Origin of the sequence: Cryobacterium breve (assembly GCF_027594785.1) — a bacterium.
GTDB lineage: Bacteria > Actinomycetota > Actinomycetes > Actinomycetales > Microbacteriaceae > Cryobacterium > Cryobacterium breve_A.
In genome coordinates this window covers 3,266,882-3,382,224 of record NZ_CP075584.1, presented here as the reverse complement: position 1 = coordinate 3,382,224, position 115,343 = coordinate 3,266,882, and the positions used below count along the sequence as shown (strand labels likewise).

The following is a 115,343-nucleotide window of genomic DNA, read 5'->3' as shown; positions in this document are numbered from 1 at the left end:
CCGGGCTCCCGGCCAGTCGGGGCGGCACGTCGACGCCGCCCGGTGAGGAGTGCGCTCCAGCCCGGCCTACCCGCGGATTCCGTCATCGGACCAGTCTAGGCAATCGCAGACAGTGACTGTCCCCTGTCCTCGCTAGGGTCGAGGAATGGCTCAGTCCCTCTCCCCCGCACTCGCCAGACGAGTGGCCCTCGCCGCGCAGGGATTCGGGCGTCCTTCCCCGGCCGCCCCGGGCATCCGCCAGCTGGACGCCCTGATCACCCGGCTCGGGCTCTTGCAGATCGACTCGGTCAACGTCTTCGAGCGCAGCCACTACCTCCCGGCGTTCAGCCGGCTCGGCGCCTACGACAAGACACAGCTCGACCGGCTGACCTTCGCTGTCGGAAAGCAGGCGCGCTACACCGAGTACTGGGCGCACGAGGCCTCCTTCGTGCCGCTCGAGAGCCGGCCGCTGTTCGCGTGGCGGATGGAGGACTTCCGCGAGCGTTCGGCTCGGACGCCGGGCGCCTGGTCGCAGTCCAACCGGCCGATGCTCGAGTGGCTGCTCGCTGAACTGGCCTCCACGGGCCCGTTGCCTGCGAGTGCGATCGAGCACGACGCGAACAAGCGCAGCGGCCCCTGGTGGGGCTGGTCGGACGTTAAGAGCGGCCTCGAGACGCTGTTCCGCTGGGGCGACGTCGTCACCGCGGGCCGCAGCCGGTTCGAACGGGTCTACGCCCTGCCGGAGCAGGTGCTGCCCACTGACCTGCTCGACCGCACGGTGAGCAGGGACGACGCGCACCGCGAACTCGTCCGCCGCTCGGCGCGGGCGCACGGCATCGGCACGGCGAAGGACTTCGCCGACTATTTCCGGCTGAAGACCCCGGCGACCCTCGTCGCGATCCGTGACCTCGAGGAGGCCGGCAGAGCTGATCCCCGTCACGGTGCCGGGCTGGGGCCCGGGAGGCGGCCCCGGCGCTGCCTGGCTGCACCGGGACGCCCGGTTGCCTCGGGCCCTGGACGCCGCTGCGGTCCTCTCGCCGTTCGATCCCGTGGTCTGGGACCGGGCCAGGGCCCTCCGCCTGTTCGGCTTCCACTACCGGATCGAGATCTACACCCCGGAACCGAAACGGGTCTTCGGGTACTACTCGCTGCCGATCCTGCTCGGCGACACCCTGGTCGGCCGGGTCGACCTCAAGAACGACCGGCAGGCGGGTGTGCTGCGGGTGCAGGCGGCGTGGGCAGAAGCGGATGCCCCGGCCGACACCGCCGAGCGCCTCGCGCCCGTGTTGCGCGCGACGGCCCTCTGGCAGGGGCTCGGGGCGATCGCGGTCGCGCCGCGGGGCACCCTCGCGCCGGCACTCGCCGCCCTCCTCGCCTGACGGACGGGTGAGCGCACTGCCGCGCCAACTGCGCCGGTGCGCGCCAGGCATGCCTGGCGCGGAGCGGCGCAGTTGGCGCGCGACGGGTGGTCGGTCGTCAGAACTTGTTGCCCATGGCGTGCAGCCGGTCGATCCGGTCCTCGATCGGCGGGTGCGTGCTGAACAGCTTCGCCATCATGCCGGGCTTGAGCGGGTTCGCGATCCACAGGTGCGCCATCGACGTGTTCTGCTTCTGCATCGGGCGCCCGTAGGTCTCGAGCTTGGCGAGGGCGCTCGCGAGGGCATCCGGGTGCCTCGTGGTCAGTGCGCTCGTGGCGTCGGCGAGGTACTCGCGCTGCCGGGAGACGGCGAGCTGGACCATGCTGGCGACGAGCGGCGCGACGATCATCGCGACCAGCCCGAAGACCATGACGACCGGGTTGCCGTTGTTGTTGTTGTTGCGGCCGAAGAACGCCATCCGCAGGAACATGTCCGAGATGAAGCCGACGGCGACGACGAGGCCGAAGACGACCATCGACACCCGGATGTCATAGTTGCGCACGTGCCCGAGCTCATGCGCCATGACACCCTCGAGTTCCGCGTCGTCCATGATCGCGAGGAGGCCCGTCGTCGCGGCGACGATCGCGTGCTCCGGGTCGCGCCCGGTCGCGAACGCGTTCGGGGCGGGGTCATTGATGATGTAGATCTCCGGCATCGGCGAGCCGGTCGTGATCGACAGGTTCTCGACGGTGTTCCAGAGCCGCGGATGCTCCGCCTTGTTGTTCACCCGGATCCCGCCGCTCATCGCGATCGCCTGGCGCCCGGCCGCGAAGTACTGCACGAGGGCGTAGCCGGCGGCGACGACGATCGTGAGGATCAGGATGCCGTAGCCGCCACGTCCGTAGGCCGCGTTGGCGATCCAGCCGAGCCCGGCGATGATCGCCAGGAACAGGATGATGATGAAGACCGTGTTGCGCTTGTTCCGCGCAATCGCGCTGTACATCTGTGCCCGCCGCTAGAACTGCACGCGAGGCGGCTCCGCGATGGCTGCGGAGTCGGTGACCTCGAAGAAGTCGCGCTGGGTGAAGCCGAGGTTCTTCGCGATCAGGTTGTTCGGGAAGACCTGGATCTTGGTGTTGAGCTCACGGACGCCGCCGTTGTAGAAGCGGCGCGAGGCCTGGATCTTGTCCTCGGTGTCGACGAGCTCGGCCTGCAGTTGCAGGTAGTTCTGGCTGGCCTGGAGCCTGCGGGTACGCTTCCGCGACCGCGAAGATGCTGCGCAGGGCCGACTGCATGTGGTTCTCGGCGGCTGCGGCGTCCGCGGGGGTCGATGCGCTGATCGATTCGGCGCGGGCCTTGGCGACGTTCTCGAAGACCGCCTTCTCGTGGGCTGCGTAGCCCTTGACCGTCTCGATCAGGTTCGGGATGAGGTCGGCACGCCGCTTGAGCCTGCACGGTGATGTCGCTCCACGCCTCGTCAACCCGCACCTTGAGGGTCACGAGGGAGTTGTAGGTCGCCCAGAAGTAGATTCCGACGATGACGACAAGCACAACAACGATGAGTAGCGGGATGAGCCATTCCATGGCAGCGTCTCCTTGTGTTTCAGCGGTGCGAGCGAGCGGGCCGCGGCGGCATACGAACAATGTTGCCATCATAACGACGCGGCCTGACACTCTCATCCGCTTCCCACCAGACTCCAAGAAACACCCCCGATCCATGGTCCTTTCGGGCCGGACGGGCGAATAATCGAGGACATGAGCCATCTCTCTGCGCCAGCGGTCCACGTGACGGATCTGTTCGCCCGCCGGGGCAGGCATCCGGTGCTGCACGGGTTGAGCCTCACGGTGCCCCGCGGCCTCGTCGTCGGCCTGATCGGGCCGAGCGGATGCGGGAAGACGACGCTGATGCGCGCGATCGTCGGCGTCCAGCTCGTCCAGTCCGGGGAGGTCATCGTGCTCGGCCGCCCGGCCGGCTCGGTCTCGCTGCGGAACCGGGTCGGCTACGTGACCCAGGATGCGAGCGTCTACGACGACCTGACCGTGCGGCAGAACCTGAAGTACTTCCGCGCGGTGATCGGCGCACCCGCCGACGACGTCGACCGGGTGATCGACGCGACCGACCTCGGACGATACGCCGGCCAGCTCGTCGGTTCGCTCTCGGGCGGCCAGCGCAGCCGGGTGTCGCTCGCCGGCGCGCTGCTCGGGTCCCCTGAATTGCTCGTGCTCGACGAACCCACCGTCGGCCTCGACCCTGTGCTTCGGGTGGAGCCTGTGGGAGCTGTTCCACCGGCTCGCCGCCGCGGGCACGAGCCTGCTCGTGTCGAGCCACGTCATGGACGAGGCCGGCCGCTGCGACCGGCTCCTTCTGATGCGGGACGGAGAGATCCTCGCGGACGACACCCCGGCCGGGCTGCTCGCCTCGACCGCGACCGAGGACGTCGAGGCCGCGTTCCTGAGCCTGATCCGGCGGCATCCGTCGTCGGAAGACCCGTCGCCCCAGGACACGGTGGACCCGGACCCGTCGAAACGGGACCCGTCGACCGGTGCCGGGCCGACCGGGATCGACGGTGCGCTGTGAACCCGCGTCGCACGCTCGCGACGGCCGGTCGGGTGCTCACCCAGATCCGGCACGACCCGCGCACGATCGTGCTGCTCCTCGTGGTCCCGAGCCTCCTGATCGGCCTGGTCGCCTGGATATTCTCCGACACCCCGGTGTTCGACACCATCGGGCCGGCGATGATCGCGCTGTTCCCGTTCATCGTGATGTTCCTCGTGACGAGCATCACGACCCTGCGGGAGCGCCGCACGGGCACCCTCGAGCGGCTACTCTCGATGCCGCTCGGCAAGGGCGACTTCATCCTCGGCTACACCCTCGCCTTCGGGCTGCTCGCCGTGCTGCAGTCCGCGGTCGCTGTCGGGTACGCGGTCTGGGTGTGCGGCCTCACGATCGCCGGTTCGGTCTGGCTGCTGCTCGCGGTCGCCGTCGCCGACGCCGTGCTCGGCACGACGTTCGGGCTGCTCGCGAGCGCATTCGCCCGCACCGAGTTCCAGGTCGTGCAGTTCATGCCCGCGCTCGTCTTCCCGCAGATCCTGCTCGGCGGCATCTTCCTCCCCCGCGAGCAGCTTCCGGACGCCCTGCGCATCATCAGCGACTGGCTCCCGCTCTCGCACGCGATCGACGCCCTCCAGGCCGTCGCCTCGAATTCGCAGGACACCGCTTACATCGGCGGCGAACTGCTCATCATCGGGGCGTGGATCGTGGGAGCCGTCGTCCTCGGCTCGATCACGCTCCGCCGCCGCACCCCCTGACCACCCCTCCGCCCCTCACCAATTCGACGGAGTTTTTGGGTTTTCGGCACGTTAGCGGCCTGCTGAACCGGTTCAGAATCGAAAATCTCCGTCGAATCGGTTCGGCGAACGGATGCCGGGGGCGGGTCAGCGGGCGGAGAGTACCCTCTGGAGCCACCGGTATGAGGACTTCGGCGTGCGCTTCCGTTCGGGGTCTGCGAAGTCGACGCGCACCAGGCCGTAACGCTGGGTATAGCCAGCGGTCCACTCGAAACCGTCGAGCAGGGACCAGACGAAGGCTCCGCGGAGGCTGACCCCGGCCGCCGGCTTGCCCGGAGCGACGGCGTCGAGCGCGGCGACGAGATGTTCGGCGAGGTAGTCGATCCTGGCTGGGTCGTCGACGGCGCCGCGGCTGTCGACCTGGTCGGGAAAGCTCGCTCCGAGGCTCGTGAGGTACACCGGCGGGAGGGCGTCGCCATACCGGGTCGCGAGCTCGGAGAGGGCGACGCCAAGGTATTCGGGGGCGATCGCGCGTCCGGCCCCGGTGACGGTGAACTCGCGGAACGGGAGCACGTGGAACGGGAACGAGACCACGGGCGCGTTCTCGTCGACACGGCCGGCGTTCGCGGCGGTGCGCGGTCCGGTGCCCGAGCCGGCGGCGCCCGGCCCACCGGGGCCGCCGGCCCGGCTCGCCGGCCCGCGGGAGCCGGGGCCGCGGGATCCCGGCCCGCGGGGGCCTGAGCCCGCGCCGGCTTCGCCCCGCGCGCCCGCCCGCGCCGTTGCCGGAGGGACCGCCGCCGGCGACCGCACTGCTCGCGACGGGGACGGGCCCCGCGGCGACCCGCGACGGCTGCACGTAGTTGAGACCGTAGAAGTCGAGCGGCTGGTGGATGGTGCGCAGGTCCTCCGGCTCCGTCTCGAGCAGGAGCCGCAGGCTCGGTCTCGTAGGGCTCCGGCGGCGCCGGGTAGCTCCCGAGGAGGACGGCGTCGGCGAAAACGCGGTTGTGCAGCAGGTCGAAGAGGGCGGCGGCGACCTCGTCGGCCTCCCTGTCGCTTGCCGGCTGAACCGGCGAGTACGCGTTGGCGATTCCGATGCCCCCGCGCACGTCGGCGGCGCGGAGACCCTGCACGGCGAGGCCGTGGCCGAGGAGCTGGTGGTGCGCCGCGGGCAGCGCGGCGAACAGGCGGGCCTCGCCGGGAGCATCCGTGCCGAGGGCGTAGCCGGCGAGGGTCACGGTCGCGGGCTCGTCGAGGGTGACCCAGGCGTCGACCCGGTCGCCGAACACGGCCCCGAGCTCGTAGGCATAGTCGGCGAAGCGCGAGGACGTGTCGCGGTTCAGCCAGCCGCCGCGCAGGGCGAGGGGCAGGTCGCGGTGCTGCAGCGTCGCCATCGGGCGGATGCCGGCGGCGAGCAGTCCGTCGACGAGCCGGTCGTAGAACGCGAGCCCGGCGCGCGAGAGCGCCCCGCGTCCGTCGGGCTGCACCCGCGACCAGGCGAAGGAGAAGCGATACGCGTCGACACCGAGCTCGCCCAGCAGGGTGAGGTCTTCGGGCAGCTTGTTGTAGTGGTCGGCGGCGACGGATGCGTTCGAGCCGTCCACGATGCGGCCGGCGGTGGCCGTGAACGGGTCCCAGGCCGATTCGGCGCGACCGCCGTCGCGGGCCGCGCCCTCGATCTGGAACGCGGAGCTCGCGACCCCGATCGTGAAGCCGTCAGGCAGCCGGTCACCGAGTTCGTTGGCGCGGTGCGGCCAGGCTCGGCCGGCGACCGTGTTGGTGTTGATCGGCTTGCTGCTCATCGTCCGAGGACTCTCTCCCGCTGGTGTTCGTGGTGCGGCCGAGGTCCGCAGGTCACCAGCCTGTCACGCGCCGCGGCGAACCCGCACCGATTCGTGGGTCCAGGGTCACGGGGTCAGGTCGCCGGTATCCGCGCAGGGCACGCCGGCCGGCATCCACTCGGTCAGCCCGGCACGCGCGGACCGGCCCGGGTTCAGCGCCCGAGCACTCGCTCGAGGTACCGGTTGGCGAACCGACGTTCCGGGTCCAGCCGGTCGCGGACAGCGAGGAAGTCGTCGAAGTGCGGATACGTCTCGCGGAGGGACTCTGCGTCCCTCGTGTGCATCTTGCCCCAGTGCGGGCGCCCGTCGTGCGCGCGCATGATGGCCTCGACGGCGGTGAAGTACTCCCCGGGGTTCTCCCGGTAGAAGCGATGCACGGCGATGTACCCGGTCTCCCGGCCGTGGGCCGTGGACAGCCACACGTCGTCCGCGGCGGCGGACCGCACTTCGATCGGGAAGGAGATCCGCCAGCCGGAGCGCTGGATGAGGGCGCGGACCTCGCGCACGGCCGCCGGGATCGCGGCGACCGGGAGCGCGTATTCCATCTCGTGAAAGCGCACGGCGCGCCGACTCACGAAGATGCGCGTCGAGGCATCCGTATATTCCCGCCGTGCCATGAAACGTTCGGCGACCCGGTTGATGGTCGGCACGGAGGGCGGGAGCACCGCCCCGATCGTGCAGAGCGCCCCGAAGACGCCGTTGGCGAGCAGTTCGTCGTCGATCCAGCGGGAGACCGGTGCGAGAGGCGCGCGCCCGGCAGACGGGTCCAGCCGGGTGTTCGTCTTGGTGAGGGCCTTCTCGGTGTGCGGGAACCAGTAGAACTCGAAGTGGTCTGCGGCGCGGCTGCGCTCGTCGAAGGTGTCGAGCACCTCGCCGAGCGGCTCGGCCTGTTCGACGGCGTGCAGGAGGAACGCCGGGACGCACTGGATCGTCACGTCGACGAGGATGCCCAGCGCACCGAGGCCCAGCCGGGCGGCCGGGAAGATCTCCGCGTTCTCGGTCTCGCTCACGTGCAGGAGGCTGCCGTCTCCGGTGACGAGGGTGAGGCCGACGATCTGGGTGGCGAGTCCGCCGAAGGCGGCCCCGGTGCCGTGGGTTCCCGTCGACGTGGCGCCGGAGATCGTCTGCCGGTCGACGTCGCCCATGTTGGCGAGGTGGAGCCCGTAAGGTGCGAGCAGGCCGCGGATCCGGTGCAGGCGGGTGCCCGCGGCGAGGGTGACCCGGCCGGTGGCCGTGTCGACGCCGACAATGCCGGAGAGGTCGGCCAGGTCGAGGAGCACACCGGGGGCGACGGCGATGCCGGAGAAGCTGTGCCCCGATCCGACGGCCTTGATCGGAATCCCGGATTTCGCCGCGGCGACGACCGCACGCTGCACGGCCGCGACGCTCGTGGGCCGCTCGACCCTGGCCGGCCGGACGGACTCGCTGCGCGCCCAGTTCCGCCAGAGCGCACCGGTGTTCGTCACAGGAACGCCTTCCCCTCGCCGCGGTAGGTGGGCAGCAGGTCGACGACCCGGCCGTCATCCACCACTGCGAATTCTGTCACGTGTTCGCTGAGCTCCCCCGATTTGGTGTGCCGCAACCAGACCCGGTCGCCGACGTCGAGTGCCGCAGCCCCGGGCCCGGAGAGCGGGGTCTGCACCTCGCCGGCGGCTTCGCGGGGCACGACGGCGAGTCCGGGCGGCCAGGCGACGGCCGGCAACCGGTCGGTACCCGGCGGTCCGGATGCGACCCAGCCGCCGCCGAGAAGTGTCGCGGTATCCGGGCTCGGCTTCCGCACCACGGAGAGGGCGAAGGCCGCGGCGGGCGCCGGCGTGAACGCCGAATAGTTGTCGAAGAGGTGCCCGCCGAAGAAGCCGCTGCCCGCGGCGATATCGGTGACCGAGGCATCCGCGTGGGTGCTCTCGAGGGAACCGGTCCCTCCGCCGTTGACGAACTCGATCGGCGCGACCTCGCGCACGGCCGCGACGGCGGCGGCGCGGCGCACGCCGAGCTCCGCGATCGAGTGGCGGCGCACCCACCGGTTGACGATCCCGGTGGTGAGCGCGCGGGGGCCGCGACCGGCGGGCCGGTCGCCGAGACCGGCGACCTGCGATTCGTACGCCATCAGGCCGACGAGCGCGAAGCCGGGACGCGCGACGATGGCCGCCGCGACCTCCCTGGCCTCCTGGGCGGTGTGCACCGGCGAGCGCAGCACGCCGAGGTGGCCGAGCACCGGGTTCCGCCAGCCGGCGTCGAGCTCGATGCACAGGCGGATCACCTCACGCCGGTGCGGCGGGATCACCGCGTCGATCAGGTCGAGCCTGGGCGAGCGAGTCGACCATGAGGGTCACCCGGGAGGCGAGGAGCGCCGAACGGCAGAGGGCCGCGATCGCCGCTCGGTCCACGCTCGGATAGCCGACGACGACGTCCTCGATGGATTCCGCGAGCCAGAGCGCCTCGGCCAGGGTGTAGGCGAGCACGCCCCGGTAGCCGGGAACGGCGAGGATGGCCTCGAGCACGCCGCGGACGCGGATCGACTTCGAGGCGACGCGGATCGGGGTTCCGCCGGCGCGCCGCAACATGTCGTGGGTGTTGTGGCGGAGCGCCCCAAGGTGTAGCGCCGCGATGGGCGTGTCGAGCTGGCGGGTGGCCTCGGTCAGCGCCGGCCAGTAGCTTTCCGGTCGAAGCCAGGGCGTTCCGGTGGCGGGAGCGCTCAGGTCGGGAAGCGTCATGGCGAGATCGGCCCTGTCTGACGGCGGGGCGGCGAATCCGCCTCGTGTCCGTCAGTATGCCCTACGCCCGCGTCCCGTGGCAGATAACAATCCCGCGCACGATCGTCGCTCTTGCGCGTTGCACGTTGACAATCGGGAGGATGACCCCTGAAATGGAGGCAGGGGGGACCTATGCATCGCTCACGCTTCGCTTGCGCCGGCCCGCCGCAGTCCCGTCATGGTCGACGAACGCGGCGGATGCTTATCGCGCTTCGTGGCGCCCGGTCACCGATCCGGGTGGCCGTGCCGTCGCTGCTCATCACCGCAGGGCTTCTGCTACTGAGCCTCGGCGGTCTTCCGATGGGCGCCGACGCCGCCCACGCCGCGACCCCACCGCCGAGCGGGCCGGCCGCAACCCCGCTGTCGGCATCACCCACAATCGACAGCCCACCCCCCGGCACCTTCGTCGGCCGTTCGACCACCACGGTCTCGGGCACCCGCTCGGCCAGCCAGGAGATCCAGCTCCTCAACCCGGGTGCGGGCGACCCGCTCTGCATCATCGCTGCATCGCCTGCGACGGACTGGTCCTGCACCGCGAACCTCCCGAGCGGGCAGCACGTCCGCCTGAAGGTCGTCGTGACGGGTGATTCGACGCTCACCGCAGAAGAAACGATCGACGTACTCGGGGAACCCGTCGTGGCGGGCGGACCGTTCGGCGCCCCGGCGTCGAACGGAACCGTCCGGGGGTCCGCGTACCCGGGGGCATCCGTCGTCGCCTCGGTCTCGACCGGAGAGACCTGCCCGGCGACGGCCGACACGGGCGGGGCGTGGTCGTGCACGTTCCCGAACCTCCCGAGCAGCGGCACCCACACCGTGACGGCCGCGCAGCAGACCGGGTTCAGCGCACCCAGCTGGTCGAACGACAGCGCCCCGAAAAGCATCCTTTTCGACTTCGACCGACCCGCCGCTCCCGTCGTCTCGTCACCGACCGCCGGCGCGCGGGTGCCCCAGGCGGGGTCGAGCTATGCGGGGACGGGAGAGGACGGCGCCGCCGTCACCGTGTTCGCCGGACCATACTCCCTGTGCACCGTCGCGGTCACCGCAGGCACCTGGGCCTGCACCGCGACGGGCACGGTCACCGCGGGCAGCTATCGGGTGATCGCCGTCCAACAGGATGCCGCAGGCAACCAGAGTCAGGGAAGCCCCGGCCTCGGCGTCGACTTCGGTCCCGCTCCGGACGCGTCACCGTCGGCCAACCCCTCGACGTCGCCCGCTCCTCCTGCCGGGAGCGCCTCCCCGTCAGCCTCTGCTCCGGCTCCGGCTCCGGGCACCCCCTCCGAGAGCGCCACCGCGACCCCGACGCCCTCGTCGACCGCAACGTCCGTTGCGCCGGCCCCCATTCCGCCTGCGAGCGGCGGCGATTCGGCATCCGGGCACGGATCCTCCCTCCCCGGCGGCTGGAACGACCCGACCCAGTTCACGAGCGCGGTGCTGCCCCCGGGCTCGAACGCCGACTTCTCCTGGTTCGAGGCCGTGCTCTTCGCCGTCGGCGCCCTCGTGCTGCTCGTCATTCCCGCCCGCCTGCTGAGCGGCACCATCGTGCGGGCACGGGACGGTCGTCCGCTCTGGAACACGAGCGCCCTCTCGGGCCGCAACCAGGCGAGCGAGGAATTCGACAGGGCCCCGACCCTGGTCGTGAACCGCTGGCTGCTCGCGGCCGCCGCGATCGCGGCTGCGGCGACGCTCATCATGCTCTCCGGCACCGTGTCGAGCCAGCCCGCCTACCTGAGGCTGTTGCTCGCCGTCGTGCTCGCACTCATCGTCGTCAATACGGCCGGAGCCCTCGTGCCGCAGTGGTGGAGCTCGCGGGTGTGGGGCGTGCCGGCATCCGTCACCTTCCTGCCGCGCTACCTCCTGCTCGTCGCGGTGACTGCGCTCGGCTCGCGCGCGTTCGAGATCCACCCGGCCCTGCTCTTCGGACTGCTGGGGAGCGTCGCCGTGTCGAGCGGCCACAGCGCGATCCATCGCGGCCAGCTTGCGGCGCTGCGTGCCGGAAGCCTGCTCGCGCTCGCGGTCCTCGGCTGGCTCGTGCTCGGGGTGCTGCCCACCGGCGGCGGTTTCGGAGACCTGCTCGCCGCCGAAGTCGCCAACAGCGTCGTGCTGACCGCGGTCGGATCGGCGCTGCTCGTGCTCGTCCCGATCGGCAGCACAAGCGGGCGCAGCATCGTCGCGTGGTCGCCGCTCACCTGGGTCGGGCTGACCCTCGCCGCCTTCACAGTCATGTTCGCTGTCCTCAGCCCCGTCGTCGGGCTGTGGCACGGCGAGGGCAGCGTGACCCTGATGTGGGTCGCCTCCGGGCTCTTCGCGGCACTCAGCGTGAGCGCCTGGGCGTGGCAGCGCTTCGTCGTCCCTGAGCTCACCCCATAGGCGGCGACGGCTCCTCCGGCACGGTATCGTCGGACTGTGCGCCTGGGAGTCATTGACGTCGGTTCGAATACCGTCCACCTGCTTGTCGTCGATGCCCATTCCGGCGCCCAACCGGTGCCGATGGCCTCCGACAAGGCCGTCCTCCGGTTGATGCGGTATCTCACCCCGGAGGGGGCGATCACCGAGGAGGGCTGCGCGGCCGTGTTGTCCGCGGTGCAGCATGCGGCCGATGTCGCGAGTCACCACCAGGTCGACGACCTGCTCCCGTTCGCGACCTCCGCCCTGCGCGATGCCACGAACGGTCCTGAGCCTGCTCGCGACGATCGAGCGGGAGACCGGCGTCGCCCTCCAGGTCCTCTCCGGCGAGGACGAGGCCCGCCTCACCTTCCTGGCGGTGCGACGCTGGTACGGCTGGTCGGCCAGGGACATCCTGTTGTTCGACATCGGCGGCGGATCGCTCGAGATCGCCGCCGGCGCGAACGAGACACCGACGGTGGCCCTCTCGGTCCCGCTCGGCGCCGGGCGCACGACCGTCGGGTTCCTGCACCACGATCCGCCGCTGCCCGAGGAGGTTGCGGCCCTGCGCGCGCACGCGGCCGACGTGCTCGCCGAGGCCGTCGCGTCCTTCGCGGGACAGCCGGCCCCGCACCACGTCGTCGGCTCCTCCAAGACGATCAGGTCTCTCGCGAAGCTCGCCGGGTACACCTCGGACGGTTTCGGTTCGGGAGAGCGGATGCTGCTCAGCCGCGCCCAGCTCGCCGACTGGGTGCCCCGTCTGGCTCGCATTCCCGCGGACGCCCGCCCGGCCCTGCCCGGCATCACTGCCAACCGCACGTTCCAGATCGTTGCCGGCGGCATCGTGCTCCAGGCCGCGATGGCCGCCCTCAAGGTCGACGAACTCGAGGTTTCGCCCTGGGCCCTGCGTGAGGGCATCATCCTGCGCTACCTCGACCGCCTGGGCTGACCTGCCGCACGGGTGTGATTGACTCGCCCCATGACTGAAACGGGGCGTGAACGGGTGACAGCGGATGCCCGCGCCCGCGGACTCGAGATCGACATCGTCCCGCGGCCGGCGGCCGACAGCCTCGAGAGCGCCGCACGGCTCCTCGGAATCGACCCGTCCGGCATCGTCAAATCGCTCGTAGTCAAGCGGCACGACGGCGACTATCTCTTTGCGCTCGTGCCCGGCGACCGGCAGATCAGCTGGGCGAAGCTGCGTGCGCTGGTCGGCGTGAACAAGCTCTCGCTGCCGCACGAGGACGTGGCCCTGGCCGCGACCGGCTACTCGCGCGGCACGATCACCCCGCTCGGCAGCACGACCGCCTGGCCCGTCTTTCGCCGACGAACGCCTCCGGGGCAGCCGGGTCGCGATGGGCGCCGGCGAGCACGGCTACTCCGCATTCGTGGACGCCGATGCCCTGATCGACGCATATGGCGCGACCGTCGCCGACATCACCGACCCGCTCAAACCGCGCGCGTAACCGCCGGCGCACGTGACGGCCAGGGCCTTCTACAGCTCGGTGCGCTCGATGAGGTCGATCACGGAAATGTTCAGGTAGCGGCAGATCCGCTCGAGTTCCTCGACATAGAACGACTTCTCCCCCGTGAGCCGTCGGCGCAGGATGGCCATCGAGATTCCGGTCGCCGCCGACAGCTCCTTCAGGGTCCGGTTCTGGTACCCCATCTCGCCGCGGATCTCCTCGGCGATCCTGGCGCTTCGGCGCGGCGCATGCTCGAGCATCGGTTCCTCCCGCGTCGAATGGTGACTGGGTGACTGGGTGACACAGCGGCTGTCGCGGACATTCAACCGCTATCCGTCGCGCTCCGAAAGAGCCTCCGACGGGAGGTGGAAGAATCGGGTCATGCACATAGCCGACCGGACTCCGGCGGACCTCAGAAGCGCATCCGCGCTCTGGGACCAGGCCGGGCTCACCCGACCCTGGAACCCGCCCGAGCTCGACCTGCTGCGCGCGCTGGCCGGGGAGACATCGACCGTGCTCGGGTTGTTCGACGGGAAGATCCTCATCGGAACCGTGATGGTCGGCCACGACGGCCACCGCGGCTGGGTGTACTACCTCGCCGTCGACGACACCCACCGCGGTAACGGACTCGGACGGCGACTGATGGTCGCCGCGGAGGATTGGCTCCGGGAACGGGACGTCGTGAAGCTGCAGCTGATGGTCCGCTCGGCCAACGCGGCAGTGCTGTCCTTCTATGATCGTCTCGGCTACGAGGATGCCGATGTCCAGGTTCGCGCGAAGTGGCTCCGCTGAAGCGATAGCCTGACACCGATACCCCTGCGGGTATACCTGAATCAGTAATCAACGGAAGGCACCTGTGTCCAACGAATCGTCAGCCGCCGAGACCTCGCTGGCCGGGCGACCCGCCCACGGACCACTGCAGCGCAAGGTCGTCGGCGTGCTCGTCGCGGGACAGATCCTCGGGGGAATAGGCATGGGGGCGACCCTCTCCCTCGGTGCCCTTCTGTCGGCTCAGCTGTCCGGGTCGAGCTCCTGGTCGGGCATGGCCGCCACGATGAGCACTCTCGGCGCGGCCCTCGTCGCCGTCCCCCTCGCACGGCTCGCCCAGGCCAGGGGGCGACGACTTTCCCTTGCGACCGGTTCGCTCGTTGCCGGTGCCGGCGCCGTGCTTGCGATCACCGCGGTCTCCATCAACGTCTTCGCCCTCCTGCTCCTGGCCTTGATGATGCTCGGCGCCGGATCGGCCGCCAACCTGCAGGCCCGATTCGCCGCCACCGACCTGGCGAGCCAGGCCTTCCGAGCCCGCGATCTGTCGATCGTGGTCTGGTCCACGACGATCGGTGCCGTGCTCGGACCGAACCTGTTCGGCCCCGGCGAGGTCGTCGGCGCCGCCCTGGGCCTGCCGCCGATGACGGGTGCCTTCGCGTTCTCCCTGCTCGCCACGGTGGGCGCGGCGATCGTGTACACGATCGGGCTGCGACCCGACCCACTCCTGACCGCCCTCGCTGCCCGGGGAACGGACGCAGCAGCGCCCCGCCCCCGCGGCGGCCTGGTCATCCTGCGCACCACCGCTTCCGCCCGTTATGCCGTCGCTGTGATCGCACTGAGCCATGCCACGATGGTCGCCCTGATGTCGATGGCTCCCGTGCACCTGCGCGAGCACGGCGCCACCCTCACGGTCGTGGGCCTCACGATCAGCCTCCACGTCGCCGGAATGTACGCCCTCTCCCCCGTTTTCGGCTGGCTGGCCGACCGGGCAGGGCGGATGCCCGTCATCCTTGCCGGCCAGGCCCTGCTGCTCTCGTCACTCACGCTCTTCTGGCTCGCCGGAGACTCGAGCACCGTCATGACGATCGGCCTGATCCTGCTCGGACTCGGCTGGTCGGCATCCGTCGTCGCCGGCTCAGCCCTCATCGGTGAGGCGGTCGGCCTGAACGACCGTGCAGCCCTCCAGGGCTTCTCCGACCTGTCGATGAATGCGGCCGGCGCCCTCGGCGGCGCCCCTGGCCGGCCTGATGCTCGGCGCCGTCGGCTATTCCGGGCTCGGCCTGGCCACCATGGCTTTGGCCGGCGTTGTCGTGGTCTGGTCGATCGCCCGGGCCGCCGGCAGCCGCGGCTCCTCCGTCGCCTGAGCCGTCGGAACTCGACACCGGCCCGGTTGCAGGCGCGATACGACACTGCACTCGTGGCGTGACAGAAGTCTTATTACTGGTCAAGAGGGAAATCCGATAGCATGCAAGCTCGCCGTTCGTCACGGCGATGCCCACAGCGCGTCGATCCTCCGGTCATCCGGGGTACTCCAGGAGAATCACTTGGCCACTGCACGGTTCATGACCTTGATCGCGGCCGCTGCCGCTCTGACCATCGCGTTGTCGGCTGCTGCCGCCTGGGGCGCCGCGAGCGCCACCCTCTCGGCCCAGTCGACCAGTGTGGTCGCATCTGCGGCGAATCCGCCCGCGCCCGCATCCACGGGGGACGGTCCAGCGACCGGTGCCACGGGAACGACCGGTGCCAGCGGCACGGCCGGCACGAACGGCACGAACGGTACGAACGGTACGAACGGCACGGCGGGTGCTACCGGGCGTGCTGGCGCCAACGGATCGATGGGGGCCGCCGGGCCAGCGGGCGTTCAGGGCATCATCGGATTGACGGGTCCGACGGGAGCCAACGGAACAGCGGGCAAGACCGGCATCCAGGGTGCCGCCGGATCGCTGGGGGCGACAGGAGCCATAGGGGCCACAGGCATGACCGGGCCGACGGGAGCAACCGGAACCACCGGCGCCAACGGCGCCAACGGCATCGACGGAATCGCTGGGACGACGGGTTCACCGGGTGCCACGGGCCCTGGCGGCGATGTCGGAGCAACAGGGCCGACCGGCGCCCAGGGCCCCGTCGGGCTTACGGGCGCGACCGGGCTCACCGGGCAGCCCGGTCTCACCGGAGCCACCGGAGCCAGCGGAGCCACGGGGGCCACCGGAGCCACGGGAGCCACCGGGCAGACCGGCGCTCAAGGCGCTCTCGGACTCACCGGGGCGACCGGGGCGCCGGGCCTTGACGGCAAGGACGGCCAGAAAGGCGATACCGGGGCCCAGGGTGTGATGGGCGCGACGGGGATCCAGGGACTGACGGGGGTCGCCGGAACGGCCGGGGTCCAGGGGATCATCGGCCTCACCGGCCCGACCGGGCAGCAGGGCATGATGGGAATTGCGGGAGCGACCGGCAGTCAGGGCGCCGCAGGCCAGACCGGTGCCACCGGTCCCATCGGACTCACAGGTCTTACCGGCGCCACCGGACCCGTCGGTCTCACCGGCGCCACCGGACCTACCGGAAGCCCAGGCCTCGACGGCGCTACCGGCGCACAGGGGCCGAAAGGCGATACCGGAGCGACCGGAGCAACCGGGGCTGCGGGTCCCGTCGGCCCGGCGGGCGGCTCGGTCGCGGCCGCTGTGGCACTGGGGTTCCCGGCGGAATGCGCGGCTTCTGGGAGCCCGGCGCTCGTGACCGTCGGCTTCGGCACAGTCGCCAACCCAAGCAGCAGGATGTTCGAGGCACCGACGGTGTGCATCGTCAGGTCCATGTCTGCCACGGTCACCTCCGGCTCTGGGAGTACCCAGACGGGCAGGGTCGAGTGGTCGCCGGTCTACCTCGATCTCGGCGCTTCGACGTCGACGGCCCTCCTGGAGAGTTCGATGCTGAGCGGAAGGCCGTTCACATCGCTGAAGATCCAGCTCGGCACCGACCCCGGGCTCACGGGAGGCGCCTCCTGCACGGCCCTCACGACCGTGCCCTGTGATCGTTCCGCGGGATCCCTCGTGTACACCTTCGACAGCTCAGAGCTCACCGCATTTTCAGCCGGCCTGGCGACGGATTCCAATGCACCGATCGCGGTCGGCTGGGTGGGAATCCATATCAGCAGGGTGGGCGTGGGCGCGCAATACGATTCGGCCCTCGACGCCTCCACTGATGCCGCTTCCCCAGAGGGAACCGTCCTGGGGGAATGTGCCTCGACCATGCCGCTTGACCGGTTCGCCACGATCAGCGGGGTGGTCGGCCCGCTTCCCCAACAGCGTTTCGCGGTGGCCTCGGGCGACGGATGCCTCCGGTTCAGCGCCCCGGGATCGGTGACCACGCGCGGGCATGCCTACGTCGACTCGATGAAGCTCACTCTCGCCGATACCGGCGACGTGGCGATCGGCAGCATCGTCGACGGCACGGTTCGAACTCTCACGCTCACGGACCAGAATCCCAGCGACCATCGCCCCGTGAGCGTGACCACCCTGACCGGGGTGTTCTCGAATGCGGCCGTGGGCCAGGGCAACGCAAACAACGGTGCAGCCCTGGAATTCGTGATTCAGAAATTCACCCAGACCTACTACTCGATCGACACCCGGCAGGTGATCGGGACCAGCTCCTGGAACTTCCAGACCGGCACGGCCTCGTGAATCGGTCGGCTAGGGTCGAATCATCGTTCGGTGCACCGCTGGCGAGTGAAAGTCAGGTTGTCCCATGAGTGTCATGTCTGTGCCCGAATCCCTGCCCGTCCCCGCGAAGCCGGCAGATCCGGGAGCGCTCGGGCTGGGCGCATTCGCACTCACCACCTTCGTGCTGAGCCTGGCGAACACCGGCTGGGTGCCCGCGGCCGGCGCATCCGTGCTGGCTGTCGCGCTCTTCTACGGCGGACTTGCACAATTCGCGGCCGGAATGTGGGAGTTCGCGAGGGGCAATACCTTCGCGGCAACGGCGTTCACCTCGTACGGAGCCTTCTGGCTCTCGTTCTGGTGGCTGGAGACCAACCCGGCCGTTGCCCAGCAGGCGGGACCGAGCGGAGTGGGTGCCTACCTGCTGGCCTGGGCCATCTTCACCGGATATATGACGATTGCGGCGGTGAAGACGAATCGGGTCACGCTCGTCGTGTTCGCTTTGCTCACGGTGACGTTCCTCGCCCTCGCGATCGGTGCTTTCACGGGACTCGGCGGCATCAGCCAGGCGGGCGGCTGGCTCGGCCTGGCGACGGCGCTCGCCGCCTGGTACGGCTCGGCGGCCACGGTCGTGAACGCGACCTGGGGACGCATCCTGGTTCCGGTGGGTGCTCCCCGCTCTTAGGAACCTGCGGGTTCCCGCACCGTGATCGGGTCCAGCTCGGTGGTCTTCCGGGCGTCGGATCGCAGTGAGGAATGCCCGTCCGCCCAGCTACTGAGCAGATGCGCCGACTGACGGTCATCGAGGGACAGGAACACGCTCGCTCCGAACATGATGTCGCCGACCGAACCAGGGTCGTCCTCGGCGAGTGAACCGGCCAGGTCCCGGCAGGCCGACCGTTCGCGCGCAAAGCCGGCTTCGACGTGCACATCGAAATACCGGGCCACGCTGTCGTCAAAACCGAGCCGCTGGAATCCATCGGAGTACAAGCGGCTGGGAATCGTCGACGTCATCTCGAACGCGGCCAGGTGCCCGACGAGCGCGCCGCGCAGGCGCCGGTTGAGCCCGAACATCGAGATCGCATTGAAGGAAGCGAGCGTGATAGCCGGCACCGCGTCGACGGATGCGTCGTAGCCCCCGTCGAGCCCCGCCGCCAGCAGGGCGGCCGCGAACAGGACCGAGTGCATCCGCTCGACCCGCTCGTCGCCGTATTCATCGGTGAGGATTTCAATGAGGGCGGACTTGGACCGACCGGCCAGGCGCGGGATCCCCCAGGCGTACGGATCCGCTTCCCTGAGCGCGTAGACCGAGCGGTGGACGAGGAGCTCGAGGGCCTGCTGCCGGGAGGCCGCGCGCGCCACGAAAAGTGCCAGGCCTGGGTTGTGCTCGTGCCCGGTCAGGGTGAAGAGTGCACGGGCGACGTCGTCGCGGGTCGCCGTAGGCAGTGGTGGCTGCGGCGCCGAGGCCCGCAGTGCGGCCTCGAAACCGTGCTCGAGGATGACACGTGCGGCCAGGATATCGGGATGCCATTCCCACTCCTCGTCGCCCGGAACAATTCCGTCGTAGTGCAGGCGGTATAGCAGGAAGAGAGTCAGCTGCAGGTCTTCATCGACCAGGATGTCTGGGACGCGACCGAGGGCACCGACCGCCAGCGCCTCGAACCCGCCGAGGCCGGTCCCTCCGCGTTCGGTGGGCCCGGAGAGTGCGGCGAGGAGCCGTTCGCTGACCGGGCCGCGAGCCTGACAGGGTGGCGCAAGAGACGGTGGAGTGGAGCATGGAGCCTCGTTCCAGTATTGCGATCGAGTCGCGACGGTATGCCGACGTGACGATTCAAACGCCCTCCACCGAAAACAAGGGGCAGGCGTGGACTGTTCGCCGGTTCTGGATTGGAAACAGTCACTAGTAAGACGTGACTCGACCTCGAATCGTCACGATCGCCGGGAATGTTGGTGGTGAACGGCCATCCTCCGGCGACGGCTGGAGTCGATCGAAAGCCGTAACCATGTCTTAGGTTGGGATCATGAAGCCGTTTGACCGCGATCCCAGCTCTGATCGGGACAAAATGTACGACCTGCTAGGTCAGGCGACCGACGTCCCCGTCGAGACACGCCACACACGGTGGACTCGTCGCGTGGGCGCCGCCGCTGCAGGCATGGTTGTCCTGGCTGTGGTCGCTGTCGTCTGCGTGGGCCTCCCGATCGCCTTCACCACGGGCGGAACGGCCGTCACGCGAGCACTCGTCCCCGACTCCACGTCGTCCCTGGCCAGGCTCAGCGATGAACTCAGCACGATCCCCGGTGTCGCCTCCGTGGGCGACGCACACTCGAGCGCGGGAGATCTGAGCTTTCGAAACAACGGCTTCCTGACCGTCACCGCTGCACCCGGACTCACGGACACGGCAGTGGGCCACCTCGCCGGGCACGTTTCCCAGGCCCTCGCCACCGTCCAGCTCGGTTCCGACTCGCGGCTGATGGTCCGGCTCGACGTCGATCGGCTGAACGTCGCCATCTCTCAGGAGGCTGCACTGAATGAGCCCCGACTGAGGCTCGCCCGACTGGTTCTGGCCCTCGACGGCGTATCCCGTGTCACGGTCTCGTGGCGGGAACAGGGTGATGACCTCATCTTCGACACGAGCAACGTCAACCTTGATGTCACTGTCATCTCGTCCGGTCTGCCCGCAGTGGAGCTCGCCGCACGTTCGGTGCGAGTCGCGCGCACCGTCCTGGCGGATGCGTCGGTGACGACCACCCTCCCCGGCCCCACACTTCGGGCCGACGCATATACCCCCGACCGGATCCCAGACGACGGATCGAACGGGTCCCGGACCGTCCTGCTCGAGTCCGTGGGCAGTTCTCTCACCGGGGCACTCGCCCTGGCCACTGCTCTCGACAGCCGCAACGACATCGTCGGATATTCCGTGTCCGGCACATACGCGCAGATCGTCTTCCGTGCCGGCACCGATCCCGCTCTGGCCGTCGCTCAGCTTGACCTCTCACACTGGGCAGGCGTCCGCGCGTTCGTCGAGGGCGACCCCGTCGAGTGGTCGTTTCACGACCATTCGTGAGACCACGATCTCGGCCCGGACCTTCCGGCAACTCGCTTCACCGGCGCGAGGTGGAGGTGCCCGGACACTCCGGCTCCGCTCAGATCAGGCCGTGACGGCGGAAGGCGTTCCAGACCCCGTCATCGAGCACCGACGTGGTGACCTCGTCGGCGTGGGACTTGACCTCGTCGATGGCATTGCCCATCGCGATGCCGACACCGCAGACCTGCAGCATTTCGATGTCGTTGCTGCTGTCGCCGATGCCGATGGCGGATGCCGCGTCGAGGCCAAGCAGGTCGAGCAGCTGCAGGATCGTGGTGCCCTTGTTCACCCCGCCGAGGGTCACCTCGCCGCTGCCGCGACCCATGTGGGGAATGGTGCCGGTGATGACGTGGAAATCGTCGCCAAGCGCGGTCGAGACGCGATCGAACGCCCGGAGGTCGCCGGCCAGGAAGACCGACTTGGCGATGCCGGTGAACGACAGCGGCCGCACGTCGGCGAAGGCCTTCAGGACCGGGTGTTCGTCGGGTCCGGTGACGGAGGCGAGGTCTGGCCGGGGATCGCCCTTTCGTTCCCTGTCATCCTCGAGATAGGTCGCGTAGCGCGCGCGCACTCCGGCGCTCGGGTAGAGCTTGTCGTAGGACTGCAGGTAGAAGTCGTAGCCCGCGGCCTCGTAGAACCCGACCATCCGGGCGACCGCTGCTTCGGGCATCGTGCGGGAGATCACGACGTCGTCGCCGACTTCGGCGAATCCGCCGCCGGCGCTGATCGCCCCGTCGAAGCCGATCTCCCGGATCGCCGGGTAGATCTCCACCGACGCCCGCCCCGTGCTCAGGTACACCAGGTGACCGTTCTGTCGGGCGAGGCGCACCGCCTCGATCGAGGAGGGTGCGATCGCCTCCCCGGAGTCGATGAGGGTGCCGTCGACGTCGACGAAGGCGATGCGGGGGGAAATCATGATCTGCTCCAGACGAGGCCGCCTCCGGGACAGTGCGTCCAGGAGGCAGCCGACGGGACGAACCCGTTTGCTTCTACGCTATCGGGTGAGGCTTGCACCGTTGGATCGGATGACCTCGGCGTACCAGTCGAACGACTTCTTCTTGAGGCGGTCGAGGGTGCCCGTGCCGTCGTCGTTGCGGTCGACGTAGATGAACCCGTACCGCTTGCTCATCTGTGCCGTGCTGGCGCTGACGAGGTCGATGCAGCCCCAGGAGGTGTACCCCATCACGTCGACGCCGTCGGCGACGGCCTCGCCGACCTGAACGAGGTGATCGTTGGAAGTACTCGATACGGTAGTCGTCGATGACGGTCTTCCGGCCATCCACCGTGACGAGCTCGTCCTTGGCCCCGAGTCCGTTCTCGACGATGAACAGCGGCTTCTGCCACCGGTCCCAGAACTGGTTCAGCACGATGCGCAGGCCGACCGGGTCGATCTGCCAGCCCCACTCGGATGCCTTCAGGGTCGGGTTCGCGACGCCGGGGAAGATGTTCCCTTCGCCCGTGACCCGCTTTGAGTTGTCGGCGGTCTCCGCCACGCTCACGTAGTAGCTGAACGAGACGAAGTCGACGGTGTTCTCCTTGAGCAGCGCCCGGTCGTCGTCGGTGATCACGAGTTCGACGCCCTGGTCGCGCAGGCTGCGCAGGTAGTACCCCGGGTATTCTCCGCGCACATGGATGTCGCCGAAGGCGAGGTTCGTGCGTTCGGTGGTGAGCGAGGCCATCACGTCGTCGGGATCGGGCGACAGGGGGTAGACCGGCATCGCGAGGATCATGCAGCCGACCCGGGCGGACGGAGCGAGCTCGCGGGCGGCCTTGGTGGCGAGCGCGCTCGCCACCAGCTCGTTGTGCACGGCCTGGTACAGGTCGGTCCGGGTGAGCTGGTCCTTCGGGGTGTTGATCCCGCCGGACAACAGCGGGGCGTGCAGCACGGAGTTGATCTCGTTGAAGGTGAGCCAGTACTTCACCCGGGCGCCGTAGCGGGCGAAGAGCACCCGGGCGTAGCGTTCGTAGAATCCGATCAGGTCACGGTTGACCCAGCCGTCGTAGGTCTCCGTCAGGTGCAACGGGGTCTCGTAATGCGAGATGGTCACCAATGGTTCGATGCCGTGCTTCTCGCACTCGTCGATCACACGGTCGTAGAACGCGAGCCCTTCCTCATTGGGTTCCGTCTCGTCGCCGAGGGGGAAGATCCTGCTCCAGGCGATTGAGAAGCGGAACGTGCGGAATCCCATTTCGGCGAACAGGGCGATGTCTTCGGCGTAGCGGTGGTAGAAGTCGATACCCACCTGCTTGAGGTTGTCGTCCGTGGGGCCCGCTGTGCGCGGTATCGTGATTCCCTGTGGCATGACGTCCTGTATGGACAGGCCTTTGCCGCCCTCGTTGTATGCGCCCTCGATCTGGTTCGCGGCGGGTCGCGCCGCCCCAGAGAAAGTCCTGCGGGAATGTGACGGGTGTGGAATCGGTCATTCGTGTACTCCTTTTCACTACTGACTACGTATTACGCAGATGACCGGTGGAGGAGCGGCCGAGCCGCTCCTCCACCGTGACGTACAAACCGCGCCCGATTACTTCGCGGTGGCCAGTTCTTCCTCGGCGATCGCGAGGAAGAGGGGGTCTCCGTGCGCCACCGGGCCCGCGGCGGGTGAGCCGATGGTCGGATACTTCTTCGGGTTGGTGATGATGACGGGCGTCGTGATGTCGTATCCCGCCGTCGTGATTGCTTTGATGTCGAACTCGAGCAAGAGATCGCCGGCCTTGACCTGCTGGCCCTTCTCCACCTTCAGGGAGAAGTACTTGCCGCCGAGCTTGACCGTGTCGATGCCGACGTGGATCAACACGTCCGCTCCATCCGCGTGCTGCAGCCCGATGGCGTGTCCGGTCGGGAACGCGGCGACCACGAGAGCGTCGAACGGGGCGTAGAGGGCGCCGACGCGGGGAATGATCGCAACACCCTTGCCGAGGTCGCCACCGGCGAAGACGGCGTCGGGGACCTCGCTCAGCGCAACGGCGGTGCCGTCGAGCGGGCTCAGCACCTCGAGGTCGGTGCCGTCCACCACGGCGGCGACCTCGTTGACCGGATCCTTGAATCCGAGGATCACGGTCAGGCCGAACGGCACGATGATGGCGACGAGAAGGCCCAGAATCAGCATCACCGTGTTTCCGGTGCCGAACAGGGCGGGCAGCGCCAGCAGCGAGGGCAACACGAAGGCGTTCGCGGCGACGCCGCCGGCCGAGATGAGGGCACCGCCGAGGACGCCGCCCACGATACCGAAGACGAACGGACGCTTCAGCGGCAGGTTCACGCCGTAGATGGCCGGCTCCGTGATACCGGCGAGGAAGCCCGACAGGGTGGCCGGGGCAGCGAGCGACTTCAGGTTGGAGTTGCGGGTGCGCACCCAGACCCCGGCGACGGCGGCAGCCTGCGCCAGCACGGCGGCGAAGAGCGGCGCAGTGATGTAGATCAACCCGGTGCTCTGCAGTTCGGCGGTCATCAGCGGGACGAAGCCCCAGTGCAGGCCGAAGATGACGAAGACCTGCCACAGGCCGCCCATGATTGCGCCGCCGAGCCACGGCACGACGGTGAAGACCCAGCCGATGCCGCCGGCAAGTCCCGTGCTGATCAGGTTGGAGAGCGGACCGATCACCAGGAAGGTGAGCGGTACCAGGATGATCACGATGATCATGGGTGTCACGAATCGGCGGATCGCGGCCGGCAGTGCGGCATAGAGGAAGCGCTCTCCGTGACTCTGCAACCACACGATGACGATGATCGGGATGACGCTCGAGACGTAGCTGACCATCGTGACCGGGATACCGAAGAAGGTGATGCCCGGCACGCCGTTGAGCGCAACGATCGACGGATACACGAAAGAACCGGCGATGGCGAGCGAGGTGAACTGGCTCGCGTTGAAGTACTTCGCCGCGGTGATCGCGAGTGCTAGCGGGAGGAAGTTGATGAAGGCATCGGAGAGGGCGTTCAGGATCGTGTACGTCGTCGTCGTGTTGTCGATCCAGGCGAACGTGACCGCTGCGGCCAGGAAGGCCTTCAAGAGTCCGGTGCCCGCGAGAGCCCAGACCAGCGGGGTGAAGATCGCCGAGATCATCGCGATGAAGCGGTTGACGAGGTTGCCCTTCGGGCCGTCCTGGGCGGCCCGGCCGTCGGAGGCAGACGTGCCGCCGAGCTTCGAGATCTTCGTGATCTCGGCGAAGACCTCGGGCACCTCATTGCCGATGACGACCTGGTACTGACCGCCGGCCTCTGCCGTCGCGATGACGCCGGGAGTGGCCTTGACCGCCACCTTGTCGACCTTCGCGTCGTCCTTGATGACGAATCTCAGTCGCGTCGCGCAATGCACGAGCGACTGGACGTTTTCTTCGCCGCCCACACCCTTGAGGACCGCGCATTTGCAGTCTTGGAGTAGTCCATCGTTCTCATTCACCTTCCGCCGCGACATCGCGGCTTCCCTGCTCAGGAAGCGACTATTCGGTGTTTTGGGCAAAAAAAGACCTGAACTCATTCACCGCCATACTGGCGATGCGAGTTCAGGTTTTGCCCGCTGAGCGGTAACAATCCGAAAATGCTTCCACGGGGCGTCTTCGCCCTGCAGCCTCAACGTAGCACACGCTCAGGTCGCTGCGCCATCCGCCATCTGGTTCGCGAGCCGTTCGACGTGCACGATCACGTACAGGAGTTCTTCATCCGTGAGGTCGGAGCCCGTGGCGGCGCTCACGTACGACTTGACGTCAGCGGCGATGGCGTAGGAGCGCGGATAGCTGTGTTTGGCGAATTCGAAGAAGGACGTGTCCGAGCCCCGCAGCATCGACTTCGCCACGAGCCGCTGCAGGAGGAACTGGATGTGCAGGATGAACCGCGCGTAGTCGGGGCTCGCCACGTCGAGCTGCACGCCGAGGCCGCCCTCGACCGTCGTCACCACGTGCTGCACCCGCCGGAAGAGCAGCGCCGCGGTTCCATTGGGTTCGTCCCTCGTCGCGTTGAGGAGGTGCATGGTGAGGAACACCGCTTCCTCGTCGGGGAGGGCGGTGTCCAGGCTCGCGCTGACCGAGCGGGCCATCGCCGTGGCGGCGTCGAACTCCTGCGGGTGAAGGACGCGCAATTCGGGCATGGACGTCGTCGGGATCCGGATGCCTTTCTGCATCCGTTCGAGCACGAATTGGATGTGGTCGATGACGGCGAGCGGCAACCGGCGCCCGAGGCTTCGGCCCAGGGTCCGTTCGGCCTCGTCGACGGCCGTCGTGACGGCTTCGATCACCGGGTACGGTACCGAGGCAAGAAGCTGGCGGGCGTGCTCGGAGTCGCTGCCCTGATCGAGGACGAAGGTCTTTTCGACCTTGGCGGGGTCGATCGTGTCGGTCGGAAGCAGCTGGAAGCCCAGTCCGCGGCCCATCAGCACGCGTTCCTGGCCCGACTCGTCGATCGAGATGACGACGTTGTTGTTGAGCACCTTGTGCACCACCTTGTCCGGTGTGCGTGCCGCCCCGTCTTGCCTCGCCATATCGCTAGTTTAGGGCGCTCGCCTTTTCACGTCCGCCGTGCTCGACGGACACGAGCGCTAACCGACAGGGCGGGCCGAGAGCACGCAGAATTCATTGCCCTCCGGGTCCGCCAGGACCACCCAGGGTACGTCTCGCTGGCCCACATCGGCACGGGTTGCCCCCAGGCCGAGCAGACGCCCGACCTCGGCGGCCTGGTCGTCGGGGACGAAATCGAGGTGGAGACGGTTCTTCACCGTCTTTCCCTCGGGTACCGCGCCGAACAGCAGCGTCGGGTGAGCGCCCTCGGCTGCGGCGAGTTCGAGCTCGTCGTCGCTTTCGCCGACCACGATCCAGCCGAGTGCCTCCTGCCACCATCGCCCGAGCACTTTCGGGTCGCGACAATCGACGACGACTTCTTCCCAGAACAGCGACATGCCGGACACACTACGCGGCAGGTCCGCCCCGGGTCCAGGCCCGGAGCGATCTGGATGCCGCCGTAACGGTTCGGCGCTCGGGTCAGGCGGCCAGGTGAAAGGTGCTCGCGAAGCGGCCGAGGAGGGCTCGGCGACCCCGCAGCACCTCGACGACCCCGGTCTCGATCGCGCGCTCCGGAGCAAGCTCACCGGAAATGAGCAGGCGGATGCCCGGACCGGCGGCGAAGGCGAGGTCGACGGGCCCGTCCCCGCGCGTCACATCGAGGGTGGAGCCGTCCACTCGGATCAGAAGCTCGGCACGACCGAACCGCGCTGCGTACGCGGTAGCCGGGAGCTGCTCCGCGACCTGCGGCTGAAAGGCGGTCCGGAGGTCCATCGTCATCGCGTCGGGGGTGATGACCTGCTCCTCCCGCGGATCGCCCAGGGATTTGAAGCCCCAGGCCCCGAGTGCGAGCACCACGGGCTCGAGCTCGCGGCCGTACGGCGTCAGCTCATAGACGATGACGCGCGAGTGCGGCACCCGTCGAATGATGCCCGCCGCCTGCAGGCTCCTTCAGCCGTGCGGCCAGGATATTGCTCGGGATCCGGGCAAGTCCCCCGGCGAGTTCGCCGTAGCGGCGCGGCCCGACGAGCAGGTCGCGGACGATGAGCAGGGCCCAGCGCTCTCCCACAAGCTCCAGGCCTCGCGTGACGCCACCGTATTGACCATAGTCGCGTGCGGCCATCGACCTCAGTCCTGCTGATTCGCGAAGGCTTCGGGGCCCTGGGCGGCTGCTACCGGGTCCATCCAGCCGAACTCGAGGAAGTTGCCGTCGGGGTCGTTCAGCTGGCGCTGGTACATGAAGCCGTAGTCCGAGGCTGGTTTGGGCTCAGAGCCTCCAGCAGCGACGCCGTCGGTGACGGCCTTGTCTACCGCCTCGCGACTGTCCAGGAAGATCGCGGTCGATACCGAGGGGTTCACGGCAGGATCTCCGATCGGAAGGTCGGTGAAGGTCTGGAAGTACTCGCGGACCAGAATCATGAAGTAGCTGTGGTCTTCCTCGACCACGACGCAGGCTGCGTTGTGGTCAGAGAAGGCAGGGTTGATGGTGAATCCGAGCGCCGTGTAAAACGCCTTCGAGCGCTCCAGGTCGGTCACCGGCAGGTTGACGAACATCGCGGTCATCGTGTCTCCTTGTAGAGGTTTCCAGGTGGATTGACGTCATACTTGCAAAAAACAAGTAGCCTGTCAAGCCCTCTGTCGAGCCCTATCGGCGCCGTGTCCGAGGTCTGCGTTGCACGGCCCGTGAGGAGTGTCGTAGCGTAGGCGATATGACGATCTCGCTCGGATATCAGATTCCTAATTTCAGCTATCCGGGCGGCGTCGAGTCGTTGTTCGATACCGTTGCGGCTCAGGCGCGCGAAGCGGAAGCCAGCGGATTCGACACGGTCCTGGTAATGGACCACTTCTATCAGCTGCCCGGCATCGGCACGCCCGATCAGCCGATGATGGAGGCGTACTCGACGCTGGCCGCCCTGGCGGTGTCGACCAGCACCATCCAGCTCTCCGCGCTCGTGACCGGCAACACGTACCGCAACCCGACCCTGCTCGCCAAAACCGTCACCACCCTCGATGTGATCAGCCACGGTCGCGCAATCCTCGGCATCGGGGCCGGCTGGTTCGAACTTGAGCACGAACAGCTCGGTTTCGATTTCGACACTTTCACGGAGCGCTTCGAGAAACTCGACGAAGCGCTGCAGATCATCCACCCCATGCTGCGCGACGAACGGCCCGAGGTCACCGGTAAGTGGTACCGGGCGCACGGGGCGATGAACGTGCCCCGGTTCCGCGAGAGCATCCCGATCATGCTGGGTGGCCAGGGCGAACGCAAGACGTTTCGCCTGGCGGCGCGATACGCCGACCATATGAACATCATCTGCGCCATCGAAGACCTGCCGCACAAGCTGCGGGTTCTGAAACAGCGCGCCGAAGAGATCGACCGGGACCCGGCGACGCTGAAGACGAGCTACCTCGCCAGCGCGGTGATCGTCGAGACCCAGGCTGAGGCAGACGCTATTCTGCAGTCACTGCCCGAGGAACGACGTAGCCGAGCCTTCGTGGGTACGGCCGAAACGGTGGCGGAACGTGTGCAGACCGAGATCCTCGACGCGGGTGTTGACGGTGTCATCGTGAACGCCCCGCTCAACGGCCACGTGCCCGGTGTCGTGACGGCACTCGGCGAGGCACTCGCCCCGCTGGTGCGAGCGCGACGCTGACCAGCCTGCTGATGAGGCTCCAGCGAATCATCAACAACGGCGTCACCTCGGGAGCCACCACATAATGACTGACACCACGATCCAGGCCGCCGCGCCCGCGAGCCACCCGATTCGACGCCAGCTCGCCGACTGGACCGTCACCGCACTCGACGGCCCCGTGCCCAGGGCCGTGCGCCAGCACACAATTCCGGCCACCGTTCCCGGGTCGGTGCACACCGACCTGCTCGCCGCCGGCCTCATTCCCGACCCGTACCTCGACGGCAATGAGCAGTTGCTCGGTTGGATCGGACTCACCGACTGGCGATACTCGACGACCTTCGTCTGGCAGCCGGACAGCAGCACCCAGAGCGAGATCGTCTTCGACGGTCTCGACACGATCGCGACGGTTGAGGCTCAACGGCCATCGGATCGGCGTGACCAGGAATATGCACCGTCGTTACCGATTCGACCTGCGCACCCATCTGCGCGCCGGCCTCAACGCGCTTGCCGTCACGTTCTCCTCTCCGATCCGGTCGGCGGATGCCGCCAGCCTCGACCTCGGCTACCGCCCGCACGTCAACCATCACCCGTACAACGCAATCCGAAAGATGGCCTGCAGCTTCGGCTGGGACTGGGGCATCGACACGAGCACATCGGGCATCTGGCGCCCGGTCGCCCTTGAATGCTGGGCCACGGCACGGCTTGAGTCCGTGCGCCCGATCGCCATCGTGGACCCCCTTGTTCGGGCAGACGGGACGGCCCGGCACTCGGGCACCGTCGCCGTGCACGTCGAGGTCGCCCGGGCGAGCGACGCAGATCTCATCGTGACGGCATCCGTCGGAGGCGTGGCCGGGTCGGCCACTCTGAGCGCGGGCCAGACGAGCGCGGTGGTGACGCTTCACGTTGCCGAGGTGTCCCTGTGGTGGCCGCGCGGCTACGGCGAGCAGCGGCTCTATGACGTCGACGTGACGCTGCACGGTCCGGGCGCGGACGACGCCGAAGCACTCGAACTCGATTCAGCACAGCGGCGAGTGGGCTTCCGCACGGTGTCGTTCGACACCGAGCCGGATGCCACGGGGACACCGTTCACGATCGCCGTCAACGGGCAGCCGGTCTTCGTTCGCGGAGCGAACTGGATCCCGGACGACTCCTTTCCGCACCGGGTCGACCGGGACCGGTACCGGGACCGCATCGAGCAGGCCGAGTTCGCCAACATCAACCTGCTCCGGGTCTGGGGCGGCGGCATCTTTGAGGCCGATGATTTCTTCGAGCTCTGCGACGAACGCGGCATGCTCACGTGGCAGGACTTCCTGCTGGCCTGCGCCGCCTACGCCGAAGAGGCGCCCCTGTTCGACGAGATCGAAGCCGAGGCCCGCGACAACGTGGCCAGGCTCGCGTCGCACCCGTCGCTGATCGTGCTCAACGGCAACAACGAGAACCTCTGGGGCCACGAGGAGTGGAACTGGAAGACGAGGCTGGACGGCAAGACCTGGGGCGCGGGCTATTACTACGAGCTCTTCCCGCGCATCGTGGCCGAACTGGCGCCGCACATCGGTTACACGCCGGGAAGCCCATTCACCCCGGGCGGCACCGACGGTCTCGGCCGTGACGGAACACTCACGCCGAACGATCGGGACAACGGCACGATGCACATCTGGGACCTGTGGAACCAGCGCGACTACCCCGCATACCGTGAATACACGCCCCGATTCGTCGCGGAATTCGGCTGGCAGGGTCCGCCGACCTGGTCGACGATGCGCGCGTCGATCAGCGACTCCCCGCTCACTCCCGAGTCCCCCGGCATGCTGGTGCACCAGAAGGCGATGGAGGGCAACGTGAAGCTCACCGACGGTCTGCTTGCGCACTACCCGTTGCCCGACGATATCGACGACTGGCACTGGGCGATGTCGCTCAACCAGGCCAACGCCATCGGCACCGCCATCGAACACTTCCCGGTCGCTGCAGCCGCACTGCATGGGCAGCATTGTCTGGCAGGCTCAACGACTGCTGGCCGGTCACTTCCTGGGCTGCCGTCGACGGCTATGGGCGACCCAAACCGCTGCTCTACGCGATCCGCCATGCGTACGCCGACAGACTGGTGACCATTCAACCCCGCGCAGAGGGAACGCTGGCCGCGGTCGTCGTCAACGACGAGGCTTCACCGTGGTCGGGCGAGCTCATCGTCCGGCGCCTCACAGACGCGGGAATCGTGCTGGCCGAGCACGCGGAACAGGTCGCCCTGCCCGCGCGGTCCACGGTGACCGTGCCGCTGCCCGCATCCGTGTCCGAGACAACGAATGCGGCAGCGGAACTCCTCCGGGCCGAGCTCACCGGGGTGCGTGGCCACTGGTTCTTCGCCGAGCCCCGCGACACCCGACTCGGTGCCCCGTCCCTGTCCTCGTCACTCGAACGGGTCCCGAACGGCTACCTGCTCACGGTGACGGCCGCAACACTCACCCGCGATCTTGCCGTCCTGGTGGACAAGGTGGACCCGTCAGCGCGGGTCGACGACATGCTCATCACGCTCCTCCCCGGGGAGAGTGCGACATTCACCGTCTGCTCCGAGGTCGAGCTCGACTGTGCGACCCTGACGGCACCGACGGTGCTGCGCAGCGCAAACCAGCTCATGCGGCCATGAACGGCTCAGCCGGCGTTTGGGGTGACTCGTGCCAGCCATCCGGCGATCGGGCGCTGCTGCTCGCCCTGCTGGGCAGCGAGCACGATCAAGATCACGGTGAGGGCCGGCGTCACCCACTGCAGAACGCGCTGCCGTCGCTGCAGGGATTCGAGTTCTGCGGACGCACCGGGACCACCTTCGGTGGTTCCGTCGGTCGCTTCCCCCGCGTGCTTGCTCATCTGCTTGCCCAGGATGCCTGAATACAGGGTTGTTCCCGCGGCCGCGCCGGTGAGCGCCAGCTTCACGATGGTGTTCGCGCGTCCCTCCGGCTGACCGGCCAGGCGCGCCTTGTTGCCCAGGATCAGGCCGGCCCCGCCGACGCCGTGCGCGATGAGTGCGGCTACCTGGACGGGCGCCCACCTCTTCCACCCCTCACTGGCCAACGCCACTCGTTCCCTGGGGTTATTCGAGGTCGCGGCGCTCCCGTTGAGCCCGACAGCTCCCATCAATGCCCCGCCCGCCCAGACGGCCAACCCCACGTCATGCAGGCTTCTTACCCAAGTGTTGCGTCCAGCCATGGTGTACTCCCTTTCGGTACGGTTCGTCTTCCCCGACGGAATATGCAGGGACAGACACTAGCTACGACGCATGCCGCGACCGATTCCTCACGCGCAGCACTCCACACCGCCACGTCTCACAGTTTCTTCCCAGTCTGAGCGTCTGCGCTCCAACCGGCCGCTTTCGAAAACGCGCATGGCTACAGGTTCCTAAGTCGACTCCGTGTGCCGCGTGTCGCGTGCATATACTGGCGCCATGAATTGCGACGACACGAATGCACAGCAGAATCCCAACGGTTCCACGGACGTCACTCCAGACACGGTTGAGAAGACGGAAGCACTCGCCGACGGGTCGCAGAGTGACGCTTCCGCGCCGACCGATGACGACACCGCTTCTGGCGGTCCCGCCGACTGACTGCGAGCATCCGCCCGCCTGACGAACTGGGGCAGTCGCGGTCGCCCGAATCGCCGGTGCTCCGGGTGCTGCACTGTCCGAAGCCGGGGCCGCAACATTCACCGAGAGGAAAGCCGACATGTTTGCAGCCAGTTTCTATTCCGTCACGCCAGGCAGATTCCATGAAGTGGCAGCCGTCTATCCGCGCCATCGGGCTTACCTGAATGAATTTGCACTGGACGGTGACGTCATCATGATCGGAACCTTCGGCAATCCTGAACAAGAAGGTTCGATGGCGATCTTTCGCTCACGACAAGCGGCGGAGAGATTCATCCGTGGCGATCCCTTTGTCGTCGAAGGACTTGTTGCCGAACCCACGATCCTGGATTGGGATCCACTCATCTTCAGCAACTAGCCACCGGGATCTGTTGCCGAACCGCCAGCACCGGAACTTCATTCGCCGGTCACTGCCGAATGATGGTGCCCCCGCTGGGGGTCGAACCCAGACTGTGACGATTTTAAGTCGTCTGCCTCTGCCATTGGGCTACGGGGGCGCGTCCGAGTACATCCGGACTGAGCGAACTCAGTCCGGACAGACTCCGACGTTTCAAGCGTAGGTGCTGCCGGAGCAGCGGTTTACTTGACGGGCGTGGCCGTCTCGGTCGCGGCATCCGCTGCCGTCGTCGCCGGTGCGGCGGCGGGAGCCTTGACCGGCGTCTTGCGGGGCGCGCGCGGCGCCGTGACCTTGGCCGCAGGGGCGGCGGCGGCGGCCGATACGGTGACCGGTGCCGGAGGCGTGACCGCGGCGGGTGCGGCCTTCGCCGGTGCTGCGGCACCCGCGGCAGGCTTCGGGCGGGACGCGAACTCGACGAACACGGCGCGCGGGGACTCGACGGCGGCGAGCGACACGATGTCCCGACCGAGGAAGAAGTTGTTCACCCAGCCCCAGACGACGCGCAGCTTGCGCTCCCAGCTCGGCATGGCGAGGCCGTGGTAGCCGCGGTGCGCGATCCAGGCCAGCGGGCCCTTGATGGCCAGCTTGCCGGACTGGAAGACGCCCTGTCCGACACCGAGACCGGCGACGGCGCCGAGGTTCTTGTGGATGTAGTCCTTGGGACCCTCGCCGCGGAGGACGGCGACGATGTTCTTGGCCATGAGCTTGCCCTGGCGCACCGCGTGCTGGGCGTTGGGCACGCAGAAGCCGCCCACTCCCCCGCCGCTGAGGTCGGGGATCGCGGTGATGTCGCCGGCGCCCCAGGCGTCTTCGATGATCTCGTCGGCGGTGCCGACGCGGAGGTCGGGGCGCACCTGGAGGCGGCCACGTTCCTCGATGGGGAGGTCGGTGTGGCGCACGATGCCGGGGTTCGCCATCACGCCGGCGGTCCAGACGATCAGGTCGGTCTCGAACTTCTCACCGGTGGAGAGCTCGACGACGCCGTCGACGGCGCTCGTCAGCTGGGTGTTGAGGTGGATCTTCGCACCGCGCTTGTCGAGGTTGTCGATGACCCAGAGGCTCGTCGGCACGGACACCTCGGGCATGATCCGGCCCATGGCCTCGACGAGGTGGAACTGGATGTCGTCGAATCCGATCTGCGGGTAGGACTTGAGCAGCGAGGTCGCGAAGGAGCGCAGCTCGGCGAAGACCTCGATGCCGGCGAAGCCGCCGCCGATGACGACGAAGGTGAGCAGGCGGTCGCGCTCGGGTCCGGCGGGAAGCAGCGAGGCCTTGTCGAAGTTGGTGAGCACGGTGTCGCGGATGGCGACGGCTTCCTCGATGGTCTTGAGTCCGAGTGCCTGGTCGGCGACCCCGGGGATCGGGAAGGTGCGCGAGACGGCACCGGCGGTGACGACGACGATGTCGTAGCTGAACTCATACGGCTCGCCGACCGGCGGGGTGATCGTCGCGGTCTTCGACGCGTGGTCGATGTGGGTGACCTTCGCGGTGACGACGTTCGTCTTCGAGAGGTGACGACGGTGCGCCACCACCGCGTGGCGGGCTTCGATCGAGCCGGCCGCAACCTCGGGGAGGAACGGCTGGTAGGTCATGTACGGGAGGGGGTCGACCATGGTGACCTCGGCCTCGCCTTTTCGCAGCCACTTCTCAAGCTTCCAAGCGGTGTAGAAGCCCGCGTAGCCGCCACCGACAATGAGAATTTTTGGCACGATAAGGGTCCTCCTACAAGATGGAATATGCGAAAACTTACCGATTCGATCGATTTCGCTTGAGCCGCCGAAGAGCACCGATGCCGAACAGCGTTACTAGGATAGCAAACCCCAACAGAACCAGAAGCGGAACGCTGATATAGGTGAGCGTGAGCTCGGTCGGCAGCCAGGGGCTTGCGGCGGTGTCGGTCGGCAGCGGCGGGTCGCTGCTCGGCACGGCTCGGGCGACGGGTGTGGCCGTCGGCGCAGTCGTCGGAACCGTGTCGATGCGCCGGTGCAGGTGGATCCAGTCCTGCAGCAGGGCCGCCGGCGTCGGAGAGGTCGACGGCGGCACGGATGCGGTGACCGCGGCGGCCGCGTCGATCAGGCCATTGCCGTAGACGGGGCTCGGGACGACGTGGCCATTGGGGTTCGCGGTCGCGATGACCCGGTTCATCACCTCGGCGGCGTTCAGCTTCGGGTAGGCGGCCCGCACGAGGGCGACGAGGCCGGAGACGATCGGGGCGGAGGCGCTGGTGCCGCTCCACTGCACGTACCCGCCGTTCGGCACCACGCCGACGAGCTGTTCGCTCGGGGCGGCGACGGCGATCGTGATGCCCTGGGACGAGGCGTCGAAGCTCGCGGTCTTGTTTCGGTCGACACCCCCGACGGTGAGCACGCCGGGGATCGTGGCCGGGGCGCCGACCTCCGTCGTGCCACTCCCCCGGTTGCCTGCCGCGGCGACGACGACGACGTCGTGGTTGAACGCATACAGGAACGCGTCGTCCCAGCTCGGCGGCCAGTCAAGGGTGTTCCGGGTCAGCGACATGTTGATCACGTCTGCGCCATGGTCGACGGCCCAGCGGATGCCTGCCGCGATCTGGTCGTCATTGCTGAGCTTTGCGCCGCTGCTCCCGAACGCGACCGACACGGCGAGAATGGACGCCTCCGGCGCGACGCCGATGACTCCGGTCCCCTCGGCGGACCCGCGGCCGGCCATCAGGGACGCGACGAGGGTGCCGTGTTCGCTGCCGTCGCCCACGGGGGTCTGGCCGTTGCTCGAGCCCAGGCCCGAGACATCCGTGCCGCCGACGACGGCTCCGGCGAGTTCGGGGACGCTCGTGCTCACCCCGGTGTCGATCACGGCGACCGTCACGCCGGCGCCCTTCGTCGTCGCCCAGGCCTGCGTGAAACCGTAGTCGGTGAGCCAGTATTCGAGGTCGCGCACCTGGTCGGCGTGCGCGGGGGCGGCATCGCCGACGACGGAGGCGCCTCCCAATACAACGGTCAGCGCCACCGCGAGCGCGGCGCCGAGCGCGCCGCTGCAGCAGGGAACGGGTCACGCGTCCGCCGCGGAATAGTCCAGGCACTCGCAGACGGCTGGAGTCCAGGCGGCCCGCGCGAGCGCGAGGTCACCGATCGGGTTGATGCCGGGGCCCGCGGCGAGCGAGTGCGCCGCGAGGGCGTGCAGGCACTTGACCCGGTCGGGCATGCCGCCGGAGGAGATGCCGGCGATTTCGGGCACGTCGCCGAGGGTGGCGCGATCGGCGAGGAATCCGGCGTGGGCACGACGGTACTGGTCGTGGACGGTCTCATCGTCGGCGAGCAGCTGGTTGAACTCGTTCATCACCTGGGTCGCCTCGAGGAAGGAGAGCGCCGCGGTCGCGGCCGGGTGGGTCAGGTAGTAGAGCGTGGGGAACGGCGTGCCGTCGCTCAGCCGGGGAGCCGTGGCAACGACGGTGGGCGCTCCACACACGCAGCGCGCCGCGATGCCCACGGCGTCGCGGGCCGGGCGGCCGAGCTGGGCGCTGACGATCTTCAGGTCGTCGGCGGTGACGGGGGCGAACGGCGGCCGGGTCACTGGGTGGCCTGGGGGGCGAGGCCGGCGGTCATGACGGAAGCGAACATGGACGATACCCAATCGATGTCGGTGTTCTGAATGGCCGTGGTCGCGGCGGGCGCGGCGGCAGCGGCGGCCGGCAGGGGCAGGTCGTTGATCACGAGGAAGCTGACGTCGCCCGGCAGCACGTAGGACAGCCGGGCGCGGGCCTGGGTCGTGACATAGGTGCGGTCGTTCCAGCGTTCCCGCTCGGTCTTGAGCTGGTCGACGGTGGTCTGCTCAGCGTTGACGTCTGCGGTGAGCTTGCTGATCTCCTGTTGCTGCTCACCGTAGGTGCGGAGGCCGGGGGCAAGCACGACGACCGCGAGGATGAGGATGCCCATCATCATGAGCGAGAACCCGGACAGGCGCAGGCCGCGAAGCCAGCCGTTCATCGGGGTCTCGTCGAGGCCGAGCGCGACGGGCTGCCGTTCGGTGCGTTTGACGGCCATGGCAACTCCTCTCGCGGGATCCTCGCCGGTTCTCACCGGATAAAAAACAGAGCTCTCAGAAGCGCGGGATTCACCCCGCGCTTCGAGAGCTCCAGTCGAAACTAGGCCTTGAAACGGGGGAAGGCAGAGCGGCCCGCGTACACGGCGGCCTCGCCCAGCTCTTCTTCGATCCTCAGCAGCTGATTGTACTTGGCAACGCGCTCGGAGCGGGCAGGCGCTCCGGTCTTGATCTGGCCGGCATCGACGGCGACCGCGAGGTCGGCGATGAAGGTGTCTTCGGTCTCACCGGAGCGGTGCGAGATGACGGTCGTGTAGCCGGCGCGCTGCGCGAGGGCAACGGCGTCGAGCGTCTCGGTGAGGGTACCGATCTGGTTGACCTTGACGAGGATGGAGTTGGCCGTGCCGAGGGCCAGGCCCTTGGCGAGACGCTCCGGGTTGGTCACGAACAGGTCGTCTCCGACGATCTGCACGAGGCCGCCGATTTCGGCGGTGAGGTGCACGTAGCCATCCCAGTCGTCTTCCTCGAGCGGGTCTTCGATCGACACGAGCGGGTAGGACTTGACGAGGTCGACGTAGTACGCGGACAGCTCCTGGGCGGAGAGTTCCTTGCCCTCGAAGTGGTAGACGCCATCCTTGTAGAACTCGGATGCTGCGCAGTCGAGTGCCAGGCCGATGTCCTTGCCGGGCGTGTAGCCGGCGTTGGTGATGGCTTCGACGATGAGGTCGAGCGCGGCACGGTTGCTCGGGAGGTTCGGAGCGAATCCACCCTCGTCGCCGAGGCCGGTGGAGAGGCCCTTCGACTTGAGCAGGGCCTTCAGGGCGTGGTACGTCTCGGTGCCCCAGCGGAGGCCTTCGGCGAAGGACTCGGCGCCGAGCGGGACAACCATGAATTCCTGGATGTCCACGTCGTTGTCGGCGTGCGAGCCACCGTTGATGATGTTCATCATCGGGACCGGGAGGGTGTGTGCGTTCGGGCCACCGAGGTAGCGGAACAGGGGCAGGCCGGCCGAGGTGGCTGCGGCCTTGGCGACGGCCAGGCTCACGCCGAGGATGGCGTTGGCGCCGACGCGGTGCTTGTTCTCGGTGCCATCGGTTTCGATCAGGACGGCGTCGACGATGCGCTGGTCGGTGGCGTCGAGGTCCTCGACTGCCGGGCCGAGCTCGTCGATAACGGCGTCGACGGCCTTGAGGACGCCCTTGCCGAGGTAACGCGACTTGTCGCCGTCGTGAAGTTCATAAGCTTCGAACGCACCGGTGGATGCGCCCGACGGAACGGCGGCACGGCTGACGGAGCCGTCATCAAGCAATACCTCGACCTCGACGGTCGGGTTGCCTCTGGAGTCAAGAATCTCGCGCGCTACTACTGCCTCAATGAGAGCCACAGCTATCTCCTGTTTCCTGTTATTTCCTAATGGGTGGGGTGTTGGTCTGGGGGGAACATGCAGGAAGACGACACTGTGTTCCAATCAGGTAACAGTCTAGCGACGGAGGCTCCGAGGGAGGGAATCAGCCCGCGAACGGACGGAAGTCGAGCGTGGCGGCATCCGCTGTTTCATCGGTGACAAAGGCGTAGCGCCCATAGCCCGCCTCGGCGGCACGACCGAGCAGGGCCTTGAGGTTTTTGGTGCGGTGTTCGAGCCGCACGCGCAAACCCTCCGCGACGAGCGCGGTCTTCAGGGCGACGAGGCGGCCGGGCGCTGCGTCCTTCTCGTGGATGAGCACGACGGCGTTCTCGGCGGATGCGCCGGTGCCGCCGAGCAGGTCGACGATGCGTTCGAAGCCGATCGAGAAGCCGCACGCGGGTACGTCGACGCCGAGGAACCGGCCGATCATGCCGTCGTAGCGCCCGCCGCCGCCGAGTGAGTAGCCGAGATCGGGGTGCGCGATCTCGAAGATCGTTCCGGTGTAGTAGCCCATGCCGCGCACGAGGGTCGGATCGAAGACCAGGTCGGCCCCGGGGAGCGCGTCGCGGAGGGCTAGCAGGTCGGCGTAGGCGACCGGTTCGAGCCAGGCTGGAGCCTGCGGACGCATCGGGCTCGCTGGCCGAGCCGAGCAGGTCCCAGCCGGCGGAGGCGATCGAGCGGAGGGTCTCCGCGATGCCGTCTGTCGGGATGCCCAGGCCGTCGAGTTCGGTGACGACGCCGTCGACGCCGATCTTGTCGAGCTTGTCGATCGTGATCAGGGCCCGCTCGAACAGATCCGATGGGACCTGCCAGTATGCGAGCAGGGCGGTGAGGATGCGGCGGTCGTTGATGCGCACCGAGCAGCCGGCGAGGCCCAGGGCATCGAGCGCGGCCATCGTCGCGGTGATGAGCTCGATCTCGGCGAGCGGGCCCGCCTCGCCGATGATGTCGATGTCGCACTGCACGAACTGGCGGTACCTGCCCTTCTGCGGGCGTTCGGCCCGCCAGACCGGGGCGATCTGGATCGCCCGGAACACCGTCGGCAGGGCGGCGCGGTGCGTTGCGTAGAACCGGGCGAGCGGCACGGTGAGGTCGAAGCGGAGGCCGAGGTCGGCAAGGCCGAGCAGGTCGCCGGACTCCGCGGCGGCGAGGGCATCGGCAGGGGCCAGGCCGCGCTTGAGCACCGCGAAGCCGAGCTTCTCGTTGTCGCCGCCGAGGCCGGAGTGCAGCCGGGCGGAGTCCTCCATGACCGGGGTCTCGATCTCGTCGAAGCCGTGGGCGGCGAAACTGCGCCGGATCACGCCGAGCGCGTGCTCGCGGCCGGCCTTCTCAGCGGGGAGGAAGTCGCGCATGCCGCGCGGCGGGGTCACCTGTGTTGCCATGGAACCCATTGTCTCAGGTCGGGCCGGGCGGCCCGGCCTGTCGCTGGTTCAGTCGTTCTCGGAGGGGAGGCCGATGATGCCGGCATCCGAGAAGTCGGTGACGGCATCCGCAGCACCCGCGAAGTCTGCGTTGTCGAACTCTGCGGCACGGATCTCGTCCTGGAGCCCGCGCACGGCCGTGCGCAAGGCGCGTTCGGAGTCGAGGCCGCGGGCCTTCGCCGCCGAGACGATCGCGAGCAGCAGCGGGCCGAGCTCGTCCTCACTCTCGAGCGGAAGCGGGAAGTCGGCGCCGTCCGCGTCGAGCAGCCCGATCTTCTGGGCACGCCCGAGCACCTTGTCGGCGAGGGCGAGCGCCGGCATGCCCTGTGGGATGCCGTCGAGCACGCTCGTGCGGCCGGGCTTCTCGGCGGCCTTGAAGCCGTCCCAGGCCGCGGCGACGTCGTCGGCCGTCGCGAGGTCGAGGTCTCCGAAGACGTGCGGATGCCGGCCCTCGAGTTTCCGGGTCAGGCGCGCGGCGACGTCCTGCAGGTCGAAGTCCTCGCCTGCGGTGTGCGCGGCGAGGTCGGCGTGGAAGAGGACCTGGTAGAGCACGTCGCCGAGTTCCTCGAGGAGTTCCTCCCTGCCGCCGGCCTCGATCGCCTCGATCAGCTCGTGGCTTTCCTCGAGCAGGTAGGGCACGAGCGAGGCGTGGGTCTGCTCCGCATCCCACGGGCAGCCGTCGGGGGCGCGCAGCCGGGCGACCGTGCGGATCAGGACGTCGATCGGGGTGTCGATCCGCGGGTCGATCGGGGTGTCGATCGGGCTGGCGTCGGTCACGACTTCCTCCTGGGGTTGGGGTTCTGCGTGGTCGTCGGAGCGCCCTGGGCTGCGGCGCCCGGCGCGGCGGGCTCTTCGACCGGGCGGGGGAAGATCGCCCCGAGCAGGGAGCCGGCCCAGGCGATCAGGGCCGCGTCGCCGAGCGGTTCGTCGTTGATCCGCGGCATCGGCACCATGATCGCCCCGGTTGCGATGGTGTACCGCGAGCCGGGGTACATCCGCTTCAGGCGCACCTGCATGGAGTCGGCGAGGTCGGCCGAGGCGACCCGCAGGTTGGAGCCCATCGCGACGACCTCGCTCAGGCCGGCCTGCTGGGAGAGCCAGCGCAGCCGGGAGACCAGGATCAGGTTCTGCACCGGCTGCGGGGGTTCACCGTAGCGGTCGGTGAGTTCGTCGAGCACGAGGTCGGTCTGGTCCCTGGCCGCGGTCGGGGAGCTCGCCGCGGAGAGCTTCTGGTAGGCCTCGAGGCGGAGGCGCTCGCTGTCGACGTAGTCCTCGGGGATGTGCGCGTCGACGGGCAGCTCAAGTCGAAGCTCGGTCTGGCCTTCCGCAACGTCGCCGCGGAAGGCGCTCACGGCCTCGCCGATCATCCGCAGGTAGAGGTCGAAGCCGACACCGGCGATGTGCCCGGCCTGTTCGCCGCCGAGCAGGTTGCCCGCTCCGCGGATCTCGAGGTCTTTCAGGGCGACCTGCATGCCCGCGCCGAGCTCGTTGTTCGCCGCGATCGTGGAGAGCCGGTCATGGGCGATCTCGGTGAGCGGCTTGTTCTCGTCGTAGAGGAAGTACGCGTAGGCACGTTCGCGCCCACGACCGACGCGGCCGCGCAGCTGATGCAGCTGGCTCAGCCCGAACTTGTCGGCCCTGTCGATGATGATGGTGTTCGCGTTGGCGATGTCGAGGCCGGTCTCGATGATCGTCGTGGAGACGAGCACGTCGAATTTGCGCTCCCAGAAGTCGACGACGACCTGTTCGAGCCTGCGCCTCGGGCAGCTGCCCGTGCGCGACGGCGATGCGTGCCTCCGGCACGAGTTCGGCGATATGCGCGGCGATCCGGTTGATGCTCGACACCCGGTTGTGCACGACGAAGATCTGGCCCTCGCGAAGCAGCTCGCGCCGGATCGCAGCGGCGACCTGACGGTCGGAGTAGGGCCCCACGAACGTGAGGATCGGGTGCCGGTCCTCGGGCGGAGTGGCGAGGGTCGACATCTCGCGGATGCCCGTGACCGCCATTTCGAGCGTGCGCGGGATCGGCGTCGCGCTCATCGCGAGGATGTCGACGTTGGTCTTGAGCTTCTTGAGGGCGTCCTTGTGCTCGACGCCGAACCGCTGCTCCTCGTCGATGATGACGAGCCCGAGGTCCTTGAAGATGATCGACCCGGTCAGGAGCCGGTGGGTGCCGATCACGAGGTCGACGGTGCCGTCGAGGATGCCGGCGACGGTCTCCCGCGATTCCTTTTCGGTCTGGAAGCGGCTCAGGGCACGGATGTGCACGGGGAAACCGGCGAAACGCTCCTGGAAGGTCTCCATGTGCTGGCGAACGAGGAGGGTCGTCGGCACCAGGATCGCGACCTGCTTGCCGTCCTGGATCGCTTTGAAGGCGGCACGCACGGCGACCTCGGTCTTGCCGAAGCCGACGTCGCCGGAAAGCAGCCGGTCCATCGGGATGGGCCGTTCCATGTCGGCCTTGACCTCGTCGATGGTGGTGAGCTGGTCGGGGGTCTCCGCGAATGGGAATGCCTCCTCGAGCTCGCGCTGCCAGGGGGTGTCCGGCCCGAAGGCGTGGCCCTTGCTCGCCATCCGTGCCGAGTAGAGCTTGACGAGCTCGACGGCGATGTCCCGCACCGCGTGCCGGGCCTTCGACTTCGCGCTCGACCAGTCGCTGCCGCCCATCTTGCTGAGCGCGGGAGCCTCGCCGCCGATGTACCTGCTGACGAGGTCGAGCTGGTCGGTGGGCACGAAGAGCTTGTCGCCGGGGTGCCCGCGCTTGGACGGCGCGTACTCGAGCACGAGGTACTCGCGCTTGGTCTTGACCGGGTTGCGGCCTCCGCTCGACACCTCGCGCTGGGTCAGTTCGACGAACCGGCCGATGCCGTGGGTCTGGTGCACGACGTGGTCGCCGGCCTTGAGCCTGCAGCGGGTCGACGACGTTCTTGCGCCGGCTCGCGAGCTTCTTCACCTGGCGAGCGTCGTAGCCGACCGTGCGGCCGTAGAACTCGGACTCGCTGACGAGGCTCAGTTTCGTCTCGGCGAGTTCGAAACCGTGGTCGACGGATGCTTTCAGCAGGTAGGCGATGCCGGGTTCCGGTTCCGACGGCCATTCGGTCACGATCCGGGCGGGGAGTTCGTGCTCGGCGAGCACGGCGGCGGCGCGTTCGACGAGCCCCGCGCCCTGAGCGAGCACGCCGACCGTCCAGCCGTCCTTGAGCCGGCCGCTGAGGTGGCCGATGGCGCCCTCGACGCTGCCCTGGAAGCTCGGGACCGCCTCGCCCTCGACCCGGATGGTGAGGAGCTCGTCGATTTCTCGGTGCTCGGGCAGCACTGGGGCATCCGTCGGGGCGGCCTGGAAGGAGCCTGAAGGTCCACCAGACGTGGGCGGAGGCCGGAGCGCCGGGGGCGGTGTGCGTGACCGATTCGCGTAGCCGGCCGAGGGTGAGGAAGTCGCCGGATTCGAGGTCGATCGGCGCGTCTGCACCCGCGGTCGCGGCGCTCCAGGCGGCGCCGAGGAACTCCCGGTTGGTCTCGGCGAGGCTGATCGCGCGGCTGGCGACGCGTTCGGGCGAGACCACGGCGACGGCGGCCTCAGCGGGGAGGTAGTGCGTGATCGGCACGAGCCGGTCGACGAGGGCGGGCGCGAGGCTTTCCATGCCCTCGACCGGGATGCCCTCGGCGATCTTGGCGAGGAGGCCGGCGAGGCTCGGGAACTCATGCTGCATCTCGCGGGCGCGCTGTCGCACGGCGGGGCTCAGCAGCAGTTCGCGGCTCGGCGGCAGGCTCACCGAGGCGACCGGTTCGGGCAGAGAGCGCTGGTCGGCGACGGAGAAGGCGCGGATCTGCTCGACCTCGTCGCCGAAGAACTCGACCCGGGACGGGTGCGGGGCAACGGACGGGAACACGTCGAGGATGCCGCCGCGCACGGCGAACTCGCCGCGGCGGGTGACCATATCGACGCGGGTGTACGCAAGTTCGACGAGCTGCACGGCGATCGCGCTCAGGTCGTGGCCGCGGGCGCCGGCGGTGAGCACGATCGGCGCGAAGTCGGTGAGGTTGTCCGCTACGGGCTGCAGGGCCGCGCGCACGGATGCGATCACGATCAGCGGTCGGCGAACGGACGGGTCGGCCTCTTCCCACTCCCGCATCCGCCGCAGCGCGAAGAGCCGCTTGCCGACGATCTCGGCGCTCGGGCTCAGGCGTTCGTGCGGGAGGGTCTCCCAGGCAGGGAAGCCGATGATCTCGGCGTCTTCCGTGAAGCAGTCGAGGTTGTCGTGCAGGTACTCGGACTCGCGCCCGGTGGCGGTGATGACCAGCAGGGCCGGGGCCTTGCCGAGACGGGCACGTTGCTCGAGGAGCGCTGCGAGCACGGGCGCCCTGAGGCCTTCCGTGAGCGAGAAGTCGGCGTCGCGGCCCGCGCACGCGAGGGCTCGGTCGAACGTGGAGGCGCGCGAAAGTGTGGCAATTACGCCGTGGAGGGTCACCCGGTAATTCTACGCAGCACCGCCGACCATCGCCTTTCCGGGATGATCAGGGCGCGTGGAACTTCTGCTGGGCGGCGGTGACGCCCTCAGCGGCGATCAGCTGGATCGCATCCGCTGCGTCTTCGAGCAGGTTCGGCAGGGTCTCGCGCTCGACCTTCGAAAAATCGTGCAGCACGAAGTCGGCCGGCGCCTGGCGGCCGGGCGGGCGACCCAGACCGAGGCGGATGCGGACGAATTCCTTGGTGCCGACGGCCGCGATGATGTCGCGGAGCCCGTTATGACCGCCGTGGCCGCCGCCGACCTTGATTTTGAGCGTGTCGAACGGCAGGTCGAGCTCGTCGTGCACGACGATCAGGCGCTCCGGTTCGAGTTTGTAGAACCGCAGCAGGGCGGAGACGGGACCGCCGGACACGTTCATGTACGTGTTCGGGGTCGCGAGCACGAGCCCGGGACCGCCGGGGAAACTGCGCCCGGAGGCGACCGTCGCGTTGGTCTTGTGGGTCTTGAAATTCGCCGACAGTCGGTCGGCGAGCACGGCGGTCACCATGTGGCCGACGTTGTGGCGGTTTCCGGCGTAGTCGGGCCCGGGGTTGCCGAGCCCGACTACGAGCCAGAGATTCTCGTCCAGGGAAATCCTCCTTGTTCGACGAGATCAGGCAGAAAGCGTGACGCGGATACTACTCGGCGGGGGCTTCCTCGACAACGGCCTCGGCGTCGGCGTCGGCGACGGCCTCTTCCTCTTCCTCGGCCTCGGGCAGGTGCACGCTGATGACGACGGCGTCGGCGTCGGAGATGAGCACGGCACCGTCGGGAAGGACGATCTCGCCGGCCTTGATCTGGGCGCCCTCGTCGAGGCCATCGACGTTGACGACGATGTTCTGCGGGATGTTGGTCGCTTCGACCTCGAGCAGCAGGCTCTTGATGTCGAGGTCGATGACGTTTCCGGCGACGATCTCACCGGTCAGGTGCACGGCGACGTCAACCTGGACCTTTTCACCCTTGCGGATGACGATGAGGTCGAGGTGTTCGATGATCTGGCGGACCGGGTCCTTCTGGACGTCCTTGACGAGGGTCAGGTGGGTCTCGCCGTTGACCTCGAGCTCGAGCACCGCGTTCGCGCGACGCAGGATCAGGCCGATCTGGTGGGACGGAAGTGCAACGTGCACCGGGTCGGTGCCGTGGCCGTAGATGACGGCCGGGATCTTGCCGAGCACGCGCAGCTTGCGGGCCGCACCCTTGCCGAACTTGGTGCGCAGGTCTGCATCGATCTTGTTGTCGATGACCTTTTTGTCCTTGGCCTCAGCCATGATGTGTCTCCTTGTCAGGCCTCTACGGCCCAGATCAGTTGCGCAGCCGATGGCCGCGCGTATGGGTACTGGTTCAACTCGAACGCGTGTCGCGTGAGGAAAGGCCGTGAAGCATTTCGCCGCGTCGATAACGGATGCCGAGCGCGAGTGACACGCCTGGCAGCCCTCGCCGAAGTTCAACTGCTAAGCCTAGCGGAGTGTGCGGGAACCGCGCACCAGCATCCGCCCGCCCCCGTCGGGCAGGCGTCCAGCCCGACCGACTAACCTTGAACGTGGTTCTAGACCAACCATTTTGAAGGAGCGAACGTGACCGTAACCGGTGCAGCACAGGCAAATATTGGCGTCGTCGGACTGGCGGTGATGGGCTCGAACCTCGCCCGCAACCTCGCCAGCCGGGAGGGGAACACCGTCGCGGTCTACAACCGCTCGTACGTGCGCACCGAGACCCTGATGACGGAACACCCCGAGGCCGGCTTCGTCGCCTCGGAGACCATCGAAGACTTCGTCGCGTCGCTGAGCCGCCCGCGCACCGCCATCATCATGGTTCAGGCCGGCAAGGGCACGGACGCGGTCATCAGCCAGCTCGCCGAGCTGTTCGAGCCGGGCGACATCATCGTCGACGGCGGCAACGCGGACTTCCACGACACCATCCGCCGCGAAAAGGCGATCAGCGCGACCGGCATCAACTTCGTCGGCGCCGGCATCTCCGGCGGCGAAGAGGGCGCTCTCAAGGGCCCGAGCATCATGCCCGGCGGCTCCGCGCTCGCCTACGAGACCCTCGGCCCGATCCTCGAGTCGATCGCCGCTGTCGTCGACGGCGTGCCGTGCGTCACCCACATCGGCACGGACGGCGCGGGCCACTTCGTCAAGATGGTGCACAACGGCATCGAATACGCCGACATGCAGCTCATCGCCGAGGCCTACGACCTGCTCCGCCACGTGACCGGCCACTCCCCCGCGGCCATCGCCGACGTGTTCACCGAGTGGAACAAGGGCGACCTCGAGAGCTACCTCATCGAGATCACCGCGGAGGTGCTCCGCCAGGTCGACGCCGAGACCGGACTGCCGTTCATCGACATCGTCCTCGACGAGGCCGGCTCCAAGGGAACCGGCGTCTGGACCGTGCAGAACGCGCTCGACCTCGGCGTGCCCGTCGCCGGGATCGCGGAGGCCGTGTTCGCCCGCGCGGTGTCGAGCCACCCCGAGCAGCGTGGACCGGTGCGCGCCTCGATCAGCGCCCGCCCCGAGATCGCCGTGGTCGGCCACACCTTCGTCGACGACGTGCGCCAGGCGCTCTACGCGTCGAAGGTTGTCGCATACGCGCAGGGCTTCGACGAGATCATCGCCGGTGCCGCCAAGTACAACTGGAGCATCGACAAGGGCGCCGTCGCCACGATCTGGCGCGGCGGCTGCATCATCCGCGCCCAGTTCCTGAACCGCATCGTGGATGCCTACGCGAACGACCCGTCGATCCCGACCCTGCTCGTCGACCCGTTCTTCGCCGCGGCCGTCGCCGCCGGCGAGTCGGCCTGGCGCCGCGTCGTCTCGACGGCTGCGCTCTCCGGAATCCCGGTTCCCGGATTCGCCTCGGCGCTCAGCTACTTCGACTCGCTCGCCGCGGAACGCCTGCCCGCCGCCCTCGTGCAGGGCCAGCGCGACTTCTTCGGAGCGCACACCTACAAGCGCGTCGACAAGCCCGGCGTGTTCCACACCCTGTGGTCGGGCGACCGCACCGAAATCGCGACAGAGGCCTCGACGCACTAGTCACAGCATCCGCCTCTCTGCCGCGAGAGCGTAAAAGTGCCCCTTCCCGCTGCGGGAAGGGGCACTTTTACGCTCTCGCGGAGAATGGGCGCGCAATTTGCGATACTGGAGCCCACGATGAACGACGACGACGGCAGCGAGCAGCACGAGCACCCGGAGCTCGCCGGGTATGAGCCGCACGATGCTGCACGTCCGCTGCGCAGCAGGCGGATGCTGCTCGTCATGCGCCTCGCGGTGCTGCTCGGGCTCGTGGCACTGATCGTGCCGGGGATCCTCACGTCGCTCCAGATCGCATCCGTCACCGCCGCGAGCGCGTGCTCCGTCGCGGTCGCCCACTACTATCCGCTTGCGGAGGGCTCCACGGCGCGCTTCGACCTGGCCGGCCCCGGCGGGTTCGGGTGGCAGTGTTACGCGATCGACGTGCACGAGCGGGAGACCTGGGTGATCGCGCTCGGCCTGATCCCCGCGCGCCGGGGTTCGGCCCTCCGGTCGTGCCGGCGTAGGCATCCGTGGCCACCCGAACCTCGGGGCCAACGGGCCCGCGCTTCACCTTCACGGCAGCGCTGTGGGAGTACGAGGGCAAGGGCGCCTGGATCTTCGTGTCCGTGCCGGTCGACGAGTCCGAGGTCATCCGCAAGCTCACAGCCGGGCAGCGCAACGCCTTCGGCTCGGTCAGGGTACTGGCGCGGATCGACGACTCGCGCTGGCCGACATCCTTGTTCTATTCGAGCGCGAGCGGCCAGTTCCTGCTTCCGGTGAAGAAGAGCATCCGCGTGGCCGAGGGCCTCGAGATCGGGAGCACGGCGCGGGTCGAGATCGCCCTGGTGCTGTAGCGCTCACCGCTCCCTTAACGACGGATGCCCCGCTCGGGTGAGCGGGGCATCCGTCGGTGGGGGCAGCGTGGGTTACGCGGCGCCCTCGAACATCGAGGTGACGGATCCCTCGTCAAAGACCTCGTGGATCGCGCGGGCCAGGAGCGGGGCGATCGGCAGCACGGTCAGGGTCGGGAAGCGCTTTTCCGGCGGGATCGGCAGGGTGTCGGTGACGACGACCTCGGTGATCGCCGGGTTCTGCAGCAGGCTCGAGCGCGGGGTGGCTGAACACCGCGTGGGTCGCGGCGACGACCACGCCGATCGCTCCGGCGGCACGCAGTGCCTCGGCGGCGAGGACGATGGTGCGGCCGGTGTCGATCATGTCGTCGACGAGCAGGCAGACGCGGCCGGAGACCTGGCCGACGATCTCGTGCACGGAGACGCGGTTCGGGACCAGCGGGTCGCGACGCTTGTGGATGATCGCCAGCGGGGCGCCGAGCTTGTCGCTCCAGATGTCCGCGACGCGGACGCGGCCCATGTCGGGCGACACCACGGTGAGCGTTGCGGGGTCGAGCTTCTCCTGGAAGTGCTCGAGCAGCACCGGCATGGCGAAGAGGTGGTCGACGGGCCCGTCGAAGAAGCCCTGGATCTGGGCGGCGTGCAGGTCGATCGACATAATGCGGTCGGCGCCGGCGACCTTGAACAGGTCGGCGACGAGACGGGCCGATACCGGCTCGCGGCCGCGGCCCTTCTTGTCCTGGCGGGCATAAGGGTAGAACGGCGCAACAACCGTGATGCGCTTGGCGGAGGCCCGCTTGAGCGCGTCGACCATGATGAGCTGTTCCATCAGCCATTCATTGATCGGGTTGGTGTGCGACTGGATCACGAAGGTGTCGCTGCCGCGCACGCTCTCGTCGAAACGGGCGTAGATCTCGCCGTTCGCGAAGGTGCGGGCATCGGTGTGCACGAGTTCGGTACCGAGCTCCTTGGCGATGTCCAGTGCCAGTTGCGGGTGTGCTCGCCCCGAAACCAATACAAGTCGTTTCTCGCCGCTGGCATTGATTCCAGGCACCTAGTCTCCGCTCTTAGCCGCGGCTTCCGCCGCGTCGGTTCCCGGGCGGTTGGTCTGAACCCAGCCGTCCATATTGCGTTGTGGGGCCACGGTGAGAGCCAAAGCTCCGGCCGGCACGTCCTTGCGAACGATGGTTCCGGCACCGGTGTAAGCCCCGTCCCCAATCCTAACGGGCGCGACGAAGACGTTGTGCGACCCGGTGCGCACATGCGACCCCACGACGCTCGGCGATTTCGTCACGCCGTTGTAGTTCGCGAAGATCGTCCCCGCCCCGATGTTGGAGTGCACGCCGACCGTCGCGTCGCCGACGTAGCTCAGGTGCGGCACCTTGCTGCCCTCGCCGATGACGGCGTTCTTGGTCTCGACGAAGGTGCCGATCTTGCCGTCTGCGCCGAGAATGGTTCCGGGTCGCAGGTACGAGAACGGGCCGACGGATGCGCCGGCACCGATCACCGCGAGGGTCGCGTCCGTGCGCTTCACCTCGGCGTTCGCGCCGATTTCGCAGTCCACCAGGGTCGTGTCCGGTCCGACGACGGCGCCGGTCTCGATGACCGTCGCCCCGAGGATCTGGGTGCCCGGCTTGATCGTGACGTCGGGCGCGATCGTCACGGCGAGGTCGATCCAGGTCGTCGCCGGGTCCTGCACCGTCACGCCGGCGAGCTGCCAGCCGCGCACGATGAGCGCGTTGAGCCTGCCGTGCGGACTCGGCGAGCTGGGCCCGGTCGTTGATGCCGGCGACGAGCCAGGCATCCGCTACCGGAACGGCACGCACGTCGGAGCCGGACTGGCGCAGCAGGCCGATCACGTCGGTGAGGTACTTCTCGCCCTGGGCGTTCTCGGTGGTGATGCGGGCGAGCTGCTCACGCAGTTCGACGATACCGAAGACGTACACGCCGGCGTTCGTCTCCCCGATCAGGCGTTCTTCCGGGCTGGCGTCCTTCTGCTCCACGATTCGGTCGAAGGCTCCGGCTTCGTCGCGCACGATGCGGCCGTAGCCGGTGGAGTCGTCGGGGAAGGCGGACAGCACGGTTGCCGCGACGTCGCGTTCGCGGTGCGCGGTGATGAAGCTCGCGAGGGTCGCCGCGTTCAGGAGGGGCACGTCGCCGCTGACGACGAGCACGTCGCCCTCGAAGTCGATGGGCAGGGCCAGGATGGCCTGCTCGACGGCGCGGCCGGTTCCAGGCACCTCGTCCTGGTCGACGACGATGCTCTCGGGCAGGTCGGCCTCGACGATCTCGACGAGCCGGTCGCGCTCGTGGCGCACGACGGTCACGACGTGCGCCGCATTGAGCGCGGCAGCCGTCGCGAGCACGTGGCTGAGGATCGGCAGCCCGGCGAGGGGGTGCAGCAATTTGGGAGTCGCGGATTTCATCCGGGTGCCCTGGCCTGCGGCCAGGACGACGATGGCGAGACGGGAATCGGTCACGGTGTCCTCGTGCTTCTGTGTTGCCGGCCGGGGGGACCGGATGCGGGCGCCACTGGAATGCAGCACTGGAAATGATCTACTGCTCCGCCGCCAGGACTCGAACCTGGACCTAACAGCTCCAAAGGCTGTCGTGCTGCCATTACACCACGGCGGAATTCGCCGACCGTAGCCGACCAACGCTGATAAGTCTGCCAGAAGTATCGGGCGCGGCGCACAGCCGGGCGTGCCGACGGGCCAAGCCGTGTGAACGGATGCCCCGGCTGCCCGGATAATAGGACGATGCCCGGCAATGACGAAGTAGACCGCATCGTGGATGCCTGGCTGCGCGAGCGGCCGGACCTCGATTTCGCCCCGTTGCAGGTGCTCAGCCGGGTCGGTCGCCTCGCCAAGCACCTCGACCGGGCCAGGCGCACCGCGTTCTCCCGCTCCGAACTGGAATCGTGGGAGTTCGACGTTCTGTCGGCGCTCCGCCGCGAGGGCGCACCATACGAGCTCAGCCCCAAGGCGCTGCTGCAGCAGACCCTCGTCTCGAGCGGGACGATGACCAACCGGATCGACCGGCTCGTCGAACGCGGCCTCGTCACCCGGCGCACCGACCCCAACGACGGCCGCGGCATCTTCGTCGTGATGAACCCCGACGGGCTGATCCGGGTCGATGCCGCCATCACGCGCCTCGTCGACGCGGAGGCGGAACTGCTCTCGACGCTCACGGCCGCCGAGCGCGAGCGCCTCGCCTCACTGCTCCGCAAGCTCAGCCTCGACTTCGACTGAGCCCCCGCGCACGCGCCGGACGTTGCACGCGACGGAGGTTGCACTCGCCGTGAAGTGTCGCATATCGAGGTTCACGAGCCCCGCGAACCTCGATATGCGACACCTCAGCGGACCAGGCGGGAACCTGCGGACGGGAGTCGTGCCCTGTCAACGCTAGAGCGCGGACTTGGGGAAGCTCTTCCACGCAGACCGGAACCGGCTTTCGAGGTGTGCGCCGCGGAACTGTTCGGTCGCGTGCAACCGGCCGTAGGTGAAGGAGTTCTCGTTGTCGATGAAGGCGCGCATGCCGAGGGTGAGCAACACTCCGCGCGCGACGACGCTGTCGTGGTGCTCGCCGAGGATGTCCTGCACCAGGCGCGCAGCGGCGACGACCCTGGCGGCGCGCTTGGGACGCAGGACGAGCGCTGATTCCGTCGTGTACCGCAGGCGCTTGGCGATCTTGCGAACCTCGTGCAGCGCGGCGTCGTGGTCGGGGCCTTGCGGCACGACGCGAGCAGCGCGAACGGCCTTGCGCAGGCGGGCGCCGTCACGCTTGACGAGTCCAGGGACCACGGTCCGCGCCGGTTTCTTCGCGAGCGCGGTGAACGGCGGTTCGGCAATGACGGCGTCGAGCGCGTCGAGCAGCCGGAAGTAGCGCGGACTGTCGAGGACGGTTTCCGCGGCGGTCTGCGCCGCGGCGAGGTCGGCCGCGAAGTGTGTGTCCAGGCGTTGCTTGATGTGCCCGACCACGAGCTTCGCCGGTTCGGAGGACAACGACCGGGCGAGGTTGTGGTGCAGCACCTCGTTGTCGCGGGCGGCGCCGAGCACCCGGGCGATCCACTGGAGTTCGTCCCCGAGGGTGTTGGCCAGCCCGTTCGGGAGCAGGTCGCGATAGGTGGCCAGCACCGAGCGCATCCGCCGGGTCGCGACCCGCATCTGGTGCACGGCCTCGGCGTCGTCGCGCCGCACGAGCGGGTCCTGGCGGACGAGCACCCGCATCTGGGCGTCGAGGTAGGCGAGCAGCAGTGCCCCCGTCGTGCTCGACTTGCTCGGCGGGGCCGGTGGGGCAGGCGGGTCTGCGGGGATGCGGTCGCCGAGGGCGCGGCCGAGCTTCGAGGGGTAGCCTGCCCGACGGACTCCCCCGGCGGCGAAGACGTCGGCGACGGCGTCGAGCAACTCGGGGGTTCCCTCGACGAGTTCGATCTCCCATTCCCGCCACTCCTGGCGCAGCGGGTCGGGGGCGAGGCGGTCGGCCTGCACGCTGTCATCGCAGACCTCGGCGAGCACGGCACCGGTCTCGCCGCGCAGCACGTGCACGATCCGGTGATTGCGCAGCCGCACGACGGGCACGAGCACCCCGTCGCGCACGAGCACGCGTACCCGATCCTGGAGTCCGGCGGGCACGAGCTCGGGGTCGCTGCCGAGCGGCTCGTGCACCTCGCGGCGCTCGTCGGGGCCGCGGCCGTCGACCCCGGACGGGAGCTTCAGGTGCCAGCCGGCGTCGTCACCGCCGGTGCGGCGCCGCAGCGTGATCCGGTGCGCCGCGAGGGTGAGGTCGGCCGTGTCGAAATAGACGGCGTCGAGGGAGTGCTCGACGGGGGCATCCACCCAGGTCACACCGGGCAGGTCCTGGAGCGGGGGCAGAACGGATGCCGCGTCGACGTCGTATTTGCGTTCAACCTCGGAAAAATCCACGGCATTCATGCCCGACAGTGTACGCCCGGGCCACTCCCGACCCGCGTCACACGCGGTCAAGCCACGGGCTTGACCGCCTTGACGATGGCACCGTGCATTTCGGACGCAACCTCGTGGGTGTACTCGACGCTGATGTCGGTGAATCCGGCGGACGTCAGGGCGTCGAAGTACTCCTGCCGGGAGAGTGCCCCCGCGATGCAGCCGGCGAAGCTGCCGCGCTCGATGCGGTCCTGCTCACTCAGGTGGTCCTCGGCGACCACGTCGGAGATGCCGAGACGGCCGCCTGGCTTCAGGACGCGATTCATTTCGGAGATGACGGCGGCCTTGTCGGCGGAGAGGTTGATCACGCAGTTGGAGATGATGACGTCGATCGAGGCGTCGGGCAGCGGGATGTCCTCGATCCGGCCCTTGACGAATTCGACGTTCGTGGCGCCGGCCTTGCTCGCGTTGGCCCTCGCGAGGGCGAGCATCTCGTCGGTCATGTCGAGGCCGTATGCGAAGCCGGTGGGGCCGACCCGGCGCGCGGAGAGGAGCACGTCGATGCCGCCTCCCGAGCCGAGGTCGAGCACGGTTTCGCCGGGGCGCAGGTCGGCGACGGCCGTCGGGTTGCCGCAGCCGAGGCTCGCCAGCAGCGCCTCTTCGGGGATCTCGGTGCTTTCGCCTCCGGTGTAGAGGATCGACCCGAACACGTCGCCGTTGCCGAGATCGGTGGGCACGCAGCAGGAGCCCGACGCAGCGGACACGTCCGTGAGCTGGAGTGCCGCCGCGGCGTAGCGCTCCCGGACGAGCTCGGTGATGTCGGCCTTCTGCGTCATGTCGACCCTGTCATCCATGGTCATGCCTCCCGTTCTGATACCCGCCCGGTGGCGGATGCTGCGACGACGTCCGAGCGGACGGCCGCCGTGGTTCCCTGGTGCGGATAGAGCACGCGTACGAGCGCCAGCCCGAGGATGCCGCCGAGGAGTTGGGCGCCCACGTAGCCGGGCACGGATCCGGGGGCGATGCCCGCGAAGGTGTCCGTGAACATCCGCCCGATGGCGATGGCGGGGTTGGCGAAGCTCGTGGAACTCGTGAAGAAGTAGGCGGAGCCGATGTAGGCGGCCACGGCGGCGGGGGCGAACTGGCCACGGCCGGAGCGGGCGAGGGCGAAGATCACGAGCACCAGACCGGCCGTCGCGACGACCTCGGCGAGCAGGTGCGGTCCCGTCAGGCGATCCGTGCCGCTGAGTGCGACGGCCGGCAGCCCGAACATGGAGTTTGCGAGCACAGCGCCGGCGACACAGCCGGCGACCTGGGCGGGCAGGTAGCTCGCGAGGTCGCGCCAGGGGCGAAATCCGAGTGCGACGTCGACGAGGGAGACGACCGGATTGAAGTGCGCGCCGCTGAGGGGTGCGAGCACCACGATCAGCACATACAGGCCCAGGGCGGTCGCCGTCGCGTTCTCGAGCAGCTGCAGGCCCACGTCGCCCGGCGACAGGGCGGATGCCGCGATGCCGGACCCGATGACGATCGCGCTGAGCAGGGCGCTGCCGAGGAACTCCGCGAACGCACGGCGCTGCCAGGTGGTCGGCGGGACGGCGGGCGATGCGGCACTCATGCGGTCGTCAACAGTCGGGCGACGGAGTCCAGGGCGCCGGGCACGAGGGCGAAATGTGCCCAGGTGCCCACCTGCCGACGGCTGAGGAAGCCGGCATCCGTGAGCACCTTCAGGTGGTGCGAGACCGTGGACTGGCTCAGCCCGACCGGCTCGGTCAGGTCGCAGGCGCAGGCCTCCTGGCCTTCCGACGCGGCCACGATCGAGATCAACCGCAGCCGGGTCGGGTCGGCAATGGCCTTGAGCGACCGCGCGAGTCCGGCCGCTTGCGTGGCGGTGATCGGTTCCCGGGTCAGCGGCGCGCAGCACGCGCTGACGTCGGTGAGGGGAAGCAGGGTGGTTGTCGACATGGCACCAGCATAGCGACGTATTGACATAGATCGATATAGAGATTCATACTGGAGTATCGATACAAATCGATATAGCGAGACAAGGAACCCCATGACTGCCATTCGAATCTACGAGCCGGCCCTGTGTTGCGAGTCCGGCGTGTGCGGACCCGACTCCGACGCCTCCCTCGTCACCGTCACGGCCGATGTGCGCCGCCTGAAGGACCTCGGTGCGGACATCGAGCGCCACAACCTCGCGACCGACCCGACCGCCTTCACCACCGACGAGACGGTCCTCGGCTTCATGCGCACCGTCGGCTCGAAAGGCCTCCCCCTGACCGTCGTCGACGGCGTCACCGTCGCCACGGGGGCCTATCCGAGCCGCGACGACCTGCTCGCCTTCGCCGGCCTCGGCGACCCGGCACCGGTCGCACCCGTCCGCACCGAGCTGGGGCTGACCGAGCGCGGTCAGACCGAGAAATCGGGCGGATGCTGCGGCGGCGTCTCGGGCTGCTGCTAAGCCGTCCCGATGAGATTCCTCGAAGACCCGCCCCGCTTCCTGTTCTTCACCGGCAAGGGCGGGGTCGGCAAGACCTCGGTCGCCTGCGCGACTGCCCTCGACCTCGTCGGTCGCGGCAAGCGCGTGCTCCTGGTCAGCACCGACCCGGCCTCGAACGTGGGCCAGGTCTTCGGGGTGCGGATCGGTAACACGGTCACCCCCTCGTGAACGTCCCCGGCCTCTCCGCGCTGGAGATCGATCCGGAAGAGGCCGCAGCCGCCTACCGCGAGCGCATCGTCGCGCCCGTGCGCGGCCTGCTGCCCGAGGAAGAACTTGCCGGCATCATCGAGGGCCTATCCGGCTCCTGCACGACCGAGATCGCCTCGTTCGACGAGTTCACCAGCCTGCTTGCTGACGAGTCCGTCTCCGGACAGTACGACCACGTCGTCTTCGACACGGCCCCGACCGGGCACACCATCCGCCTGCTGCAGCTGCCGGGATCCTGGACCGAATTCCTCGAGGCCGGCAAGGGCGACCCGTCCTGCCTCGGCCCGCTCTCCGGGCTCGACAAGCATCGGTCGATGTACGCCGCCGCCGTCGGGGTCCTCACCGACCCAGCGCGCACGCGCCTGGTCCTCGTGGCCCGCGCCCAGACCTCCTCACTCGCCGAAATCGAACGCACCTACCGGGAACTGAACCAGATCGGGATCGACGGAGGATTCGTCGTGGTCAACGGCGTACTGCCGGAGGCCGCAGGCGAGGAGGACCTCACCCGGGCCGTCCGGGCCCGCGAGCGCGCCGCCCTCGCCGACCTCCCCGCCGCGATCTCCGGCCTCCCGCTCGACGTGCTCGAACTCAGGGCCGCCAACATGGTCGGGATCCCGGCATTGAAGTCGCTCTTCGCGGCGAGCGCCGAGACGGGCGAACCCGGCGCGATCGGCGCGATCGGCGAGACGACGGAACCCGGGGACGTCGTCGTCGACGCGCCACTCGCTGCCCTCGTCGACGCGATCGAACGCGATGACCACGGCCTGGTGCTCTGCATGGGCAAGGGCGGGGTCGGCAAGACCACGATCGCCGCGGCCATCGCGGTCGCTCTCGCCGAGCGCGGCCACGCCGTGCACCTCACCACCACCGACCCGGCCGCGCACCTCACCGAGACCCTGCACGGCAGCGTGCCCGGTCTCGAGGTATCCCGCATCGATCCGGTCGAAGCCGTACAGACGTATCGCGACCACGTGATGGCGACCAAGGGCAAGGCCCTGGACGCGGAGGGCCGTGCGGCACTCGCCGAGGACCTCCTCTCCCCCTGCACGGAGGAGGTCGCCGTCTTCCAGCAGTTCTCCCGGGTCGTGCACGAGTCCCGCCGGAAGTTCGTCGTCGTCGACACCGCGCCGACCGGGCACACGCTGCTCCTGCTGGATGCGACCGGGTCCTATCACCGCGAAATGGCGCGGCAGATCGGCGACTCGCTTCCGTTCACGACACCGCTGATGCGCCTGCAGGACCCGGCGCTGACCAAGGTCGTGCTTGTGACCCTCGCCGAGACGACCCCGGTCCTCGAGGCCGAAGGCTTGCGGGAGGACCTCGAGCGGGCCGGGATCCGGCCGTGGGCGTGGGTGGTCAACGCTTCCCTGGCCGCGGCCCACCCCACGTCACCGTTCCTGCGCGCCCGCGCGCGGCGCACGAGGTCGAACAGATCGACCGGGTGCGCCGGATCGCGGACCGGATCGCGATCGTTCCCCTCCTGCCCGAGGAGCCCATCGGGCAGGACAGGCTGGCCGCGCTGACCGAACTCGAAGCGCCCAGCCTCCAGCCGGCCGTCTGACCGTCCCTGGCCCGAAGGTCAGGCCCAGGGGCGGCATCCGCCCTGTGGTCGAACTAGAGCGCGGCGGGGAGGAGCTCGGCGAGGAGGGCCTGGATACGGGCCTTGATGTCGTCGCGGATCGGGCGCACCTCGTCGATGCTCTTGCCCTTGGGGTCGACGAGCTCCCCAGTCCTCGTAGCGCTTGCCGGGGAAGATCGGGCAGACGTCGCCGCAGCCCATGGTGATGACGACGTCCGACTCGCGCACCTGCTCGGTGGTCATCAGCTGGGGCACGGCCTGGGAGATGTCGATGCCCTCCTCCTTCATTGCGGCAATGGCCATCGGGTTGATCTGGTCTCCGGGCTCGGACCCCCCGAGCGCACCTCGACGGCGCCGCCGGAGAGGGCGCGCATGTAGCCGGCGGCCATCTGCGAGCGACCGGCATTGTGGATACAGACGAACAGGACGGTGGGCTTCTCAGACACGGGGATTCCTAACTCTCGATGTCCTCAAAGTATAGACGTTTATCTATGCTTCGGGAATCCCTCGAAGCCGACTCTCTCCCGACGCCCGAACCAATTCGACGGAGTTTTTGTCTTCTGAACCGATTTATCGGCCCGCTAACGCGCCAGAAACCCAAAAAGTCCGTCGAATTCGTTAGAGACAGGGGTTAGCCGAAACGACCGTTGACGTAGTCGGCGGTGCGGCTGTCGATCGGGTTGCCGAACATGGCGTCGGTCGGCCCGTGCTCCACGATGCCGCCGGGCGTGCCCTGCGCGGCGAGGAAGAACGCGCAGTTCTGTGAGACCCGCTGGGCCTGCTGCATGTTGTGCGTCACGATCACGATCGTGACCTCGTGCGCGAGTTCGAGCATGGTCTCCTCGATCACCCGCGTCGAGGTCGGGTCGAGGGCCGAGCACGGTTCGTCCATCAAGAGGATGCGCGGGGTCACCGCGAGCGACCTGGCGATGCACAGTCGCTGCTGCTGTCCGCCGGAGAGGCCGGACCCGGGCGCGCGCAGCCGGTCACGCACCTCTTTCCAGAGCCCGGCCTTGGTCAGGCAGCTCTCGACGAGGAAGTCCTTCTCGTCGTTGGAGGCGCGCTTGCCGGTGAGGGTGAGCCCGGCGATGACGTTGTCGTAGATCGACATGGCCGGGAACGGGTTGGGTTTCTGGAACACCATGCCGATGCTCTTGCGGGCGTCGACGAGCTTGCGTTCGGGGTCGTAGATGTCCTCCCCGTCGAGGAGCACCTCGCCGGCGAGGCTCGCGGACGGCACGAGTTCGTGCATCCGGTTCAGGATGCGCAGGAACGTGGACTTGCCGCAGCCGGACGGGCCGATCAGCGAGGTGATGATCCCCGCGGGCATGGTCAGGTTGACCCGGTCGAGCACCTGGCGTTCGCCGAACCACGCGGAGACGTTGCGGCCCTCGAGGGTTGCGAGTGGTGCGATCTCGCGCGCGGGCGGGGCGAAGCTCGCTGCGACGACCTGGTCGAGGCTCGAGGGACGCTTTTTCCACGGCGCGGTGAAGGCGCCGACCCGGAGCGGCTTCGGTTGCACGTCGGCGCGGTCGGGCTGGCGGGCCTTCCGGCCGCGCTGGCCGGACGCCAACACCTTCGGCAGCACCTGCGTGAGCTCGTCGTTCTGCACTGGATCGGTCATGACCACTCGTTTCGTTGTTCTACAGCAGTTTCGGGACTACGGCAGGTTCGGGACTACAGCAGGTTCGGGAGGAGGCGCACCAGCTGGTCGGCCACGAAGAGCCCCCCGACGGTGACGACCGGAAGGAAGACGATCCAGGTCTTGCGGAGGCCGACCCGACGGAACGCCCAGACGGCGGCGAGTTCGATGACCAGCAGGAACTGCAGGGCGAAGACGAGGGCCCAGACCGTGGTGGTGTCGGTGGCCAGTTCCTTGTCCTGCAGGGGCAGGGTCGCGAAGGTCGTCTGCCGCTTGCCGGCCGGCTTCGTCTCGGAGACGAGCTCGGCATCCACTCGCACGACACCGCTCGGCACGTAGGCCGGGCCGCGTGCGCTCTCGAGGATCAGCCGGCTCTTGCCCGCACCGAGGGTGGCGGGAGCCGGGTCACCGGCGTAGCGCAGGCCGAGCACGGAGAACGTCTGTTCGCCCTGGCCGGTGATCACGGTGAACTGCTGGCCGGGCCGCAGGCTCCTGCAGCCGGGCGAACGGTCCGCCATACGCCGCCGCCCGGCCCATGAGCACGCTGATGCCGGACTGGCCGGGGAGCGGGGTGTCGCGGCGGTGGCCGGGTCCGGTGCGCAGGGTTCCGGAATCGGTGCCCTCGACCACGATCTCGTGCACGTCGATCGAGGGGATGTCGAGGACCGCGACGGGGGTACCGGCCGTGAGCAGCACCTTGTCGACGGTGCCCTCGCTCACCGGCGCGGTGCCCTGGGACAGCTCGTACCGGAACGTATTCGTCAGTTGTTGCTGGGACACGATGTGCTGCAGCTGCCCGAGCACCGTCAGGTTGGCGAGGAACCCGAAGATGAGGATGGCGACGATCGCGAGCGCCGAGCGGATGACCTGGTCACGCTGGGTGAGGATGACCGGAGGGCGCGGCGGAACCGGGCTGCGCCGGGGCGGCGTCGGGATCTTCGGCGGCCTGGGCGGCTTGCCCTGGCGCCCGCGCTTCGGCGGCGTGCCGGGCAGTCCGCCTCCACCGGCGATGGCGGAGCCTTCGTCGGTCGGTGACCAGTCCCGGGGGCCGGGCACCTTCTCCGCACCGGGTTGCAGCGTGGGTGCCGCGGCGGCGTTCGCTACGGGCGGGGCCCAGCCCCGTGGCATCTTCGGCGGCTTGGGTGCGGTCGGAAGTTTCGGGCGACGGGGCAGCCGGGCTGTCGTCATGACGCCACCTCTTCCACGGGTTCGGGAGCGGTTCGCGACAGGAGGAGCACGTAGCGCAGGATCAGGGACAGGATGCCGGCGATCGCAAGGACGATCAGGGCGAAGTATGGCGGGATGAGGGTGAACGAGTCCCGGGTGACGGGTGAGAGCGCCGTGCCGCCGATGTCCGCGGGCGGCGTCATGGTGACGTGACCCTTGAACCAGGCCCACTGGCCGACGTCCGGGATGGTGGCCGAGACGGTGCGGGTCTCGTTGGGGGCGAGGCCGTCGATGCTGACCTTGTCGACGATGGCGACGGGGAGGTCGACCGCGTTGTCGAGCCAGAAGCGCAGGCTCGAGGTGATCGGGGCATCCGTGATGTTGCGCATCGTGAAGTCGAGGACCAGGGTGCCGCCGCCCGGCCCGGCCTCGGAATCGGTGTGTGTCGTGAGGCCGCTCACGTAGAAGACACCGGCGATCTTCGTGGGATTCGCACCGAGCGCCGTCGCGGCGGCGGCGGTGTCCTTGATCGTCGTCTGGGTCACTGCGGGCACGGCCGGGGACTTCACGGGGGCCGTGACGGCCGGGGTCGTCGTCGCCCGGCTCGACGGTCCGACGACGCCGACGCTGATACCCACGCCCTTCGGGTCGTCCGTCGCCGCCTGCGCGCTCGTGGCGAGACCGGCCAGGCCCGCCACCGGCGCGAACGCGATGAGGACCACGACCAGAATCAGGCGCGCGTGAGCGGATGTGAGCACAGTCAAGTTAGTCCATTCGAGGTTTCGGCGAGCTGACGGGCGGGCAAACGAGAGGGAAACGAAGCGGGAAACCGAGCCTCGCTCATTCCGAGCCGCGCGAGCTTGACGGACCGAGCCGGCGCCCGGCCGGTTACTGGGAGACGAGCGTGAGGGACAGGGTGGACCGGTAGGTGCCGACCGATTTCTCGGGCGGCGCGACGAAGGTGAGATCGGCATTGAGCACGGTCGTGCCCACCGGGTTCGCCGGGGCAGCCGCGGCGAGGTTCATCGGGTAGCTCGCGGTGCCTGCCGACTGGGCGGCGAACAGGCTGACGCCCGTCGCCTCGGTGCTGACGAGCCGCGGCGCGAGGCCGAGCCTGCGTCTTGCCGATAGCGCTGCCGTCCGCGGCGTTGACGAAGTCGGCGACGTCGGCCGAGACGGTCCAGCCCTCCCGAGTGAGCACCCGGGCGTCGCTGACCGCGAAGCTGCCCAGCACACCGCTGGTCGTCGACCGGTTCGAGACCAGCACCGGGGCGTTGAAGGTCGCAACGGCCGCCGACGGCACAACCAGGCTCAGCACGCCGTTGGCGTCGCCGGTCGTGGCCGACCCGATCGTGCCTGCGTTGGTGATGGCGAAGGATGCCGCCACCTGACTGAACGGGTCGCCGGCGCCCGTCACACCCACCACCTCGATGGTGTGCCCACCCGCCTCGAGGTTGCCCGGAAGAGTGCCGCTGCCGGAGAAGTCGCCGGCGGCATCCGCCGTGCCGCTCACCAGCAGCACGGGCGTGGAGTGCACCCAGACCTCCACGTGCGAGAACGGCTTCAGGCCGTGGATGGTGATGAACACCGGCGAGGAATCCGCCCGGGCGCCGACCGGGAGCGTGCAGTGGATCTCGACGGGGCCGGTGGGCAGCTGGTCCGCGACGCTGACCGTCAGGGCGACGACCCCGTTGTCATCGGCCTGCGCGCCGGCGGCCATCACGGCCGTTCCCCCAGCGCGAGGAGGGCGACCAGGGCGCCCCTGACGATCATCGAACGGACAGGTGGTGTGGGCATGTTCTTCCCCGATGGATCCTGGTGCGGTGGAGCCTGCGGTGCCTGGGTGAAGCTGCAGGGCAGTGGAGCGAGTCGTGCTTCGGTGCGGTGGTTACGGTGTGGGGTTGTGACCGGCGGGTGCGTCTGCGCCCGCGCTCACGAGGGCCTCTTCGCGCGCCTTGCGGCGCGCTTCCGCCTCGGTGTATTCGATCCAGGCCGCGGCCCGGGTCGAGTCGCGCATGCGGCTGAGCCGCACGATGAGCCAGGTCACAGCGGCGAGGACCAGGAGGATCAGGAAGGCCCACGGGACCACGACGAGGCTCGTGTCGCGTTCGGCGGTGGGCAGGGCGCCGGCGTTGAGTGCGTCGGCGTCGACGGTGGCGGCGAGGGAGACGTGCGGGTTGAGGTAGACCCAGGCGCCGACACCGCTGACGGTGAGCGTCACGGTGCGGGAACTCCCGGGCAGCATCTCCGAGATCTCTTGGTCGGTCGGCCCGGAGAGCGGGATGCCGAAGATGCCCTTGACCTGCGAGACCGTGTTGGCCCCGAGGGACACGTTTCCGGTGTTGGTCAGGCTGACGCGGATCTTGGTGTCGCCGGCGAAGGGGTTGATGCTGCCCTCGTAGCTGGATTCGATGCTGCTGATCGTCAGCGCCGGCTGCAGCAGGCCTTTGACGCGCACGTACAGGCGGATGGCGACGCGCCGGTCGACCGAGACCTGTCCGGCCGGAGAGAGGGCCGAGACGACGATCCCGCCGGCGTGGTCACCGGGCTTCGCATCGGCCGGGGTCTTCACGGTGAACGGGAGCACCTGCTGGGCGCCCGGTTCGAGGGTGACGGAGACGCGTCCGGTGCCGTTCTCGAAGGTGACCCAGCTGCCGGCGTCCTTGGGGGCTTCGCTGCCCTCGAGGAGGGCGAACGTGCCGTCGTCGGCGTTGTACGCATCCGTGGCGTAGACCGTGACGGCCTGCGTGGTCGTTCCAGTGTTTTCGACGAGGTATTCGTCATCGATGACCTGGCCCGGATCGACCTGGTAGGTGAAACGCGATCGGTCCTGGTCGACGCCGCCGTTGGACGACGGGGCGCCGGCGATGCCGTCGGAGCCGTCCGCGGCCCAGGCGCCCGCGACCCCGAGGGTGAGGGTCAGTCCGAGGGTGACCAGCACTCCGGCGGCACCGAGTGCGATGCTGCGGGAGAGGGAGTGGCGGGGAGTCACGATCGACGTTCTCTTTTCTGCGGGCGGATCCGAAATCTGGGGGGTGGAGAGGAATGCGGGGTGGTGCCGTGGAAAGGGAGGGACGGCGCGGGCGCCGCCCCTCCCCTCTACTCGGGTTGTGTTACTACTTCGAGACGACCGTGAGGGTCAGCGTCGACGTGTAGGTGCCGGCCGCCTTCTCCTGCGGTGCGACGAAGGTCAGGCCGGCGTTGAGAACGCTGTCGCCGACCGTGTTGGCTGCCGCGCCGGAGGCGAAGGCGGCCGGGTAGGACGCCGAACCGGCGACCTGGGCTGCGGCGGCGGTGACGCCGGTCGCGGAGGTGCCGGCAACGGTGACCGACGGGGCGAGGCCGAGCTGCACCTTGCTGATGGTGCTGGTCGCGTCAGTGGAGTTGACGAAGTTCGCAACGTTCGCGGACAGGTCCCAGCCGTTGCGGGAGACGACGCGGCCGTCGTTGACCGTGACGGCACCGAGGGTACCGACCGTGGTCGACTTGTTGTTCACGAGCGACGGAGCCGAGAACGTCGCCGCAGCGCCGGCCGGAACCGTGAGGGCGAGTGCACCGTTGGTGGCGTTCGCGGTGGTCGGCGCGAGAGCGACGGTACCGGTCGTGCCGGCCGGAGCCGTCGCAGTGGGGGTCGGGGTCGGGGTCGGCGTGACGACGACATCCGCCTGAGCGGCAACCGTGAAGGCACCGGTCACCGGCGTGACGACGATCGAGCGGTAGAACCCGGCGGTTACCGCCACACCGTTGAGGTTGGTGCACGCGAGGCCGAGGCTGTAGTTACCGCCGGCAGCCTTGACTGCACCCTGCGCTCCGTTGATCATCGAGGACGGCGTCAGGAACGGGTTCAGCACGTTCAGGCTCGTGCCGTTGAAGCCGAGGGGAGCAAATGCCTTCCAGGTGTTCGGAACGTTCTCCGTGCCCGGTGCTGCGAGGAACGAGAAGATGCCGGTCGTGCCGACCGGGCAAGCAAATTCGCCGTTGATATCGCCCTGAGCGGATGAGCCGATGAGGTCATCGGTCCAGCCGAGCGTCACACCATCGGCAAAGCTGCGCCGCGTTGGTGTCATAGAGATAGACCGGGGCGGCGGATCCGTTGGTCTGGACGGAAGCCGAGGCGACCATGGAGGCACCGGCGACGAGGGCGAGGGAAACGACGCCGACGGCGGCGAAGCGGATCTTGTTGTTGAGCTTCATGAGTGTCTTATACCTTTTCTGAAAGTAGGTCGGGCTACTTGGAGATGCGGACAGCGGTGGTGGTGGACGGGGCGAGGATGCCGAACTTCTTCTTCAGCGAGCCCGCCTTGGCAGCGAAAGTGGTCTGCGAGTTGGTGAGGCTTGTGCCCTTGGTCGGGTCCAGCAGTGCGGCCAGCTGGGCGTCGTAGGCGGCGTTGGTCGGGTCGACGCGCGCGTACTGCACGACGAGGTAGGTGTCGCGGCCCCAGAGGGAGTCAGCGTAGTAAGGGGCGTTCGGGACCATCGAGGTGCCGGTGCCGGTGACGGGGGTGGTGCCGGCAACGAGCGAGCCGAGAACCGTGGTGTCCTTCTTCTTGGGGTAGCTGGCACCGGTGTTCATGGCGACCCAACGGGAGACCGACATCGGCATGATCTGGTTGACGCCGAGGTTGGACGCGTCGTGCTCCTGGCCGGTCTGGACACAGGAACCGAGAGTGGCGTCGGTGACGCCGATCTTGGACATGAAGTCCTTGCGCGTGCCGGAACCGGCCTGCGGGATGATCGGGGTGACCGTGACGCCGCCGAGGGTGGTGACGCTGCAGGTGTAGAGGCTCGTCATGGTCGCGGTGTCGATCGTGTCGATGCCGGTCGCTGTAGAGCCACTGTCGTAGGCGTAGGCGATGGCGTCACGGCCGAAGGGAACCTGAATCAGGCTTCCGGCGGCGTCGACGGTGCCGGAGCCCGAGGAACGCGCGATGTCAACCTGACCGCTGATCACGACAGCGGCAGGCGCGCCGACCGTACCAGACGTGTATGCCGCGCCATCGATGGAGCGGAGGAGCGCCGTGCGACCGTCGCCCGAACCGTTCGGGCGTCCAAAACGCACGCCTGAGGATTTCGTGGTGATGTAGATGGTTCCGGTCGCATCGAAGGAACCGATGGACGAGCCAGCCGCCGTCGTCGCACGCACTGCCGCGCCGGAAAGCGAGGAACCGTTGGCGAGCGAGCTGACGACGTCCTCCAGGGTGTCCGATCCGACGGCGACGTAGCTGTTGGAGACGGGCTCGGCGTTGGCCGGCGTCGCAATGGCGAAACCGGTGAGGGCGACACCGACGGTTGCGCAGAGCGCAATTGCCTTCTTCGAAATCACTGTGATGATGCCTTTCGGGTGTACTGCATGAGACGAACCCGGGCGGGAACGTCTTTCCTGATGCCCTGTCCCTGGCCGAAGCCGGAGATTGTGACGTCAAGCTGTGCGCGCATCAGGATCGTCTCCGGATGCGCGAGATCAGGGGACCCCTCCGGCTGCAAGCAGCCCGGAGAGGAAGCCGGCAGGGATGGCTGCCGGAATAGGGCCGATGGTGGGATCGGCGGGGGTGGGCTTGCCGACGAGAGGGCCGGCTGCCGCACCGGTCGCCGCCGGGTCGGTGGCCGCGGTGCCTGCGACGGCAGCGGCGACGGCAGCGACGGCCGCCGTTCCACTCCCGGCACTCGGGTTGACGTAGGCCGCTGCCGGGGCTGCCACACTGGCTGCGACGGTCGGGGTAGGGGTGGGGGTCGGGTTTGCCGTGACGATGGGGCTGATGCCCTTTTCGATCGCCGTCGCGGCGGCAAGGGCCTGGGCGACCCAGCTGGCCGGAATCGACGCGTAGCCCTCGGGAAGCTGGCCGATTGCGGCGCCGGGAACCTGACCGGCAGCGACAGCGTAGCGGATCATGTTGGCGTAAATGCCACGGGCAGTGGAATCAGTTTGCAGCGGGTTCAGCGCCGCGTAAACCGGCATGGTCATCGGGTAGGCCGATGCCGCGGCCTTGGCGCTCGAGCTCGTCGGGTCGTACTCGAGCACGGCCTTGTTCGCGGTGGTCGGGGTCATTGCCGCTGCCGCAGCGAGCAAGGAAGCGGAGTTAGCGGCGACAAAGGCACCGGCCGAATTTCGCAGCGAGGCGGTGACGGTCTGGTAGCGGGCTGCTGACGCTGTCGTCGTCAGGCCCAGGACGCGTTGGGTGCCGACAAGGTTACGCACACTCTTGCCCCATTTCGGGGGCACTGTGTTCGGGCTCCAGTCACCGAGCTCCTGGCCGTCACCGCGCAGGGTCAGGTAGGCGCCAGTCTCGAAGTCGCTGGTATAGGGACGCCAGGTGACGAGGTTGACTTCGGTCTGACCGTCGGCCTTGGCCACCCGTGCGATCGGGTCAGCCTTGGGGAAGTTGGTGCGGGGCACGGTCATTCTTGTTCCGGAGGAGTTGACGGCGTCCTTGGTGGCGTACCAGGGGTTGACCTTCATGCCCCACTTGTCGGCTTCTCCGTTGAGGAAAGCCACGGCATCCGGATCTGAGAGCACGTAGCGCCACAGCTGGAGGGCCTCGTCGGAGCGCCCTGAGGGCAGGAGCATGTCGCCGAGGGACGGGCCGGTCAGGTCCTGGTACTGCCATTCCGCGTCGTTCACGGCGAGGAAGTCAGGGTCAACGGTCAGGTTCCTCGCGTTGTGGTTTACCTTCTCGGGGTTATCGACGAAGAACGCGAGAGATTTGGACGTAGCGGGGGCCCCCGTCGGCAGGGAGTCCAGATACGAGTTCGTCAGTAGCTTCGCGATCAGGCGCGGGGTGAGGTTCATCGAGGTGAAGGACTCGGTGTTCTTGTCCTTGTATTCCTGAGGCACGGTGCCGACGGGTTTCACCCGCCGGTCGATCGAGAAGGACACGGCGAGTCCGGAGAGTGCGATCGGCGCGTACTGCACCGGATCCGCCTTCGTCGTCTGCAGGGCACGCGATGTCAGGGCGAGAGGACTCGGGGTCTTCTGGCTTGCGGAGAGGAGAGAGTCTTCCTCGTTACCTGTGCTGAGCACGAAGGAGGATCCGGTCGAGCCGGTGCAGAGGTTGGGTTGCCAGGACGCGACGGCCGCCGAGGCGAGTTCGCTTCCGGAGAGTTGTTTCTCGGCCGAGCCGATGGAGCAGCGCAGGCCGATTGGCTTGAAGTCGAGCTTGACGGCCACGCTGTGCTGCCAGGCGTCCCAGAACAGGCCGGACTTGGTGATGTAGGACTCGCCGACGTCGTTCGTGCCGCGCGGGATGACCACGAGCCAGCAGGACTTGCCCGTGACCGTGCCGTCCGTGGCCGTGACCGGCATGCCGCACCCGAGGCCGGGAGACTGCATCGCGGTCTGCACCTCGAATTTGACGGAGCCGGCGCCAGTATCGCTCGACCCCACCCACGGCACCTCGTTTGTCGTGTACTGCGTGTAGAACTCGTTCGTCGCGAGGTCGACGCCCACAATCGGAGAGGGCAGGGTCACGCCTGTCGCCGAGGGAGTGCCGGTCGCTGTCTGCACGAGACCTGTCAGCGGATCGAGGACGTAGTGGGTGAGGACGCCGGCGCCGTTCTTGAAGACCGAGGAGATGGTGCCGCCGGTCGAGGCGCGGTACGGGATCGCCGTGACGGCCGGGATCGTGAAACCGTTGGAGGGCGACGTGTATTCGACGTCTTTCGCGTTGATGAACTCGTCCGAAACCGAGGTGTCCCTGGTAGACGCGGCCTTGCCGGGGAAACCGCCATACTGGCAGGTGGTGCGGTCGGGGTGCCCGGGGTTCAGCGGGTCCTCGCCCCAGCACTGCGCGATCTGCAGGAAGTTCTGGCCGCCCGAGCTCGTGTCAGGCCGGACCGACTTCGCGCCCGAGCCGGTCCAGTTGACAACGATTCCCTGCGAAACCAGGTCCTTCGTTTGGGAAACGGTGACCTTCAGGTCCGGGAACGGCGCGGTGTGGATGTCGAGGTCGTACCCCTTGGCAGCCACTGTGACGGCGCTTGAGGTGTCCGCGGATGCGGCGGGCGGGGTGATGGAGGCGAGCATCGAGACTCCGACACCCACGACGATGCCGACCACGATGCCGCTCGCACCGGCGCGGGTCCAGACGGAGTCCGTCGCGAAGATCAGGCGCTTCACTTGTTGCCCGCCTTCGGAGCGCGTGGCTTGAGTCGGCGCCAGAGCACCGGCGGCAGCACGGCCGAGCCGATGAGCAGCACTCCGGCGAACAGCATGATCGACTGCTGCGCTCCCCAGCCGTTGTCGGCGAGCGTGAACGGCGACGCCACCGCGGACCCGGCCACTCCGGTCGAGACCGTGCCACCGGTGCCGCCGGAGACGAGTGCACCGTTCTCGTCGTACACCGCAGCCGCGGCACCACCCGTGCCCGCCGCCGCGGCGTTTGCCGTCGTCGCCGCTGCTCCGGCCCCCGCTCCTGCGGCGGCCGCGGTGGCAGCGGCTGTGTCGGCGGTGGCGGCCGACCCGCCCGTACCGGTGCCGGTCGTCGCCGTATCGTCGGTCGCACCGGCGGTGCCGGTGACACACTGGCTCGTGCCGACCTTGTCACACGCGGCGGGCTGCAGCGCGGACGTCGCGAGCTGGTTGCTCGACGGTGAGTCCCCGGCCTTGAACGTTGGGTTGTTGCAGTTGTTGATGTCGACGCCCGAGACATCCGCTCCCGGAACCCGCTTGATCTGGTCGAACCCGGCGAGTACAAGGTTCATCGGGAGCGGCGAGTAGCCCAGGGCCGCGGCCTGCTGCTGCCCCTCGCAGAGCATGTAGTTCGCGAAGGCGCCGAGAGTGAGGCCCTTCTTCGCCGTGAACACGCCGCCGACCTCGGTCGGCACGATCATGTACGAGTAGCTCGAGAGCGGGTAGGTGCGCGGATCGGTGTTGTTGTAGACGCCGTCCAGGATCTGGGTGAGGTAGTCGGGGCTCGTGACCGGGACATCCGTCTTGATCTTTGCCTGCAGTAGGGCGACGGCGACAGAGTTCGCGGTCGGCTCGACGTAGTAGCCGGCGTTGTTCAGGACCTTCGCGACCGGGAACCCGGCCTTGAGCGCATAGGAGTACTCGACGTAGGTGATGGCGCCTTCGCCGTAGTCCTGGCTCACGTACCCGGCCACGCCTGCCGAGCCGCTCTGGGCCTTCGCGTTGCCGTAGGTCGGGTACTGCGAGGTGAGCCCGCAGGAGGCCGGCTTTCCGACCTTGACGCAGAACTGGCCCCACAGGGAGTTGTACTGCTTGGACATCCAGAGGCTGAACTGCGCGGTCGAGCCTGACCCGTCGGAGCGCACGACGGGCACGATGCCCTTGTCCGGCATCTTGAGGCCGGGGTTGTCCGTCTGGATCGCCGGGTCGTTCCACTTCGTGATGACGCCCGTGAAGATCTTGGTGATGACCTCGCCGCTCAGCCGGAGGTTCGACACGCGCGAGCCGTTGATCTTGAGGTTGTACATGAACGAGGTGCCACCGGCAACGATCGGCATGTAGGCATAGCCGCGGCTGGGCACCTCGGGCGCCGAACCGTCCTCGGGCGCCGTCTGGAACGGGATCTCGCTGACGGCGAAGTCGACGTTGCCGGCGACGAAGTCACGGCGGCCGGCGGAGGAGCCCACACCGGAGTAGTTGACGGTCATTCCGTAGTTGGAGGCGACGTTCTTGCGCCACTGGTCGAGGGCGTTCTGGGACCAGGTCGATCCGGTTCCCGTGATCGGGTCGTACGAGACGGCCTGGGCAGAGAGGGTGCCGGAAAGGCCGAGGATCGCCACGACGGCGAGGGCGAAGAGGGCGCGGATCGAACGGATCCATCGGGGCTGCGGCGTCACGAGGACGGCTCCTTTGTGCTGAGGTCGATCGTCGGTGCTGGGCTGCTCGGGTCGGTCGGAGGCGCAGAGGGCGGGGGCCAGGCATCCGCGGTGGTGGCAGCGAGGCGTTCGCGCCGGTCGGCGGCCACGGTGATCCGCTTGAGGTCACGGGCGGATGCCGCGACGACCCGCTGCTGCTGGGCCCGGGACAGGTCGCCTGGGCCCTTTCCGCCGATGAGACGGGCGATGGCGAAGAGAGTGAGCACGAGCAGGATCAGCACGGCCGCCGCCCCGAAACCACGGGCGATCATGTTCGGCTCCGGCGACTTGACGAAGTCGAACACCTGGAGCGGGAGCGAGATCATCGGACCCTCGAAGGGGTTGAGGTTGACGACGGCGGTGACGCCGGAGGTGAGCAGCACCGGGCTCGTCTCGCCGATGCCGCGGGCGGTGCCGAGGATGACGGCGGTCGCGAGCCCGGGACGGGCGGTCGGGAGCACGACGTGCCAGACCGTGCGCCACCGCGTCGAGCCGAGGGCGTACGCGGCTTCGCGCAGGTTTCCCGCGACGAGGCGGAGCACGATGTCGGAGGCGCGGATCACGATCGGGAGCATCATCACGGTGATGGCCATCGACGCGGCGAACCCGCTTCTCTGGTGGGTGATCAGCACGATGATCGCCGAGTAGACGAAGAGGCCGGCGACGATCGAGGGCAGCGCGGTCATCGCGTCCGAGATGGTGCGCACGAAGCGGGCGAACCTGCCGCCGACCTCGTTGAGGAACAGGGCCGTGAGGATGCCGAGCGGGACCGTGACGATGAGCGCCATCGTGATCTGCATCAGGGTGCCGAGGATGGCGTGGAAGATGCCGCCGAGCTCGAGGCCGTCGAGCGGGCCGGCGAGTTCCATGCTGTCGGTGAAGAAGTTGAGGTGAGGCAGGGCCTCCTGGCCGCGCACGAGGGTGTACGCGACGACGAAGACGAGAGCGCCGAAGAGCAGCACGCCGGCGCTCGAGAGCACCACGGACATGACCCGGTCCTTGACCTCCTGCCAGTCGCTCTTCAGGCTGACGAGCAGGGCGTAGAAGCCGATGAAGGCTATGAACGCCACGATCACGAAGCCGACGTAGCCGGAGAGGGGTCCGAACCAGCCGAACAGCAGCACGGCGACGGCCACGCCGGCGGCCAGCGCGCCGAACACGTTGAACTGGTCGTCGACCCTCGCGGCGCGCATGCGCCGGCGCGGGCCGATCTCGATGCCCTCCGAGGACGGGATGTTCGTGGTGTGCCGGACGAAAGCGGCCTGGAGTTCGAGGTCGGCTTCGAGTTCGACGGCGGTCTCGGTCATCACGAGGGTCGAGGGGCCCGCGGATGCCGCGGGATCCGTCGCCTGGGTGCGGTGAGTGGTGGTCATCAGTCGCTTTCCGCCCCGGAGCGGGACCGCGCCACGATCGACGAGGCCGTGAAGTTGATCACGAGGGTGATCAGGAACAGCACGAGGCCTGCGGCCATCAGCGCAGAGAGGCCGAATGAGCTGGACTCTCCGTAGCGGAGCGCGATGAGCGCGGACACCGAGTTCGTGCCGGTCTTGAGCACCTCCCAGTTGATCGTGAAGATCGGGGAGATGATCATGTAGACGGCGATGGTTTCGCCGAGGGCGCGGCCGAGGCCGAGCATGGTGCCGCCGATGATGCCGCCGCGGCCGAACGGCAGCACCACGGACGTGATCATTCCCCACCGGGTCGACCCGAGGGCGAAGGCCGCCTCGCGTTCACCGATCGGCGCCTGGGAGAAGGCCTCGCGCATGACCGATGTCTGGGTGGGCACGACCATGAGGCCGACCACGATTCCGGCGATGAAGGCCGAGGAGGTGAAGGCGCTCGCCTCGGTGAGGGCCTGGCCGGTCGCATCCGTCACGCTGAAGAACGGGATCCAGCCGAAGTAGGTGGAGATCCAGGTGGCGACCGGGATGACGTTCGCCTGGAGGAAGAACACGCCCCAGAGGCCGAACACCACGCTGGGAACGGCGGCCATCAGGTCGACGAGGGTGACGAGGGTGGCCTTCAGCCGGCCCTGGGCGACCTCGGAGATGAGGAGCGCCGTGCCGAGGGCGAGGGGCACCGCGACGCACATCGCGATGACGGCGATCGTGATCGTGCCGAAGAGAACGGACGCGATGCCGAACTTCTTCGTCTCCGGCGACCAGTCCTGCTCGAAGAGGAAGTTGACGCCCGCGACCCCGAGGGCGTCGCCGGCCCGCAGCGAGAGGAAGACGCCGACCGCGAGCATGATCAGCACGGTGATCGTGCCCGCGCTGAACGCGACAGAGCGGAACACCGAATCGGAGATCGACGGGCGGGAGACCAGGGAGCGCCGCGGCCGGGAGTCGGGGCTCGACGGGTCGAAGACGGCCGGGTCTGCCCCGAAGGCGTCGCCCAGGGGCGAGTCGCCCAGGGGCGGCGAGACGAGGCTCGAAATCGGCATAGCTGTCCTTGGGAAGACTCGGGAGGGGGTGAACGCACGGGTGGGGGTAACGCGTCCGAAACATATGTTCGGGGCGGTCGGTGAACGATTGGCGTCGATTTCTCAACCGAGATATGGACGCCGCGTGGAGAGTTGTGGCGGTCGATTCGGGCGCCGTCAGCCCGCGGGCGTCTGCGTCGGTGAGGGGGGCGGTGTCGGGGTCGGCTGCGGCGTCGACGTGGCCGTGGGGGGTGGGCGACGGCTCGGGCGCGGTGGACAGGGTGAGGGTGATCGAGGTGCCGAGGCGCAGGACGTTCTGGCCGGAGGGGGCGACCGCGATCACGGTTCCCGGCGGTGCGGCGGAGTCGGGCTTCGAGTCGGTGAGCACGACGAATCCCGCGTTTTCGAGGGCGGCGATCGCCTCCGCCTTGCTCAGTCCGACGGTGTTCGGCACCGTGTTCGAGCCGGACGCCACAGTGAGGTCGACCGTGTCTCCGGGGTCCAGGAAGCTGCCGGCCGCGGGGCTGACGCCGAGCACCGTGTCGAGGGGGCGCACCGAGTCCTGGAGGGTGAGGGCGCCGAGGCGGAGTCCGAGGGCCGCGAGCGCCGCCCGCGCCCCGTCGAGGGTCATCACCGAGATCTCCGGCACCCGGATGGTCTTCGGCGCCGCCGTGGCGTGGGCGGTGATCATCGGCTCGGGGGTGGCGCTCGCGGGCGCGGGCGTGCTGCTCGTGACGGCAACGGAGGTCGGGGCCGCGCCGCCGGCAGCGAGGATCCAGGCGAAGGCTCCCCCGATCACGAGGATCATCGAGACGGCCCAGAGCCCGCCGCCGCGCCGGCGGCTGCGGCCGTTGCGCACCCAGGCCGGGTTGTCCGGAACTGCGATGACGGCGGCGGATGCCGTGCCCGCGCGAGCGTTTCCCGTCGCGTGAACGATCGTGGCCGGAGCCGGGGCCGGGCCGGGTACCGGCACGGGGACCGCACCGAGCACCATGGTGCGCTCCGCGAGCTCGGCGAGGTCGCCGGGCCGGAAGAGGCCGGTGGTGTCGTCGGAGGGCGCGGCGAGAACCCTGCCGGCCGGGGCCCCCTCGAGCGGAGCCGCGCTGCGACCCGGCGCTCCCCCGGCTCCGATGCGGTCCAGGGCAGAGTCGACGGCCAGGCCCATCGCCGCGGCGGAGGGGAACCGGGCATCCGGGTCCTTGAGCAGCGCCTTGACGACGAGCCGGTCGACACTCCGCGGAATGCCGGACTGTTGCACGGACGGAACCGGCGGCGGCGACTGCACGTGGGCGCGCAGCACCGCGGCGACAGAATCCCGGAGGAACGGCGCCCGTGCGGTGAGCGCAAAGTACAGCACCCCGCCGAGCTGGTACACGTCGCCGCGTTCGTCGACGGCGTCGCCCCGCGCCTGCTCCGGCGACATGTAGTTCACGCTCCCGAGCACGCTCTGCACGGCCGGGATCTCCTGCGTGGTCGCATCGGGGGTGCTGCGGAGGACGTCGGTGCCGAGGGCGGGGCGACCGGCGGCATCCGCGAGGCCGAAGTCGAGCAGGCGTACGCCGTCGCTGCCGACGTGGCCGGCCATGTCCGGGTCGACCATGATGTTGGCCGGGGAGACGTCGCGGTGGACCAGGCCGATGGCGTGCGCGGCCGCGAGGGCGCGCAGCACCGCGGAGGCGACGGTGAGCGCCTGCGCGACGGGGAGCGCCCCGCGGTGCTCGACGTACTCTGCGAGGCTGATCCCGGGCGCACGGTCGAGGGCGATCCAGGCCTGGGGTTCCTCGGCGTTCGCGCCGGGGCCGGAGCGGGAATCTGTCCCGGCGGTTGTCCCGGAGCCGTGGCCGGTGTTGTGCACGCCGACGCCGAGCACCGCGACGATGTTCGGGTGCCGGAGCGCGGCCGCTGCCCTGGCCTCCGCGAAGAATGCCTCCCTGGCCCGGTCGGAGCGGGACAGGTGCGGGTGCAGGATCTTGAGGGCGATCTCCGTGGCGGCGCCGTCGTCCGCCTGCGTGTCCACGGCGGCGAAGACGGATGCCGACCCGCCCGTCCCGAGCAGTTCGCCGAGCCGGTAGCGGCCCGAGATCAGGCCATCGCCGGCACGAGCCGTGCGCCGGCCCGCCTGCGCACCGGAGGCATCCGTCGGCTCGGCGCGATCGATCGCGTCTGTCACGCCAGGGCTACTTCGCCCGGGCGGCGTAGGTGTTCGCGTACCCGGCGACGGCGGTGACATAGGAGTCGACGTGGTTGTAGGCGAAGACGGCCGCGCGCCAGCGGTCGGGCAGCGCCAGGTCGCCGTAGTTGCACAGGTAGCGCCCCGCTGCGAGGGCGGCGTCGTCGATCTGCTGCGGGTCGTTGACGCCGTCCCGGTTGCCGTCGGCGCCCCAGCGCTGCCAGGTCGCCGGGATGAACTGCAGCGGGCCGACCGCGCGGTCCCACGCCGCGCTGCCGTCCCAGGCGCCGCCGTCGGTGTCGGTGATGGCGGCGAAGTCGGAGCCGTCGAGGGCCGGGCCGAAGATGCCGGGGCGTGCCGTGCCGTCGGTGCCGAGCGCGGAGCCCGCGTGGGTGCCGTGCCCTGACTCGATGTTGCCGAGGCCGGCAAGGGTGCTCCAGCCCAGACGGCAGCCGGGCTGTTCTGCGGCGAGGGCGAGCGAGGCGCCGGCGTAGCCGAGCATGGCCCGCACCGGGATGCCGGTGGCCGCGGCCACGCGTCCCGCCCAGTCCGCGTCCACGAGCGCCGCGTTGCCGGTGAGCAGCGCGGTTTGCCCGGTTGAGGCGAGGGACGAGCCGGCAACAGCGGCGGACTCGGCGGCGGCCGGAGCCGGGGTCGGGGGTGTCACGGTGACGGTCGCGGCGGCATCCGCTGCAGCGGGAACGGCGGCGACGGCCTCGGCGACAACGACGCTCGCCCGGATGCCCTCCGGGGCCGTGAAGCCGGGCACGAGCCAGCCGAAGACGACCCAACCGAGCAGCCCTGCGGTCGCCGCGGCGCCGAACCAGCCGCGCAGCCTCGTGCCACTCACCATGCCTGCGCTCGTTCTTCCTCGCTGAGCACCCGGCTGCCCCTGCGGCCGGCCTCGGTCGCGTGGCGGGCGTCTTCGGCCACGACCGCGACCCGGAAGGCCTCGATGGTGCCGGCGGCGGCTTCGCGGCTCGCGGAGGCGGCGCCGTACCAGCGCCCTGCGGTCATCACGATGCGTTCGCCGATGGTGACCACCCAGCCGTGGGTGCCGGCCGACGGGCCGGTGACGACGGTCGCGACCATCGCGTCGCACTGGTCCTTGAGTTCGAGCACGTGGGCTCGCGCGCCGGTGAACGAGCCGTAGACCGAGGAACTGCGGCCGAGTTCGCGGCTGTTGGAGGCGAGCAGCCGCCAGATGCCGGAGTGGCCGGAGTGGCCGGAGTGGCCGGAGTGGCCGGAGTGGCCGGAGTCGGCCATAGCGACGGTCGCGAGGCCGCGGGAGCGATCCCGGACATCGACAACACGGTCGGTCGCACCGATCCGCGCAACCTCTGCGGGATGTGCGAGTTCGCCGGTCCGCGGGATTTCTCCGCTGCGCAGTATTCCGCCGGTGCGGGCGAGTTCTCCCGTGCGGGCGGCGGCGGTGCGGCCACCCGCCTGAACGCTCTCCCGGAAGGCGACCCAGCCCTGCAGGCGCGGGTCGGCATTGGAACGGAAGGCCGAGAAGACCACACTTGGGCGGGGCGACACAGCGACTCCAACGGCCTGGAACAAACAGCGATGGGTGCAGTCAAGACTGTGTACCGGCTCGGGTGGGCCAGCCCCGGCATTACTGTGCTGGCCCCAGGTGTCCGGCCCGGGCTCGTCACCTTACCGGGGGATGAACGGAAGCTGTCCGGATCGGCAACAGTTGTGAAAGGAACTAACGGCGGAGGGCCTTTCGCGCCAACGTGTTCCCGAGGTACTGCACCAGCTGCACGAGCACGATGATCAGCAGCACGGCGGCCCACGTCACGATCGGGTTGAACTGACGGTACCCGTAGAGAAGGGCGAAGTTTCCGAGGCCGCCGCCGCCGACGTAGCCGGCGACCGCTGACATATCGACGAGGGCGACGAAGATGAACGTGTAGCCGAGGATCAGCGGGCCGAGCGCCTCGGGCAGCAGCACCGTGAAGATGATCCTGGCCGTACCGGCGCCCACGCTGCGCGCGGCCTCGATCACGCCGGGCGTGACCGTGAGCAGGTTCTGCTCGACGATGCGGCCCATCGCGAAGGATGCCGCGAGCGAGATCGTGAAGATGATCGCGTTGTTGCCGATGCCGGTTCCCACCACGAGGCGGGCGAGAGGCTGGGCTGCGGCGAGGAAGATGATGAACGGGATGGGGCGCACGAAGTTGACCAGCAGGTTCAGCACCACGAAAACCGGCTTGTTGGCGAGCAGGCTGCCGCCGCGGGTCAGGTACAGGCCGAGGCCGACGATCAGGCCGCCGAGGCCGCCGAAGAACAGGGTGAGGCCGACGATGTAGAGGGTCTCGCCCGCGGCCTTCCAGAGCTGGGGCAGCAGTTCGATGAGGGATTCCATCAGCGCACCTCCGTGACGGTCGTGAGTGTTCTGACCCGGTCGAGGACCGCGTCGATGCGGTCGGTGCCGCCGGCGCCTGGGGTCGTGGGGGCATCCGTCGCCGCCGCGTCGCTCAGCGCGAGGGTGAGGTGCCCGAAGGAGCGGCCCTGCACCTCGTTGATGCCGCCGAAGACGACCTCGAAGCCGATGCCCGCGCGGGCGAATTCACCGAAGACGCGGGCCTGGTCGACCGCGTTGTCGCGGAAGGCGAGGGTGACGATGCGGCCGGGGTGCCTGCCGCGCAGCACGGCGAGCTCGTCGGGGTTCGGGATGCCCTTCACGACGGTCGACACGAACCGGGCGGATGCGGGTTGTTGCGGGTTCGAGAACACGTCGAACACGTCACCGCGTTCGATCACGCGGCCCTGGTCCATCACCGCGACCTTGCTCGCGATGGTCTGGATCACGTCCATCTCGTGGGTGATCACGATGATCGTCACGCCGAATTCGCGGTTGACCCGGGTGAGCAGGTCGAGCACCTCGTGGGTGGTCTCGGGGTCGAGAGCGCTCGTGGCCTCGTCGGCGAGGAGGATGGCGGGCTGGCTCGCGAGAGCACGGGCGATGCCGACGCGCTGCTTCTGGCCCCCGGAGAGCTGGTCGGGGTAGGCGCGGGCCTTGTCGGCGAGGCCGACGAAGTCGAGCATCTCGGCGACCCGCTTGACGCGTTCGGCCTTGGGCCGGTGCGCGACCTCGAGCGGATAGGACACGTTGGCCGCGACGCTGCGCGACCCGAGGAGGTTGAACTGCTGGAAGATCATGCCGATGCCGAGGCGGACCGTGCGGAGTTCGCGCTCGGGAAGGCCGGCGATGTCCTGCCCGTTGATCAGAATCTCGCCGGAGGTGGACCGTTCGAGCGCGTTCACGAGCCGGACGAGGGTGCTCTTGCCGGCCCCCGAGTAGCCGATGATCCCGTAGACGTCGCCGGCCTCGACGGCCAGGCTGACGTCGTCGATCGCCACGACGTCACTGCCGCCCTTTTCGTGGGGCGGGTAGACCTTGCTGACACCGCGCAACTCGACGATGGCCATAAACGAACTTCCTCACTGTGATGCTGACGCTCACGCTCAGGCTCACGCTTTTCGAAAACCGGGGGATGTCACACACCCCCGTAACGCACCGTTCCGGTCGAGAGTGCCCGGTGTGCGGGTCGCTCTCGACCGGAAAGGTGACTGTCGGTGCTACTTCTTGTGGGCCTTGGTGTCCGCGACGACCGTGGCGAGCGAGGAGACCAGGTCGGCGACCGGAGTCTTCACGAGAACACCGGAGCCGCCGGACACGGCCAGCACGCCGTCCTGAACGGCCTTGGTGTCCTGGTAGATCTGGACGAGCTTCTGGTAGGTCGCGTTGTCCTTGTCCGCGGCGCGGGCGACGAACACGTTGACGTAGGGAATGGCGGTCGGGTCGGCCGGGTCGTCCTTGGCGAGGGCGTCGGTGAACTTCAGACCGGCCTTCTCGACGAAGTCGTTGTTGATGATCGCGCCGGCGACATCCGGCAGCGAGGTCGCGGTGAGCGAGGCCTCGAGCGCGGTGACGGTGACCTTCGAAGCCGACGTATCGATGTCGTCGAGGGTCGAGAAGATCGAGCCACCGTCCTTCAGCGTGATGAGCTTGGCCGACTGGAGCACGAGAAGCGCGCGGGCCAGGTTGCTCGCGTCGTTCGGCACCGCGATGGTGTCGCCCTTCTGGATCTCGCTGACCTTCTTGTACTTCGTCGAGTACAGGCCGAGCGGGTAGATCGCCGTCGAGCCGATCGGGGTGAGGTCCGCGCTGCTCGCCGTGTTGTACTGCGCGAGGTAGACGAGGTGCTGGAACTGGTTGAGGTCGATCTCACCGGCGGTCAGCGCGGGGTTCGGCTGGTCGTATGCGGAGAAGTCGACGATCTCGACCTTGATTCCCGCATCGGCGGCGGCCTTCGTGTAGACGGCCCAGTACGGGTCGCTCGCGCCGACGACACCGATCTTGACGGTCTTGTCGCCGCCGGCATCCGCCGTGCCGCCTGCGCACCCGGCGAGCAGGGCGAGGAGCGGGACGGTCGCGAGAGCCGCGAGCAAGCGCTTGGACAGAGTTGACTTTTTCACGTGGTGAATCCCCTTGGGTGTGCTGCGAGTGAGAGCCACGAGTGCTGTCTCGTGGACGGGCCTCGGCAATCAAGGGCACAGCAAAGCCACGGCATAACGAGGTGGGAGTCTGTGCCGCTGCGTCGCGAGGCACACATTCAGGTTAACAAAGGATGCTGCGCCGCGCACGCCGCTTTGTAACACGCGGTCACAGCATCCGCGGTTTTAACCCTCGATCAGCGTCGAAAGTTCGAGCCAGCGAGTTTCGAAGCTCGAGATGGAGGATTCGAGGCCCTGCAGTTCGGTGCCGAGCTCGCCGAGGCCGGCGTAGTCGTTCTGGTCGTGGCTGACCATGCTCTGGTTCAGCACGACGATCCGCGACTTCTGCTTGGCGACCTTGCGTTCGATGGAGGCGAGCTCCTTCTGCGCGTTGCGGAGCTCGGCGCCGCCGATGGCGAGGTTCCTGGCCGGCTTGCCTCCGGAGGTGTTCGAGGCGTTCGCCTCGGCTGGCTTGTCGGAGTCGTTGATCTGCTGCTTGCGCATCTCGAGGTACTGGTCGACGCCGCCGGGCAGGTGGCGGAAGCCGCCCTCGGTGACCGCGTACTGGTTGTCGGTGACGCGTTCGATCAGGTACCGGTCGTGCGAGACGACGAGCAGGGTGCCGGGGAACGAGTCGAGCAGGTCCTCCATCGCGGCGAGCATGTCGGTGTCCAGGTCGTTGGTGGGCTCGTCAAGGATGAGCACGTTGGGCTCGTCGAGCACGATCAGCAGCAGCTGGAGGCGCCGCTTCTGGCCACCGGAGAGGTCCTTGACCTGGGTGACGAGCTGGGCGCTCATGAAGCCCATCCGCTCGAGCATCTGGCCGGGGGTGATCTCCTTGCCTCCGGCGATGTAGCTCGTCTTCTGGCGGCCGATGACCTCGCTGACCCGGTCGTTCTGGATGCCCTCGAGCTCGAAGAGCTGCTGGGTGAGCACGGCGACCTTGATGGTCTTGCCGCGCTTGACGTGGCCGCTCGTCGGCTGGAGGGTGCCGGCGACGAGGTTCAGCAGCGTGGACTTGCCCGCGCCGTTGACGCCCATGATGCCGGTGCGCTCACCGGGGGCGATCCGCCAGGTGATGTCCTTCAGCACGTGCTTGTCCTCGAAGTCCACCGAGACGTCGATGAGGTCGACGACGTCCTTGCCGAGGCGCTGCATCGCCATCGACTGCATCGTGACGGTGTCACGGGGCGGCGGCTCGTTCTCGATCAGTTCATTGGCCGCGTCGATGCGGAACTTGGGCTTGGCGGTGCGGGCGGGGGCGCCGCGGCGGAGCCAGGCGAGCTCCTTCTTCATCAGGTTCTGGCGCTTCGACTCGGTCGCGGCGCTCATCCGGTCGCGTTCGACGCGCTGCAGGATGTACGCGGCGTAGCCGCCCTCGAAGGGCTCGATCAGGCGGTCGTGCACCTCCCAGGTCTGGTTGCAGACCTCGTCGAGGAACCACCGGTCGTGGGTCACGACCACGAGGCCGCCGGAGTTGGTCGCCCAGCGGTTGCGGAGGTGCCCGGCGAGCCAGGTGATGCCCTCGACGTCGAGGTGGTTGGTGGGCTCGTCGAGGAAGATCACGTCGTGGTCGCCGATCAGCACGGCGGCGAGGGCGACCCGGCGGCGCTGGCCACCGGAGAGGTCGTCGACGAGGGCGTCCCAGGGGATGTCGCGCACGAGTCCGCCGATGACGTCGCGGACCTTGGCGTCCCCGGCCCAGAGGTGCTCGTCCATGGTGCCGACGACGGTGTGGCCGACGGTCTGCCCGGAGGCGAGGGCGTCGGACTGGTCGAGCACGCCGATCGTGACGCCGCGGCGGCGGGTGACGCGGCCGTCGTCGGGTTCGATGCGTCCGGCGAGGAGGCTCAGCAGGGTGGACTTGCCGTCACCGTTGCGCCCCACGACTCCGATGCGGTCGCCCTCGTTGAGTCCGACGGTGACGGAGTCGAAGATGACGCGGGTGGGGTATTCAAGGTGCAGGGACTCGGCCCCGAGCAAATGTGCCATAGCTTACAACTTTACCGTGCGCGGCTGGGAGCCCGGCGCGCCTCCCGCCCCTGACGAATTCGACGGAGTTTTTGCGTTTCTGACGCGTGAGAGCGCGATCCAAGCGCTTTCCGGGCAAAATCTCCGTCGAATTGGTGAGGGCAAACGGATGCCTGGGCCGGGCGACGAGGGACGTGCGGGTGACGGGACCGTCAGTCGTGGACGAGACGGGCGCCGTGCACCGGGCCCGTCGCCCGCACCACGTGCAGGCGGGAGGCGCTCAACGCGACCTGGAGGCTCGAGCGCGCTGTCGGCATCCGCCACGAGGAATGCGACCGTAGGGCCGGACCCGGACACGATGCCGGCGAGGGCGCCGTTCTCTTCTCCGAGTTCGATGACCTTGCCGAGGCCGGGGGCGAGGTGCAGCGCCGGGGCCTGCAGGTCGTTGTGCAGCGACTCGGCGAGCATCCGTGCGTCGCCGGCGCGCAGGGCCTGGAGCACGTTGGCGTCGACAGTCGGCTGCGCCTGGGCCGGGAAGATGTCCTGGGCATGGCGCTCGCGGTGGCGGTCGAGTTCCTGGTACACACCGGGGGTGGACATGCCGAAGTCGGCCAGGGCGAGCACCCAGTGGAACTGGCCCTTGGCGAGCGCGGGGCTCAGCTGGTCGCCGCGGCCGGTGCCGATGGCGGTGCCGCCGGTGAACGCGAACGGAACGTCGGCGCCGAGTGTCGCCGCGATGGCGAGCAGTTCCTCGCGGGTCGCCTCGGTGCCCCAGAGTGCGTCGCACGCGAGCAGGGTCGCGGCGGCATCGGCCGATCCGCCGCCCATTCCCCCGGCGATCGGCACGTTCTTCTCGAGCTTGAGGTGCACGCCGCCGCGGTAGCCGGACCTGCGTGCGAGGGCGCGCGCGGCCCGGATTGCAAGGTTGCTGCCGTCTGTCGCGAGCGCAGAGGTGTCGATCGAACCGGTGAATTCGCAGGAGAAGTCGTCGGCGGGATAGGCGCGCACGTCTTCGCTGAGCGAAACGGCCTGGTAGGCGGTCGCGACTTCGTGGTAGCCGTCTTCGAGCACGGCACCGACCTTCAGGAAGACGTTGATCTTGCCCGGCGCCCGCGCGTGCACAACTTGAGATGTGGCCGCGTTGGTCATGGTTCTAACCTAGCTCAGCCGCACAGCCCCCTCGTGCGCGGTGCGCTTGCGCCTGGGCCTCTCGCGACCGAGTTGAGTTGCGGACAAAACACCCTCGTTGCCGACGGGAGGGTGTTTTTTCCGCAACTCAACTCGAGCAGGGGGTCAGGCGGGGTCGGCGGCGGTCCAGGACCTGGCGATGGCGAGGAACGCGTCGACGGTGAGCCTGCTCGCCGCGTTCGGTCGGGTCGATGCCGGCAGCTTCGAGGATTGCAGTCGCCGAGGCCGAGTCGCCGAGCACCGTCGAAAGCGACTGGCGGAGCATCTTGCGGCGCTGCTGGAAGGCGCCGTCGACGAGGGCGAACGTCGCGAGGCGCAGTTCTTCGCTCTCGAGCGGGCTCTCGCGGCGCTGGAACGCGATCAGGATCGAGTCGACGTTCGGCACCGGCCAGAACACCTGGCGGCTGACCTTGCCCGCGGTGCGGAAGGCCCCGTACCAGGCGGCCTTGACGCTCGGGCTGCCGTAGACCTTCGAGCCGGGGGGCGCGGCGAGCCGCTCGCCGACCTCGGCCTGCACCATCACGACGCCGGCGCGGATCGACGGGAAGTGCTCGAGCATATGCAGCAGCACCGGCACGGAGACGTTGTACGGCAGGTTGGCGACGAGCCGGGTCGGTTCGCCCGGCAGGTCCGTGATCTTGAGCGCGTCGGCGCGGAGCACGACGAGCGGCGCGTCGGGGTGCATCAGCTCGACCGTGAGCGGGAGCCTGCTCGGCAAGCCGGTCGTCGATCTCGACGGCGACGACCCGGGCGCCGGTCTCGAGCAGGCCCAGGGTGAGCGAGCCGAGTCCGGGGCCGACCTCGACGACGGTGTCGGCGGGGGTGATCGCGGCGACCTTGACGATGCGCCGCACGGTGTTGCCGTCGATCACGAAGTTCTGGCCGAGCTTCTTGGTCGGGTTGACCCCGAGCATCTCGGCGAGGTCGCGGATCTCGGCCGGGCCGAGCAGCGAGCGCGGGGTGGGCGCGGCGGATGCCCCGGGTCCGGCGGAACCGTTGGGCTCGCCAGGTGCATCGCTGGTCGGCGTCGCGGCATCCGTGGCCGGGGTCACGGGGAGGTTCTCGGCGTCGCTCACTGGAATCCCCCGAGGCTGACGCTTGGCGCGGCCGGCGCCGGTACGACGGGTTCGGCGTCCCAGCGCCCGTAGACGCGTTCGGTGGTGGTGGAGATCTGGGTGGCCAGCATGGCGACATCCGTTTCGAGGTGGTTGGCCATCGCGCGCAGGGTGTGCGGCAGCAGGTACGGCGCGTTGGGGCGTCCGCGGAAGGGCGCGGGGGTGAGGAAGGGGGCATCCGTCTCGACGAGCAGCAGCTCACGGGGAGCCGCAGCGAGCGCGGACCGGAGCATGCCGGCGTTCTTGAAGGTGACGTTGCCGGCGAAGGAGAGGTACCAGCCGTGTTCGGCGCAGATGGCGGCCATCTCGGCGTCGCCGGAGAAGCAGTGGAACACCGTCCGCTCGGGCGCGCCGACCCGCAGGAGGGTCGCGATGACCTCGGCGTGAGCGTTGCGGTCGTGGATCTGCAGGGCGAGGCCGTTCTGCTTGGCGATCTCGATGTGCGCCTCGAAGCTGCGGTACTGCGCGGCGAGGCCCTCGGGCCCGGTGCGGAAGAAGTCGAGCCCGGTTTCGCCGATCGCGACGACCCGGGGGCGCCCGGCGAGCTCGCTGATCTCCGCGAGGGCGTCGTCGAGCGTGCCGGCCTGCTCGTAGTCGGGGGCTTCGTTCGGGTGGATCGCGACGGCCGCGAGCATCCGCGGTTCGCTCGCGGCGGCCTCGGCCGACCAGCGGGAGGTCTCCCTGTCGCCGCCGACCTGGATCACGCCCTGCACGCCCACGCTCACGGCCCGGTCGAGCTGTTCGGAGAGGCTCAGCGGATGCTCGCCGTCGCTGATCTCGAGGTGGGTGTGGTTGTCGTACACCGGCACGGGGAGCGGCTCCGGCGGTGCCGGGTAGCTCAGGTCGCGTCCGGCGGTCTGTTCACGCTGGCGGACGGGTTCGTTAGCCAACCGTCGCCTCGATGCGCGGGAACAGCGCCTCGAGCGGGGAGACGTGGGTGCCGCCGGTCCACTCCCAGGCGCGGTCGATGCGCTGGTCGGTGACGAGGCCTTCGCCGCCGAGGGCGGACCAGAGCTTCGCGCACGCCTCGGGAACGACCGGGGACAGCAACACGGCGAGCGTGCCGAGGCCGCGCACGGCAGTGAACAGCACGGCGTCGAGCCGGTCGCGGTCTGCGGGGTCCTTGGCAAGTCCCCACGGCTCCTGGGTCGTGATGTAACCGTTGAGCTCGTCGACGAGTTCCCACACGGATGCGATCGCCTCGTGGATCGCGAGGCGGGAGATGGCCTCGCCCGCGGCATCCGTCACCCGGATCTCGGTGGCCCGGATGGCCGCGTCCGCGTCGGTGAAGGCGGTCGTGACCGGGATTTCGCCGTCGCAGTAGCGCACGACCATGGCGATGACGCGGGACGCGAGGTTGCCGAAGCCGTTCGCGAGCTCGGACTGGTACCGGGCCGAGAGGTCCTCCCAGGAGAACGAGCCGTCCTGGCCGAAGCTGATGGCGCGCATGAAGTAGTACCGGAACGCGTCGGAGCCGAAGGTGTCGGTGATCTGGCTCGGGGCGATGCCGGTGAGCTTGGACTTGCTCATCTTCTCGCCGCCGACGAGCAGCCAGCCGTGGCCGAAGACCCGGCGCGGCACCGGGAGCCCGGCGGCCATCAGCATGGCAGGCCAGATCACGGCGTGGAACCGGAGGATGTCCTTGCCGACGATGTGCGTGGCCGGCCAGAGCCTCGAGAAGCGCTCGTCGTCCTGGCCGTAGCCGGCGGCGGTGATGTAGTTGAGCAGCGCATCGAACCAGACGTAGACGACGTGGCTGTCGTCCCACGGCACCTTGATGCCCCAGTCGAAGCTCGAGCGCGAGATCGACAGGTCGGAGAGCCCCTGCTTCACGAAGGAGATGACCTCGTTACGGGCGGCTGCGGGCTGCACGAAGTCGGGGTCGTCCTCGTAGAGCGCAAGCAGGCGGTCGGCGAAGGTGCTCATCCGAAAGAAGTAGTTCTTCTCGTGCAGCAGCTCGACCGGGAGGGAGTGGATGGCGCAGACCTGCTGGCCGATGAACTCGCCGGTGCCCTCGATCAGGTCGCTCGGCTGCTTGTACTCCTCGCAGCCGACGCAGTAGAAGCCCTCGTACTCGCCCGTGTAGATGTGGCCGGCGTCGTAGAGGTGCTGCAGGAATTTCTGCGCGTTGACCTCGTGGCGTTCGTCGGTCGTGCGGATGAAGTCGTCGTTCTTGATGTCGACGGTCTTGAGCAGCGGCTTCCACGCGGTCTCGACGAGGCGGTCTGCCCACTCCTTCGGGGTGACGCCGTTCGCGGTCGCGGTGCGCAGGATCTTCTGGCCGTGCTCGTCGGTTCCGGTGAGCAGCCAGGCGTCTTCGCCGGCCTGCCGGTGCCAGCGCGCGAGGAGGTCCGCGGCCACTTCCGTGTACGCGTGACCGATGTGGGGCACATCATTCACATAGAAAATGGGCGTGGTGATGTAAAAGGATGCTCCGGCGGACATGCCCCCAGTCTATTGGGAGCAGCGGAGACCCCGGGCCGGGTTACGTCCCGCCTCCCGGGCGGCAAACCGGCCTAACGAATTCGACGGAGTTTTTCGGTTCTGAACCGGTTCAAACGCGTTCCCAGGTGCCGAAAACCTAAAATCTCCGTCGAATTGGTTACGAGGCGAGTCAGAACGGCAGGGGCGGATGCTGCGGCGCGGCCGGCGCACGCCCACCCGGCTTCTGCGCAAGGGCGGCCTCGTAGAGGTCACGCTTGCCGAGGCCGGAGACGGCGGACACGTCGGCGGCGGCCTCCTTGAGCCGGGCGCCGGCCGCGACCAGCGCGAGCACCTCGGCGACCCCGGTCGCGAGGTCGAGAACGCGCTTCTCGGCCCCGGCGACGACGATCGCGATCTCGCCCTTGACTCCCGCCGCGGCCCACTCGGCCAGTTCGGCGGCGGTCCCGCGCTTGACCTCCTCGAAGAACTTGGTGAGCTCACGGCAGACGACGACGCGGCGGTCGGCGCCGAGCACCTCCGCGAGGTCGACAAGCGAGGCGGCGAGCCGGTTCGGCGATTCGAAGAAGACCATGGTGCGGCGTTCGTCGGCCACCTCGCGCAGGGCAGACATCCGGTCACCGTGCTTGCGGGGCAGGAAGCCCTCGAAGGTGAACCGGTCGGTCGGGAGCCCGGAGACGGCGAGGGCGGTGAGCACGGCGGACGGGCCGGGCAGCACGGTGACCGTGACGCCCGCGGCGACGGCGGCGTCGACGAGGTGGAACCCGGGGTCGGAAACGGTCGGCATGCCGGCGTCGCTCAGCACGAGCAGGTCGGTGTCGCGGGCGAGCTCGACGAGCTCGGCCGCCTTCACCCGTTCGTTGTGGTCGTGCAGGCTGATCAGCTGCGGACGGTTCTCGATCCCGAGGGCCTTGAGCAGGTGCACGGTGACGCGGGTGTCCTCCGCCGCGATGACCGTGGCGGTCGTGAGCGCCTCGACCAGCCGGCGCGAGACGTCGCCGAGGTTACCGATCGGGGTGGCAGCGAGGATGATCATTCCCCCAGTCTCGCAGTCCGCGCATAACCACCGCTCACTACGATGGTCAGCGTGCTCCTCATACGCCGCTGGTTCCCGTGGGCCGGCCCCCTGTTCGTGGTCGTGCTGGCCGCAGTCCTCCGCCTCTGGAACCTCGGCTCCCCGCACGCTCTGGTCTTCGACGAGACCTTCTACGTCAAGGACGCCTGGAGCCTCTTCAACAACGGCTACGAGTCCACCTGGCCGGACAAGGCCGACGAGATCTTCGCCAACGGCAACGCGAACATCTTCACGGACATCGGCTCGTTCGTCGTGCATCCGCCGCTCGGAAAGTGGCTGATCTCGCTCGGGATGGCCGCGTTCGGTCCGGAGAACAGCTGGGGTTGGCGCATCGTGACCGCCGTGATCGGCATCCTCGCGGTGGTGCTGCTCATGCTCATCATCAAGAAGCTGTTCGGCTCGACCCTCCTCGCGGTCATCGGCGGGTTCCTGTTCGCGATCGACGGCAACGCGATCGTGATGAGCCGGGTGGCGCTGCTCGACAACTATGTGATGTTCTTCGCGCTGCTCGGCTTCGGGGCGATCCTGCTCGACCGGGACTGGCACGCGACCCGCCTCGCCGCCTGGATGGCGAAGCGGGCGGAGTCCGGCGAGTGGCCCGGCTGGGGCCCTGCGCTCTGGTGGCGGCCGTGGCTGCTCGCCGCGGGCCTCGCCTTCGGGCTGACCATGAGCGTCAAGTGGTCGGGCCTGTATTTCCTCGCCGCGTTCGGCGTGTACGTCGTGGTCGTGGACGCCCTCGCCCGTCGCCGGGCCGGCGTTCCGTTCTGGGCGAGCGCCGCCATCCTCAAGCAGGGTCCGATCAACTTCCTGCTGATGGTGCCGATCGCGATCGCGACCTTCCTCAGCTCGTGGACGGGCTGGTTCGTCACCAAGGGCGGCTTCTACCGCACCTGGGCCGACTCCCCCGAGACGGCCTGGACCGGGGCATTCGCCTGGGTGCCGCATGCCGTCCAGAGTTTCTGGCACTACCAGGTCGCCGCGTACACCTATCACGTCGGCCTCGTCACCCCGCACCCGTACCAGTCGAACCCACTGACCTGGCTGTTCATGGTGCGCCCGACGAGCATGTACTACCAGTCGTCGGCCGCCGGAGAGGGCACCTGCAGTTTCTCGACGTGCTCAGAGGCAATCACCGAGATCGCCAACCCGCTGATCTGGTGGGCCGGGGCCGCCGCGGTGCTCTACCTCGTCTATCGTCTCGCCCGGTACCGGGAATGGCGGGTGGGCCTCATCCTGATGGGCATGGTCGCCGGGTACCTGCCCTGGCTGATGTACACGGGCCGCACGGTCTTCCAGTTCTACTCCATCGCCTTCGAGCCGTACCTGATCCTCGCGCTCACCTTCGTGATCGGCCTCCTGCTCGGGCTCGCCCCCGGCACCGGAGGGGTCGTGGCCGCCTCTGCGCTGGCTCAGGGTCGCACGCCCGGACTTGCGCCCGGACTTGCGACCGGACTCGCGGCCAGCGAACCTCAGCATTCGGAGCGGGCGACCCAACTGACGAGCACCGAACTACGAACGGATGTCGCGGCGCGGGAAAGCGACCGGACCGTCGGCATCCGCGTGCTGATCGGCTACCTCGTGGCTGCGGTGCTGGTCAGCGCCTTCTTCTATCCACTCTGGACGGGAATGCAAATCTCGTTCTCGTTCTGGCAGATGCATATTTGGCTGCCGAGCTGGCGCTAGCCGCGTCCGGTTCCCCGGAATTCCGGGCGAAGGAGAACCCGCGGTTTCGTGCCGTTTCGGCGATTTGAGGACTCTTCATATGCCGTTTGGGCCATATAGCGACTGGGAAACGGTTGTGAATCCGACCCACGGACCGGGGGTGCGCCCGTAGGATACTTCTATCTGCACCACGAGTGATTGCTCCAGAACCGACTGAGAAGTCCAGATCCAAACCAAAGGCCTCATGTCGGAAGCATCCGTCGCACCCACGGTGCGCATCGTCAAGACCCGTCGGGGTGGCGACTCGAAGAATCCCACCACCGAGTACTCCTCGCTGCTGCACACCGTGCGCAACCTGGGCCTCCTGAAGCGCGCGACCGGGTTCTACTGGTTCGTCTTCGGCATGCTCATCCTCGCAACCGCGGGCCTCGGCACCGGTTTCGTGCTTCTCGGCGACAGCTGGTACCAGCTGATCATCGCCGGCGTGCTCGGCATCATCCTCACCCAGTTCGCGTTCCTCGCCCACGAGGCCTCGCACCGCCAGGTGTTCGAGTCCGGCCCCGCCAACGACAAGGCCGGCCGCATCCTCGCGAACCTGTTCGTCGGCATCAGCTACGCCTGGTGGATGAACAAGCACAGCCGTCACCACGCCAACCCGAACGTGATCGGCAAAGACCCCGACATCGACCCCGACTTCATCGTCTTCCGCGAGGAGGACGCCGCGAAGGTGTCCTGGCTCGGCTCGTTCGTCACGCGCAAGCAGGGCTACCTGTTCTTCCCGCTCCTGATGGCCGAGGGCTTCAACCTGCACGTCCAGGGCTTCCGCACCGTCTTCGGCCGGGGCAAGGTCGACAAGCGCTGGCTCGAGATCAGCATGCTGACGACCCGCATTGTGCTCTACGTCGCCGTGATCTTCTACTTCCTGCCGCTCGGCATGGCCTTCGCCTTCATCGGAGTGCAGCTCGCCGTCTTCGGGGTCTACATGGGCGCATCCTTCGCCCCGAACCACAAGGGGATGCCGCAGCTCCCCCACGACAGCAAGGTCGACTTCCTGCGCCGCCAGGTCCTGACCTCGCGCAACATCCGCGGCGGCACCTTCATGGACACCTTCATGGGCGGCCTGAACTACCAGGTCGAGCACCACCTGTTCCCGAACATGGCCCGCCCGCACCTGCGCAAGGCGCAGGAGATCACCAAGGAATACTGCCAGTCGCACAACATCCTCTACACGGAGACGGGTCTGTTCCAGTCGTACGGGATCGTCATCGAGTACCTCAACACGGTCGGCCTCGCCGCCCGCGACCCGTTCGACTGCCCCATGGTCGCGCGGTTCCACCACCGCTAAACCTCAGCAGCTGCGGCCCACGTCGTAACCTGCCGCCGAACCGTCACGCTCCGCCGGGCCCCGTGCCCGCCCGGAACGTGGCGGTTCCGTCGTTAAACGCCGCCGCCACACGCGCCACGTGCGCAGCTTCGCGCCAGGTGCGCAGCTTCGCGCCAGGTGCGCAGCTTCGCGCGCTACCTGCGCCGCTGCGCGCCAGGCGTGCGCGGAGCGCACCGGCGCAGTTGGCGCGCGAACGACTCGGGGCGCGGACGACGTCGGAGTAGGCTCGGATCCATGTGGCTGCCAGGCGTGCTCGTCGCGGTCGCCGCCGCACTCCTTGCCGGGCTCGTGCACGCCCTCGTGCCCGGAGTCCCGTTGCTCACGGCCGCCGTGGTGTTCGGAATCGTCGCCGGCCAGCTGCCGGTCGCGCGCCGGCAGCTCACCGGAGTGCTCGCACCGGGCCTCTCGGTCGCCTCCAAGCGCATCATGCGCCTCGGAATCGTGCTGCTCGGCCTCAAGCTCAGCCTCGTTGACATCCTCGGCCTCGGCTGGGTGACCATCGCGACGACCGTCGCGATCGTCGTTCTCACCTTCTTCGGCACGCTGTGGTTCGGTCGCAGGATCGGCTTGCCCGGGCAGCAGCCCCTGCTGATCGCTACTGGATTCTCGGTCTGCGGCGCGTCCGCGATCGGCGCCATGAGTGCCGTCGTGCACGCGGACGATGACGACACCGCCACACCGATCGCCCTCGTCACCCTCTGCGGTACCCTCGCGATCGCGGTCCTGCCCGCCCTGTGGCATCCGCTCGGCCTCGACGCCCTTCAGTACGGTCAGTGGGTCGGCGCGAGCGTGCACGATGTCGGCCAGGTCGTCGCCACGGCGCAGGTCGCCGGGCCGGCCGCCCTCGCCGTGGCGATCGTCGTCAAGCTGACCCGGGTGCTCATGCTCGCGCCGATCGTCGCCGGCGTGTCCCTGCAGGAGCGCCGCAGAGACGGCCTCGAGGCAGCCTCGACCTCGAATGCGATGCCTCTCCGCAGCGGCACGGATGCCACGACGCGGCATCCCCCGATCGTTCCGCTTTTCGTCGTTGGCTTTGTGGCTGCCGTGATGCTCCGCACCCTCGTGCCGGTGCCCGACGGGGTGCTCCTCGTCGCGGACACCCTGCAGACGTATTTCCTCGCGACAGCGCTCTTCGGCCTCGGCGCGGCGGTGCAGGCTCAGGGTGCTCGTGCGCACCGGCGGACGTGCACTGACGGTCGGCCTCGGTTCCTGGGCGCTCATCGCCGCCCTCGCCTACGGCGCCGTCCTCATCGCCTGACCGGTCGCGGGCTGCGGGTCGACCGCCTCGGTTCGCGCAGGTCGGGTCGCGCCGCAGACATATCACCTGTCGCACGCTTCGGGTCCCGCGAGAGTACACTTTTGGCCCTTTAAACCGCGAGTTTAAAGGGCCAAAAGTGTACTCTCGCGGGTGCCGCGAGCGCGGGTGCCGCGAGCGCGGGTGCCGTGCGGGCGCGCAGGGGCGCGCGCGGCGCATCAGCCGCGGGCGAGCCAGCCGCCCGGGCCGGCGTTGGGCGTGCGGGACAGGGCGAAACGGGGCGGCGCGGCCGCGGCATCCGTGGCCAGGTCCGCGAGGATCCTCCCGACCGTGGGCGTGAACTTGAACCCGTGCCCGCTGAAGCCGGCACCGACGGTGACGGGCCCGACCCGGTCGAGCACGAAGTCCTCGTCGGGCGTCGTCGTGTACGTGCAGCTGACCGGCACGAGCACATCCGCGTCGGCACCGGGCAGCCATTCGCGAACATAGCGCTGCAAGGACGCAAGCTGCACGGGCTCGGGCAGGAAGCTGCGCCGGTCGGGGTCGGTGACCGGACCGACGCCGTGCCAGCCGGCCTTGATCCCCTCTCCCGGGGTGTGCATGCCGTAGACCGGGGAGTACCAGTACCCGTAGTCCGGGTTGGCGGTGTCGCGGGCGTGGTTGAAGCCGGGCCAGTCCTGCGTCGCAGTGCCGCGCAGCGCGAAGTGCGCCGGCTGTTCCTGCGTCACCCGCAGCCGCGGCACCGAGACCACGCCATTCAGCAGCCCGGACGTCCACGCTCCGACGGTGACGACGACGTGTCGCGCTTCGATGACACTGCTTTCCGTCATCACGCGCACCCGGTCGTCCCCGAGTACCTCGACCCGCAGTACCCGCACACCGTGACGGATCTCCGCCCCAGAGGATGCCGCGGCCCCCTGCAGCGCCGACACCGCCGCATCCGCGTTGATCCGCCCGGCGTCGGGGTTGTGCAGCACCCGGCCGTCGAAGCGGATGCCCGGCCAGCGCTCCCCCGCCGCCTCCGGAGAGAGGAACTCGGCCCCGAGCCCCGCCGAACGCAGTGCGTCGGCGACGTCGTCGAACGCCGGGTTCGGCCCGTGGTTGACCACGCCGACCTGGTCGAAGACCGCGGTCTCGGACTCGGCCTCGAGCTCGCGCCAGAGGGGTACGGCCTCGGCGAGCATGCCGACGTAGGTCGGGTCGGCGTACGCCGTGTTGAAGTTGCGCGATGCGCCGTGGGAGGCGCCGTTCTTGTGTCCCGGTTCGAAACGCTCGAGCAGGAGTACGGGGAGCCCGCGCCGGGCGAGCTGCCAGGCTGTCGCCGATCCCATCGCGCCGCCGCCGATCACGACGGTGTCGACGCGCTCGATGGGCGCGGTGTGTCCAACTGATCCGAGGCTCATGCGCCCATCCTGCCAGCACCGGTGCGCCTGCCCGCCTCGACATGTCGTCCAGCGTCACAGACACGGGTGAGGTGTCGCAGATCGACGTTCGCGGCGCCCCTGAACGTCGATCTGCGACACCTCAGCACCCAACAGGCGCGGGGGTACACGGGAGCGGCGGCCGCGCGCCCCCGGACGAGGGCGGCCGACGCGCCTACGATGGACTGATGTCCGCGTATGTCTCGGCCCTCGACCTGTTCTCCATCGGGATCGGCCCCTCCAGCTCCCATACCGTCGGCCCGATGCGGGCCGCCCGCGCCTTCGCCGCGCACCTCACCGAAGGCGGCCGCCTCGGCGAGGTCACCCGGGTGAACTGCTCTCTCTACGGGTCGCTCGGATCGACCGGGCTCGGCCATGGCACCCCGGACGCTGTCCTCGCCGGCCTCACCGGCCTGCACGCCGAGTCGTGCGACCCGGCCGCCGTGCACGGCACCTGGGCGGGCCTGGGCGAGGGTGCAACGCTTCTCCTCGATGGCCGGCATGAGATCTCCGTGGAACACGGCGACATCCGCTTCGAACCGCGCACCCGGCTGCCCGGCCACCCCAACGCGCTCACCCTGCAGGCGTGGTCGGCGACGGATGCCCTCCCCCTGCTCGAGGAGACCTGGTACTCGATCGGGGGCGGCTTCATCCGCCGCGAGGGCGACCCGATGATCCCGCCGGCGGCGTCTCCCCGGCCGATGGACTACGACTCGAGCGCAGAGCCTGCTCGCACTGTGCGACGCCCGCGGGGTCGACATCGCCGCGATCGCCCGCGAGAACGAGGAGTCCATTCACGGGGCCGAAGCGCTCGACGCCGGGCTCGACGCGATCTGGGACGCTATGCACGTCTGCGTCGAGGCCGGACTGGCCACGGCCGGTACCCTTCCCGGTGGCCTGAAGGTCAAGCGCCGGGCCGCGGCCATTCGCATGCAGCTCGAGGAATATGAACTGCTCCCCCTGCGTGAACGGGACACCTCGACCGAGTGGCTGCACGCCTTCGCCCTCGCGGTCAACGAGGAGAACGCCTCAGGCGGCCGCGTCGTCACGGCCCCGACCAATGGCGCGGCGGGCATCATCCCCGCGGTCGGGCACTACTACCTGCGTTTCGTCCCCGGGGCGAATGCTGCGGGCATCCGCCGTTACCTGCTCACGGCGGCCGCGATCGGTTCACTGGTGAAGGCCAACGCCTCCATCTCCGGCGCGGAGGGCGGCTGCCAGGCCGAGGTCGGATCCGCGTGCGCCATGGCCTCCGGCGCGCTCTGCGCTGTGCTCGGCGGCACCCCGCGCCAGGTCGAGAACGCCGCCGAGATCGCGATGGAGCACCACCTCGGGCTCACCTGCGACCCGGTCGGCGGCCTCGTGCAGGTGCCGTGCATCGAGCGCAACGCGATCGCGTCGTCGACGGCGGTCTCCGCCGCCCGTCTCGCCCTGCACGGCGACGGCACTCACCTCGTCTCCCTCGACACCGTCATCGAGACGATGCGCCAGACCGGACTCGACATGATGACCAAGTACAAGGAGACAAGCGAGGGTGGTCTCGCCGTCAACGTAATCGAATGCTGACCCGGCGGATTCCGGGCGATTTCGCACGGGATTCCCCGCACCTGGACACGGCACCCACAGGCCGCACGCACCGGACCGGAAGCTTCGCACGTGAGGGTGGTCCTGCCGCCGGATGAGAGGCTCGGAAATCCGCACCCCTCGTTCAGGCAATCCACACCGCTCGTTCATCTCGGTGAACGAGAGTACAACCAGTCCTAACGTGTTGGGGCACTGAAGCTGACCGGCATCGGTCGGACCAGAAGAACGTGATGCGCGGGCGAGCACACGTTCGACCGGTCCGGCCGGGGCCGGTCGCTTGCTTTAAGCGGTCATCCCCTGCACCGAGCGCCGGTGTTCCGCCGCTTCGCGCGTGGTGAACCACCCGCGGAACGGCGCAACACCAGCGCTCGATGCTTACGCCCGATGGCCTGGCCGGCGGATGCCGCCTACCGGGTCTGGCGGAAGATCCGTTCGATGATCCCGACCACGCGGAGCGAGTCCTCCGGGTCGACGGGAGCGGGCGCGCCGCGTAGCAGTGAGTCGGCGACTCCCCGGTAGAAGGCCGCGTAGTCGCCGGGTTCCGTGGGCACCGCGTGCTGGGCGCCGTCGAGCCCGAGCATGCCCCAGGCCGACTCGTGTTCGATGCCGAAGCCGGCATCCGTCGGAAGCGCGCCGGCGGCCAGCGTGGCCTCCTGGCCGTCGAGGCCCCACTTCGTGTACCCGGACTCAGAGCCCAGCACGTGGAAGCGCGGCCCGACCTGGGCGGCCGTCCCGTTCATCCACAGGTGCGACCGCACCCCCGAACCGTGGTGCAGTGACACGAAGGTGTCGTCGTCGGCGTTCCCGCCGGGAACGCGGGTCGCGATCTCGGCGTAGACGTTGTCGATCGGCCCGAAGAGCCTGCAGGGCCTGGTCGATCAGGTGCGCGCCGAGGTCGAAAAGGATCCCGCCGCCCTCACGGACGCCTGCGCTCGCCTTCCACGCCTTGGCCGAGGGTGTCGGGCGCCAGAACTCGAACCGTGACTCGAAGTGCCGCACCTCGCCGAGGGCGCCCTCAGAGATGAGCGCCTTCAGGGTCAGGAAGTCGCCGTCCCAGCGCCGGTTCTGGAAAACGGTGAGCAGCAGGCCGAGCCGTTTGGCCTTCTCGATGAGGCCCTGGCCGGCGATGCTCGTCGGGGCGAACGGCTTGTCGATGACGACGGCGAGGCCCGCGTCGAGCGCGGCATGGGCGAGTTCCACGTGGGTGCCCGGCGGGGAGCCGATCACGACGAGGTCGAGGTCGTCCGCGGCGGCGATGAGCTCGTCGACGGTGTGCATCAGGCGTACGCCCGGATAGGTCTCTGCCGCCTGCTGGCGCCGCACGGGATCGCCCGTGACGATCGCGTCGAGGGAGAATTCGGGGTTCGCGGCGAGGAACGGGCTATGGAACACCCTCCCGGAGAGACCGAAGCCGATCACGGCGGATCGGATCGGGCGGGCGATGATCTCTGCTGCACTCATGCCTCCCACGCTACTCCGCGGGGCACCGGCCGCCCGCCGCCGCCGCGGCGCCCGACCCGGCACCGGCCCGACCGAGCCGAGCCGAGCACGAGCCCTGCCCTGCCCTGCCCTGCCTCAGAGCCGGTTGACCGCAGTGACCCGCACGTGCGCGGCGCCGAGTTCGTCCGATTCGGCGAGGTCGATCGTCGCGCTGATCCCCCAGTCGTGGTCGCCCGCCGGGTCGTCGAGGATCTGCCGCACGGTCCACTCCGTTGCGCCCTCGTCGAGGATCAGCATGCCGGAGCCGCGCGCGTTCGCGCCGGTCAGAACCTCGTCGTGTTCGGCGAAGTAGCCGTCCATGGCGTCGCCCCAGGCATCCGCCGTGAAGCCGTGCTCGCGGTCGAGCTCGCCGAGCGCGTCGTAGTTCTCGAGCGCCGCGAGCTGAACGCGCCGGAACAACTCGTTGCGCACGAGGATCCGGAAGGCGCGCACGTTCGTGGTGAGCCGGCGCGGGGGCGGCGGCAGCACCGAGACGGCGCCGGCTTCGTGCGCCTCGAGGTCGGGGTGGATGAGCTCCTCCCACTCGTCGAGGAGGCTCGAGTCGACCTGGCGCACGAGTTCACCGAGCCACTCGATCAGGTCGAGCAGGTCCTCGGTCTTGGCCTCGTCCGGGATGGTCTGCCGGGCGGCCCGGTAGGCGTCGGACAGGTAGCGCAGCACGACGCCCTCTGAACGGGCGAGCTTGTAGAACGCGATGAACTCGCCGAACGACATCGCCCGTTCGTACATGTCGCGCACGACGGTCTTGGGGCTGAGCTCGAGAGTCCGCGATCCACGGCTGCGATTCCTTGTAGGTCGTGAAGGTGTAGGTCAGCAGGCTCCTCGAGGGGCTTCGGCCAGGTGATCTCCTCGAGCAGGGCCATCCGCTCGTCGTACTCGATGCCCTCGCGCTTCATCGCGTTGACGGCCTCGCCGCGGGCAGCGAACTGCTGGCCCATCAGCACCGGGCGCGGGTCGTCGAGGGTCGCCTCGACGATGGACATCATGTCGAGCGCGTAGGTCGGCGACTCGGGGTCGAGCAGGTCGAACGCGGCGAGCGCGAATGGGGAGAGCGGCTGGTTGAGGGCGAAGTTCGGCTGCAGGTCCACGGTCAGGCGGATGTCGCCGCTCGCGCTCTGCTCGACGATCCCGGCCGCGCGCAGCGTCTTGTAGATGCCGAGGGCACGACGGGCGTGTGCGAGCTGGCGCTTCCACGGTTCGTGGTTGTCGAAGACGAGCTCGTAGACGTGCGAGAAGGCGTCTCCGCCGCGGCCGATCACGTTGATCAGCATCGCAGCGGTCATCTGCATGCTCGAGTGCATTGTCTCCGGCTCGGCGTTGACGAGGCGCTGGAACGAGGGCTCGCCCCAGGAGACGAAGCCCTCCGGCGCCTTCTTGCGGATGATCTTGCGCTTCTTCTTCGGGTCGTCCCCGGCCTTCTCGATCGCCTTGAGGTTCTCGGTCTCGTGGTCGGGCGCCTGGATCACGACCGTTCCGGCGGTGTCGTAGCCGGCCCGGCCGGCGCGCCCGGCGATCTGGCGGAACTCGCGCGCGTTGAGCCTGGCGCATCTTGACGCCGTCGTACTTGGTCAGCGCGGTGAAGAGCACCGTTCGGATCGGCACGTTGATGCCGACCCCGAGGGTGTCGGTGCCGCAGATCACCCGGAGCAGGCCGCGCTGGGCGAGCTGTTCGACGAGACGCCGGTACTTCGGCAGCATGCCGGCGTGGTGCACGCCGATGCCCATCCGAATCAGCCTGGACAGGGTCTTGCCGAAGCTCGTCGTGAACCGGAACTCGCCGATCAGGCTCCGCGATCGCTTCCTTCTGCTCCTTGGTCGCGACCTTGACGCTCGAGAGCGCCTGCGCGCGCTCGAGCGCGGCGGCCTGGGAGAAGTGCACGATGTAGACGGGCGCCTGGCCGGTCTTCAGCAGGTCCTCGACGGTCTCGTGCACGGGCGTGGTCTCGTAGTAGTAGTTGAGCGGGACCGGGCGTTCGACTCCGGTGACGACCGCGACCGTGCGGCCGGTGCGGCGGGCGAGGTCGTCGGCGATCTCGGTCACGTCGCCGAGGGTCGCGCTCATCAGGATGAACTGCACCCGGGGCAGCAGCAGGAGCGGCACCTGCCACGCCCAGCCGCGGTCGGGGTCGCCGTAGAAGTGAAACTCGTCCATCACGACCTGGTCGACCTGGGTGTCCTCGCCGCTGCGGAGGGCGAGGTTCGCGAGGATCTCGGCCGTGCAGCAGATGATCGGGGCGTCCGAGTTGACCGAGGAGTCCCCGGTCATCATCCCGACGTTCTCCGCACCGAAGATCTCGACGAGGGAGAAGAATTTCTCGCTCACGAGCGCCTTGATCGGCGCGGTGTAGAAGCTGCGCTTGCCGGCGGAGAGTGCGGCGAAGTGCGCGCCCACCGCGACGAGCGACTTTCCGGTGCCCGTCGGGGTGCTCAGGATCAGGTTCGCCCCCGAGACGATCTCGATCAGCGCTTCCTCCTGGGCGGGATACAGCGAGAGGCCCTGGTCGGTCGCCCACCCTTCGAACGCCGCGAAGAGGGCATCGGGATCGGTGACGGACGGGAGGGCGCTCAGAGTTGCCATGATCCTTCGATCCTGCCCTATCGCGCTGGTCGTTGCCTCCGGAAGGCCGGGCGCAGGAGGGAACGGGCTGGCGAAGCTCTGGCAAAACCACCAGCGAATCGTAAGGAATGCGCGGGCGCGCCCCCGCGCGGCCGCCCTAGGCTGAACGGATGACCGGCCCCGACACGCGCACGCCCTCCCCTGGTTCCCGCGCGCGCAAGACCGGGAACCGCGGCCGCACCGGACTCGCCGCCCTCGCCGGGATCGCGGCCGCCCTCGCCGGGCTCGGCGCCGGCGAGCTGGCCGCCGCCCTGCTCGCGCCGGCCGGCAGCCCGGTCCTCGCCGTCGGCGCCCTCGTGATCGACCTTGTGCCCGGCTGGGTGAAGGAACTCGTCATCGCCCTGTTCGGCACGAACGACAAGACCGTGCTGATCGTTACCCTCGCCCTCGGCGCCGCCGTGCTCGCCGCGGCGGCCGGGATGCTCGAACTCGTGCGCCCGCCGCTCGGGCGGGTGCTCACGGTCGCGGCGGGTGGCCTCGCCGTCTTCGCCGTGCTCAGCAGGTCGAGCGCCTCGACCCTCGACGCGCTTCCCGGTGTCGTCGCGATGGTCGTCGCGGCCGTGCTTCTCACCGTGCTGATCACCCGGCTCCGCGCCGAAACGGCACCCGCACCGGCACACACTGGGCCGGGCGGCGCCACCGTGGACCGCCGGCGTTTCCTCGCATACACGGGCACGAGCGCGGCCCTCGGCGCGGTAGCCCTGGTGATCGGGCAGGTCGTGTCCGCAGGCACCCGGGCAGCGGATGCCGCCCGCGCGCTCTTCACCCTGCCCGCGCCCTCCGTCACCGCGCCCGCGATCCCGCCTGCGGCATCCGTCGCCGTGGACGGCATCTCGCCGCTCATCACCGCCAACGCGGACTTCTACCGGATCGACACCGCCCTCCAGGTGCCCCGGATCGACCCGAGCACGTGGTCGCTCAAGGTCACCGGGATGGTCGAGAACGAGGTCGAAATGAGCTTCGCCGACCTGCTCGCCCTGCCCCTCGAGGAGAGCACGACCACCCTGATGTGCGTCTCGAACCCGGTCGGCGGCGACTTGATCGGCAACGCGACCTGGCTCGGCTACCCGATCCGGAACCTGCTCGCCCGGGCCGTGCCGACCGCGGGCGCCGACATGGTGCTCTCCCGCAGCCAGGACGGCTGGACCGCGAGCACCCCTCTCGAGGTCCTCACCGACGAGAACCGCAACGCGATTCTCGCCGTGGGCATGAACGGTGTCCCGCTCCCGCTCGAGCACGGCTACCCGGTGCGGCTGGTCGTGCCCGGCCTCTACGGCTACGTGTCGGCCACGAAGTGGGTCGTCGAACTCAACGTCACCCGGTTCGACCAGCACACCGCGTACTGGACCGACCGCGGCTGGTCCGAGCGGGGCCCGGTCAAGCTGTCCTCCCGGATCGACGTGCCGCGCTCGGGCGCCAGGGCCGGAGCCGGAACAGTGACCGTCGCGGGTGTCGCGTGGGCCCAGCACACCGGCATCCGCGGGGTGCAGGTGCAGGTCGACGGCGGCGCCTGGGAAGAGGCGACCCTCGCAGCGGCGATCTCGGCCGATACCTGGCGCCAGTGGACGTGGTCGTGGCCTGCGACGGCCGGCTCGCACACCCTCCGGGTCCGGGCGACGGATGCCGCCGGCCTTGTCCAGACGGATGTCCGCCAGGACGTCATTCCCGACGGTGCGACGGGTCTCGACGAGGTCACCGTCACAATCAAGTAGGGGCCGCGGCTCCACCCGCCCTTCGAGGCGACCCCCCTTCACCGAGGCAGGTCTGTGCACGTTGTGCACCGCTGCGCAAGCCCCGAGACAGCCCGGAATGCCGGGCGTATTCTCGTCAGAACATTCTGGCTGCCCGTTCCAGGGACCGCCTCAGCGCGAAAGGACCTATCATGCGCACCCAAGCCAACTTCACCGCCGCAGAGCTCCGGCACTTCGAGCGCCTTCTCCTCGAGGAACGCCACGACGCCTTCCTGGCCATGGGCCGCATGGACCAGACCCTCTCCGGGGTGCTCGACGCCCGCAACAGCGGCACCGACGACGACGAGCACGACCCCGACGGCCCGACGCTCACGATGGAGTGGTCCCGGATGTCGGGGGTGCACAGCGAGCTCGCTGCGAAGTCCGCGGCGATCGACCGCGCCCTCTCCCGGATCCGCGAGGGCGCGTACGGCCTCTGCGTGCGCCGCGGCGAGCCGATCAGCCACGAACGGCTCGAGGCCCGTCCGGCTGCGGAGCTCTGCATCGACTGCGCCCGCGAGGTCGAGGCCGGGGCGCGCTAGCAGCGCGGGAGCAGCGCATGCCGACGGTAGACGACGGCCACGACACCCACGAGCGGCGCCGCGAACCGCACTCCGGCCGCCACGGCGACGGCGAGCGCGAGCACCGTGCGCTGCCACGCGAGCAGGGTCCGTTCGGGCTGCAGTCCGGGGTCGAACGGATGCTCGGCGTCGTTCGATCCGGCTCCAGTTCAGCCAGGCGTGCACGGGCGCGAGCACGCCGACCGCGAGGAGGGCGAGCGCCGTGCGGATCCAGGCGAGGAAGGTGCGCTCGTTGGCGAGGCTGAACCGGGGGTCCGGTTCCCGGCCGTGTCCGTAGACCGACCGGGGAAACCGTACTTCGGGTATCTTGCTAGACCTCGTCGGCGACGGGAGCGGCGAACTGCGAGTTGTAGAGGGCGAAGTACGCGCCCCCGGCGAGCAGTAGTTCCTCGTGCGTACCCAGTTCGACGATCCGGCCGGACTCCATCACGAGGATGAGGTCGGCGTCGCGGATCGTGGATAGCCGGTGCGCGATGACGAAGCTCGTGCGATCGGCGCGGAGCGCGCTCATCGCCTTCTGCACGAGCACCTCGGTGCGGGTGTCGACGGAACTCGTCGCCTCGTCGAGGATCAGCACGCTCGGCTTCGCGAGGAACGCCCGCGCGATCGTCAGCAACTGCTTCTCGCCGGCGCTGACGTTGCCGCCCTCGTCGTCGAGCACCGTGTCATAGCCGTCCGGCAGCGAGTGCACGAACCGGTCGACGTAGGTGGCGCGTGCGGCGGCCTGGATGTCCTCCTCCGACGCCTCGGGGCGGCCGTAGGCGATGTTCTCGCGGATCGTGCCGCCGAACAGCCAGGTGTCCTGCAGGACCATGCCCATCCTGCCGCGCAGGTCGTCCCGGGTCATCTTTGCGATGTCGGTTCCGTCGAGGGTGATCCGGCCGGAGTCGAGCTCGTAGAAGCGCATCATCAGGTTGACCAGGGTCGTCTTGCCCGCCCCGGTCGGCCCGACGATCGCGACCGTCTGGCCGGGTTCCGCGACGAGGTTGATGTGCTCGATGAGCGGCTGGTCTGCCGAGTAGCTGAACGAGACGTCCTCGACGGTGAGCCGGCCGTGGTTGTCCGTCGGGCTCTCAGCGGGCTCGGGGTCTGCGGTCTGCTCTTCGGCGTCGAGCAGGCTGAATACGCGCTCAGCGGATGCGACGCCGGACTGCAGCAGGTTGGCCATCGATCCGAGTTGCGCGAGCGGCTGGGTGAACTGGCGGGAGTACTGGATGAACGCCTGCACGTCACCGAGCTGCATGGCGCCGGAGGCGACCTGCAGTCCACCGACGACGGCGATGCCGACGTAGACGAGGTTGCCGATGAACGTCATCGAGGGCATGATCAGGCCGCTGATGAACTGGGCGCCGAAGCTCGCGACGTAGAGTTCCTCGTTCTTGGCCGCGAAGCGTTCCTCGACCTCCTTCTGGCGTCCGAAGACCTTGACGAGGGCGTGTCCGGTGAAGGTCTCCTCGATCTGGCCGTTGAGCTCGCCGGTGTTGGTCCACTGGCCGACGAAGAGCTTCTGGGAGCGCTTCGCGATCAGCATCGTCGTCACGAGGGTGAGCGGGATCGTGACGAGGGCGATCAGGGCCAGGAGCGGTGACAGCAGGAACATCATCACGATCACGCCGACCACGGTCAGCAGGGACGTGACGATCTGGCTCATCGACTGCTGCAGGCTCTGCGAGACGTTGTCGACGTCGTTGGTCACCCGGCTGAGCAGTTCACCGCGCTGTACGGTGTCGAAGTACTTGAGCGGGAGCCGGTTGATCTTCGCTTCGATCTCGGCACGGAGGCGGAACACCGTGCGCTGCACGACGCCGTTGAGCACGTAGGCCTGGATCCAGCTGAACGCCGAGGACAGCACGTAGAGGATCATCGCCCAGAGCAGCACGGTGGAGAGAGCGGCGAAGTCGATACCGAGACCAGGGGTCAGGGTCATGCCGCTCAGCAGGTCGGCCTTGCCGGTGTCGCCGGAGGCGCGGAGGCCGGCGATGACCTGGTCCTGGGTGACCCCGGCGGGGAGCGCCTTCGAGACGATGCCGGCGAAGATCAGGTTGGTGCCCTGGCCGAGAAGGCGCGGGCCGATCACGGAGAAGGTCACGCTGATGACGGCGAGCACGACGACGACCAGGAGCCAGAGCCGTTCCGGCCGGAGCTTGCCCATCAGGCGCTTCGCGGAGGGGCCGAAGTTCATGGCCTTCTCAACGGGCATGCTCATTCCGCCCATGGGGCCGTGGCCGCCGCCGGGGCCGCGCCCGCCGCCTGGCCCGCGGGCCGGCACTGCCGCCGCGGGACGTTCGGTTGACTCGCTCATGCTGCTTCCTCCGCTGTGAGCTGTGAAGACACGATTTCCTGGTAGGTCGTGTTGGTGTCGAGGAGCTCCGCGTGGGTGCCCCGTCCGACGATCCGGCCGTCCTCGAGAACGAGGATCTGGTCGGCGTCGATGATCGTCGACACTCGCTGGGCGACGATGATCATCGTGGCCCCGTCGGTGCCGACCTTGAGGGCCGCCCGGAGCCGGGCATCCGTCGCGAGGTCGAGCGCCGAGAACGAGTCATCGAAGATGTAGATCTCCGGCCTCTTGACCAGGGCCCGCGCGATCGCGAGCCGTTGCCGCTGTCCGCCGGAGACGTTGGTGCCGCCCTGGGAGATGGGCGCGTCGAGGCCCTCGGGCATTTCTTCGACGAAGTCCTTCGCCTGGGCGATCGTGAGCGCCTGCCAGAGTTCGGCTTCGGTCGCGTCGGGCTTGCCGTAGAGCAGGTTGCTGCGCACGGTGCCGGAGAACAGGTAGGGCTTCTGCGGCACGAGGCCGATGTGGCCCCACAGCAGGTCCGGATTGAGCTCGCGCACGCCGACGCCGTCGACGAGCACCGTGCCGCTCGTCGCGTCGAAGAGCCGCGGGATCAGGTTGATCAGGGTGGTCTTTCCTGAGCCTGTGCTGCCGATGATGGCGGTCGTCTCGCCGGAACGGGCGAGGAAGCTCACGTTGCTGAGCACGGGCTGCGCGGCGCCGGGGTAGGCGAAGCCCACGTCGAGCAGTTCGAGCACTCCGTGGCCGATGGTCGCGTTGACCGGGTTGAGCGGCGGGACGACGCTCGACGGGGTGGCGAGCACCTCGCCGATGCGGTCGGCGGAGACGGTCGCGCGCGGGATCATCACGGCCATGAAGGTCGCCATCATGACGGCCATCAGGATCTGCATCAGGTAGCTGAGGAACGCGATCAGCGTGCCGACCTGCATCGAGCCGTCCTGGATCCGGAAGGCGCCGAACCAGATCACGGCGACGCTCGACACGTTCAGCACGAGCATCACGATCGGGAACATCAGCGCCATCAGGCGACCGGCGCGGAGTGCCACGTCGGTGACGTCCTCGTTGGCGACGGCGAACCGGGCCGTCTCACGGTCTTCGCGCACGAAGGCGCGAATCACCCGGATGCCGGTGAGCTGTTCCCGGAGGACCCGGTTGACGGTGTCGATCTTGACCTGCATGGTGCGGAACAGGGGAATCATCCGGACGATGATGAGCCCGACGGCGATGAGGAGAACCGGAACGCTCACGGCGATCAGCCAGGACAACTGCACGTCCTGGCGGATGGCCATGATCACGCCGCCGATCGAGAGGATCGGGGCGGAGACCATCAGGGTCGAGGTCATCAGCACGAGCATCTGCACCTGCTGCACGTCGTTCGTGGAGCGGGTGATCAGCGACGCGGCGCCGAACCGGGTCACCTCCTGCTCGGAGAACTCACCGACCCGGGTGAACACCGCGCCGCGCAGGTCTCGACCCAGGGCCATGGCCGACTTCGCGCCGAAGTAGACCGCGATGATCGAACAGATGATCTGCGCCAGGGTGATCAGCAGCATCAGGCCGCCGGTGCGGAGGATGTAGCCGGTGTCACCGGTGGCGACGCCCTGGTCGATGATGTCGGCGTTGAGCGTCGGCAGGTACAGGGAAGCGATCGACTGCGCGAGCTGGAACACCACCACCGCCGTCAGCAGCCGCCAGTATGGCCGTAAGTACTTCACGAGTAATTTCCAGAGCATCGGGTCTCCTAGTGCAAAGCGGGGATAAGGGTGGAGTCTGTGGCCGGCGCGGACGCCGGGAGGGTTGTGTCGACGAGTGACGAGCCGTGCGCGGTCGAGCCGGGCGCGGGAATGCCGTCGATCCCGTGCAGGATCAGGGCGGCGATCTCGGCGTCGTCGAAATCGGGGCCGTTGCGGACGTGAGGGACCGACGCGGCCAGGGTCAGCATCCGGATGACCTGGGCCGCACGCTCGGCGGACACCGTGAGCCGGTCGAGGTCCGGCGCGAGGATCCGCGCGATGATCTCGGCGAATTCCCGCCGGGAGTCATCGCTGGGGTGTGGGCCGCGGTGCCCGATCACGGACATCAGGCTGAACACGGTCGTGAACCGGTCCCGCATCAGGGCGACGATCGCGGTGATGCGTTCCTCGAGGGGCAGGGTGGTGTCGATGCCGCGCAGCCGACGCCGGAACGGCTCGGGGTCGACCTGCCGGGCGACGACCGCATCGATCAGGTCGTCCTTGCTATCGAAAGCACGGAAGATGGTGCCCTCCGCAATGCCCGCCCGGTCGGCGATCTGCCGGGTCGTGACGGCGTTGCCGTGCTCCAGCAGCAGCGGCAGGGTCGCGTCGATGAGCATCGCCCTCCGGTCCTCGACCGGCAGCGGCTTGGCACGGGGCGGCTTGGCTGACATGATCTCAGCATAGATGAGTGAGTGCTCACTCACAAGCGGATGCCCGGCGAATTTCTCGTGAACGGCCGTCGGCTTTCACGATTCGCTTGCGCGTGCAGAATGAGTGAGTGTACAGTCACTCACATGCCAGCCCCCGCCGTTCGCCTGTCCACCGCCGAAGCTCGCCGATCGATCGTGATCGACAGCGCCATCCAGGTGTTCTCGCTGACCGGCTACCTCGGCACACCGATCGCGGCGATCGCCGAACACGCCCACATCTCCCCCGCCTACGTCTCCAAGCTGTTCCCGAACAAGGAGGCGCTCTTCGTCGCCGCACTCGACGAGTGCTTCGAACGCGCCGGGGCAGCCCTTTCCCGCGGAGCGGAGACCAGCGTCGACCGGAGCCCCGACGGCATCCTCTCCGCGATGGGCGGGGCGTATGCCGATCTGATCGCCGACCGGTCGCTACTGATGCTCCAGGTGCACGCACAGTCCGCAGCCACCGTTCCCGAGATCGGTGCGGCGCTCCGGCGCGGTATCGAGGCGATCACGACCATGGTCCGCTCGAGCTCCGGAGCCACGGACGAGGCCGTGCAGCGCTTCGTCGCCTACGGCCAGCTCTGCCACCTCATCGTCACTACCGGACTCGACGAGGTGCCGGCCGAGTGGGCGCGCCTGCTCACGGCCGGCATCCGCCACCCCTGACCCGCCCCGTCACCGCAAGCGGCCGCCGGACCCGGAATTCGTCTCACATTCTTACTCTCGCAGTCAGTGAGTGATCAGTCACCCACCTCCGTTTCCCCAACCGACGCCGACACCAGGAGAACACCATGACGAACAACATCCGGCCTGAAATGACACCCGCGACGGCCCCCGCTTCACCGAACTCGTCGCCCACCCTCACGACCGAGATCGTGCTGCCCGGCATCGTCGAACCGGACGGCTTCCAGATCCGGCGACGGATGCTGCCGCCTCCGTCCCGCGGCCAGGCGCGGGTGCGTGTCGAGGCGAGCGGCATCTCGTTCGCGGAACAGTCGATGCGCCGCGGACGCTACCCCGGCCAGCCGAAGTTCCCCTTCGTTCCCGGCTACGACCTCGTCGGTGTCGTCGAGGCGGTCGGCCCAGGAACGGATCCCGGTCTCGTCGGGCGTCGTGTCGCCGCCGCGACCAAGACCGGTGGTTGGGCGAGCGACGCGCTCGTGCCCGCCGCAGACCTCGTGCCCGTGCCCGCCCTGCTCGATGCAGCACTGGTCGAGTCCGTCATCGTCAACGGGATCACCGCCTGGCAGATGCTGCACCGGAAAGCACGCGTGAGGGGCGGCCAGACCATCCTCGTGCACGGTGCGAGTGGCGGGGTCGGCACGATCCTCGTGCAGCTCGCCATCCACTCGGGAATCCGGGTGATCGGCACGGCAGCTCCCCGGCACCACGACGCCCTCCGTGACCTCGGGGTCGAGCCGGTCGACTACACCGACCCGAACCTCGCTGCCCGCGTCCGCGAACTCGCCCCCGGCGGCGTCGACGCCGCCTTCGACCACCTCGGCCTCGCGAGCGCACGACTCTCGAAGAGCCTGCTCGCCCGCGGCGGCACCCTGGTGTCGTACGGCATAGCCTCTGCCCTCAAGGACACCGGGTCGCTCCTGCCGCTCTTCATCGGGCTGCTCGCCCGGCTCACCCTCTGGAACACCCTGCCCAACGGCCAGCGAGCCCTGTTCTACGATTTCTGGGCCGGGCGCCGGATCATGCCGGCCGCCTTCCGCAGGCACCACAGGGAGGACCTCACCGCGGTCCTCGACCTTGTCGAACGCAGGATCGTGACCCCGCAGATCGCCGCACGGTTCCCCCTCATGGAGGCCGCGGAGGCGATGCGCCTCGCCGAGTCGCGCACCGTGCTCGGCAAGGTGGTCCTGCTCCCCTGAGGCGCGGTATCCGCCCGCCCGCTCTGTTCCCACTTCGAAACGCAGGACATCCGGGCCGTTGAGGCCACCACAGCCTCAGCGGCCCGATTCTCCTGCGTTTCGTAGGGCTTGACGGGCCGGGCACGGATGCGGCGCCTCCCCACCAGGCGCGGCTCACGCCGGGTTTTCCCCAGGTCCGAAACCCGCCAGAGGCACGCGCGGCCCCCGACTACAGTCGAACCATGGACAGCATCCCGACCGCCTTGATCCGTCTCCCCAGCCCCATCGGCCGGCTGGAACTCACCGGCGACGACGTCGGCGTCCTCACGCTCTCAATCGAGCGCGAGGGGCACCTGCCGCTCGAAGACCAGCCGGAGCACCCCTCCCCCGTTCTCGAGGAGGCAGCGAAACAGCTCACCGAGTACTTCGCCGGCACCCGCTCCCGATTCGACGTTCCGCTGCACCTCGCGGGCGGCACCGCATTCCAGCGCGCGGTCTGGGCCCGCCTCGACGAGCTCGACTACGGCACGGTCACGAGCTACGGCGAACTCGGCCTCTCCATCGACCGGCCGGGTTCCGGGCGCGCGATCGGTGGGGCCGTCGGCGCGAACCCGTTGCCGATCCTGATCGGCTGCCACCGCGTGCTTGCGAGCAACGGCCGCATCACCGGCTACAGCGGTGGCAGTGGTATCCCCACCAAGGAGTGGCTGCTCGCGCACGAGGGCATCGAGTACCGCTCGTGACGGACCCGGTGCCCGCAACCGGTGCTGTGGTAGCCGCTGTGGCGGCACCGCTCGCCTTTCGCACGGGCGAGGACGGCATCGTTCGCTGCGCGTGGGCCAACGGCGACCCGGAGTACCGCCGGTACCATGACGAGGAGTGGGGTCGCCCCCTCCGCGACGACGAACGGCTCTTCGAGAAGCTCTGCCTCGAGGGATTCCAGGCCGGGCTCTCCTGGATCACGATCCTCCGTCGCCGGCCGGCCTTCCGGGAGGCGTTCCACGGTTTCGACGTCGACCGGGTCGCGGCCATGACCGAATCCGACGTCGAGCGGCTCCTCGGCGACGCCGCCATCATCCGGCACCGCGGCAAGATCGAGGCCGCGATTGGCAATGCCCGGGTCACTCAGGGTCTCGGCGAGAGCCTCAGCGAGCTGATCTGGAGCTTCGCACCTCCCGCGCGTGCTGCCCGGCCGCGGGAACTCGGCGACGTGCCGGCGATCACCCCGGAGTCGACGGCGCTCAGCAACGAACTCCGCACCCGCGGCTTCCGTTTCGTCGGCCCGACGACGATGTACGCGCTCATGCAGTCCGCCGGTCTCGTCGACGACCATATCGTCGGCTGCCACCGCGCCTCCTGAGCCAGCGCCCTGGGCGTCGCGTCCGCCGGCCGCCGCGGGGCGCCGGGCCCCGGGCTGCGTAGCCGCGCCACCGCATCCCCTGCCGAGCCGCGCTTACTCACCCGCCCACGCGCCAGAAGCGCCGCTTCGCGCCAAGCGTGCCTGGCGCGAAGCGGCGCAAGGGGCGCGCGACCCCGACAGACTGGCGCGCAGCGGCGCAAGGGGCGCGCGACGTCGACGAGGGGGCGGCGGGGCGGCGGCGGTTCAGCGGGCGGTGGGGAGGAGGCCGAGGGCGCGCACGTGGTCGCGTTCCTCGATGAGTTCGGCCACGGATGCGTCGATGCGGGCGCGGGAGAAGGCGTTCAGTTCGAGGCCCTGCACGACCTGCCACTGGCCCTCGACCGACCGCACCGGGAAGGAGCAGACGAGGCCCTCCGGGACTCCGTATGAGCCGTCGGAGACGATTGCGGCGGAGGTCCACCGCTCTCCGGTGCCGTGCACCCAGTCGTAGACGTGGTCGATCGTCGCCTCGGCCGCCGACCCGGCAGAGGAGGCACCGCGCGCGGTGATGATCTCGTAGCCGCGCTTCTCGACCCGCGGGATGAAGGTTCCGGCGAGCCAGTCCTCATCGACGAGTTCGCGAACCGGTCGCCCGGCGGCCGTCGCGTGGAAGACGTCCGGATACTGCGTCGCGGAGTGGTTGCCCCAGATGGCGAGGCCGTCGATCTCGGAGACGTGCACCCCGAGGTGCACGGCGAGCTGGGCGACGCCGCGGTTGTGGTCGAGCCGGGTCAGCGCGGTGAAGCGCTCGGCCGGGATGTCCGGGGCGAACGCGGCGGCGACGAGCGCGTTCGTGTTGGCCGGGTTGCCCACGACGAGCACGCGCACGTCGGATGCCGCGCCGGCGTTGATGGCGGTGCCGTGCGGCCCGAAGATGCGGCCGTTCCCCTCGAGCAGCGCGACGCGTTCCTCGCCGATGCCGCGCGGCCGGGAGCCCACGAGAAGGGCGACGTTCACCCCGTCGAAGGCGCGTGTGGGGTCATCCGTCACCATCACGTCCCGCAACAGCGGGAAGGCGCAGTCCTCGAGTTCGAGGGCTGTTCCTGCCGCGGCGGCGAGCCCGGCCGGGATTTCGAGGAGCCGGAGGTTGACCGGGGTCGTCGGGCCGAACATCTGGCCGGAAGCGATGCGGAAGAGCAGCGCGTAGCCGATCTGGCCGCCTGCGCCGGTTACGGTGACATTCATCGTTGGAGTTGACACGCTGCCAGCATACGGCCGGGCGCCGGGGTTCGTCAGGCGAGGGCGCTGACGAGCGGCGCGTCGTCCAGGAGCTCGAGTGCGGCGGGCCCCGCCGCGCGCACGGTGAAGCCGGCGCCGGGAGCCCAGGCCAGCAGGTCGTCGACGGTCGCGAGCTCGGGGGCGCTCCGGATCAGGGCGCGGGTGAACCGGCCCTTCGCAGTCTTGTTGAAGTGGTTGAGGGCGCGCACCTGCCCGTCCGGCGTTTCCGTCACGACGCGGAGCACGACGGAGCCGGCCCGGACGGGTGCGGCGCCGAGGGCGACGTATCCGGCTGACCGGAGGTCGAGCACGAGGCCGGTCTCCCGGGCGAGCAGCGCGGCGATTCGCGGTCCCCAGTGCTGTTTCAGCACGAGCCCGGGCAGCCGGCTCGTCGTCGACAGCCGGTAGGCCGGAATCGGATCGAGTGCACCGATCGGCCCGAACAGGGCGGAGTGGACGAGCAGGTGCCCTGCGGCCCAGTCGCGGTCGGCGAGGGTCAACGTCGGGGCGTCGAGGGCGTCGTAGAGCACGCCGGTGTACCTGTCGAGCGCGGCCATCGTCGGCGCGGTCGTGAGCGCCCGGTTGTGGGTGACCTCACCGGCCTGGGTGCGGCCGAGCTTCAGCGCAGCCATCATGGCTTCTGGGTGCCGGGCGAGTGAGCGCAGCTCACGCACGAGTACCCGCCGCTGAGAGTTCAGCGACGGGTACCTGAGGTGGTTCAGATCGAGCGGTTCGCCGGTACCGCCTGTGCGTTTCGTCTCGGAGGGCGGCAGCAGGAGCAGCATGGGCTAGATCGACAAGGCTAGACGAGCCCCGCTTTGCGAGCGACGATCGTGACCTGGTTGTTGGCGACAGACAGGAAGCCGTCCTCGGCCTGGGCGACGATCTTCTCGCCACCGGGCAGGGTCAGGCGCACCTCACCGCTCGCCAGAATGGCGAGCAACGGCTCGTGGCCCGGCAGGATGCCGATCTGTCCTTCGACGGTGCGTGCGACGACCATGGTCGCCTCACCGGCCCAGACTTCCTGGTCCGCCGAGACGACGCTGACGGTGAGCGGAGCCCCTGCCATGGCTAGTCGTTCTCCTTCTGGATTTTCGCCCACTTCTCTTCGACGTCGGAGATGCCGCCGACGTTGAAGAATGCCTGCTCGGCAACGTGGTCGAAGTCACCGTTGGCGATGGCCGTGAAGGATTCGATGGTGTCCTTGAGCGATACCGTCGAGCCCTCGACACCGGTGAACTTCTTCGCCATGTAGGTGTTCTGGGAGAGGAACTGCTGGATGCGACGGGCCCGTGAAACGGTGACCTTGTCTTCCTCGGAGAGTTCGTCAACACCGAGGATCGCGATGATCTCCTGGAGTTCCTTGTTCTTCTGGAGGATCGCCTTGACGCGGACGGCCGTGTTGTAGTGGTCGGCGCCCAGGTAGCGGGGGTCGAGGATACGGCTGGTCGAGGTGAGCGGGTCGACGGCCGGGTAGAGGCCCTTCGACGCGATCTCGCGGGACAGCTCAGTCGTGGCGTCGAGGTGGGCGAAGGTCGTCGCCGGTGCCGGGTCGGTGTAGTCGTCAGCGGGCACGTAGATGGCCTGCAGCGACGTGATCGAGTGGCCACGGGTCGAGGTGATGCGCTCCTGGAGGATGCCCATCTCGTCGGCGAGGGTCGGCTGGTAACCCACGGCGCTCGGCATGCGGCCCAGAAGGGTCGACACCTCGGAACCGGCCTGGGTGGAAGCGGAAGATGTTGTCGATGAAGAGCAACACGTCCTGCTTGGCGACGTCGCGGAAGTACTCGGCCATGGTCAGCGCGGAGAGGGCGACGCGAAGACGCGTTCCCGGCGGCTCGTCCATCTGGCCGAACACGAGGGCGGTCTTGTCGAAGACTCCCGCCTCTTCCATTTCCTTTGATGAGGTCGTTGCCCTCACGGGTGCGCTCGCCGACTCCGGCGAACACCGACACTCCACCGTGGTCCTGCGCGACGCGCTGGATCATCTCCTGGATCAGGACCGTCTTGCCGACTCCGGCTCCACCGAAGAGACCGATCTTGCCGCCGAGGACGTACGGCGTGAGCAGGTCGATGACCTTGATGCCGGTCTCGAACAGCTGGGTCTTGGCCTCGAGCTGGTCGAAGGGCGGCGGCTTGCGGTGGATGGGCCAGCGCTCCGTGATTTCGATCTTCTCGCCGGGCTCGGCGTTGAGCACCTCACCGATGGCGTTGAAGACGCGGCCCTTGGTGACCTCGCCGACGGGAACCATGATGGGAGCTCCGGTGTCCCGGACCTCCTGGCCGCGGACGAGGCCGTCGGTCGGGTTCAGCGCGATCGCGCGGATCAGGTCGTCCCCGAGGTGCAGTGCGACCTCGAGGGTGATCTCGGTGGAGACGTCACCGATGACGATGGTCGTCTTCAGCGCGTTGTACATGCCCGGGATCGAGTCGTGCGCGAACTCGATGTCGACGACCGGGCCCGTGACGCGGGCGATCCGGCCGACGGCAACGGTCTCGACCGGCGCGTGGACTGGCGCGGTTGCGATGTCAGTCATTGCTCTCTCTTCTCTGGTTTAGTTCTTGGCGGATGAGAGCGCATCGGCCCCACCCACGATCTCGGAAATCTGCGAGGTGATCTCGGTCTGCCTGGCGTTGTTGGACAGCCGGGTGAAGGTCGTGATCAGCTTGTCGGCGTTGTCGGCGGCCGACTGCATCGCCTTCTGGCGTGCGGCGTGCTCTGCGGCGGCCGACTGGAGCATCGCGTTGAACACACGACTCTCGATGTACACCGGCAGCAGGGCGTCGAGAACGGTCTCGACGTCCGGCTCGAACTCGTACAGCGGCAGGACCTGACCGTCGTCGGGCTCTTCCACTCCCTCGACGACCTCGAGCGGGAGCAGTCGAACGACCTGGGGAACCTGGGTGACCATGCTCACGAAGCGGTTGTACACGACGTGGATCTCGTCGACGCCACCGTCTTCGGCGTCGCGCAGGAAGGTCTCCAGCAATGACTCGCTGATGTCCTGGGCGATTTCCAGCTGAGGCTGATCGGTTCCGCCGGTCCAGACCCGCTCGGAGGCGCGCCTGCGGAAGCCGAAGTAGGCCACTGCCTTGCGTCCGACGAGGAAGTAGACGACGTCCTTGCCCTGGCTGCGCAGCAGTTCGCTGAGCGACTCCGCTTCTCTCAGTACCTGGGAGCTGAACGCCCCGGCGAGGCCTCGGTCCGACGTGAAGATGACGACCGCGGCACGTTCGACCTTCTCCGGTTCGGTCGTCAGGACGTGCGCGACGTTGGAATACGTCGCGACGGCCGAGACCGCCCGGGTGATCGACTGCGAGTACGGAGTCGAGGCCGAAACCCTCGCCCTCGCCTTCTGAATGCGCGAGGCCGAAATCAACTCCATGGCCCGAGTGATCTTCTTCATCGTCTGGGCAGACTTGATCTTCTGCCGGTAGACCCGAAGTTGCGCTCCCATGTGGCTCCTGTGCTTCCTTCTCAGTGAATCGTGGTTGTCGAGGCCCGCTGGTCAGCGGCGGTGCTTGACAATCTTTTCCTGGTTCACGTCGTCGGCGGTGATCGCTTCGAACTGTTCCTTGCCGACGGAGGCAAGCGGCTTGCCTTCACCGGTGTGAAATTCGCGTTTGAAGACGTCGACCTCACGCTCGAGGATTTCGACGGTCTCGTCGCTCAGCACGTTCGTGTCGCGCAGCGTCTTGAGGACCTCGGTGTTGCGGCCGAGGTGATCGAGAAGGCCACGCTCGAAGCGCAGCACGTCCTCGACGGGGACCTCGTCGAACTTGCCGTTGGTGCCGGCCCAGATCGAGACGACCTGGTCCTCGACCGGGTACGGCGAGTACTGCGGCTGCTTGAGCAGCTCGGTCAGGCGGGCGCCTCTGGCGAGCTGGCGACGGCTGGCGGCATCCAGGTCGGAGGCGAACATCGCGAAGGCCTCGAGCGAGCGGTACTGCGCCAGTTCGAGCTTCAGCGTTCCGGAGACCTTCTTGATGGATTTCACCTGGGCGTCACCACCGACACGCGAGACCGAGATTCCCACGTCGACCGCGGGACGCTGGTTGGCGTTGAAGAGGTCGGACTGCAGGAAGATCTGGCCGTCGGTGATCGAGATCACGTTGGTCGGGATGTACGCAGAGACGTCGTTCGCCTTGGTCTCGATGATCGGAAGGCCGGTCATCGATCCCGCGCCGAGGGCGTCGGACAGCTTGGCGCAACGCTCGAGCAGACGGGAGTGCAGGTAGAACACGTCTCCGGGGTACGCTTCGCGTCCCGGCGGGCGACGCAGCAGCAGGGAGACGGCGCGGTAGGCCTCCGCCTGCTTGGACAGGTCGTCGAAGATGATCAGGACGTGCTTGCCCGCGTACATCCAGTGCTGGCCGATGGCCGAACCGGTGTACGGGGCGAGGTACTTGAAGCCGGCCGGGTCGGAGGCCGGGGAGGCGACGATGGTTGTGTACTCCATCACGCCGGCGTCCTCGAGCGCGCCCTTGACGGCGGCGATCGTGGAGCCCTTCTGGCCGATGGCGACGTAGATGCAGCGAACCTGCTTGTTCACGTCTCCGGAGGCCCAGTTGGCCTTCTGGTTGATGATGGTGTCGATCGCGATCGCGGTCTTGCCGGTCTGGCGGTCACCGATGATGAGCTGACGCTGGCCGCGACCGATCGGGATCATCGCGTCGATGGCCTTGATGCCGGTCTGCATGGGCTCGTGCACGGACTTGCGATCCATGACACCGGGCGCCTGCAGTTCGAGGGCACGACGCCCTTCGCTCTCGATCGGGCCGAGGCCGTCGATCGGGGCGCCGAGCGGGTCGACGACGCGACCGAGGTAGCCGTCGCCGACGGGGACGGAGAGCACCTCTCCGGTGCGGTGCACCTCCATGCCCTCGACGATGCCGGCGAACTCGCCGAGCACGACAACACCGATCTCGTCTTCGTCGAGGTTCTGGGCGAGGCCCAGGGTGCCGTCGGCGAACTTGATGAGCTCGTTGGCCATCACGCTGGGCAGGCCCTCGACGTGTGCGATACCGTCGCCGGCCGTCGTGACGTAGCCCACCTCAGCGGTCGCGGTCTTGCTCGGCTCGTAGGACTTGACGAAGTCCTGGAGAGCATCGCGGATCTCATCGGGGCTGATCGTTAGTTCTGCCATCATCTTCCCTTTCCCGTACGGGTGTACAGGTTCTGTCTCGAACGAAGCGTTGCCGCTCGTGGTTTTCTGTTCCGGCTGACCTGTGGTCAGCCGGCAAGCTGGAGTCGCAAATCCTTGAGGCGGGTGGCGATGGTGCCGTCGATGACGTCGTCACCGATCTGCACGCGGACACCGCCGACGATCGCGCGGTCCACGACCTGGTTGATCGTGAGCGTGCGTCCATATCGGGCCGTGAGGCTGGCGCGCAAGCGCTCCAGCTGTGCGGCACTCAGCAGCTCGGCCGTCGAGACGGTCGCAATCGCCGTGCCGGCCTCGTCTGCGACGATTGTCGCAGCGAAACGGAGGAGCGCACCGATGCGACGGCCGCGGGGCTGCTGCACGAGGTGACGCACGATCACGAGGGTCTGTTCCGAGACCTTGCCGGTGAGCAGCGAATCGACCAGCCCGACCTTGGCGCTGAGCGCGCCGAGCTTCGAGGCCAGTGCCAGTTCGAGTTCACCGTTGGATGCGACGGCCGTTCCGAATTCGAACAGTTCCGCTTCCACTGCACCCGCTACCGGGGCAGAGGCCGCAACGGCCCGCAGCCCCAGTTCTTCGATGCCGGCGAGCAGGTCGGAATGACTCGACCA

Annotated in this window: 84 protein-coding genes, 2 tRNA genes and 26 pseudogenes (1 of these 112 cut by a window edge); 35 read left to right on the top strand and 77 right to left on the bottom strand. The window is 68.6% G+C overall.

Features of this window, described 5'->3' with window-relative positions; translation table 11 throughout:
• Positions 1-145: 145 nt before the first annotated feature.
• Together KIV56_RS16455 and KIV56_RS16450 are read left to right on the top strand one after the other, a co-directional pair.
• Positions 146-859 (top strand): annotated as a pseudogene (locus KIV56_RS16455) (DNA glycosylase AlkZ-like family protein); the annotation flags it as partial.
• 22 nt (positions 860-881) lie between these two features.
• On the top strand, positions 882-1,358 hold the full coding sequence (locus KIV56_RS16450) for a DNA glycosylase AlkZ-like family protein (protein WP_348648579.1): 477 nt from the start codon (positions 882-884) through the stop codon (positions 1,356-1,358).
• Between the two features lie 97 nt (positions 1,359-1,455).
• Here KIV56_RS16450 and KIV56_RS16445 read toward each other — a convergent pair whose 3' ends face one another.
• Positions 1,456-2,340, bottom strand: a complete 885-nt coding sequence (locus KIV56_RS16445; RefSeq protein ID WP_281534274.1) for a M48 family metalloprotease — start codon at positions 2,338-2,340, stop codon at positions 1,456-1,458.
• A gap of 12 nt (positions 2,341-2,352) precedes the next feature.
• Positions 2,353-2,921: pseudogene (locus tag KIV56_RS16440) on the bottom strand (LemA family protein).
• Between the two features lie 171 nt (positions 2,922-3,092).
• Here KIV56_RS16440 and KIV56_RS20635 point away from each other — a divergent pair.
• A pseudogene (locus KIV56_RS20635) lies at positions 3,093-3,515 on the top strand (ATP-binding cassette domain-containing protein); the annotation flags it as partial.
• 396 nt (positions 3,516-3,911) lie between these two features.
• Positions 3,912-4,646: an ABC transporter permease gene (locus KIV56_RS16430; protein ID WP_281534273.1), complete on the top strand. Its 735-nt coding sequence runs from the start codon at positions 3,912-3,914 to the stop codon at positions 4,644-4,646.
• A gap of 126 nt (positions 4,647-4,772) precedes the next feature.
• Here KIV56_RS16430 and KIV56_RS16425 read toward each other — a convergent pair whose 3' ends face one another.
• The 4 genes and pseudogenes from KIV56_RS16425 to KIV56_RS16410 form a co-directional block, all read right to left on the bottom strand.
• A complete protein-coding gene (locus KIV56_RS16425) occupies positions 4,773-5,435 on the bottom strand; it encodes a family 1 glycosylhydrolase (protein ID WP_281534272.1) in 663 nt (220 codons plus the stop codon).
• A 209-nt stretch (positions 5,436-5,644) separates the two neighbouring features.
• Positions 5,645-6,424, bottom strand: a pseudogene (locus KIV56_RS16420) (glycoside hydrolase family 1 protein); the annotation flags it as partial.
• A 191-nt stretch (positions 6,425-6,615) separates the two neighbouring features.
• A complete protein-coding gene (locus KIV56_RS16415) occupies positions 6,616-7,929 on the bottom strand; it encodes a D-arabinono-1,4-lactone oxidase (RefSeq protein ID WP_281534271.1) in 1,314 nt (437 codons plus the stop codon).
• A pseudogene (locus KIV56_RS16410) lies at positions 7,926-9,177 on the bottom strand (alanine racemase). Before KIV56_RS16410 ends, KIV56_RS16415 begins: the two are co-directional and overlap by 4 nt.
• 237 nt (positions 9,178-9,414) lie before the next feature.
• Between KIV56_RS16410 and KIV56_RS16405 the strand changes: the two are divergent.
• The 4 genes and pseudogenes from KIV56_RS16405 (at position 9,415) to KIV56_RS16395 (ending at position 13,064) form a co-directional block, all read left to right on the top strand.
• Entirely contained in the window at positions 9,415-11,583 is a 2,169-nt protein-coding gene (locus KIV56_RS16405) for an Ig-like domain-containing protein (RefSeq protein WP_281534270.1), read from the top strand.
• Between the two features lie 120 nt (positions 11,584-11,703).
• Positions 11,704-11,829, top strand: a pseudogene (locus KIV56_RS19980) (Ppx/GppA family phosphatase); the annotation flags it as partial.
• 43 nt (positions 11,830-11,872) lie between these two features.
• A complete protein-coding gene (locus KIV56_RS16400; RefSeq protein WP_348648411.1) occupies positions 11,873-12,547 on the top strand; it encodes a Ppx/GppA phosphatase family protein in 675 nt (224 codons plus the stop codon).
• Between the two features lie 30 nt (positions 12,548-12,577).
• A pseudogene (locus KIV56_RS16395) lies at positions 12,578-13,064 on the top strand (aminoacyl-tRNA deacylase).
• 29 nt (positions 13,065-13,093) lie between these two features.
• On the opposite strand, the gene KIV56_RS16390 reads toward KIV56_RS16395, so the two are convergent.
• Positions 13,094-13,324 carry a helix-turn-helix domain-containing protein gene (locus KIV56_RS16390; protein ID WP_281534269.1) on the bottom strand — a complete coding sequence of 77 codons (231 nt, stop codon included), beginning with the start codon at positions 13,322-13,324 and terminating at the stop codon, positions 13,094-13,096.
• A gap of 121 nt (positions 13,325-13,445) precedes the next feature.
• Between KIV56_RS16390 and KIV56_RS16385 the strand changes: the two genes are divergently transcribed.
• From KIV56_RS16385 to KIV56_RS16370, 4 genes are all read left to right on the top strand, one after another.
• On the top strand, positions 13,446-13,856 hold the full coding sequence (locus KIV56_RS16385) for a GNAT family acetyltransferase (protein WP_281534268.1): 411 nt from the start codon (positions 13,446-13,448) through the stop codon (positions 13,854-13,856).
• Between the two features lie 64 nt (positions 13,857-13,920).
• Positions 13,921-15,258 (top strand): MFS transporter, encoded by a 1,338-nt coding sequence (locus tag KIV56_RS16380; protein ID WP_348648410.1) that lies wholly within the window; start codon positions 13,921-13,923, stop codon positions 15,256-15,258.
• A gap of 118 nt (positions 15,259-15,376) precedes the next feature.
• Entirely contained in the window at positions 15,377-17,506 is a 2,130-nt protein-coding gene (locus tag KIV56_RS16375; RefSeq protein WP_281534267.1) for a hypothetical protein, read from the top strand.
• 64 nt (positions 17,507-17,570) lie between these two features.
• The gene (locus KIV56_RS16370) at positions 17,571-18,167 is read left to right on the top strand and encodes an acetate uptake transporter (RefSeq protein WP_281534266.1); all 597 of its coding nucleotides are present in this window, start codon (positions 17,571-17,573) and stop codon (positions 18,165-18,167) included.
• Here KIV56_RS16370 and KIV56_RS16365 read toward each other — a convergent pair.
• Entirely contained in the window at positions 18,164-18,844 is a 681-nt protein-coding gene (locus tag KIV56_RS16365) for an iron-containing redox enzyme family protein (RefSeq protein WP_281534265.1), read from the bottom strand. The two genes, KIV56_RS16370 and KIV56_RS16365, sit on opposite strands and share 4 nt — an antisense overlap.
• A gap of 791 nt (positions 18,845-19,635) precedes the next feature.
• Here KIV56_RS16365 and KIV56_RS16360 point away from each other — a divergent pair.
• Positions 19,636-20,547 (top strand): hypothetical protein, encoded by a 912-nt coding sequence (locus tag KIV56_RS16360; protein ID WP_281534264.1) that lies wholly within the window; start codon positions 19,636-19,638, stop codon positions 20,545-20,547.
• A 79-nt stretch (positions 20,548-20,626) separates the two neighbouring features.
• Here the strand turns inward: KIV56_RS16360 and KIV56_RS16355 are convergent, their stop codons facing one another.
• From KIV56_RS16355 to KIV56_RS16325, 7 genes and pseudogenes are all read right to left on the bottom strand, one after another.
• Positions 20,627-21,484, bottom strand: a complete 858-nt coding sequence (locus KIV56_RS16355) for a Cof-type HAD-IIB family hydrolase (protein ID WP_281534263.1) — start codon at positions 21,482-21,484, stop codon at positions 20,627-20,629.
• Positions 21,485-21,562: 78 nt separating this feature from the next.
• Positions 21,563-22,992: pseudogene (locus tag KIV56_RS16350) on the bottom strand (glycoside hydrolase family 1 protein).
• Positions 22,993-23,090: 98 nt separating this feature from the next.
• The gene (locus KIV56_RS16345) at positions 23,091-24,965 is read right to left on the bottom strand and encodes a beta-glucoside-specific PTS transporter subunit IIABC (protein WP_281534262.1); all 1,875 of its coding nucleotides are present in this window, start codon (positions 24,963-24,965) and stop codon (positions 23,091-23,093) included.
• Between the two features lie 186 nt (positions 24,966-25,151).
• Positions 25,152-26,039 carry a PRD domain-containing protein gene (locus KIV56_RS16340; protein WP_281534261.1) on the bottom strand — a complete coding sequence of 296 codons (888 nt, stop codon included), beginning with the start codon at positions 26,037-26,039 and terminating at the stop codon, positions 25,152-25,154.
• Positions 26,040-26,096: 57 nt separating this feature from the next.
• Positions 26,097-26,453, bottom strand: coding sequence for a VOC family protein (locus tag KIV56_RS16335; protein ID WP_281534260.1), 357 nt, complete (start codon positions 26,451-26,453; stop codon positions 26,097-26,099).
• Positions 26,454-26,535: 82 nt separating this feature from the next.
• Positions 26,536-27,178, bottom strand: a pseudogene (locus tag KIV56_RS16330) (winged helix-turn-helix transcriptional regulator).
• A gap of 5 nt (positions 27,179-27,183) precedes the next feature.
• Complete coding sequence (locus tag KIV56_RS16325) at positions 27,184-27,618, bottom strand: VOC family protein (protein ID WP_281534259.1); 435 nt, start codon at positions 27,616-27,618, stop codon at positions 27,184-27,186.
• Between the two features lie 146 nt (positions 27,619-27,764).
• Between KIV56_RS16325 and KIV56_RS16320 the strand changes: the two genes are divergently transcribed.
• The 5 genes and pseudogenes from KIV56_RS16320 to KIV56_RS19965 all read left to right on the top strand — a co-directional run bounded on the left by KIV56_RS16320 (position 27,765) and on the right by KIV56_RS19965 (position 31,326).
• Entirely contained in the window at positions 27,765-28,709 is a 945-nt protein-coding gene (locus tag KIV56_RS16320) for an LLM class F420-dependent oxidoreductase (RefSeq protein WP_281534258.1), read from the top strand.
• 64 nt (positions 28,710-28,773) lie between these two features.
• A pseudogene (locus KIV56_RS20630) lies at positions 28,774-29,088 on the top strand (glycosyl hydrolase 2 galactose-binding domain-containing protein); the annotation flags it as partial.
• Positions 28,973-29,296 (top strand): annotated as a pseudogene (locus tag KIV56_RS20625) (glycosyl hydrolase 2 galactose-binding domain-containing protein); the annotation flags it as partial. The pseudogenes KIV56_RS20630 and KIV56_RS20625, both read left to right, overlap by 116 nt.
• Positions 29,297-30,790 carry a hypothetical protein gene (locus KIV56_RS19970; RefSeq protein ID WP_348648408.1) on the top strand — a complete coding sequence of 498 codons (1,494 nt, stop codon included), beginning with the start codon at positions 29,297-29,299 and terminating at the stop codon, positions 30,788-30,790.
• Positions 30,787-31,326, top strand: coding sequence for a hypothetical protein (locus KIV56_RS19965; RefSeq protein WP_348648407.1), 540 nt, complete (start codon positions 30,787-30,789; stop codon positions 31,324-31,326). The genes KIV56_RS19970 and KIV56_RS19965 overlap by 4 nt, the downstream gene beginning before the upstream one ends.
• 5 nt (positions 31,327-31,331) lie before the next feature.
• On the opposite strand, the gene KIV56_RS16310 is transcribed toward KIV56_RS19965, so the two are convergent.
• Positions 31,332-31,748, bottom strand: coding sequence for a hypothetical protein (locus KIV56_RS16310; RefSeq protein ID WP_281534257.1), 417 nt, complete (start codon positions 31,746-31,748; stop codon positions 31,332-31,334).
• A gap of 647 nt (positions 31,749-32,395) precedes the next feature.
• Here KIV56_RS16310 and KIV56_RS16305 point away from each other — a divergent pair.
• Positions 32,396-32,671: a YciI family protein gene (locus KIV56_RS16305; RefSeq protein ID WP_281534256.1), complete on the top strand. Its 276-nt coding sequence runs from the start codon at positions 32,396-32,398 to the stop codon at positions 32,669-32,671.
• A 63-nt stretch (positions 32,672-32,734) separates the two neighbouring features.
• On the opposite strand, the gene KIV56_RS16300 is transcribed toward KIV56_RS16305, so the two are convergent.
• The 12 genes and pseudogenes from KIV56_RS16300 to KIV56_RS16250 form a co-directional block, all read right to left on the bottom strand.
• A tRNA-Leu gene (locus KIV56_RS16300) sits at positions 32,735-32,810 on the bottom strand.
• Positions 32,811-32,892: 82 nt separating this feature from the next.
• Entirely contained in the window at positions 32,893-34,419 is a 1,527-nt protein-coding gene (locus tag KIV56_RS16295) for an NAD(P)/FAD-dependent oxidoreductase (RefSeq protein WP_281534255.1), read from the bottom strand.
• Between the two features lie 37 nt (positions 34,420-34,456).
• On the bottom strand, positions 34,457-35,695 hold the full coding sequence (locus KIV56_RS16290; protein ID WP_281534254.1) for a S8 family serine peptidase: 1,239 nt from the start codon (positions 35,693-35,695) through the stop codon (positions 34,457-34,459).
• Positions 35,696-35,737: 42 nt separating this feature from the next.
• Positions 35,738-36,259 (bottom strand): DUF501 domain-containing protein, encoded by a 522-nt coding sequence (locus KIV56_RS16285; protein WP_281534253.1) that lies wholly within the window; start codon positions 36,257-36,259, stop codon positions 35,738-35,740.
• Positions 36,256-36,729 (bottom strand): FtsB family cell division protein, encoded by a 474-nt coding sequence (locus KIV56_RS16280; protein WP_281534252.1) that lies wholly within the window; start codon positions 36,727-36,729, stop codon positions 36,256-36,258. Before KIV56_RS16280 ends, KIV56_RS16285 begins: the two co-directional genes overlap by 4 nt.
• A gap of 101 nt (positions 36,730-36,830) precedes the next feature.
• Entirely contained in the window at positions 36,831-38,111 is a 1,281-nt protein-coding gene (gene eno, locus KIV56_RS16275; protein ID WP_134535820.1) for a phosphopyruvate hydratase, read from the bottom strand.
• A gap of 124 nt (positions 38,112-38,235) precedes the next feature.
• Entirely contained in the window at positions 38,236-38,760 is a 525-nt protein-coding gene (locus tag KIV56_RS20620; RefSeq protein WP_432432646.1) for an ATP phosphoribosyltransferase regulatory subunit, read from the bottom strand.
• A 157-nt stretch (positions 38,761-38,917) separates the two neighbouring features.
• Positions 38,918-39,484, bottom strand: a pseudogene (locus tag KIV56_RS20615) (ATP phosphoribosyltransferase regulatory subunit); the annotation flags it as partial.
• 78 nt (positions 39,485-39,562) lie between these two features.
• Entirely contained in the window at positions 39,563-40,330 is a 768-nt protein-coding gene (locus KIV56_RS16265; protein ID WP_281534251.1) for a MazG family protein, read from the bottom strand.
• Positions 40,327-44,022 (bottom strand): annotated as a pseudogene (mfd, locus tag KIV56_RS16260) (transcription-repair coupling factor). The gene KIV56_RS16265 and the pseudogene mfd overlap by 4 nt, the downstream one beginning before the upstream one ends.
• Before the next feature lie 46 nt (positions 44,023-44,068).
• Complete coding sequence (gene pth / locus KIV56_RS16255) at positions 44,069-44,650, bottom strand: aminoacyl-tRNA hydrolase (protein WP_281536195.1); 582 nt, start codon at positions 44,648-44,650, stop codon at positions 44,069-44,071.
• Positions 44,651-44,699: 49 nt separating this feature from the next.
• Complete coding sequence (locus KIV56_RS16250) at positions 44,700-45,329, bottom strand: 50S ribosomal protein L25/general stress protein Ctc (RefSeq protein WP_281534250.1); 630 nt, start codon at positions 45,327-45,329, stop codon at positions 44,700-44,702.
• A 360-nt stretch (positions 45,330-45,689) separates the two neighbouring features.
• On the opposite strand from KIV56_RS16250, the gene gndA reads away from it, so the two are divergent.
• Positions 45,690-47,093 carry an NADP-dependent phosphogluconate dehydrogenase gene (gene gndA, locus KIV56_RS16245; RefSeq protein WP_432432645.1) on the top strand — a complete coding sequence of 468 codons (1,404 nt, stop codon included), beginning with the start codon at positions 45,690-45,692 and terminating at the stop codon, positions 47,091-47,093.
• Positions 47,094-47,602: 509 nt separating this feature from the next.
• A complete protein-coding gene (locus KIV56_RS16240) occupies positions 47,603-47,926 on the top strand; it encodes a DUF1905 domain-containing protein (protein WP_281534248.1) in 324 nt (107 codons plus the stop codon).
• Positions 47,927-47,998: 72 nt separating this feature from the next.
• Here the strand turns inward: KIV56_RS16240 and KIV56_RS16235 are convergent.
• From KIV56_RS16235 to KIV56_RS16225, 3 genes and pseudogenes are all read right to left on the bottom strand, one after another.
• Positions 47,999-48,977: pseudogene (locus KIV56_RS16235) on the bottom strand (ribose-phosphate diphosphokinase).
• Positions 48,978-50,403, bottom strand: a pseudogene (glmU, locus tag KIV56_RS16230) (bifunctional UDP-N-acetylglucosamine diphosphorylase/glucosamine-1-phosphate N-acetyltransferase GlmU). It lies immediately after the preceding pseudogene.
• A gap of 82 nt (positions 50,404-50,485) precedes the next feature.
• A tRNA-Gln gene (locus KIV56_RS16225) sits at positions 50,486-50,557 on the bottom strand.
• Positions 50,558-50,682: 125 nt separating this feature from the next.
• Here KIV56_RS16225 and KIV56_RS16220 point away from each other — a divergent pair.
• A complete protein-coding gene (locus tag KIV56_RS16220; RefSeq protein WP_281534247.1) occupies positions 50,683-51,174 on the top strand; it encodes a MarR family winged helix-turn-helix transcriptional regulator in 492 nt (163 codons plus the stop codon).
• A gap of 153 nt (positions 51,175-51,327) precedes the next feature.
• On the opposite strand, the gene KIV56_RS16215 is transcribed toward KIV56_RS16220, so the two are convergent.
• From KIV56_RS16215 to KIV56_RS16200, 4 genes are read right to left on the bottom strand one after another with little or no spacing between them, the layout of a single operon-like run.
• A complete protein-coding gene (locus KIV56_RS16215) occupies positions 51,328-52,857 on the bottom strand; it encodes a CYTH and CHAD domain-containing protein (protein ID WP_281534246.1) in 1,530 nt (509 codons plus the stop codon).
• Between the two features lie 47 nt (positions 52,858-52,904).
• Positions 52,905-53,681 carry an arsenite methyltransferase gene (arsM, locus tag KIV56_RS16210; protein WP_281534245.1) on the bottom strand — a complete coding sequence of 259 codons (777 nt, stop codon included), beginning with the start codon at positions 53,679-53,681 and terminating at the stop codon, positions 52,905-52,907.
• A 2-nt stretch (positions 53,682-53,683) separates the two neighbouring features.
• The gene (locus KIV56_RS16205) at positions 53,684-54,445 is read right to left on the bottom strand and encodes an aquaporin (protein ID WP_281534244.1); all 762 of its coding nucleotides are present in this window, start codon (positions 54,443-54,445) and stop codon (positions 53,684-53,686) included.
• Positions 54,442-54,792: an ArsR/SmtB family transcription factor gene (locus KIV56_RS16200; protein ID WP_281534243.1), complete on the bottom strand. Its 351-nt coding sequence runs from the start codon at positions 54,790-54,792 to the stop codon at positions 54,442-54,444. Before KIV56_RS16200 ends, KIV56_RS16205 begins: the two co-directional genes overlap by 4 nt.
• A gap of 91 nt (positions 54,793-54,883) precedes the next feature.
• Between KIV56_RS16200 and arsD the strand changes: the two genes are divergently transcribed.
• Genes arsD through arsA form a run of 3 tightly spaced genes read left to right on the top strand, consistent with a single transcriptional unit; the run spans position 54,884 to position 57,060 of the window.
• A complete protein-coding gene (gene arsD / locus KIV56_RS16195; protein ID WP_281534242.1) occupies positions 54,884-55,291 on the top strand; it encodes an arsenite efflux transporter metallochaperone ArsD in 408 nt (135 codons plus the stop codon).
• Positions 55,292-55,300: 9 nt separating this feature from the next.
• The gene (locus KIV56_RS16190; protein WP_281534241.1) at positions 55,301-55,498 is read left to right on the top strand and encodes an ArsA-related P-loop ATPase; all 198 of its coding nucleotides are present in this window, start codon (positions 55,301-55,303) and stop codon (positions 55,496-55,498) included.
• A complete protein-coding gene (arsA, locus tag KIV56_RS16185; RefSeq protein WP_281534240.1) occupies positions 55,495-57,060 on the top strand; it encodes an arsenical pump-driving ATPase in 1,566 nt (521 codons plus the stop codon). Before KIV56_RS16190 ends, arsA begins: the two co-directional genes overlap by 4 nt.
• 91 nt (positions 57,061-57,151) lie before the next feature.
• Here arsA and KIV56_RS16180 read toward each other — a convergent pair.
• From KIV56_RS16180 to rsmI, 26 genes and pseudogenes are all read right to left on the bottom strand, one after another.
• A pseudogene (locus KIV56_RS16180) lies at positions 57,152-57,562 on the bottom strand (arsenate reductase ArsC).
• Between the two features lie 185 nt (positions 57,563-57,747).
• On the bottom strand, positions 57,748-58,530 hold the full coding sequence (locus tag KIV56_RS16175) for a phosphate ABC transporter ATP-binding protein (protein ID WP_198413438.1): 783 nt from the start codon (positions 58,528-58,530) through the stop codon (positions 57,748-57,750).
• A gap of 263 nt (positions 58,531-58,793) precedes the next feature.
• Positions 58,794-59,222, bottom strand: a complete 429-nt coding sequence (locus KIV56_RS16170; RefSeq protein ID WP_281534239.1) for a hypothetical protein — start codon at positions 59,220-59,222, stop codon at positions 58,794-58,796.
• Positions 59,164-59,946, bottom strand: a complete 783-nt coding sequence (locus KIV56_RS16165) for a sortase (RefSeq protein WP_281534238.1) — start codon at positions 59,944-59,946, stop codon at positions 59,164-59,166. The genes KIV56_RS16170 and KIV56_RS16165 overlap by 59 nt, the downstream gene beginning before the upstream one ends.
• The gene (locus KIV56_RS16160) at positions 59,943-60,689 is read right to left on the bottom strand and encodes a hypothetical protein (RefSeq protein WP_281534237.1); all 747 of its coding nucleotides are present in this window, start codon (positions 60,687-60,689) and stop codon (positions 59,943-59,945) included. The genes KIV56_RS16165 and KIV56_RS16160 overlap by 4 nt, the downstream gene beginning before the upstream one ends.
• Complete coding sequence (locus KIV56_RS16155; RefSeq protein ID WP_281534236.1) at positions 60,686-61,648, bottom strand: hypothetical protein; 963 nt, start codon at positions 61,646-61,648, stop codon at positions 60,686-60,688. Before KIV56_RS16155 ends, KIV56_RS16160 begins: the two co-directional genes overlap by 4 nt.
• A 165-nt stretch (positions 61,649-61,813) precedes the next feature.
• A complete protein-coding gene (locus KIV56_RS16150) occupies positions 61,814-62,917 on the bottom strand; it encodes a WxL protein peptidoglycan domain-containing protein (protein ID WP_281534235.1) in 1,104 nt (367 codons plus the stop codon).
• Positions 62,918-63,041: 124 nt separating this feature from the next.
• Positions 63,042-63,959, bottom strand: coding sequence for a hypothetical protein (locus KIV56_RS16145; protein WP_281534234.1), 918 nt, complete (start codon positions 63,957-63,959; stop codon positions 63,042-63,044).
• A complete protein-coding gene (locus tag KIV56_RS16140) occupies positions 63,937-64,119 on the bottom strand; it encodes a hypothetical protein (protein ID WP_281534233.1) in 183 nt (60 codons plus the stop codon). The genes KIV56_RS16145 and KIV56_RS16140 overlap by 23 nt, the downstream gene beginning before the upstream one ends.
• Positions 64,120-64,153: 34 nt before the next feature.
• Complete coding sequence (locus tag KIV56_RS16135) at positions 64,154-65,248, bottom strand: hypothetical protein (RefSeq protein ID WP_281534232.1); 1,095 nt, start codon at positions 65,246-65,248, stop codon at positions 64,154-64,156.
• A gap of 138 nt (positions 65,249-65,386) precedes the next feature.
• Entirely contained in the window at positions 65,387-68,038 is a 2,652-nt protein-coding gene (locus KIV56_RS16130; protein WP_281534231.1) for a hypothetical protein, read from the bottom strand.
• On the bottom strand, positions 68,035-69,726 hold the full coding sequence (pstS, locus tag KIV56_RS16125; RefSeq protein ID WP_281534230.1) for a phosphate ABC transporter substrate-binding protein PstS: 1,692 nt from the start codon (positions 69,724-69,726) through the stop codon (positions 68,035-68,037). The genes KIV56_RS16130 and pstS overlap by 4 nt, the downstream gene beginning before the upstream one ends.
• Positions 69,723-71,117 (bottom strand): phosphate ABC transporter permease PstA, encoded by a 1,395-nt coding sequence (gene pstA / locus KIV56_RS16120; protein WP_281534229.1) that lies wholly within the window; start codon positions 71,115-71,117, stop codon positions 69,723-69,725. The genes pstS and pstA overlap by 4 nt, the downstream gene beginning before the upstream one ends.
• A complete protein-coding gene (pstC, locus tag KIV56_RS16115; protein WP_281534228.1) occupies positions 71,117-71,992 on the bottom strand; it encodes a phosphate ABC transporter permease subunit PstC in 876 nt (291 codons plus the stop codon). The genes pstA and pstC overlap by 1 nt, the downstream gene beginning before the upstream one ends.
• Before the next feature lie 457 nt (positions 71,993-72,449).
• Positions 72,450-74,396 (bottom strand): annotated as a pseudogene (locus KIV56_RS16110) (protein kinase domain-containing protein); the annotation flags it as partial.
• A complete protein-coding gene (locus tag KIV56_RS16105) occupies positions 74,344-75,189 on the bottom strand; it encodes a lytic transglycosylase domain-containing protein (RefSeq protein ID WP_281534227.1) in 846 nt (281 codons plus the stop codon). The pseudogene KIV56_RS16110 and the gene KIV56_RS16105, both read right to left, overlap by 53 nt.
• Positions 75,183-75,875 carry a hypothetical protein gene (locus KIV56_RS16100; protein ID WP_281534226.1) on the bottom strand — a complete coding sequence of 231 codons (693 nt, stop codon included), beginning with the start codon at positions 75,873-75,875 and terminating at the stop codon, positions 75,183-75,185. The genes KIV56_RS16105 and KIV56_RS16100 overlap by 7 nt, the downstream gene beginning before the upstream one ends.
• Before the next feature lie 172 nt (positions 75,876-76,047).
• Positions 76,048-76,707, bottom strand: a complete 660-nt coding sequence (locus KIV56_RS16095; protein WP_281534225.1) for a methionine ABC transporter permease — start codon at positions 76,705-76,707, stop codon at positions 76,048-76,050.
• On the bottom strand, positions 76,707-77,774 hold the full coding sequence (locus KIV56_RS16090; RefSeq protein WP_281534224.1) for a methionine ABC transporter ATP-binding protein: 1,068 nt from the start codon (positions 77,772-77,774) through the stop codon (positions 76,707-76,709). The genes KIV56_RS16095 and KIV56_RS16090 overlap by 1 nt, the downstream gene beginning before the upstream one ends.
• Before the next feature lie 150 nt (positions 77,775-77,924).
• The gene (locus tag KIV56_RS16085) at positions 77,925-78,809 is read right to left on the bottom strand and encodes a MetQ/NlpA family ABC transporter substrate-binding protein (RefSeq protein WP_432432644.1); all 885 of its coding nucleotides are present in this window, start codon (positions 78,807-78,809) and stop codon (positions 77,925-77,927) included.
• A 219-nt stretch (positions 78,810-79,028) separates the two neighbouring features.
• Complete coding sequence (locus KIV56_RS16080; RefSeq protein ID WP_281534222.1) at positions 79,029-80,834, bottom strand: ABC-F family ATP-binding cassette domain-containing protein; 1,806 nt, start codon at positions 80,832-80,834, stop codon at positions 79,029-79,031.
• Positions 80,835-81,025: 191 nt separating this feature from the next.
• Positions 81,026-81,962: pseudogene (locus tag KIV56_RS16075) on the bottom strand (4-(cytidine 5'-diphospho)-2-C-methyl-D-erythritol kinase).
• A 144-nt stretch (positions 81,963-82,106) separates the two neighbouring features.
• Positions 82,107-82,915: pseudogene (gene rsmA / locus KIV56_RS16070) on the bottom strand (16S rRNA (adenine(1518)-N(6)/adenine(1519)-N(6))-dimethyltransferase RsmA).
• Between the two features lie 158 nt (positions 82,916-83,073).
• Positions 83,074-84,006 (bottom strand): TatD family hydrolase, encoded by a 933-nt coding sequence (locus KIV56_RS16065; protein ID WP_281534221.1) that lies wholly within the window; start codon positions 84,004-84,006, stop codon positions 83,074-83,076.
• Positions 83,999-85,561, bottom strand: coding sequence for a methionine--tRNA ligase (metG, locus tag KIV56_RS16060; protein ID WP_281534220.1), 1,563 nt, complete (start codon positions 85,559-85,561; stop codon positions 83,999-84,001). The genes KIV56_RS16065 and metG overlap by 8 nt, the downstream gene beginning before the upstream one ends.
• A gap of 169 nt (positions 85,562-85,730) precedes the next feature.
• Positions 85,731-86,594 carry a 16S rRNA (cytidine(1402)-2'-O)-methyltransferase gene (gene rsmI, locus KIV56_RS16055; RefSeq protein ID WP_281534219.1) on the bottom strand — a complete coding sequence of 288 codons (864 nt, stop codon included), beginning with the start codon at positions 86,592-86,594 and terminating at the stop codon, positions 85,731-85,733.
• Positions 86,595-86,645: 51 nt separating this feature from the next.
• Here rsmI and KIV56_RS16050 point away from each other — a divergent pair, with 51 nt between their 5' ends.
• The 3 genes and pseudogenes from KIV56_RS16050 to KIV56_RS16040 all read left to right on the top strand — a co-directional run bounded on the left by KIV56_RS16050 (position 86,646) and on the right by KIV56_RS16040 (position 90,937).
• The gene (locus tag KIV56_RS16050; protein ID WP_281534218.1) at positions 86,646-88,316 is read left to right on the top strand and encodes a dolichyl-phosphate-mannose--protein mannosyltransferase; all 1,671 of its coding nucleotides are present in this window, start codon (positions 86,646-86,648) and stop codon (positions 88,314-88,316) included.
• A 223-nt stretch (positions 88,317-88,539) separates the two neighbouring features.
• The gene (locus KIV56_RS16045; RefSeq protein WP_134448201.1) at positions 88,540-89,640 is read left to right on the top strand and encodes a fatty acid desaturase family protein; all 1,101 of its coding nucleotides are present in this window, start codon (positions 88,540-88,542) and stop codon (positions 89,638-89,640) included.
• 273 nt (positions 89,641-89,913) lie between these two features.
• Positions 89,914-90,937 (top strand): annotated as a pseudogene (locus KIV56_RS16040) (YeiH family protein).
• A gap of 215 nt (positions 90,938-91,152) precedes the next feature.
• On the opposite strand, the gene KIV56_RS16035 reads toward KIV56_RS16040, so the two are convergent.
• A complete protein-coding gene (locus KIV56_RS16035) occupies positions 91,153-92,337 on the bottom strand; it encodes an FAD-dependent oxidoreductase (protein WP_281534217.1) in 1,185 nt (394 codons plus the stop codon).
• Between the two features lie 206 nt (positions 92,338-92,543).
• On the opposite strand from KIV56_RS16035, the pseudogene KIV56_RS16030 reads away from it, so the two are divergent.
• Positions 92,544-93,921: pseudogene (locus KIV56_RS16030) on the top strand (L-serine ammonia-lyase).
• A 425-nt stretch (positions 93,922-94,346) separates the two neighbouring features.
• Here the strand turns inward: KIV56_RS16030 and KIV56_RS19960 are convergent.
• The 3 genes and pseudogenes from KIV56_RS19960 to KIV56_RS16020 all read right to left on the bottom strand — a co-directional run bounded on the left by KIV56_RS19960 (position 94,347) and on the right by KIV56_RS16020 (position 98,017).
• Complete coding sequence (locus KIV56_RS19960; RefSeq protein WP_348648578.1) at positions 94,347-94,766, bottom strand: Gfo/Idh/MocA family oxidoreductase; 420 nt, start codon at positions 94,764-94,766, stop codon at positions 94,347-94,349.
• A 94-nt stretch (positions 94,767-94,860) separates the two neighbouring features.
• Positions 94,861-95,400 (bottom strand): annotated as a pseudogene (locus KIV56_RS19955) (Gfo/Idh/MocA family oxidoreductase); the annotation flags it as partial.
• A 114-nt stretch (positions 95,401-95,514) separates the two neighbouring features.
• A pseudogene (locus KIV56_RS16020) lies at positions 95,515-98,017 on the bottom strand (DEAD/DEAH box helicase).
• 149 nt (positions 98,018-98,166) lie between these two features.
• On the opposite strand from KIV56_RS16020, the gene KIV56_RS16015 reads away from it, so the two are divergent.
• Both KIV56_RS16015 and KIV56_RS16010 read left to right on the top strand, forming a co-directional pair.
• The gene (locus tag KIV56_RS16015; protein ID WP_281534216.1) at positions 98,167-99,768 is read left to right on the top strand and encodes a molybdopterin-dependent oxidoreductase; all 1,602 of its coding nucleotides are present in this window, start codon (positions 98,167-98,169) and stop codon (positions 99,766-99,768) included.
• Between the two features lie 170 nt (positions 99,769-99,938).
• Positions 99,939-100,328: a TraR/DksA family transcriptional regulator gene (locus KIV56_RS16010; protein WP_281534215.1), complete on the top strand. Its 390-nt coding sequence runs from the start codon at positions 99,939-99,941 to the stop codon at positions 100,326-100,328.
• On the opposite strand, the gene KIV56_RS16005 is transcribed toward KIV56_RS16010, so the two are convergent.
• The 5 genes and pseudogenes from KIV56_RS16005 to KIV56_RS15985 all read right to left on the bottom strand — a co-directional run bounded on the left by KIV56_RS16005 (position 100,325) and on the right by KIV56_RS15985 (position 105,073).
• On the bottom strand, positions 100,325-100,453 hold the full coding sequence (locus KIV56_RS16005; RefSeq protein WP_432432643.1) for a hypothetical protein: 129 nt from the start codon (positions 100,451-100,453) through the stop codon (positions 100,325-100,327). The two genes, KIV56_RS16010 and KIV56_RS16005, sit on opposite strands and share 4 nt — an antisense overlap.
• A gap of 13 nt (positions 100,454-100,466) precedes the next feature.
• A pseudogene (locus KIV56_RS16000) lies at positions 100,467-100,673 on the bottom strand (YidH family protein); the annotation flags it as partial.
• A 4-nt stretch (positions 100,674-100,677) separates the two neighbouring features.
• Positions 100,678-102,669: an ABC transporter ATP-binding protein gene (locus KIV56_RS15995; protein WP_432432565.1), complete on the bottom strand. Its 1,992-nt coding sequence runs from the start codon at positions 102,667-102,669 to the stop codon at positions 100,678-100,680.
• Positions 102,666-104,399, bottom strand: coding sequence for an ABC transporter ATP-binding protein (locus KIV56_RS15990; protein WP_281534214.1), 1,734 nt, complete (start codon positions 104,397-104,399; stop codon positions 102,666-102,668). The genes KIV56_RS15995 and KIV56_RS15990 overlap by 4 nt, the downstream gene beginning before the upstream one ends.
• 8 nt (positions 104,400-104,407) lie before the next feature.
• Positions 104,408-105,073 carry a TetR/AcrR family transcriptional regulator gene (locus KIV56_RS15985; protein ID WP_281534213.1) on the bottom strand — a complete coding sequence of 222 codons (666 nt, stop codon included), beginning with the start codon at positions 105,071-105,073 and terminating at the stop codon, positions 104,408-104,410.
• 123 nt (positions 105,074-105,196) lie between these two features.
• Here KIV56_RS15985 and KIV56_RS15980 point away from each other — a divergent pair, with 123 nt between their 5' ends.
• The 4 genes from KIV56_RS15980 (at position 105,197) to KIV56_RS15965 (ending at position 108,310) form a co-directional block, all read left to right on the top strand.
• Positions 105,197-105,757 (top strand): TetR/AcrR family transcriptional regulator, encoded by a 561-nt coding sequence (locus KIV56_RS15980; RefSeq protein WP_281534212.1) that lies wholly within the window; start codon positions 105,197-105,199, stop codon positions 105,755-105,757.
• A gap of 125 nt (positions 105,758-105,882) precedes the next feature.
• A complete protein-coding gene (locus KIV56_RS15975) occupies positions 105,883-106,971 on the top strand; it encodes a medium chain dehydrogenase/reductase family protein (protein WP_281534211.1) in 1,089 nt (362 codons plus the stop codon).
• A 221-nt stretch (positions 106,972-107,192) separates the two neighbouring features.
• Positions 107,193-107,693, top strand: coding sequence for a methylated-DNA--[protein]-cysteine S-methyltransferase (locus KIV56_RS15970; protein WP_281534210.1), 501 nt, complete (start codon positions 107,193-107,195; stop codon positions 107,691-107,693).
• A 38-nt stretch (positions 107,694-107,731) separates the two neighbouring features.
• Positions 107,732-108,310: a DNA-3-methyladenine glycosylase I gene (locus tag KIV56_RS15965; protein WP_281536192.1), complete on the top strand. Its 579-nt coding sequence runs from the start codon at positions 107,732-107,734 to the stop codon at positions 108,308-108,310.
• Between the two features lie 243 nt (positions 108,311-108,553).
• Here KIV56_RS15965 and KIV56_RS15960 read toward each other — a convergent pair whose 3' ends face one another.
• From KIV56_RS15960 to KIV56_RS15930, 7 genes and pseudogenes are all read right to left on the bottom strand, one after another.
• Positions 108,554-109,534, bottom strand: coding sequence for a malate dehydrogenase (locus KIV56_RS15960; RefSeq protein WP_281534209.1), 981 nt, complete (start codon positions 109,532-109,534; stop codon positions 108,554-108,556).
• A 47-nt stretch (positions 109,535-109,581) separates the two neighbouring features.
• Entirely contained in the window at positions 109,582-110,352 is a 771-nt protein-coding gene (locus tag KIV56_RS15955; RefSeq protein WP_281534208.1) for a YaaA family protein, read from the bottom strand.
• Between the two features lie 17 nt (positions 110,353-110,369).
• Complete coding sequence (locus KIV56_RS15950) at positions 110,370-110,636, bottom strand: F0F1 ATP synthase subunit epsilon (RefSeq protein WP_281534207.1); 267 nt, start codon at positions 110,634-110,636, stop codon at positions 110,370-110,372.
• Between the two features lie 2 nt (positions 110,637-110,638).
• Positions 110,639-112,104: pseudogene (atpD, locus tag KIV56_RS15945) on the bottom strand (F0F1 ATP synthase subunit beta).
• Between the two features lie 18 nt (positions 112,105-112,122).
• A complete protein-coding gene (locus tag KIV56_RS15940) occupies positions 112,123-113,025 on the bottom strand; it encodes a F0F1 ATP synthase subunit gamma (protein ID WP_281534206.1) in 903 nt (300 codons plus the stop codon).
• Positions 113,026-113,076: 51 nt separating this feature from the next.
• On the bottom strand, positions 113,077-114,714 hold the full coding sequence (gene atpA / locus KIV56_RS15935; protein WP_281536191.1) for a F0F1 ATP synthase subunit alpha: 1,638 nt from the start codon (positions 114,712-114,714) through the stop codon (positions 113,077-113,079).
• Between the two features lie 86 nt (positions 114,715-114,800).
• A pseudogene (locus tag KIV56_RS15930) lies at positions 114,801-115,343 on the bottom strand (F0F1 ATP synthase subunit delta); it runs 256 nt beyond the window's last position.

Coding starts and splice junctions, on each gene's coding strand:
- KIV56_RS16250 (WP_281534250.1), bottom strand. CDS start 45,329: ATGGCTGAGGCCAAGGACAAAAAGGTCATCGACAACAAGATCGATGCA.
- KIV56_RS16370 (WP_281534266.1), top strand. CDS start 17,571: ATGAGTGTCATGTCTGTGCCCGAATCCCTGCCCGTCCCCGCGAAGCCG.
- KIV56_RS16405 (WP_281534270.1), top strand. CDS start 9,415: ATGCTTATCGCGCTTCGTGGCGCCCGGTCACCGATCCGGGTGGCCGTG.
- KIV56_RS16335 (WP_281534260.1), bottom strand. CDS start 26,453: ATGTCGCTGTTCTGGGAAGAAGTCGTCGTCGATTGTCGCGACCCGAAA.
- KIV56_RS16010 (WP_281534215.1), top strand. CDS start 99,939: ATGCGCACCCAAGCCAACTTCACCGCCGCAGAGCTCCGGCACTTCGAG.
- KIV56_RS16355 (WP_281534263.1), bottom strand. CDS start 21,484: ATGATTTCCCCCCGCATCGCCTTCGTCGACGTCGACGGCACCCTCATC.
- KIV56_RS15950 (WP_281534207.1), bottom strand. CDS start 110,636: ATGGCAGGGGCTCCGCTCACCGTCAGCGTCGTCTCGGCGGACCAGGAA.
- metG (WP_281534220.1), bottom strand. CDS start 85,561: ATGTCCGCCGGAGCATCCTTTTACATCACCACGCCCATTTTCTATGTG.
- KIV56_RS19970 (WP_348648408.1), top strand. CDS start 29,297: ATGGCCTGCAGCTTCGGCTGGGACTGGGGCATCGACACGAGCACATCG.
- pstA (WP_281534229.1), bottom strand. CDS start 71,117: ATGACCACCACTCACCGCACCCAGGCGACGGATCCCGCGGCATCCGCG.
- KIV56_RS15960 (WP_281534209.1), bottom strand. CDS start 109,534: ATGAATGTCACCGTAACCGGCGCAGGCGGCCAGATCGGCTACGCGCTG.
- KIV56_RS16305 (WP_281534256.1), top strand. CDS start 32,396: ATGTTTGCAGCCAGTTTCTATTCCGTCACGCCAGGCAGATTCCATGAA.
- KIV56_RS16400 (WP_348648411.1), top strand. CDS start 11,873: ATGCCACGAACGGTCCTGAGCCTGCTCGCGACGATCGAGCGGGAGACC.
- KIV56_RS15970 (WP_281534210.1), top strand. CDS start 107,193: ATGGACAGCATCCCGACCGCCTTGATCCGTCTCCCCAGCCCCATCGGC.
- KIV56_RS15985 (WP_281534213.1), bottom strand. CDS start 105,073: ATGTCAGCCAAGCCGCCCCGTGCCAAGCCGCTGCCGGTCGAGGACCGG.
- KIV56_RS16105 (WP_281534227.1), bottom strand. CDS start 75,189: ATGGTGAGTGGCACGAGGCTGCGCGGCTGGTTCGGCGCCGCGGCGACC.
- KIV56_RS15990 (WP_281534214.1), bottom strand. CDS start 104,399: ATGCTCTGGAAATTACTCGTGAAGTACTTACGGCCATACTGGCGGCTG.
- KIV56_RS16190 (WP_281534241.1), top strand. CDS start 55,301: ATGAGATTCCTCGAAGACCCGCCCCGCTTCCTGTTCTTCACCGGCAAG.
- KIV56_RS16035 (WP_281534217.1), bottom strand. CDS start 92,337: ATGAGCCTCGGATCAGTTGGACACACCGCGCCCATCGAGCGCGTCGAC.
- KIV56_RS16385 (WP_281534268.1), top strand. CDS start 13,446: ATGCACATAGCCGACCGGACTCCGGCGGACCTCAGAAGCGCATCCGCG.
- KIV56_RS16080 (WP_281534222.1), bottom strand. CDS start 80,834: ATGGCACATTTGCTCGGGGCCGAGTCCCTGCACCTTGAATACCCCACC.
- KIV56_RS15980 (WP_281534212.1), top strand. CDS start 105,197: ATGCCAGCCCCCGCCGTTCGCCTGTCCACCGCCGAAGCTCGCCGATCG.
- pstC (WP_281534228.1), bottom strand. CDS start 71,992: ATGCTCGCGGTCGGCGTCTTCCTCTCGCTGCGGGCCGGCGACGCCCTC.
- KIV56_RS16445 (WP_281534274.1), bottom strand. CDS start 2,340: ATGTACAGCGCGATTGCGCGGAACAAGCGCAACACGGTCTTCATCATC.
- arsD (WP_281534242.1), top strand. CDS start 54,884: ATGACTGCCATTCGAATCTACGAGCCGGCCCTGTGTTGCGAGTCCGGC.
- KIV56_RS16095 (WP_281534225.1), bottom strand. CDS start 76,707: ATGGAATCCCTCATCGAACTGCTGCCCCAGCTCTGGAAGGCCGCGGGC.
- KIV56_RS16205 (WP_281534244.1), bottom strand. CDS start 54,445: ATGAGTGCCGCATCGCCCGCCGTCCCGCCGACCACCTGGCAGCGCCGT.
- arsM (WP_281534245.1), bottom strand. CDS start 53,681: ATGGATGACAGGGTCGACATGACGCAGAAGGCCGACATCACCGAGCTC.
- KIV56_RS16280 (WP_281534252.1), bottom strand. CDS start 36,729: ATGGCCGTCAAACGCACCGAACGGCAGCCCGTCGCGCTCGGCCTCGAC.
- KIV56_RS16220 (WP_281534247.1), top strand. CDS start 50,683: ATGCCCGGCAATGACGAAGTAGACCGCATCGTGGATGCCTGGCTGCGC.
- gndA (WP_432432645.1), top strand. CDS start 45,690: ATGGGCTCGAACCTCGCCCGCAACCTCGCCAGCCGGGAGGGGAACACC.
- KIV56_RS16090 (WP_281534224.1), bottom strand. CDS start 77,774: ATGGCCATCGTCGAGTTGCGCGGTGTCAGCAAGGTCTACCCGCCCCAC.
- KIV56_RS15995 (WP_432432565.1), bottom strand. CDS start 102,669: ATGAGCGAGTCAACCGAACGTCCCGCGGCGGCAGTGCCGGCCCGCGGG.
- KIV56_RS16140 (WP_281534233.1), bottom strand. CDS start 64,119: ATGAAGCTCAACAACAAGATCCGCTTCGCCGCCGTCGGCGTCGTTTCC.
- KIV56_RS16360 (WP_281534264.1), top strand. CDS start 19,636: ATGGTTGTCCTGGCTGTGGTCGCTGTCGTCTGCGTGGGCCTCCCGATC.
- KIV56_RS16165 (WP_281534238.1), bottom strand. CDS start 59,946: ATGACGACAGCCCGGCTGCCCCGTCGCCCGAAACTTCCGACCGCACCC.
- KIV56_RS20620 (WP_432432646.1), bottom strand. CDS start 38,760: ATGCGTCCGCAGGCTCCAGCCTGGCTCGAACCGGTCGCCTACGCCGAC.
- KIV56_RS15955 (WP_281534208.1), bottom strand. CDS start 110,352: ATGCTGCTCCTGCTGCCGCCCTCCGAGACGAAACGCACAGGCGGTACC.
- KIV56_RS16340 (WP_281534261.1), bottom strand. CDS start 26,039: ATGGCGAGGCAAGACGGGGCGGCACGCACACCGGACAAGGTGGTGCAC.
- KIV56_RS15975 (WP_281534211.1), top strand. CDS start 105,883: ATGACGAACAACATCCGGCCTGAAATGACACCCGCGACGGCCCCCGCT.
- KIV56_RS15940 (WP_281534206.1), bottom strand. CDS start 113,025: ATGGGAGCGCAACTTCGGGTCTACCGGCAGAAGATCAAGTCTGCCCAG.
- KIV56_RS16200 (WP_281534243.1), bottom strand. CDS start 54,792: ATGTCGACAACCACCCTGCTTCCCCTCACCGACGTCAGCGCGTGCTGC.
- KIV56_RS16320 (WP_281534258.1), top strand. CDS start 27,765: ATGACGATCTCGCTCGGATATCAGATTCCTAATTTCAGCTATCCGGGC.
- KIV56_RS16390 (WP_281534269.1), bottom strand. CDS start 13,324: ATGCTCGAGCATGCGCCGCGCCGAAGCGCCAGGATCGCCGAGGAGATC.
- KIV56_RS16045 (WP_134448201.1), top strand. CDS start 88,540: ATGTCGGAAGCATCCGTCGCACCCACGGTGCGCATCGTCAAGACCCGT.
- KIV56_RS16215 (WP_281534246.1), bottom strand. CDS start 52,857: ATGAATGCCGTGGATTTTTCCGAGGTTGAACGCAAATACGACGTCGAC.
- KIV56_RS16015 (WP_281534216.1), top strand. CDS start 98,167: ATGACCGGCCCCGACACGCGCACGCCCTCCCCTGGTTCCCGCGCGCGC.
- KIV56_RS16325 (WP_281534259.1), bottom strand. CDS start 27,618: ATGACCGCGATGTTCGTCAACCTGCCGGTGACCGACCTGGAGCGCTCG.
- rsmI (WP_281534219.1), bottom strand. CDS start 86,594: ATGATCATCCTCGCTGCCACCCCGATCGGTAACCTCGGCGACGTCTCG.
- atpA (WP_281536191.1), bottom strand. CDS start 114,714: ATGGCAGAACTAACGATCAGCCCCGATGAGATCCGCGATGCTCTCCAG.